The 108,108-nt window shown below is 70.9% G+C and carries 89 protein-coding genes and 3 pseudogenes; 33 read left to right on the top strand and 59 right to left on the bottom strand.

What is annotated here, in order from left to right:
* From ACFV7Q_RS05990 to ACFV7Q_RS05975, 4 genes and pseudogenes are all read right to left on the bottom strand, one after another.
* Nucleotides 1–890 (bottom strand): annotated as a pseudogene (locus tag ACFV7Q_RS05990) (hypothetical protein); the annotation flags it as partial.
* Complete coding sequence (locus ACFV7Q_RS05985; protein WP_385424045.1) at nucleotides 880–1,662, bottom strand: hypothetical protein; 783 nt, start codon at nucleotides 1,660–1,662, stop codon at nucleotides 880–882. The pseudogene ACFV7Q_RS05990 and the gene ACFV7Q_RS05985, both read right to left, overlap by 11 nt.
* 2 nt (nucleotides 1,663–1,664) lie before the next feature.
* Nucleotides 1,665–2,003 (bottom strand): hypothetical protein, encoded by a 339-nt coding sequence (locus ACFV7Q_RS05980; protein WP_385424042.1) that lies wholly within the window; start codon nucleotides 2,001–2,003, stop codon nucleotides 1,665–1,667.
* Nucleotides 2,000–2,548, bottom strand: a complete 549-nt coding sequence (locus tag ACFV7Q_RS05975; RefSeq protein ID WP_385424040.1) for a hypothetical protein — start codon at nucleotides 2,546–2,548, stop codon at nucleotides 2,000–2,002. Before ACFV7Q_RS05975 ends, ACFV7Q_RS05980 begins: the two co-directional genes overlap by 4 nt.
* A gap of 564 nt (nucleotides 2,549–3,112) precedes the next feature.
* On the opposite strand from ACFV7Q_RS05975, the gene ACFV7Q_RS05970 reads away from it, so the two are divergent.
* The 4 genes from ACFV7Q_RS05970 (at nucleotide 3,113) to ACFV7Q_RS05955 (ending at nucleotide 7,106) form a co-directional block, all read left to right on the top strand.
* Entirely contained in the window at nucleotides 3,113–4,696 is a 1,584-nt protein-coding gene (locus ACFV7Q_RS05970) for an alpha/beta fold hydrolase (RefSeq protein ID WP_385424038.1), read from the top strand.
* Nucleotides 4,697–4,960: 264 nt separating this feature from the next.
* Nucleotides 4,961–6,148: a hypothetical protein gene (locus tag ACFV7Q_RS05965; RefSeq protein ID WP_385424035.1), complete on the top strand. Its 1,188-nt coding sequence runs from the start codon at nucleotides 4,961–4,963 to the stop codon at nucleotides 6,146–6,148.
* Nucleotides 6,149–6,399: 251 nt separating this feature from the next.
* The gene (locus ACFV7Q_RS05960; RefSeq protein ID WP_385424032.1) at nucleotides 6,400–6,885 is read left to right on the top strand and encodes a DUF2975 domain-containing protein; all 486 of its coding nucleotides are present in this window, start codon (nucleotides 6,400–6,402) and stop codon (nucleotides 6,883–6,885) included.
* Nucleotides 6,885–7,106: a helix-turn-helix domain-containing protein gene (locus tag ACFV7Q_RS05955; protein ID WP_385424030.1), complete on the top strand. Its 222-nt coding sequence runs from the start codon at nucleotides 6,885–6,887 to the stop codon at nucleotides 7,104–7,106. Before ACFV7Q_RS05960 ends, ACFV7Q_RS05955 begins: the two co-directional genes overlap by 1 nt.
* Nucleotides 7,107–7,145: 39 nt before the next feature.
* Here ACFV7Q_RS05955 and ACFV7Q_RS05950 read toward each other — a convergent pair whose 3' ends face one another.
* The 6 genes from ACFV7Q_RS05950 to ACFV7Q_RS05925 form a co-directional block, all read right to left on the bottom strand.
* Nucleotides 7,146–7,952, bottom strand: coding sequence for a hypothetical protein (locus ACFV7Q_RS05950; protein ID WP_385424027.1), 807 nt, complete (start codon nucleotides 7,950–7,952; stop codon nucleotides 7,146–7,148).
* Between the two features lie 157 nt (nucleotides 7,953–8,109).
* Nucleotides 8,110–10,338, bottom strand: a complete 2,229-nt coding sequence (locus tag ACFV7Q_RS05945) for an endonuclease (protein WP_385424024.1) — start codon at nucleotides 10,336–10,338, stop codon at nucleotides 8,110–8,112.
* Between the two features lie 123 nt (nucleotides 10,339–10,461).
* On the bottom strand, nucleotides 10,462–11,547 hold the full coding sequence (locus tag ACFV7Q_RS05940) for a M14 family metallopeptidase (RefSeq protein ID WP_385424021.1): 1,086 nt from the start codon (nucleotides 11,545–11,547) through the stop codon (nucleotides 10,462–10,464).
* Nucleotides 11,548–11,557: 10 nt separating this feature from the next.
* Nucleotides 11,558–11,872, bottom strand: coding sequence for a hypothetical protein (locus tag ACFV7Q_RS05935; protein WP_385424019.1), 315 nt, complete (start codon nucleotides 11,870–11,872; stop codon nucleotides 11,558–11,560).
* A 146-nt stretch (nucleotides 11,873–12,018) separates the two neighbouring features.
* Nucleotides 12,019–12,744, bottom strand: coding sequence for a TetR/AcrR family transcriptional regulator (locus tag ACFV7Q_RS05930; protein WP_385424016.1), 726 nt, complete (start codon nucleotides 12,742–12,744; stop codon nucleotides 12,019–12,021).
* A 193-nt stretch (nucleotides 12,745–12,937) separates the two neighbouring features.
* Entirely contained in the window at nucleotides 12,938–14,674 is a 1,737-nt protein-coding gene (locus ACFV7Q_RS05925; RefSeq protein WP_385424054.1) for an immunity 49 family protein, read from the bottom strand.
* A 408-nt stretch (nucleotides 14,675–15,082) separates the two neighbouring features.
* On the opposite strand from ACFV7Q_RS05925, the gene ACFV7Q_RS05920 reads away from it, so the two are divergent.
* Nucleotides 15,083–15,502, top strand: a complete 420-nt coding sequence (locus tag ACFV7Q_RS05920) for a hypothetical protein (protein WP_385424013.1) — start codon at nucleotides 15,083–15,085, stop codon at nucleotides 15,500–15,502.
* Nucleotides 15,503–16,122: 620 nt separating this feature from the next.
* On the opposite strand, the gene ACFV7Q_RS05915 is transcribed toward ACFV7Q_RS05920, so the two are convergent.
* Complete coding sequence (locus ACFV7Q_RS05915) at nucleotides 16,123–17,244, bottom strand: glutamate--cysteine ligase (protein WP_385424010.1); 1,122 nt, start codon at nucleotides 17,242–17,244, stop codon at nucleotides 16,123–16,125.
* 447 nt (nucleotides 17,245–17,691) lie between these two features.
* Here ACFV7Q_RS05915 and ACFV7Q_RS05910 point away from each other — a divergent pair, with 447 nt between their 5' ends.
* Both ACFV7Q_RS05910 and ACFV7Q_RS05905 read left to right on the top strand, forming a co-directional pair.
* Nucleotides 17,692–18,525 carry a hypothetical protein gene (locus tag ACFV7Q_RS05910; RefSeq protein WP_385424007.1) on the top strand — a complete coding sequence of 278 codons (834 nt, stop codon included), beginning with the start codon at nucleotides 17,692–17,694 and terminating at the stop codon, nucleotides 18,523–18,525.
* Nucleotides 18,526–18,795: 270 nt separating this feature from the next.
* A complete protein-coding gene (locus ACFV7Q_RS05905; RefSeq protein WP_385424004.1) occupies nucleotides 18,796–21,828 on the top strand; it encodes a BTAD domain-containing putative transcriptional regulator in 3,033 nt (1,010 codons plus the stop codon).
* A gap of 111 nt (nucleotides 21,829–21,939) precedes the next feature.
* Here the strand turns inward: ACFV7Q_RS05905 and ACFV7Q_RS05900 are convergent, their stop codons facing one another.
* The 23 genes from ACFV7Q_RS05900 to ACFV7Q_RS05790 form a co-directional block, all read right to left on the bottom strand.
* A complete protein-coding gene (locus tag ACFV7Q_RS05900) occupies nucleotides 21,940–22,128 on the bottom strand; it encodes a hypothetical protein (protein ID WP_385424002.1) in 189 nt (62 codons plus the stop codon).
* A gap of 83 nt (nucleotides 22,129–22,211) precedes the next feature.
* On the bottom strand, nucleotides 22,212–22,427 hold the full coding sequence (locus ACFV7Q_RS05895) for a hypothetical protein (RefSeq protein ID WP_385424001.1): 216 nt from the start codon (nucleotides 22,425–22,427) through the stop codon (nucleotides 22,212–22,214).
* A gap of 128 nt (nucleotides 22,428–22,555) precedes the next feature.
* A complete protein-coding gene (locus ACFV7Q_RS05890) occupies nucleotides 22,556–23,944 on the bottom strand; it encodes a helix-turn-helix domain-containing protein (RefSeq protein WP_385423999.1) in 1,389 nt (462 codons plus the stop codon).
* 197 nt (nucleotides 23,945–24,141) lie between these two features.
* Complete coding sequence (gntA, locus tag ACFV7Q_RS05885; protein ID WP_385423997.1) at nucleotides 24,142–24,825, bottom strand: guanitoxin biosynthesis heme-dependent pre-guanitoxin N-hydroxylase GntA; 684 nt, start codon at nucleotides 24,823–24,825, stop codon at nucleotides 24,142–24,144.
* On the bottom strand, nucleotides 24,822–26,846 hold the full coding sequence (locus ACFV7Q_RS05880) for a hypothetical protein (RefSeq protein WP_385423995.1): 2,025 nt from the start codon (nucleotides 26,844–26,846) through the stop codon (nucleotides 24,822–24,824). Before ACFV7Q_RS05880 ends, gntA begins: the two co-directional genes overlap by 4 nt.
* On the bottom strand, nucleotides 26,843–27,688 hold the full coding sequence (locus ACFV7Q_RS05875; RefSeq protein ID WP_385423993.1) for a hypothetical protein: 846 nt from the start codon (nucleotides 27,686–27,688) through the stop codon (nucleotides 26,843–26,845). Before ACFV7Q_RS05875 ends, ACFV7Q_RS05880 begins: the two co-directional genes overlap by 4 nt.
* A 2-nt stretch (nucleotides 27,689–27,690) precedes the next feature.
* Nucleotides 27,691–28,422 carry a class I SAM-dependent DNA methyltransferase gene (locus ACFV7Q_RS05870; protein WP_385423991.1) on the bottom strand — a complete coding sequence of 244 codons (732 nt, stop codon included), beginning with the start codon at nucleotides 28,420–28,422 and terminating at the stop codon, nucleotides 27,691–27,693.
* A 109-nt stretch (nucleotides 28,423–28,531) separates the two neighbouring features.
* Complete coding sequence (locus ACFV7Q_RS05865) at nucleotides 28,532–29,779, bottom strand: ATP-grasp domain-containing protein (protein WP_385423989.1); 1,248 nt, start codon at nucleotides 29,777–29,779, stop codon at nucleotides 28,532–28,534.
* A 118-nt stretch (nucleotides 29,780–29,897) separates the two neighbouring features.
* On the bottom strand, nucleotides 29,898–30,650 hold the full coding sequence (locus tag ACFV7Q_RS05860) for a 4'-phosphopantetheinyl transferase family protein (protein WP_385423987.1): 753 nt from the start codon (nucleotides 30,648–30,650) through the stop codon (nucleotides 29,898–29,900).
* Nucleotides 30,651–30,736: 86 nt separating this feature from the next.
* Entirely contained in the window at nucleotides 30,737–32,011 is a 1,275-nt protein-coding gene (locus tag ACFV7Q_RS05855; protein ID WP_385423985.1) for an MFS transporter, read from the bottom strand.
* Nucleotides 32,012–32,104: 93 nt separating this feature from the next.
* Complete coding sequence (locus ACFV7Q_RS05850) at nucleotides 32,105–32,839, bottom strand: SDR family NAD(P)-dependent oxidoreductase (protein ID WP_385423983.1); 735 nt, start codon at nucleotides 32,837–32,839, stop codon at nucleotides 32,105–32,107.
* Nucleotides 32,839–33,462: a class I SAM-dependent methyltransferase gene (locus ACFV7Q_RS05845; protein WP_385423981.1), complete on the bottom strand. Its 624-nt coding sequence runs from the start codon at nucleotides 33,460–33,462 to the stop codon at nucleotides 32,839–32,841. Before ACFV7Q_RS05845 ends, ACFV7Q_RS05850 begins: the two co-directional genes overlap by 1 nt.
* Entirely contained in the window at nucleotides 33,459–34,592 is a 1,134-nt protein-coding gene (locus ACFV7Q_RS05840) for an HAD-IIIC family phosphatase (protein ID WP_385423979.1), read from the bottom strand. The genes ACFV7Q_RS05845 and ACFV7Q_RS05840 overlap by 4 nt, the downstream gene beginning before the upstream one ends.
* Nucleotides 34,579–35,763 carry an acyl-CoA dehydrogenase family protein gene (locus ACFV7Q_RS05835; protein WP_385423977.1) on the bottom strand — a complete coding sequence of 395 codons (1,185 nt, stop codon included), beginning with the start codon at nucleotides 35,761–35,763 and terminating at the stop codon, nucleotides 34,579–34,581. The genes ACFV7Q_RS05840 and ACFV7Q_RS05835 overlap by 14 nt, the downstream gene beginning before the upstream one ends.
* On the bottom strand, nucleotides 35,760–36,041 hold the full coding sequence (locus ACFV7Q_RS05830) for an acyl carrier protein (RefSeq protein WP_385423975.1): 282 nt from the start codon (nucleotides 36,039–36,041) through the stop codon (nucleotides 35,760–35,762). Before ACFV7Q_RS05830 ends, ACFV7Q_RS05835 begins: the two co-directional genes overlap by 4 nt.
* Nucleotides 36,042–36,044: 3 nt before the next feature.
* Complete coding sequence (locus tag ACFV7Q_RS05825; RefSeq protein WP_385423973.1) at nucleotides 36,045–36,887, bottom strand: 3-hydroxyacyl-CoA dehydrogenase family protein; 843 nt, start codon at nucleotides 36,885–36,887, stop codon at nucleotides 36,045–36,047.
* A complete protein-coding gene (locus ACFV7Q_RS05820) occupies nucleotides 36,884–39,988 on the bottom strand; it encodes a type I polyketide synthase (protein WP_385423971.1) in 3,105 nt (1,034 codons plus the stop codon). Before ACFV7Q_RS05820 ends, ACFV7Q_RS05825 begins: the two co-directional genes overlap by 4 nt.
* Complete coding sequence (locus ACFV7Q_RS05815; protein WP_385423970.1) at nucleotides 39,985–42,432, bottom strand: amino acid adenylation domain-containing protein; 2,448 nt, start codon at nucleotides 42,430–42,432, stop codon at nucleotides 39,985–39,987. Before ACFV7Q_RS05815 ends, ACFV7Q_RS05820 begins: the two co-directional genes overlap by 4 nt.
* Nucleotides 42,432–43,919, bottom strand: a complete 1,488-nt coding sequence (locus ACFV7Q_RS05810; RefSeq protein WP_385423968.1) for an FAD-dependent oxidoreductase — start codon at nucleotides 43,917–43,919, stop codon at nucleotides 42,432–42,434. The genes ACFV7Q_RS05815 and ACFV7Q_RS05810 overlap by 1 nt, the downstream gene beginning before the upstream one ends.
* Nucleotides 43,912–44,976, bottom strand: a complete 1,065-nt coding sequence (locus ACFV7Q_RS05805) for a phosphotransferase (RefSeq protein WP_385423966.1) — start codon at nucleotides 44,974–44,976, stop codon at nucleotides 43,912–43,914. The genes ACFV7Q_RS05810 and ACFV7Q_RS05805 overlap by 8 nt, the downstream gene beginning before the upstream one ends.
* Nucleotides 44,973–46,235, bottom strand: a complete 1,263-nt coding sequence (locus ACFV7Q_RS05800; RefSeq protein WP_385423964.1) for a hypothetical protein — start codon at nucleotides 46,233–46,235, stop codon at nucleotides 44,973–44,975. Before ACFV7Q_RS05800 ends, ACFV7Q_RS05805 begins: the two co-directional genes overlap by 4 nt.
* Entirely contained in the window at nucleotides 46,232–47,176 is a 945-nt protein-coding gene (locus ACFV7Q_RS05795) for a transketolase family protein (RefSeq protein ID WP_385423962.1), read from the bottom strand. The genes ACFV7Q_RS05800 and ACFV7Q_RS05795 overlap by 4 nt, the downstream gene beginning before the upstream one ends.
* Complete coding sequence (locus ACFV7Q_RS05790; protein ID WP_385423960.1) at nucleotides 47,173–47,994, bottom strand: transketolase; 822 nt, start codon at nucleotides 47,992–47,994, stop codon at nucleotides 47,173–47,175. The genes ACFV7Q_RS05795 and ACFV7Q_RS05790 overlap by 4 nt, the downstream gene beginning before the upstream one ends.
* Before the next feature lie 321 nt (nucleotides 47,995–48,315).
* On the opposite strand from ACFV7Q_RS05790, the gene ACFV7Q_RS05785 reads away from it, so the two are divergent.
* The 3 genes from ACFV7Q_RS05785 (at nucleotide 48,316) to ACFV7Q_RS05775 (ending at nucleotide 50,710) form a co-directional block, all read left to right on the top strand.
* Nucleotides 48,316–49,425, top strand: a complete 1,110-nt coding sequence (locus ACFV7Q_RS05785) for a Gfo/Idh/MocA family protein (RefSeq protein WP_385423958.1) — start codon at nucleotides 48,316–48,318, stop codon at nucleotides 49,423–49,425.
* A gap of 6 nt (nucleotides 49,426–49,431) precedes the next feature.
* A complete protein-coding gene (locus ACFV7Q_RS05780) occupies nucleotides 49,432–50,256 on the top strand; it encodes a hypothetical protein (RefSeq protein ID WP_385423956.1) in 825 nt (274 codons plus the stop codon).
* A 157-nt stretch (nucleotides 50,257–50,413) separates the two neighbouring features.
* Complete coding sequence (locus ACFV7Q_RS05775; protein ID WP_385423954.1) at nucleotides 50,414–50,710, top strand: hypothetical protein; 297 nt, start codon at nucleotides 50,414–50,416, stop codon at nucleotides 50,708–50,710.
* Here the strand turns inward: ACFV7Q_RS05775 and ACFV7Q_RS05770 are convergent.
* Nucleotides 50,679–51,584: an aminotransferase class IV gene (locus tag ACFV7Q_RS05770; protein ID WP_385423952.1), complete on the bottom strand. Its 906-nt coding sequence runs from the start codon at nucleotides 51,582–51,584 to the stop codon at nucleotides 50,679–50,681. The two genes, ACFV7Q_RS05775 and ACFV7Q_RS05770, sit on opposite strands and share 32 nt — an antisense overlap.
* 722 nt (nucleotides 51,585–52,306) lie before the next feature.
* Between ACFV7Q_RS05770 and ACFV7Q_RS05765 the strand changes: the two genes are divergently transcribed.
* On the top strand, nucleotides 52,307–52,753 hold the full coding sequence (locus tag ACFV7Q_RS05765) for a ribosome-inactivating family protein (protein ID WP_385423950.1): 447 nt from the start codon (nucleotides 52,307–52,309) through the stop codon (nucleotides 52,751–52,753).
* A gap of 14 nt (nucleotides 52,754–52,767) precedes the next feature.
* On the opposite strand, the gene ACFV7Q_RS05760 is transcribed toward ACFV7Q_RS05765, so the two are convergent.
* On the bottom strand, nucleotides 52,768–53,007 hold the full coding sequence (locus ACFV7Q_RS05760; protein WP_385423948.1) for a hypothetical protein: 240 nt from the start codon (nucleotides 53,005–53,007) through the stop codon (nucleotides 52,768–52,770).
* A 122-nt stretch (nucleotides 53,008–53,129) separates the two neighbouring features.
* Here ACFV7Q_RS05760 and ACFV7Q_RS05755 point away from each other — a divergent pair, with 122 nt between their 5' ends.
* Nucleotides 53,130–53,510, top strand: a complete 381-nt coding sequence (locus tag ACFV7Q_RS05755) for a TipAS antibiotic-recognition domain-containing protein (RefSeq protein WP_385423946.1) — start codon at nucleotides 53,130–53,132, stop codon at nucleotides 53,508–53,510.
* A gap of 696 nt (nucleotides 53,511–54,206) precedes the next feature.
* Here ACFV7Q_RS05755 and ACFV7Q_RS05750 read toward each other — a convergent pair.
* The gene (locus ACFV7Q_RS05750) at nucleotides 54,207–55,661 is read right to left on the bottom strand and encodes a PLP-dependent aminotransferase family protein (RefSeq protein WP_385423944.1); all 1,455 of its coding nucleotides are present in this window, start codon (nucleotides 55,659–55,661) and stop codon (nucleotides 54,207–54,209) included.
* Nucleotides 55,662–55,723: 62 nt separating this feature from the next.
* Between ACFV7Q_RS05750 and ACFV7Q_RS05745 the strand changes: the two genes are divergently transcribed.
* Entirely contained in the window at nucleotides 55,724–56,947 is a 1,224-nt protein-coding gene (locus tag ACFV7Q_RS05745; protein ID WP_385423942.1) for a trans-sulfuration enzyme family protein, read from the top strand.
* A 269-nt stretch (nucleotides 56,948–57,216) separates the two neighbouring features.
* Here ACFV7Q_RS05745 and ACFV7Q_RS05740 read toward each other — a convergent pair whose 3' ends face one another.
* Nucleotides 57,217–57,690, bottom strand: a complete 474-nt coding sequence (locus ACFV7Q_RS05740) for a hypothetical protein (RefSeq protein ID WP_385423940.1) — start codon at nucleotides 57,688–57,690, stop codon at nucleotides 57,217–57,219.
* Nucleotides 57,691–57,804: 114 nt separating this feature from the next.
* Here ACFV7Q_RS05740 and ACFV7Q_RS05735 point away from each other — a divergent pair, with 114 nt between their 5' ends.
* Together ACFV7Q_RS05735 and ACFV7Q_RS05730 are read left to right on the top strand one after the other, a co-directional pair.
* A complete protein-coding gene (locus ACFV7Q_RS05735; protein ID WP_385423938.1) occupies nucleotides 57,805–58,101 on the top strand; it encodes a hypothetical protein in 297 nt (98 codons plus the stop codon).
* On the top strand, nucleotides 58,092–58,736 hold the full coding sequence (locus ACFV7Q_RS05730; RefSeq protein WP_385423936.1) for a hypothetical protein: 645 nt from the start codon (nucleotides 58,092–58,094) through the stop codon (nucleotides 58,734–58,736). The genes ACFV7Q_RS05735 and ACFV7Q_RS05730 overlap by 10 nt, the downstream gene beginning before the upstream one ends.
* A gap of 29 nt (nucleotides 58,737–58,765) precedes the next feature.
* Here the strand turns inward: ACFV7Q_RS05730 and ACFV7Q_RS05725 are convergent, their stop codons facing one another.
* From ACFV7Q_RS05725 to ACFV7Q_RS05700, 6 genes are all read right to left on the bottom strand, one after another.
* Nucleotides 58,766–59,002, bottom strand: coding sequence for a hypothetical protein (locus tag ACFV7Q_RS05725; protein ID WP_385423934.1), 237 nt, complete (start codon nucleotides 59,000–59,002; stop codon nucleotides 58,766–58,768).
* A 29-nt stretch (nucleotides 59,003–59,031) separates the two neighbouring features.
* Complete coding sequence (locus tag ACFV7Q_RS05720) at nucleotides 59,032–59,343, bottom strand: hypothetical protein (RefSeq protein ID WP_385423932.1); 312 nt, start codon at nucleotides 59,341–59,343, stop codon at nucleotides 59,032–59,034.
* 129 nt (nucleotides 59,344–59,472) lie between these two features.
* Nucleotides 59,473–59,775, bottom strand: a complete 303-nt coding sequence (locus tag ACFV7Q_RS05715) for a transposase (RefSeq protein ID WP_385423930.1) — start codon at nucleotides 59,773–59,775, stop codon at nucleotides 59,473–59,475.
* Nucleotides 59,714–61,081, bottom strand: coding sequence for a cytochrome P450 (locus ACFV7Q_RS05710; protein WP_385423928.1), 1,368 nt, complete (start codon nucleotides 61,079–61,081; stop codon nucleotides 59,714–59,716). The genes ACFV7Q_RS05715 and ACFV7Q_RS05710 overlap by 62 nt, the downstream gene beginning before the upstream one ends.
* Before the next feature lie 23 nt (nucleotides 61,082–61,104).
* On the bottom strand, nucleotides 61,105–62,232 hold the full coding sequence (locus ACFV7Q_RS05705) for a selina-4(15),7(11)-diene synthase (protein WP_385424052.1): 1,128 nt from the start codon (nucleotides 62,230–62,232) through the stop codon (nucleotides 61,105–61,107).
* Nucleotides 62,233–62,505: 273 nt separating this feature from the next.
* Nucleotides 62,506–63,924 (bottom strand): cytochrome P450, encoded by a 1,419-nt coding sequence (locus tag ACFV7Q_RS05700; protein WP_385423926.1) that lies wholly within the window; start codon nucleotides 63,922–63,924, stop codon nucleotides 62,506–62,508.
* A gap of 403 nt (nucleotides 63,925–64,327) precedes the next feature.
* Between ACFV7Q_RS05700 and ACFV7Q_RS05695 the strand changes: the two genes are divergently transcribed.
* The 3 genes from ACFV7Q_RS05695 (at nucleotide 64,328) to ACFV7Q_RS05685 (ending at nucleotide 66,166) form a co-directional block, all read left to right on the top strand.
* A complete protein-coding gene (locus tag ACFV7Q_RS05695) occupies nucleotides 64,328–65,059 on the top strand; it encodes an HAD family hydrolase (protein ID WP_385423924.1) in 732 nt (243 codons plus the stop codon).
* 79 nt (nucleotides 65,060–65,138) lie between these two features.
* Nucleotides 65,139–65,453, top strand: a complete 315-nt coding sequence (locus ACFV7Q_RS05690; protein ID WP_385423922.1) for a GNAT family N-acetyltransferase — start codon at nucleotides 65,139–65,141, stop codon at nucleotides 65,451–65,453.
* Nucleotides 65,402–66,166 (top strand): transposase, encoded by a 765-nt coding sequence (locus ACFV7Q_RS05685; RefSeq protein ID WP_385423920.1) that lies wholly within the window; start codon nucleotides 65,402–65,404, stop codon nucleotides 66,164–66,166. The genes ACFV7Q_RS05690 and ACFV7Q_RS05685 overlap by 52 nt, the downstream gene beginning before the upstream one ends.
* A 37-nt stretch (nucleotides 66,167–66,203) precedes the next feature.
* On the opposite strand, the gene ACFV7Q_RS05680 is transcribed toward ACFV7Q_RS05685, so the two are convergent.
* From ACFV7Q_RS05680 to ACFV7Q_RS05670, 3 genes are all read right to left on the bottom strand, one after another.
* Nucleotides 66,204–67,091, bottom strand: coding sequence for a hypothetical protein (locus tag ACFV7Q_RS05680; protein WP_385423918.1), 888 nt, complete (start codon nucleotides 67,089–67,091; stop codon nucleotides 66,204–66,206).
* 31 nt (nucleotides 67,092–67,122) lie between these two features.
* On the bottom strand, nucleotides 67,123–69,033 hold the full coding sequence (locus ACFV7Q_RS05675; protein WP_385423916.1) for a DNA/RNA non-specific endonuclease: 1,911 nt from the start codon (nucleotides 69,031–69,033) through the stop codon (nucleotides 67,123–67,125).
* A 330-nt stretch (nucleotides 69,034–69,363) separates the two neighbouring features.
* Nucleotides 69,364–72,711, bottom strand: coding sequence for an ALF repeat-containing protein (locus tag ACFV7Q_RS05670; protein ID WP_385423914.1), 3,348 nt, complete (start codon nucleotides 72,709–72,711; stop codon nucleotides 69,364–69,366).
* Nucleotides 72,712–73,155: 444 nt separating this feature from the next.
* On the opposite strand from ACFV7Q_RS05670, the gene ACFV7Q_RS05665 reads away from it, so the two are divergent.
* The 6 genes and pseudogenes from ACFV7Q_RS05665 to ACFV7Q_RS05640 form a co-directional block, all read left to right on the top strand.
* A complete protein-coding gene (locus tag ACFV7Q_RS05665) occupies nucleotides 73,156–73,671 on the top strand; it encodes a hypothetical protein (RefSeq protein ID WP_385423912.1) in 516 nt (171 codons plus the stop codon).
* A gap of 83 nt (nucleotides 73,672–73,754) precedes the next feature.
* Entirely contained in the window at nucleotides 73,755–76,208 is a 2,454-nt protein-coding gene (locus ACFV7Q_RS05660) for a trypsin-like serine protease (protein ID WP_385423910.1), read from the top strand.
* 83 nt (nucleotides 76,209–76,291) lie between these two features.
* Entirely contained in the window at nucleotides 76,292–78,298 is a 2,007-nt protein-coding gene (locus ACFV7Q_RS05655) for an RICIN domain-containing protein (protein ID WP_385423908.1), read from the top strand.
* Between the two features lie 44 nt (nucleotides 78,299–78,342).
* Nucleotides 78,343–80,667 carry an FG-GAP-like repeat-containing protein gene (locus ACFV7Q_RS05650; RefSeq protein ID WP_385423906.1) on the top strand — a complete coding sequence of 775 codons (2,325 nt, stop codon included), beginning with the start codon at nucleotides 78,343–78,345 and terminating at the stop codon, nucleotides 80,665–80,667.
* A 302-nt stretch (nucleotides 80,668–80,969) separates the two neighbouring features.
* Nucleotides 80,970–81,410: pseudogene (locus ACFV7Q_RS05645) on the top strand (GDSL-type esterase/lipase family protein); the annotation flags it as partial.
* A gap of 329 nt (nucleotides 81,411–81,739) precedes the next feature.
* Nucleotides 81,740–81,889, top strand: a pseudogene (locus ACFV7Q_RS05640) (FG-GAP-like repeat-containing protein); the annotation flags it as partial.
* Nucleotides 81,890–81,942: 53 nt separating this feature from the next.
* Here ACFV7Q_RS05640 and ACFV7Q_RS05635 read toward each other — a convergent pair.
* The 6 genes from ACFV7Q_RS05635 to ACFV7Q_RS05610 all read right to left on the bottom strand — a co-directional run bounded on the left by ACFV7Q_RS05635 (nucleotide 81,943) and on the right by ACFV7Q_RS05610 (nucleotide 87,532).
* A complete protein-coding gene (locus ACFV7Q_RS05635) occupies nucleotides 81,943–82,260 on the bottom strand; it encodes a DUF1905 domain-containing protein (RefSeq protein WP_385423905.1) in 318 nt (105 codons plus the stop codon).
* Between the two features lie 133 nt (nucleotides 82,261–82,393).
* A complete protein-coding gene (locus tag ACFV7Q_RS05630; RefSeq protein ID WP_385423903.1) occupies nucleotides 82,394–82,807 on the bottom strand; it encodes a VOC family protein in 414 nt (137 codons plus the stop codon).
* Between the two features lie 107 nt (nucleotides 82,808–82,914).
* Nucleotides 82,915–83,580, bottom strand: a complete 666-nt coding sequence (locus ACFV7Q_RS05625) for a glyoxalase (RefSeq protein WP_385423901.1) — start codon at nucleotides 83,578–83,580, stop codon at nucleotides 82,915–82,917.
* Between the two features lie 319 nt (nucleotides 83,581–83,899).
* Nucleotides 83,900–84,733 (bottom strand): PIG-L family deacetylase, encoded by an 834-nt coding sequence (locus tag ACFV7Q_RS05620; RefSeq protein WP_385423899.1) that lies wholly within the window; start codon nucleotides 84,731–84,733, stop codon nucleotides 83,900–83,902.
* A gap of 421 nt (nucleotides 84,734–85,154) precedes the next feature.
* On the bottom strand, nucleotides 85,155–85,733 hold the full coding sequence (locus ACFV7Q_RS05615) for a suppressor of fused domain protein (RefSeq protein WP_385423895.1): 579 nt from the start codon (nucleotides 85,731–85,733) through the stop codon (nucleotides 85,155–85,157).
* A 179-nt stretch (nucleotides 85,734–85,912) separates the two neighbouring features.
* The gene (locus ACFV7Q_RS05610; RefSeq protein WP_385423893.1) at nucleotides 85,913–87,532 is read right to left on the bottom strand and encodes a hypothetical protein; all 1,620 of its coding nucleotides are present in this window, start codon (nucleotides 87,530–87,532) and stop codon (nucleotides 85,913–85,915) included.
* A gap of 158 nt (nucleotides 87,533–87,690) precedes the next feature.
* On the opposite strand from ACFV7Q_RS05610, the gene ACFV7Q_RS05605 reads away from it, so the two are divergent.
* Nucleotides 87,691–87,843, top strand: a complete 153-nt coding sequence (locus ACFV7Q_RS05605) for a hypothetical protein (protein ID WP_385423891.1) — start codon at nucleotides 87,691–87,693, stop codon at nucleotides 87,841–87,843.
* Nucleotides 87,844–88,750: 907 nt separating this feature from the next.
* Here the strand turns inward: ACFV7Q_RS05605 and ACFV7Q_RS05600 are convergent.
* Nucleotides 88,751–89,107, bottom strand: coding sequence for a hypothetical protein (locus ACFV7Q_RS05600; protein WP_385423889.1), 357 nt, complete (start codon nucleotides 89,105–89,107; stop codon nucleotides 88,751–88,753).
* A 1,333-nt stretch (nucleotides 89,108–90,440) separates the two neighbouring features.
* On the opposite strand from ACFV7Q_RS05600, the gene ACFV7Q_RS05595 reads away from it, so the two are divergent.
* Entirely contained in the window at nucleotides 90,441–91,175 is a 735-nt protein-coding gene (locus ACFV7Q_RS05595) for a helix-turn-helix domain-containing protein (protein ID WP_385423887.1), read from the top strand.
* Nucleotides 91,176–92,102: 927 nt separating this feature from the next.
* Here the strand turns inward: ACFV7Q_RS05595 and ACFV7Q_RS05590 are convergent.
* Entirely contained in the window at nucleotides 92,103–92,303 is a 201-nt protein-coding gene (locus ACFV7Q_RS05590; RefSeq protein ID WP_385423885.1) for an EF-hand domain-containing protein, read from the bottom strand.
* Between the two features lie 1,372 nt (nucleotides 92,304–93,675).
* Between ACFV7Q_RS05590 and ACFV7Q_RS05585 the strand changes: the two genes are divergently transcribed.
* The 6 genes from ACFV7Q_RS05585 to ACFV7Q_RS05560 all read left to right on the top strand — a co-directional run bounded on the left by ACFV7Q_RS05585 (nucleotide 93,676) and on the right by ACFV7Q_RS05560 (nucleotide 102,600).
* Nucleotides 93,676–95,181 (top strand): AbfB domain-containing protein, encoded by a 1,506-nt coding sequence (locus ACFV7Q_RS05585; RefSeq protein ID WP_385423883.1) that lies wholly within the window; start codon nucleotides 93,676–93,678, stop codon nucleotides 95,179–95,181.
* A 44-nt stretch (nucleotides 95,182–95,225) separates the two neighbouring features.
* Nucleotides 95,226–95,771: an RICIN domain-containing protein gene (locus tag ACFV7Q_RS05580; RefSeq protein WP_385423881.1), complete on the top strand. Its 546-nt coding sequence runs from the start codon at nucleotides 95,226–95,228 to the stop codon at nucleotides 95,769–95,771.
* A 31-nt stretch (nucleotides 95,772–95,802) separates the two neighbouring features.
* On the top strand, nucleotides 95,803–96,366 hold the full coding sequence (locus tag ACFV7Q_RS05575; protein WP_385423879.1) for an RICIN domain-containing protein: 564 nt from the start codon (nucleotides 95,803–95,805) through the stop codon (nucleotides 96,364–96,366).
* Nucleotides 96,367–96,386: 20 nt separating this feature from the next.
* Nucleotides 96,387–97,469, top strand: coding sequence for an ALF repeat-containing protein (locus ACFV7Q_RS05570; RefSeq protein ID WP_385424050.1), 1,083 nt, complete (start codon nucleotides 96,387–96,389; stop codon nucleotides 97,467–97,469).
* A gap of 273 nt (nucleotides 97,470–97,742) precedes the next feature.
* Complete coding sequence (locus tag ACFV7Q_RS05565; protein WP_385424048.1) at nucleotides 97,743–101,816, top strand: hypothetical protein; 4,074 nt, start codon at nucleotides 97,743–97,745, stop codon at nucleotides 101,814–101,816.
* Nucleotides 101,817–101,907: 91 nt separating this feature from the next.
* On the top strand, nucleotides 101,908–102,600 hold the full coding sequence (locus ACFV7Q_RS05560) for a hypothetical protein (protein ID WP_385423877.1): 693 nt from the start codon (nucleotides 101,908–101,910) through the stop codon (nucleotides 102,598–102,600).
* Between the two features lie 106 nt (nucleotides 102,601–102,706).
* On the opposite strand, the gene ACFV7Q_RS05555 is transcribed toward ACFV7Q_RS05560, so the two are convergent.
* The 3 genes from ACFV7Q_RS05555 to ACFV7Q_RS05545 all read right to left on the bottom strand — a co-directional run bounded on the left by ACFV7Q_RS05555 (nucleotide 102,707) and on the right by ACFV7Q_RS05545 (nucleotide 105,482).
* Nucleotides 102,707–103,363, bottom strand: a complete 657-nt coding sequence (locus tag ACFV7Q_RS05555) for a hypothetical protein (RefSeq protein ID WP_385423875.1) — start codon at nucleotides 103,361–103,363, stop codon at nucleotides 102,707–102,709.
* 300 nt (nucleotides 103,364–103,663) lie between these two features.
* Nucleotides 103,664–104,650 carry a hypothetical protein gene (locus ACFV7Q_RS05550; RefSeq protein ID WP_385423873.1) on the bottom strand — a complete coding sequence of 329 codons (987 nt, stop codon included), beginning with the start codon at nucleotides 104,648–104,650 and terminating at the stop codon, nucleotides 103,664–103,666.
* 220 nt (nucleotides 104,651–104,870) lie between these two features.
* Nucleotides 104,871–105,482, bottom strand: a complete 612-nt coding sequence (locus tag ACFV7Q_RS05545; protein WP_385423871.1) for a CGNR zinc finger domain-containing protein — start codon at nucleotides 105,480–105,482, stop codon at nucleotides 104,871–104,873.
* Between the two features lie 103 nt (nucleotides 105,483–105,585).
* Between ACFV7Q_RS05545 and ACFV7Q_RS05540 the strand changes: the two genes are divergently transcribed.
* The gene (locus ACFV7Q_RS05540; protein WP_385423869.1) at nucleotides 105,586–106,434 is read left to right on the top strand and encodes an SDR family NAD(P)-dependent oxidoreductase; all 849 of its coding nucleotides are present in this window, start codon (nucleotides 105,586–105,588) and stop codon (nucleotides 106,432–106,434) included.
* Nucleotides 106,435–106,918: 484 nt separating this feature from the next.
* On the opposite strand, the gene ACFV7Q_RS05535 is transcribed toward ACFV7Q_RS05540, so the two are convergent.
* Nucleotides 106,919–107,722: a hypothetical protein gene (locus ACFV7Q_RS05535; protein WP_385423867.1), complete on the bottom strand. Its 804-nt coding sequence runs from the start codon at nucleotides 107,720–107,722 to the stop codon at nucleotides 106,919–106,921.
* Between the last annotated feature and the right edge of the window lie 386 nt (nucleotides 107,723–108,108).

Below are 108,108 nucleotides of genomic sequence, written 5' to 3'. Positions count from 1 at the left end.
GAGGTGACGATCCAGTCCGAGATGGCGTCCGACCAGTTCAGGGCGGTCTGGGCGACCAGGAGGTAGACGGAGGAGATCACCGCCCACTTGGCGAGACCGGTGAGCGCGGTCGCGGCCGGGGCGCCGTTGTGGCTGATCGCGACCTTCCCGAACTGGAGCAGCAGCAGGAAACACGCCACGACCGCGGACAGGGCGGTCATCAGGGCGGTGAACCTGTCCAGCCCGGTGTCTTCGAGCTTGATCGTCGAGCTCGTGTTGAAGAACCGTGCGAACTTCTCCAGTAGCCACACCACGGATTTGCCGAGGTGGGAGGCGGCTTCCTTCAGCGCGTTGGACGCGAACTGGGAGAATTTGCCCGCGGCCCACTCCAGCGGGGTCTGAACCGGCTCCCCGAACTTGCCGGTGCCCTCCTTCTTGCACACGGTGAAGGGCCGGCCCTTCTTGGCCACGCAGTCGCTGACGAACTCGATCAGCTCCGCGTACTCCTTCTCGTCCTGCTCCGAGAAGGCCTCGCGCCACCGCTTCAGCTTTCGGGCCTCCGCCTCGCGCTGGCCTTTCTCGTCGCAGTTGCGGGCACCATTGCCGTCGGCACCCTCGCAGATGAGCAGCCGGCCCTTGCCGGGGAACGGCGGGTCGCCGGGTCCCGGCAGCCAGCAAACCTTGAAGTCGCCGATCTTCTCGACCAGGCAGTACTTGCCGTTCGTGTCGATCCCCACACTGAACTGCTCCCACTCGGTGGGGATGGGGGACGGAGGGCCGACAGAGGCGTGGTGTGTCGGATCGTCGGCTGCCACCGCCGCGGAGAGGGAGCCGCCGGCCCCGAGGAACGCCAGCAGCATGCAGATCAGGATCAAGGCGCGGCTGGACCGCTCCAGGCGATCATCCCGCATGGCGTACCTGGACCCATCCGTCGGTCCACGCGTACGGGCTGTCGGGCTCGTAGGCCACGGGGAAGTCGCCCATCGAGTCGTACTTATCGGTGAACTTCCAGGCGCCGTCTTCCCACTTCACGACGAAGGCGATGGTCTCGCCGCGCAGCGGGTTCTCGTCCCGTCCGCCCTTGGGCCCGGTGGCGAACCGGTCGTAGGAGAGCCAGACCTGCATGACACTCCCCATTGGCACGCCGGGCACCTTGAGGGTCTTGCCTCGCGCGGCGTGGACGGACGTGGTGAAGGTGATGTCGGCCGGGATGCCTCCCGAGGGCGCGAGGCCGATGGCCTCGCGCATCTTGCGGATCTCGGAGACCCGCTTGTCCGCGAAGCCCGGGGCGTCCTTGGCGGCCACGGCGTTCAGCTGCTGGCCGGCCTTCTCGTCGTCCAGCCAGGCGTACTCCTCCCAGAAGTACACGACAGCCGAGATGCCGCCGCCCGGAGAAGCGGGGAAGCCAACCGCCACACCGTTCTTGTGGTCGGTGGGCTTGCGCAGAATGATCTTCTCGCCCTTTTCCGGCGTGATGAAACGATCCCGGCCGGGGGTGCTCCCCGACGAGGGTGCGCCCGGCGTTGCGGGACTAGCGGATGCCTGTGGCTGCCCCTTGGGATCGCCGTTCATCAGGGTGGCGGCGGTGAATCCGCCGGCAACCAGGAGTCCGGCCACTGCGACGGCGCCGCCGGCCAGGATGAAGCGGGCTCGGCGGGCGTTGAGTCCTGGGGAGGCGTCCACGGTCAGCTGCCCTTCGACATCTTGTAGACGGCCAGGACCAGGGAGGACGTCATGCCGATGCCCCCGGCACCGATCAGGCTCCACAGCACGCCTTGCTTGCCCCGGGCCGCCAGGGCGGCGCGTTCGGTGTTGTGGCCGATCGCCGTCAGCGCCCACCCGCTGAGCCCGCCGAGGACGGCGAGGGTGAGGCCACCGCCCGCGGTCCACGACAGGATCGTCTTGGCGCTGTTGTTGACCGGGTCGGGCAGTGCCGGGTTGAAGGCGGGCACGGGGCCGTCGGCCAGGATGGCGAGGCCGGGGTCGGCGGCGACAGCGTGCAGGGTCGTCAGGATGTGGCTCATCGGGTCGGGTCTTCCTCGTCAGGCGGCAGGTGTGGCGGTGGTGCGGGGACGGGCGGCTGGCTGTGGGGCATCCGGCAGCGGGTCGCCGAAGTGTTCGCGGACCGTGGCGAGCCCTGCTGTCGCGAGTTCGCGGGCGGCCTGCCGCGTGCGGGAGCGGATGCGGGCGGGCGGGCGGGGCGGCGGGCTCGCTCCGCAGGGAGAGTGGGGCGGCGTGACGAGTCGCGGGTGTCGGTCAGTACCGACCACTGGCCCGCGACCGCCTGCCGGACGGTGGCAGCTCGACGGACGGCCTGGGGGGTTACGGGCTGGTCAGGCGGGAGCGCGGCGGGACCGTCGGCCGCGGCGGTGGAGGTCCACCCCGGCGAGGGGGACGCGAGTCGGGGTGCCAAGTCGGCGACGACCGTGTCGCCGGCGCGGGAGGGCTCGTCGGTCAGCAGATGCGCCACGGTGGAGCGCGCGTCCCCGCCCACCGCGGCCAGCACGGGTACGGCCAGCCGGGCGCCGTCCGGCAGTCTCGGGTTCACCGAGTCGCCCCTCTTGCTCATGATTCCCCGTGCCCGTGCCCGTACCCGTGCACGCACAGCCCGTAGCTAGTGCGAATTTCACACGCCTGCCGGCCTGGCTTCGGCGGCACCCCACACCGGGCCACTGCTAATACCTGAGGGACATTCACCATCCCTCTAACTGAGCGGAACGGCATGGTGTCACGGTCTGTCACATGATCCCAATGAGATCAAATACCGGCCACTGTGGCCGACATTCTTCATGGGAGCAAAGCAGTAGCCGGTCCCGCCGCTGGCGAACCTTCCTCGTGTCCGCGCGCGGGCCGGGCGCCGCCGGCCGGGCCCGTACGGGCGGCTGTGGGGTGCAGCAGCCTCCGGACGACGACAGCTGATCTTCTGCGAGGTGACCACCGCTGCCGAGCTGCCGCGGCCGGCCGAGCCCGAGGGCCCCGCCCGGCCGGCCGAGCCGAGCCCGAGGGCCCCGCCCGGCCGTCCGAGTGCGTGTCTTCGGATCACCCGGTAGCGTCGAATTACGTGCGTTCCGCCCACCCCGCCGCTGCGTCGCCCAGCGGGAAAGCCGTGGCTCCGGCAGAGGAACGGGATCACATGGCAGAGCACAGTTTCCACATCGGGACGCCGGCTGCCGGGGCGGCCGCCCTGGCCCTCTTGGCCGTACTCCTCCCCGCGTCTGCCGGCGCCGCCGCCGGCGGCCCCGCATCACGGCACCCCGGTCCCGGCGATGTCACCGGGTCCGGCACGGCCGCCGCGTCACGCTTCGTGCCCGGCCCCTGCCCCAAGACACCCGAACCGATCGAAGCACTGGCCACCGCCCGGTGCGGTGTCCTGGAGGTCCCGGAGAACCGTGCCCGTCCCGGAGGCCGGACCATCCGGCTGGCCGTGGCGGTCATCCCGGCCACCTCGGCGAAGCCGGCCCAGGACCCCGTGGTGTTCATGTCGGGCGGCCCCGGTGGCGAGACGTTCGACGACATCCCGTTCCTGGTCGACTCCGGCCTGAACCGTGACCGCGACCTGATCATCATGGCCCAGCGCGGCAACCTCTACGACGAGCCCAACCTCGCCTGCCCCGAGCTGGACCGCTTCAACGCCACGTCCGTGGGGCTCCCGTCCTACGCACCACGGACGCGAGAGCTCATGCTCGACGCGGTGAAGCAGTGCCGGGACCGCCTGACGGCCGACGGAACCGACCTGACCGCTTACAACAGCACCGAGAACGCCGCCGACTTCGCTGACCTCCGCACGGCGCTCGGCATCAAACGGTGGAACGTCTACGGCCACTCCTACGGCAGCGACCTGGCCATGACCTACCTGCGCCTGCACCCCCAGGGGATCCGCGCGGTGGCGCTCGACTCCTTCACCCCTCCGCAGTCGGTATCCCTGCCGTTCGCCTGGGCCGGCGCCCAGGAGGGACTCGAACGCCTCTACGAGGCCTGCGCTGCCGAGCCCCGCTGCAAGAGCCGCTACCCGAACCTCCGGCGCACCCTGAACGAGCAGGTGCGCAAGCTGGAGGTCCGGCCGCTGACACTGAACGTCCGGCCGCCGCAGGGCGGAGACCCGGTGAAGGTCGTCCTCGACGGCGGCGCACTGCTGAACGTACTGGTCGCCAAGGCGATCCCGTTCGCCGACGTCCCGGCCGCCATCGAGGAACTCGGCCGGGGACGTCCGGAGCGCTTCGCCCGGGCCCGCGCCGCCGGCTCCGTCCAGGTCGAGGGCCAGACCGCGCACGGTCTGACGAATTCGGTGGTGTGCAGCGAGTGGGTGCCGGGCCACTCGCCGTCCGACGTGCTGGCCGCCGGCCGCCGCGCCTTCCCCGGCTGGCCGGACCCGGTCCTGGCCCAGGCGCCCCAATTGGCCTTCCAGGAGCAGGTGTGCCGTGTCTGGGACGTCCCGGACCGCACCGCCATGCAGCGGGTGGCTCCTGTCAGCTCGGTGCCGACGCTCTTCTTCAACGGGACGTTCGACATGAAGACCGGGGCGAGCTGGGCGCAGAAGACGGCTCGTACGCTGCCCCGGTCGACCACCGTGCAGGTTCCCGGCATCGGGCACTGGGTCGTCCCGCAGTCGCCCTGCGCCCAGAAGGTGTTGGCATCCTTCCTCACCCGTCCGACCGCGCCCGACACCGGCTGCGTGGCGGGCCTGAAGTGGGAACCGTTCACGATCACCCCGAAGTGACCGGGAGGGCGGACGGCACGCCACCCACCCGCACGGCGCGGGCGCACCAGGTCGGCAGCCGCAGCCGCGAGCGGGACCCCCGTCGGGGACACGGTGGGACGAACGCCGTACTTGTGGCCGACCGCCTCCTGTTTGGTCGATCGGAACTGCCGTACAAGTGAGAGCTGTGCACCATGCGGTCGGTCGGCCCGTGCTCGGGGAGGGCACAGCGGTCTGCCGAACCGTGCAAGTCTCGATCGATCAACTTCAGGGGGCATCATGCGCATGCGATTACGTGCCCGGATTCTGGTCGCCGCGGGCCTGCTCGCCGTGGGCGCCGGGCCGGCGTACGGGGCTGACACGTCGTCGGCCGAGTCGGCGGCGGCGCCCGTACGGTACAGCGTGCAGGACCTCGGCACCCTGGGCGGTACCCGCAGCAAGGCGACCGCCATCCACGGCAGCACGGTCGTCGGGAGCTCACTGACCAGCGGCGACGCGGCCGAACACGCCTTCGCATACGACCTGCGCGGGCACACCATGACCGATCTCGGCACGCTGGGGCACTCCAGCCGGGCGACCGGCGTGGAGGGGGATCACGTCGTAGGGGAGTCAGACCTCTCCGCGGACGGCCCGACTCATGGATTCGCCTACGACCTCCGGACGCGCAAGCTCGTCGACATCGGCACTCTCGGCGGCAGCAGCACCCACATCACCGGCATCAACGGTGACACAGTGGTGGGGACGTCGTCGCTGGCCGGCGACGTGGTCACCCACGCGTTCGCGTACAGCCTGCGCACCCGGACCATGATCGATCTCGGCAGCCTCGCCGGCCCGTCGGGCCACAGCACCGGGGCGGCCGTCAGCGGTGCGGTCGTCGTGGGGAGCTCATCCCTGCCGAACGCGCCTGCCACCACGACGCACGGGTTCGCGTACGACCTCCGAACCCGGACGATGACCGATCTCGGCACCCTCGGCGGAAGCTCCAGCACGGCCAACGACGTCAGCGGTTCGACCGTGGTCGGCCAGTCTCGAACGGCCGGCAACGGCCTCACCGGATACGCCTACGACCTCCGCACCGGCACCCGCACGGACCTGGGGTCCCGCTTCCTGACCGCGCAGCTGGTCAGCGGGAGCACCGTCGTCGGCGGCGACGGCTTGCTCGCCAGCTCGTTCGACCTCAAGACGCACACCAGTGCCGTGATCGGCACCGGGCGTGGTGTCACCAAGGTCAAGCAGATCGCCGGGAACCTCATGGTCGGTGACAACTTCGCCCCCAACTCCTTCGCCTTCGTCGCCCGCGTCGACAGCGGTGACTTCACCTACCTGGCCTCCCTCGGAGGCCGCAACTCCTCCGCGACCCAGGTCAACTGTCACGGCGTCATCGCAGGCAGTGCAGCGCTTCCGCCCCCTGACCCGTTCACCGCCAACGGTCCTTTCCACGCCGCGGTCTGGGTGCCGCACACGGTGGCGTAGGGACGGAGCCGCACGGGTGGAGGCGAGTTGCCGCTGCGGTAGGCCTTCTGTGCGGGAGCGAGTCATCTGCGGCTCCGTTCACCGTGGCGGCACTCGACGATCGTTCACGGCACGGCCCCCACCCCCGCCCCGCCGATCGAGGAATCGCCGGCGGGGCGAACGCTCTCGGGTGCCCACCTGCAGTCCCACCCCTTGCCTTCATCTATCGATATTCGATAGATTTCCATCGCAACTCGATGGAAGGGTGGGCTATGGGAAAGCTGACAACGGGTGCGCTGCGAGCCGTGCTCGCGGTGGTGCTCGCCGGCACCGTGTTCGTGCAGGCGTTGATGGTGTGGGCGTTGGCCACGGACCCCGAGGACGGGTCGCTCCCGCTGACCCCGCTGCGCCTGATCGTGATCCTGGGCATGGTGACGGCCCAGGTCGCCCTGGTCTGCGTATGGCGGCTGGTGACGATGGTGCGACGCGGAACCGTGTTCTCCCACGCCGCCTTCCGCTACGTGGACACGGTGATCGGCTCGATCGTGGCGGCTGCCCTCCTGTGGTTCGCGGTCACGGTCCTCAACGCGCCCGGCCAGCGCGACGACCCGGGCGTCACCGTCATCATGGGCGGGATCGGCCTGGCCGTCCTGGGGGTCGCGCTCATCGTGCTCGTGATGCGGATGCTGCTCGCCCAGGCCGTCGCGCGTGATGCCGAAGCGACGCAGATGCAGGCCGAGCTGGACGGGGTGATCTGATGCCGATCGCCGTCGACATCGACGTGATGCTGGCCAAACGGAAGATGTCCGTGGGCGAACTCGCGGACCGTGTGGGGATCACGCCGGCCAACCTGTCGGTACTCAAGAACGGCCGCGCCAAGGCGGTGCGCTTCACGACGCTCGCCGCGCTCTGCGAGGTGCTCGAATGCCAGCCGGGCGACCTCCTGCGCTGGGAGACCGAGGACGCCGAGGGCGGATGACGTGCCCACGCCGGGCGGAGGCCGCCGCGTAGCCGGCGGTCAGTCGATCGGCTGCCGCGCCTCCGCCCGGACCTTGAGCGTGATCTCGGCGATCTTGTCGAGTTCGACCGATCCGGGGGCCTGCTGTGCTGTCTCGGGGGTGGCGAGGCCGACCGCGGCGCTCGTGTTCTCGTCCGCCCAGGCGCACATCGGCAGGGTGGAGGTGGCGCCGCCGTCCTCGTACGTCAGCACCTGGCAGCTCAGCGTGATGCCCGAGCCGACGGGTGTGACGTCCCGGGCGGGGACCGCCAGGGTTGCGCCCTCGGCGTCCGCGGCGCCGGCCAGCATCTTCCTGCGGGCCTGCGCCGGGTCTTTGAACTGGCCGTACATCCCCGACAGGGCAAGCACGCTCGGACTGGCCGGCGAGCCGGAGGTGTACTGGCCCACGGCCGGCTGGGGGTTGCGGACCTTCGAGCTGTGAGTGCCCTGGAGTCCTTCCTTTCCCTTGGACTGCGACAAGTCCTGGACCAGTTCGAACCTGCCGCCCACGAGGGTCTTCGGCACGGTGAGCCGGTACTCGGCCTTCGGGAATCCGGCTCCGCTCGTCCTGGCTGAGATGTCGGTCGCCACCTTGATGACGCTGATCGCCGCCACCGAGGCCGCGATGATCCCGATCACCTTCCAGGGCTGGGACTTGCGCTGCGGCGGGCCGACCGGCGGCTGCCCCCACGCCCCGTGGCCTGGATACGGCTGTGCCGGGTACTGCGGCCGGAAGGACTGCGGGGCGTAGTGGGGGCCGCCGTACGGATTCGGGGACTGCGGCGGCCCGTAGGGGCCGGGGGACTGTTGGGGCGGCGGCATACGCATGATCGAAAACGCTACCCCACCCCTGGGACAGCAGCCGCCCGGCACCGTTCCACCGTCGCGACGCCCGGCACCGTTCCACCGTCGCGACGGCGGCTTCCACAGCAGGCACTGATCGCGGCCGGCCCCAACCTTCCGGTTTCCGGACAGACGTCGCGGGTCAGGGCCAGGCACCTGCGAAGTCGATCTGCTCGGCCCACTCCGGGTGGTCTATCAGCGGATTGCGGTTGCCTTGCACCTCGGCTATCGCCGCGTTGCGGTGCTGCTCGTAGAGGCCGACCGGATGGTCCCCGTGCCAGTTCAGCAGCAGCTCCAAACCGGCCCGCTGGAGCTCGCGCGCCTCGTCGCCGATCTTGCCGGGGTAGCGGAGCAAGAAGTAGAGCGTGGCCCTGGCGACCGGCCCCTTGCCCTCCGAGGGCTCGAACTTCCCCGGCTCCAGGCGTCCGCAGGCGTGCCGAACGGCCTCGTCGAAATCCGGGAAGTCGAAGTAGGGGATGTTCCCGCGGAAGCTGTTGCACGTCGACTCGCAGGCGAAGAGGTGGTGCAGGTCCCCGCGCATCGGCTCCTTCTTGGCGAACCAGGACTGGGGCACGACGTGTTCACAGTTGAAGGGCAGCGCCGCCTCCAGGAGGTCGAACTCGGCCTCGATGGCCTCCCGGCCGGGCGCACCCTCGTGGAGCATGAACTCCTGCCAGCGTCCGATCCGGGCGGCCTCCACCGCCGCGTCGGCCGCCATGAGCTCCTCCGGGGTGAAGCCGTTGTTCGAGTAGATGCCGTGGAGTTTCTCGTCGGGGTGCAGATCCACCCACGGGTAGAGCAGACGCATCGGCTTGTACGCCGGCCGGCGCTCGTGCGTGGACTCCAGACGCTGGGTGAGTGCGAGGCGCAGGGCTGTGGGGTTGCTGGCTTGAATGCCCGCGTAGTAGGCGTCGCGTGCCGTCAGGTCCGCGGCCTCGTCGTAGTAGGGGCGGGCGCTGAAGGCCGCGAGGTTGACCAGGGCGGCTGCCAGGTCCCGCTCGGCGGGCGACTGGCCGTCGATGCTTCCGATTCCGGCCAGGGAGCCGACGTACGAGGGGGTGACCGCACGGTGCGCCGGTGCCGCAGCCGGTGCCACAACGGGTGCCGCAGCAGGTGATGCGGCCCGGGGCTGCAGGGCCTCATCGGCGCCGAGACTGACGCTGATGTGCAGGGGGACGCTCCAGCGGACGGATCCTGTCGTGGCATGCTGCTCACCGCTCCGGTCCACCGTCGTGCTCTGGGGCGCGGCGCCGTTCGTGCGGCCCGTCAGGACCGTCGGCGGCGAGACCTCCTCGGGGCGCAGTGACGAGCCGGCCGCGAACAGCTCCGCCCGGAGCGCCGCCGCAGCGCCGGACAGCGGGAACTGCTGGATCATGCCGAGGATGCGGCTGACGCGCACGCCCTCATTGGCCTTCCAGTCCACCCGGTGCTCTCCCATGCTCGGATGCCAGCGGGTTCCGTCGACGGCCAGCACGTTGCCGTCGCGGTCCTTGCGGGGCGCACCTGCGTGGTGCAGTGCCACGACCTCCCACTGGTCGTTGAACACCGGAGCGCCGGAGGAGCCGCGCGCCGTGTCGGCCGAGTAGTGCACGAAGTCGTCCAGCACGTCCACGATCTGGTTGTCCCGCAGGGCGAGCTGCTTGGGCTCGCCGTTGGGGTGCTGAATGATGTTGACGAGTTCGCCGATGACGGCCTTGCCCTGAGCTTCCTTGAGCGGCAGACTCCCGAAGGCTGCCAGCGGCTGACCGTCTCGGGAGCGTTCGCAGACCGAGACCACGGTGAAATCGAGGTCCCGGTGGGTGATGAAGAGGCTCTGCGGATCGAGCTGGAACACGACCGGGACCTGGGGCCGCCCGTCCATGCCCGCCTGGAAGTTGAATTCGACGACTCCGGCGGCCGCCTCCTCGGCGGAGCCCAACACGTGGTTGTTCGTCATCAGCAGTGAGGGGGACACCAGGAAACCGGTGCCGGTGTGGGACGACCCGGGACTCCGGACGGTTATTCGGCCGACCGAGCGGGCGGCGAGGAAACCGCCTTCGAGGTAGTCGATTCCGATGAGGTCGTTGCGTCCCATGAACCGTTCGAGCACCAGCAGGTCGGTGCTGACCAGCTCGCCGTCCAGAGCCAGGCTCGTACCGGTCGTGGCGGTCGCCGGTGTCCGCTCGACCGCTGTGGCCATGGCCCAGTCGACGCCCAGACGGTTCAGTCTGTTGCTGACCCGGTCCTGGGTGTCGGCATGGAGGATGCCGTGCTGTTCGAGCGCCTCCAGGTGGCCGTCACGCTCTGCGGTACGGGTCGCGTAGCGCCGACCGGCATCCTCCATCTGTTCCAGGAAACCCATGTCGACCTGTGACAACTGCTCCACTGTCATATCGGCTCGCCTCCTAGGCGGCACTCCTTCTCCTACGACCGGGCCGCCTGACGTCCCACCGGGCCGGGGCCAGGTCACCGGCCCGTCCCGCTGTGGGGACGGACGCGGGCGGCCTGCAGTGGCTCACTGAACGCCCTGAGTGAGGGTGGTGAGGCAGAACTGGACGAGTCCGGCGTCGACGTCGAGGATGATCTTCTCCATCTCCGGCCACGGCGGGTGGAAGCTCATCCCCCATTCGACGGTGAACGCCAGGATCCTGTCGTCGCCCGGCTGGACGATGTGGCGCGCGAACGTGTAGTCGTCGCTGGTGCCGCAGGTCGGGTAGAGGTCGAAAGCGGGCTTTGGGGTGTAAACCTTGCCGCGTACGCCCCTGAGCGCCTTGCAGAACTGCTCCGCGAGCACGGCGGAGTCGTCGGCGTCCGCCTTGGGGATGAACTCCGCGTAGAGCAGGTCGTTCTTCAGTCCGCGCTTGCCGTCGAAGGCCGGGTTCTGGAAGTTCCTGGCCGGATCGTTCGACTGGTTGTTGTCGTCACCCCAGACGTAGAGCATGGCCTGGGTGTAGCTGTGTACGTCGACGTACCAGCGGGTGCGCAGGAAGTGGTCGATCAGCCAGCGGACGTTGCGCGTCTCCGGCTCCGAGAAGGGCTCGGGGCCCTGGTACGTCTGGTTCGGGTCGGCCGGGTCGTTCGAGACCCGGACCGGGGCGAGCGGGTGGAAGGCGGTCTCGAAGTCGAAGAGGAAGTCGAAGTTGCGGTTGATGTCGACACCGACGGAGGCCGGGTCCCCGCCGGACTGGGCCCGGTTGCGGTTGCGCCGCCAGTCCGGGTCGACCGTCTGGCTGTAGCGCCGGCCGTCGGGATTGACGAGGGGGAAGACCACGACGTCGAGTTCCTCGATGATCGAGCGCACCTGGGCGGAGGTGAAGTGCGTGCCCCCGTACGCCAGGCCCGTGCCGCCGCGGTGCGCGTGCAGCAGGTCGGCCGCGAAGTTGACGAGGATCTCGCAGCTTCCCCACTCACGTGCGTGCAAGCCGCCGGTGAGGACGACGGCGTCCTTGGGGTCTCGTCGCTGGGTGCCGACCCGCAGGGCGTGGCAGGTCCGGCCCTCGACGGAGGGCTCGGGCAGTTCGATGAGGTTGCTCGTGGCCGGGAACGCGGCGGCCAGGCTGGTCACGCCGGACTCGACCTCGACGACGTTCAGGTACGGCATGGCGTCCCTCCTAGGTGTCCTTCACCTTGAGGGCGAGCCCCTGCGGAACCTCGTCCTCTGGAGCGAACCGGTCCCCCTCGCCGACCTCGGCCTGGCGGGCCCGCCCGACGGCGGTGGCGTCCTCGACGATGTGAACCGTCACGCCGTCGCGTTCGAGGGCCTCGGCCTCTTCGGGGGTGACGTAGGCGTCGATGGTGCAGCTGCCGTCCTCGGCTTGGCGGACCCGCCCGCCGACATCGGGTCGGGCCTCGCGCAGGAGGGCGCGCAGGGTGTCGGGGTCGCGGGCGGTGACCCGGACGCGCAGGATCGTGTACTCGCTGGACATGACGGGGCCTCCCTCGGCTTCGTCGGGCTCACATCAGCAAGCAGGGCCGGGCCGGCACGAGGGGTGTCGGGGCCGTTACCGCCGACGGCGCGCGCAAGCGTCAGGGGCTAGCGCGTATGGATATGTCCGATGTGTACCTCGTATCTTCAGGGTGCGCTTCCGCCGTAGAACGCGTCAAGGGGCGCCTCCGGCATCCGGCTCAGCAGGCTGTCGAGGCCTGTGATCAGTTCCTGTTCGTCGTCGTACTCGGCGAGCCGCGGGACGAGCGCACGCAGCCGCGGGTACTGGGCGGCGGGGAGTCGGTGCAGACCCAGGCGGAGCATGAGGTCGGGCTCGTCGGGGTCGTCGACGACCTGGCGCTTGTCGACGAGGAGGCAGCCGAGGTTCCAGGCCACGAAGGTGCGGTAGATGGTGAGCGCAGTGGCGTCGTCGAAGCCGGCACGGGCGAGCACGGCGAGGATGTGCTCCGTGAGCTGGAGCACCGGCGCAGGGCGCCGGGCCACCGGAACGGAGAGCGGCCGTGTGGCTACCACGGGCAGGAGCTGGGGGTGGGCGTGCACCACCGCTGCGAAGGCACGCGCAATACGGCGCAACTCCTCCCGCCACGCGGCGGCGTCGGCAGGACCCGCCGACTCGCCGGCCGAGGTGCGCAACTGGTCGTTGACCTCGGTGAAGAAAGCCTCGACCAAGCCGTCGAGCAGGGCCTCCTTGCCGGCGGTGTACCGGTAGATGGCCATGGGCTCGACGCCCAGGTCAGTGGCGAGGCGTCGCATGGTCAGCGCCGCCAGGCCCTCCCGGTCGACCAGGGCGACGGCCGCGGCGAGCACCCGCGGGCGACTCAGGCGCCCGCGGGTTTCCGGGGTGTCATCCATGCCCGACCTCCGGAGACGAAGGATACGAAGTACACTTCGTACATTATTGCACTAAATATCCTCCGTACGGGAAGGGCCCATGGCCCGGATGCCCGGCGTACGGGCCCGTAGCGCAAGAACAGGAGACGGCGTCGGCCCGCACTCGATCCCCCGGTGGAGCGGCCAGCAGGGGCGTTGTGCCGCGGACCGGACCCTAGAAGGGCTCAGCAGCCCGCAGGAGGCTTTGCGGAAGGTAGGGGGATTCGACGCGTATGGCCCAGCCCCGGCGGCGGGCGTGGCAGGCCAGGGCGAGGACGTCGAGGTTGACGGAAGCATCGGGATCATCGGCGCGGTCGGCGACCTGGTAGTAGTCGCGGTGGGCTTCGAGCGCGTCGGCAAGGGCCAGGTTGAAGCTTTCCTCGTCGCCTTCCACGAGCTGCGACAGCAACACGGCCGGCGGCATGGCGAAGCCCCAGTCCTTGGCCCGTTCGGCCTGCTGCAGCGCCCGCTGCGCGGCCGGCTCGGGATCGGCGCCCTTCAGGTAGGCGTGGAGGGCCTCGCGGTACGCGGAGAAGGCCGAGCTGTCCGAGCGGGCGAAAGCGGGTCCGGTGAGCACGAGCGGGGCGAGGTCCTCGCGTACGCCGGTGATCAGGGCGAGGGCGGTGGCCCTCTGCCAGCTGCCGGCGCCGGCTTCCTCGTCCCGCTCGGCCGCGTAGCGCAGCGTGCGACCGCCGATGGTCACCTCGGCCTCGGTGCCAGGCTCCGCCAGGGCGATACGGAACAGGGCCGCCCCCATCTGGGAGGCCAGCCGAAGGGTCGCGAGCTGGGCGCCCGTGCTACCGCCGGGGTCTCCTGCGCGCCACTTGAAGAGGCGTTCCTGATCGCCCATCACGCTGGCCAGCCGCCAGACCTCGAGGGGTTGCCCGTCGGCGGGCGTGAGCGCCTCCCGGACGTTCTCCTCGTACATGGCCTCGGTCTGCGGGTGCACGGTCCGCTCGCAGGGCGGCCGCTCCACCACCAGTGGGCCGGCGGCGAACGCGGCGACCGCGTCCGGCCGCCGGTCACGGCCGAACCCCGCGACCCGCGGGCCTCGGGTCTCGAAGCCGGTGACCAGGGCGTGCGGGAGGTAGTCGGTGTGGACGGCAGGCGCCCACCCCAGGGTCCGGTACGCGAGCGCGGCAAGGGCGATGGGGACGAGCGGGAGAAGAGAACTCGGGGAGGCGGAGGGGCCGTGCAGGGCGGTCTCCCTGGCCAGGAGGTCGGCCAGCGCAGCGTCGAAGGCCTCCCGGTCCTCGGCGGCCAGGGCGCGCAGCGTGCGCAGCGCCGCGGTGCCCGGGTGGTCCGGGAGGGGCTCGCCGGTCGCCTCGGCGCGGGTGTGGATGCGGATCAGGGCCGCGTCGACGGCGGCGAGCTTGGCCCGTGCGCTCGGCGGGTACTCCTCGTCGTCGCCGGCGTCGTCCAGGACCACGGCCATCAGTCCCGTGGCGAGCTCGCCGACGGGCGTTCCCTTCGCCTGCTCGGCGAACTTCTGCCGGGCGAAGTGGAAGGCCTCGCCGTGCCACTTGGCCCTGTCCCTGACGACCGACAGGCAGAGCGCGTCGATCCAGTCCCCGGGCGTGACGCTCTCCTCGGGGGCGTCCTCGCCCGGGTCGTAGCTCATGCCGAAGTTCACGTACTCCAGGAAGACCTGGAAGGTGCAGTGCGGGTGGTAGGCGGCGTAGGCGACGGCGCCGGCCGCGGCTTCGGAGGCGTCCTTGAGGGCGGCCTTGGCCTCCGGGGTGTCGAGGTCGGGTGTCTCGACGGAGAGGGCGCCCAGGTAGTCGAGGAACTCCTCCGCGATCGATTGCCATTCATAGGTGGCCATCCGGCCGGCCCGCGACATGGACCGCACCTGCCCCCCGATGCGGTTCGTGAAGTCCTCGCGTGCCGCCGAAACGATCGGCTCGCCCACCTGGTGACGCTCTATCCGCACTGCCCTGCTCCTTGATCGACTCTCTGCTTCAGCCTAGGCACCGGATCTGACAGGCCAGCGGCTGCGACCGCCGTGCGGGGGAGGGCCGGGCCGTGTCGGAAGGATCGTGACAGGTGCGTCAGCGGCGCTGCGGTGGTGCGCGCCCGGCCCGAGTGACGTGGAAGGGCGGACGTGCGGGGCACCCGAACCACCTGCCGCGCCCTTTCCGCATGGCGCCCAATTGCGTCAAGGAAGGTCCGGAGCGTCGGGAACGGCGGTACGCTCCGGCTGCTCCCACGGCTCGCGCGGGGGCTGGGTGGGGAACCGTCGGGGGTGGACGAGTTGGCGCTGGATCATCGCTATGCCCTGAGCGTCGGGTGCAGGGTCAGCGTGGAGAACAGAGCGGGTGTGACCACGGTGAACTGGAGCGTGGCCACGCTCTCGTCACCGGAGATGCGCCGGCCGCAGAAGGGCGAGGAGTCGATCGCCTTCGAATGCCCGCGGTGCCAGAAGGTTTTCGTCGCCACCGTCGAGAGCGTGGCCAAGGCCCGGCGCAAGCGCCTGATCTACCTGACGATCGGGTGGCTGCTGCTGCTCTCGCTGCTCGTCACGCTCCCCATGGCCTTCCAGCTCGGGGGCCAGGTCCGGGAGGAGAACGACACCTCGCTGAACCCCATGGCCGTTCTCGTGCCCCTCGTCGCCGTGGGATTCATCGCCGGACTGACCTTCTTCGGTGTCGGCCGCCGCTACGAGGGCATCAAGAAGTACCGCCTGCTCCTGCCGAACGGAAAGCGGACGGTACTGGTCCAGGGGCACCGCTTCAACTGACCGGTCGCGGCCCGCGCCCCCAGCCCGAGTCTCGACGTCCACGCGCCGGCTGCGGCGGTGCGGCCGCAGGGCCCAGCTGCTGCCGGGCCTCCTTCCTTCTCGTAGCGTGAGCGGTGAGCTCGCCGCACACCACGATGAGAGCCTCTAGGAGCGGGCTACGACAGTCCACCCACCGGCCCCCTCGATCGGGCCCGCTCGCGAAGGACAAGGGTCGAGCTGCGATACCCGGCCGACGCAGGAGCACGGCCCCCCCAGCTCTCGGGTCGTCGGGGCGTTTCTGCGTCATTCCCACGCGCGGCTGCCTCTGGCGTCCTACGTGTCCGGGACCTCGGAGTGAGGGCGCCGGCCGCCTCCGGCTCCAGAGGGAGTGCCCCGCGAGTGCCAGAGCGGCAATGACCGCGGCTCCGCGAACCACGTGCCAAGTCCCTGCGACGACCGGGCCTTGGCCGTCCGCCTCCACAGCGAGCCGCATGGAGGTCTCGCAGAGCCTTGTGCTCGCCGGAGGAACGCGGCGATTCTGGGGCTGCGTGCAGCCACGTAGCCCCAGAACATCGACGCCGAGCGTGTCCGGTGCGTGGAGTCGACGGAACGGCCGAGATCCACTGGTACTCGCCCGGACGTCAGCCGGTTCCGCGCGTCGTGATCCGCGCACACTCCCGGACGACGGCCGCCAAAGACCCCTCGGAACGCAGCAGCTCCCGCTGGATGCGCGCCCCGTTGCCGCGCTCCACCAGCTCGGCGATCCCGGCCCGGACCAGGTCTATGTCACCGGCATCCGCCAGGGCCGGCCCGACGTGTCGGCACAGCGCGTCCAGCGCCGCCACCGGCGCGGTCGGCAGCATGGACACCGGGTTGAGCACGGGCCCGTCGAGGCCCGACCGGGCGGCCTGCCAATTGGCCATCCGCAACAGGCCGGTGCTGAACCGGGCTGGTGGTTCGCCCGCCCGCCAGGAGCGGACCGCTGTCTCGACGAGCCCGCGCACCAGGGCGGCCAGGAGGACGGGCGTCGTCGCGTGGAGGCAGACGTCCGCCACTCTGACCTCCACCGTGGGATAGGAGGCGGACAGCCGCGCGTCGAAGTAAATCATCGCCTTGTCACGCAGCACGCCCGACTCGACCATGGCTCCCACCTCGGCGTGATAGCGGTCGGCGGACCCGAAGACATCGGTGGGGCCCGCGGAGGGGAGCCGGTTCCACACCCGGCTGCGGTACGAGGCGTAAGCGGTGTCCTCGCCCTGCCAGAACGGCGAGTTCGCGCTCATCGCGGTGAGCACGGACAGCCAGGGGCGAATGCGGTCCAGGACCGCGATGCCCTCCTCGTCCGACTCCACGGACACGTGGACGTGACAGCCGCAGGTGAGCTGTTCCTGGGCGGTCAGGCCGAATTGCCGTGCCACCCACTCGTAGCGGCGTCCCGGCGACATCGAGGGTCGGACCGGGAGCGGTGACGTGGCCAAGGCGGCGACGACCGCCCCGGCAGTTGCCGCGTGCCGTGCCGCCTCCGAGCGGTGGCGGACGATCTCCTCCTGAAGCTCGCCCATCTCCGTCACCGGACGTGTGGCGAACTCGACCTGTTCCTCCTGGAGCTCCGACTCCAACGCATGGCCGTCGCCGCCCGGGTCGGTGGTGGGTCCTGCGGCGGACCGGTCTGCCGCGGCGAGCACCACGCTCGACACGGCCAGCGGCTCACCCGTGTCCGCGTCCGCCAGCAGCAGTTCCTCTTCCACGCCCACGGTTCGCATACATCCGTCCGTTCTGTCGGCCCGTCGCCCGGGACCGCTCGCCGTCTTCCGTCCTCATGCGTGGTCAGCCCCAGGGCACCGTTCGACCACGGCGGTTCTGGCTCCAGGACACCAGCCGGGGCGGCCCCGGCGACCGAGGCGCGTCCGACGGGACCGAGCGGTCAGAGGACGCGCATGACGAAGGCGTCACCAGCCCGGGGCACGGGAGGGCCGCGTGGGTGTCGGGAGCCGAGTCCATCGTCATGGTGCGCGCTTGCCCCCGAACGGAGATCTGACGCGTGCCCGTCGATGACGCCGCGGCCCGCCCGGTTGCCCGGGAACGCGTCGCGTCGCGGGAGACGGCCGGCTCCCCGGACGGTCGTGAGTTCAAGATCCGTTAGGGTGTTCGGCGTTCGCGGCGGGGGAAACCCGCCGCGCGGAGTCGCGCAGGACCCGGGGGAGCAGCGAGTGAGCACGGTCAGGCCGCAGGTCGGCAGTGATGGGGCGGGACCCTTCGGCGCGGTGAACGCGTTCTTCCACGCCTGCATGGGCGATCACGCACCCGGACTGGACGAGCGTCCGGACGACCGGCTCGTCGGCATGATGCAGATCGGGCGGACGCTCCTCGGCATGGTCGCCGCCGTGTGGCTCGTCGTGGCCTATCCACTGAGTTCGGGGCGGGAGGAGTTCGTCCTCGGCAAGCTCGTCGAACTCGGCATGGCCTGCGCCGTCCTGCTGGTCGGAAGCCTCGTCGGCATCGCCGCCTTCCTCATAGCGGGCACCCCCGAACGGCGCCGCGACTTCGCCAGGCGGCTGCTGGGGCCGCTGGTGTGCATGCTGGCGCTCGCCCTGGGGCCCGCCCTGATCTGGCTGTCCCTCACGACCGTCAAGGGCGACCTCGTCGGCGGGGAGGACCTGATGGGTTTCTACTCCGCGATCGTCGGCCGCGGCATCCTCTGCTCCCTGTTCAGCTTCATCACCCTCATCATCGGCTGGCTGCTCGCCCTCGTCGTGCTGATCGTCTCGATCCCGTACACGATCATCGCGGCCTACGTCTGCGTGGCCTCCTGCTTCCGCGCCTCGGACGTCCACCAGCTGCTCCCGGCGCTCCTCTCGCCGCTGCTGGTGTGGTCGCTCTTCGCCTTCCAGCTCTTCAACGGCCCGGACGTCGCCGCACCGCCGGAGGTGCTCTACACCTTCCTCCTCGGCGGCCCCCTGTCGGTGACCGCGCTCTCGGCCTGGGAGGTACGCCGCCTGCGCACCCGGTACGGGATCACCCTGCGCGGCGCGCTGGGCCGCTGACCCCACCGCCCCGAAGAGGGCCCGCTCGAACTCCAAATCCCACTCCAACTCCAACTCCAGCTGCCGCTGCGCCGCACGCCTGCACGGGGCAGCGACTCCTCCTCGGCGCGCGACGCGCAGCGGCTCTCGGAGTCCCGCCGTCCGCCTGGGCTCAGGGCGGCGAAAAATCGTCGGAAAGTTGGATCCATGACGCGGGGAATTCCATCTTGCAGGTGTCTGCGAGCGATCCTGTGCGTTCGCTCTACTGGCCGTTGCGAGGGGAGTCACCGGGTGCCCGGAGCATTCCGTTTCGAGATACTGGGCGCGGTGCGCGCGTACCGGGGGGACGTCGAGCTGCGCGTTGGACCACCGCAGCAGCAGGCGTTGTTGTCGCTCCTGCTGCTCCGTGCCAACCAGCCCGTCTCCATGGCACAGATCATCGGGGCGCTGTGGGGGGACGCGCCGCCCGCCCGGGCGGTGACCACCGTCCGTACCTACGTCTGGCGGCTGCGGAAGCTGCTGCAGCCGGAGGGCACCGCGCCGACCGTCCTGGAGCTGGCCGGCGACGGCTACCGGCTGACGGTGTCCGACGGGGCGCTGGACCTGTACCGTGCCGAGCAGCTGGCGGCCGCGGCCGCGCGCGCCACGGCCGGCGGCAGGACGGCGGAGGGCGCGCGGTTGCTCGCGCAGGCGTTGGACCTCTGGCAGGCGGAGCCGCTGGCCGGGGTGCCGGGGCCGTTCGCGGAGCGGCAGCGCGTCCGGCTGGACGAGCTGCGGCTGACCTTATGCGAGGAGCACTTCGAGCTCGCCCTGGCGCTGGGCCGGGACCGCTCGGCCATACCGGATCTGGTCGAATTGACCGAGGCGCATCCTCTGCGGGAGCGCCCCCACGGCCTGCTGATGCGCGCGCTCCACCAGGCGGGGCGTCAGGCCGATGCCCTCGCCGTGTTCGGCCGGGTGCGGGACTTGCTGATCGAGGAGCAGGGCATCGAGCCCGGTCCGGAACTGACCGAGGTGCACCGTCGTATCCTCACGGGGGATCCCGCGCCGGCCAGGTCCGGCCCGACGCGGCCGACGGCGTCACCACCGCCGGTGGGGCAGACGGACGCCGACGGCACCGAGGGCGCGGGCCGGCCGCAGCCCGAAGACACCGTGGACGGCTCGCGCAGGGTTTCGGCCGAAGGGGCGGCGTCCTCCAGCACGCCGCCGGTGCCCGCCCAGCTCCCTTATGACGCACCGGACTTCGTGGGCCGAAGCGATCAGGTGGACGTCTGGCACGCGTTGCTCTCCGAACCGGTGCGCCGGACGCCGGTCGTGCTGGCCGCCGCGGGGATGGGGGGCGTCGGCAAGACCTGCCTCGCCCTGTACGTCGCCCATCGGGCCCGTGCCCACTACCCCGACGGCCAGCTCCATGCCGACCTGCGGGGCAACGGACCCGATCCGGCGAAACCGGGCTTCGTCCTGGCCGGGTTCCTGGCGGCGCTGGGCGTCCCGGAGGACGAGGTGCCCGACGGCGTCGAGGACCGCGGCAGGCTCTTCCGGTCCCTGGTCGACGGGCGACGGCTGCTGATCGTCCTGGACAACGCCCGGGACGCGGCCCAGGTCCGCGAGCTGATCCCCGGATCTCCCAGCTGCGCCGTCGTCATCACCGGCAGATCGCCCATGTTCGACCTTCCGTTGACGTCCCAGCTCCTGCTGGAGCCGTTCCGCACCGACGAGGCGCTGCAGCTGGTCGCTGCGATCATCGGCCGGGAACGGCTCGCCGCGCAGCGGGAGGACGCCCTGAGGCTGGTCGAGGCCTGCGGTCACCTGCCGCTCGCGGTGCGGATCGTGGCTGCCCGGCTGTCGGCCCGGCCCTCCTGGACGGCGGCGACGTTGACCGCGCGCCTGGCGGACGAGCAGCGGCGCATCGCCGAACTGAAGATCGGCACGCTCGCCATCGACGCCGTCTTCGAACTGGGCTACCAACAGCTCACCGTCGCCCAGGCGCGGGCGTTCCGACTGGTCGCGCTGGCCGGCTCGGCAGACATCGGGGTGCCAGCCGCGGCGGCCGCGTTGGGCGTCGACGAGCCGACGGCGGAGGATCTGCTGGAGTCGCTGACCGATGCCGCGATGGTGGAGTCCACGAAGCCCGGCCGCTACGGCTACCACGAACTGGTGCGGGTCTTCGCCCGGCAGCGGGCGGAGTCGCACGACCCGGGGGAGGCGGCGGAAGCCCGAGACAGGCTGCTGGACTTCCTGCTGGCGACGGCCTCCAGCGCGTTCCCGCACGCGATCCCCGGAGACGCGGTGGCGAACGCGTTCGGACCGCTGAAATCGGCCGGTCTGGAGTTCCGCGACGTGCACGCCGCCCGTGCCTGGGTGGCGGCCGAGATCGACGGGCTGGTGGCGGCCGCGCTGAGCACCGTCACCCTGCGCCTGCCGGACACGGCCGGGGACCGGATCGGCAGTGCGGTCGACATGCTGCTCGCGGTCAGCCCGTTCACCCCCGCCGTCTGGTACGAACGGATGGCCCCCGTGGCACTGGCGCTGACCGAAGCCGCGGAACTGACCGGCTGCCGGAGGACCATAGGACGGGCACGGATGCTCTGCGGAGGCATCGCGCTGCGCGCGGACAGGATCGAGGACGCGGGGCGGCACGCCGGGCTGTCCGTCGAGGCGGCCCGTGCCGCGGGGGACGTCTACACGCTCCGCCAGGCCCTCAACGACCTCGGTCTGGTGGCGCAGTTCCTCCGTCGTTTCGAGGAGGCGGCGGTCTGCTACGACGAGGCGATCGCGCTGGCCCACACCTTGGGTCACCGCTCCGGCGCCGCGGCGACGACCGTCAACGCGGCGCTGGCCCGCGTGCGCAGCGGGCGGCCCGAGGAGGCGATCCCCGCCTGTGAGCGCGCGTTGTCGCTGATGCGCGAGCTGGATGACCACGTCGGCGCCGCCTATGCCCTCTACGTACTCGGCCTGGCCCTGCACGGACTGGGCCGCTTCGAGGAGGCGGTGGTCCGCTACGGCGAAGCCCTGACGGTGTGCCGGGCGGCCGGGCTGCGGGAGCGGGAGGCACAGGTGCTGTACCAGCTGGCGGAGGCCTTGCGACGTACCGGGCGGGTGCCGGAGGCGGCGGAGCACGCGGCCGCGGCGGTCCAGCGCTGCGAGGAGGCGTGCTCGGACCGGGATCGGGCGCATGCTTCGGTCGCCATGGGGCGGGCACTGGCCGACCTGGGCGAGACGCGCCGGGCCAGGGACCAGTTCGAGCAGGCCCGCGGTGTCTTCGCCCGCCTCGGGCTGCCGGACGCGGCCGACGTGGCGGAGCTACTGGCCGGACTGGACTGACCGCGGGCCCCGTCACACGGGGGACGGGGATCTCGGGCGGTAGGACGTGGGGCAGCCGCCCGGGGCGTGGGGTGTGCCCGCTCCGCCGGACGGCCGTCCGTCAGCTGTGGATCACATCTGCACGGCCGGCGGCTTGAAACCCGATCCGGTGTTGTTGACGTCGGCCACGACGGTGGTGTGCTCGTCCGCCTGCATGTGGGTGGGTGCGAGGCCGGCGGGGCCGAGTGCGATCGTGCCCAGGGCGGCCGCGGCGAGCAGCGTCAGACCGAGGGCCGCACGGGCGCGGGGCAGCTTGGACATGGGGGTCCTCCTTGACGTTCACCACCGGCGGTCTGCCGGTGGGCGGGTGGTTGAGGGGTGGGGAGTGCTGCCGACGGATCGCGTCAGCAGCACAGGGGGACGTCGCGCTCCAGCAGGGCGCTCTGGAACGCGGTGAGCGCGTCGTGGCGCTCCGCCGTCGACGCGAGGGTGAGTTGGGCGGGGCACAGCGCCAGCAGCAGGGCCAGGACCACCGCGCGGACGGTGCGGCGGGACAACGGGCCGGTGACGGCTCCGTAGGGGTCGGGGACACCGGTGGGGCGGCTGGAGGCGTGCGACATGCGGAGCGCTACTTTCGTCGGGGGGTGTGAACCGGGGAAGAGGTGGTCTTGAGGGGGCTGCCGCCTCGTCCCGGCCCTTTCTCCTCCGACGTTAGACGCCTGCGATCAACAGAGGATCAGCAGCAGATCTACGTCCGCGCCGAGCCGTGTTGATCAGCGGGCCCGGTGGCGGCGGATGCCCCTTCGGCGACCGGTTCGCCCGTGGCCGGGAGCAGGCTGCTCCGCTGGCCGAGGCAGCGCAGGCTCTGCCGGTAGGCCCACACGGCCCGGTCGGTGCGCCCGGAGCGCTCCAGCAGCTCGCCGAGGTCGTTCCACGCGGAAGCCGCCTGTCGGTCCGCCTCCGAGGCCTCCAGCAGGAGCGCGGCCCGCTCGCAGCCGGCCTCGGCCGCCGCCGCGTCGCCGAGCTGCAGTTGGGCGCCCGCCAGCACCAGGAGGGTCCGTGCGGTCTCCAGCCGGTGCCCGGAGCCCAACAGCTCCAGCGCCCGCCGGGCGTGCCGCTCGGCCTGGCGGGCGTCGGACTCCAGCAGGCAGGCGCGGGCGAGCGAGGTCTCGCAGTAGGCCATGTCGACGGTGCTGCCGTGCTCGGCCAGGGCCTCGGCGCTGCGGGTCAGCTGCGCCTTGGCCTCCGCGATGTCGCCGGTCTCCGACTGCATCAGCACCGAGGCGTACGCGTTGCGCAGCCGGGACAGGGCACGGGCGTCGTCGCCCTCGGAGTAGATGGCCAGGGCGCGTTCCAGCAGCAGCAGGGCGTCGGCGGATGCGCCGCTGCGGTGCGCCACCACTCCGGCGTTCCAGTACGCGGCGCCCAGGGCCTTGCGGTCGCTGATCCCCTCCGCCTCCTCGATGGCGGTCCGGGCCAGAGCGGCGGCGCGGTGCAGATCGCCCCGTTCGCAGTGCAGTCCGACGAGCGTGGCCAGCAGTTCCACGCCCAGCACGGTCGGGGTGAGCCGGAGCTTGCGAGCCTCCTCCAGAGTGCTGGTGGCCAGGTCGACCGCGTGCGCCAGATCGCCCATCTCGCGGTGGCAGCGGCACAGTGCCACCGCGACCGCGAGCCGCGGGACCAGGGACTGCCCGTACCCGGAGTGCTCCAGCAGCGCCTGGTAGCGCTCGGCGGCCTCCTCCAGCCGGCCGTCGTGTTCCAGAGCCTGGGCCACGCCGTACTCGGCGGAGAGCCGGATGGCGTCCTTCCCTCCCGCGGCGGCCGCGTCACGGACCGATGAGAAGGTGTCCAGGGCGGTCTTCGGGTCGCCGTTGCGCAGGCTGATCTCCGCGTAACGCAGCTCGACCTGCAGGGTGTCGGGCCGTTCGGTCGCCACCAGTTCCAGCAGGTGCTCGGGCGGGCAGCCGAGGCGGGCGGCGATCTGCTCCAGGACTTCCGGCGAAGGGGTCCGCTTGCCGGCTTCCAGCAACGAGATGTAGCTCGGGGAGAGCTCCTTGCCGGCCAGGTCCATCTGCGACAGGCCCGCCGCCCGGCGCAGCTGGCGGATCCGTGACCCCAGAGCCTGCGATTCCGCCATGACGGCTTTCCCCTTCATTGTGACTGACCACGGGACAGAGCGAGTGAATATACTCGGTCAAGCCCACGTCGGACCAGGTCGGACCGGGTTGTGTGTCAGTCGGCCGGCTCGGCGGGAGCCGGCTCTTCGGGGCGGGGGCGACCGCACGGCTCCGAGGTGGACCACTCGGTGCGGGTCCGGCCGGTCGCGCGGGCCGTTCACTCCTGCCGGTCGAACGGGCACGTCCACTCCGGCGGAACCGCGCGCCCGGAGTACTGCCGTGCTTCGGAGACCTCGCCGTGCTCGGCGAGCATGGGGTTCACATCACCCTGCAGTGCCTTTTCCTTGCTGCGTATCTTCGTCTGCATTCCTTGGTAGACGCCGGTGCGTTTCAGCTCGGCGAACTGCCGGTGGGAGTTGAAGACCAAGGTGGGATGGGCGAAGCGCCGTGAGATGCGCGATGCGCGGCGGTGCAGGCCTATGACGAAGAACGGGTGGCCGCCGAAGCTGAACCCGAACCGGGGGCTGCGTGGATCGTTCGAGATGTCGGAAGCCCACGGGTTCTCGACGCGGTCGGCCCGGTGGAGCGCGCCCAGCTGCTGCCAGAGCAGCTGCTCGAACGTCTCCTCGTCCGCCGGATCGGACCCCGTGAAGATGGCGGCGAAGGAATGGAAGCGTCCGGCGCTCGTCAGCCGGCCGGTGATGAACCGTCCGAGGTCCGTGCAGAGCCGGTGCAGGCCCTCACGGTCGCCCAGGGCCCCGTAGACACCGGTCTCCAGTTCACCGCGGTGAAGCGCCGCCCGTGCTCCCAGGCAGGTGAACGTGTCGGCGCGCAGCCAGGTGGTGAAGCGCTCGACCACGTCCTCGGCGCGCTCACGGCCCTGCGAGTCCTCTTCCCTCATCGCCCGCTCCACCCCCGTTCGGCGAGCGCCCGCAGCACCGTTTCCCGGCGGCGGCGCCGCTCCTGCCGCAGGGGGCCGTCGTCCGTGCGGACGAACTCCGCCCGCACGGTGAGCGAGAGGTGCCCGGCGGGCACCCGTCCGCCCTGCAACAGGTCCTTCACGGCGACCCGCCGGTTCTCGGTACCGCCGGCCTCGGCCACCACCTGCACGACCTCGCCGGCCGACACGGCCTCGGGCACCACGACGCTCACGTTGAACGCGGGCAGGGGGAGCGGATCCGGCAGCCGCACGGTCGCCGGGACCGGAGTCCGGCCGCCCAGCGCGTCGAGGTCCAGTTCGGCGCAGAACACCCGCTCCCCCGCAGCGTCGATCAGGGCCGAGGCCCCCTCGGACAGCAGTCCTGCCCGGCCCACCGTGGTGCCCCGTACACGGACGGCGAACGAGGCGCCGGCCGCGAACTCCGCATGGGGCCGGGGGGTCAGCTCCGGCGCTTCGTGGCCAGCCGCGCCGGCCAAGGTCCGCAAGAGGCCGTTCAGATCGGCGAAGCCCACGGTCCGCGGTCGGGGTTCCACCAGCGACGCGGGCGTGGCGGATCCACTCAGGACGACGGCGAACCGCCAGGACTCGTCGCCGTACGCGGCGGACAGCGGTACCTGGCCGAGTTCGAACAGGTGGGCCGCACCCGCTTGCCGCAGGGACCGGCCCGCAACGCCGAGCAGGCCCGGCAGCAGGGAGCCGCGCACCCGCATGTCGCGCAGCCCGGCCCGCCCGTGCACGGTGATGGGCTCCGCCCCCGGTGGCGTACCGACCGTGGTGAGCGGCTCCGAGGAGCGCAGCAGCACCGGTGAGACGACCTGCTGCAGTCCCCGCCGCAGCGCGGCGGCGGCGAGGCCGCCCCGCAGCAGGCGTGCCCGGTCCGGCCACGGGCCCGCCGAGGTGGGCGGCAGGCGGCGCGGCAGCGTCCCGTATCCCCGGACGCGGGCGGCCTCACCGGCCAGCGCGGGGACACGGTCCAGGTCCGGGCGCGCGGCGGGCACCGTGACCTGCAGCGCGGCGTTGCCTTCCCCGGGGGGCGCCACTGCCGTTCCGCCAGCGGCCAGAAGGGAGGTCAGCGTCTCCAGGTCGATGTCCGGGTCGACCAGTCGGCGCAGTGCGTCGGCGTCCGGGCGCAGAACGCGCGGGGCGGGTGCCGCCGCGCCGGCCCGGCCGGCCACCGTGACGGTGCCGCCCGCCCAGTCGGTGACGAGCCGGACCAGGCGGGCCACCGCGCGATCGCAGGACTGCGGGTCGTGCCCTCGTACGGCAGGGGCTTCGTCCGTGTCCGGCTCCGGGCCGGTCCCGGGCGCGGGGTGCGCCGCCGCCGGGTCGAGCCACCATGCCCACACCAGCGTCTCGCGGCCGTCGGCGGGAACGGCTGCCGGCGCCGTGTCCCGTCCGAGGACGGCCACGGTCCGTTCGCCCGCGGACAGCACCCAGGTACCGGGTGGCGGGGGCGGCGTGCGCGGGCCGTCGTGGGCGGCGGGTCCGGCGGGGCCGGCGGGGCCGGCGGCATGCAGCCGCAGCCCGGTGAGGTCGAGGGCCCGGGCGTCGGCGGAGCCGAGGGGCTGACCCGTTTCGAGCGCGACGTACGCCGCCAGGTCGGCCACCGTCCCGGTGAGCCGCACGCCCGCCGCGCGCAGCCAGTCCGCTGCCGCGTCGGGCAGGCGGACCACGTCCGGGATGCGGACGACGGCTGCGGCCACCCGGCCGGGGACGCGCCCGTCCGCCGTCAGGGCGAGGCCGTCCGGCAGGGCCGACAGCCGAAGCGGTGCGATCGGTGCGTCTCCGTTGCGGGCACGGACTTCGGCTGCCAGGCCGTGTACGGAGCCGAGATGGGCGAGCTCGGGCGGTGGTACGACCTCCACCGCGCGCTCGGCGTCCAGGCCGGCGCGTGCCCCGCTCTCGTGGAGACTCTCCAGCAGCGCCGTGCGGTCGACGGGGCCGCCGCACTCCCGCTCCAGCCAGGCGAGGGGGATCTTCACAGTCGGTCGGTTCCTTTCTCCGGCAGCCCCACCGGCAGGCAGGCGTGATCGAACTGCTCCAGCAGGCGCACGTCGTTGACCAGCAGTTCCCGGATGTCGGTCAGCCCGTGGGTGAGCCTGAGCAGGCGCTCGACGGAGCAGCCGAAGCTCAACCCCACGACCTCGTGCGGGTCGTAGCCTCCGGCGGTGAGCACTTGGTCGCGGAGCATGCCGCCGGCGCCGATCTCGACGTGCCCGCGGCCCTCGCACTCGTCGCAGCCGGGGCCGCAGCGGGGGCATGCCACGTCCACGGCGAATCCCGGCGAGGCGAAGGGGTAGTCGCCGCGGCGCACGCGCCACGGGTGTCCCTGCCCGAACAGGCCGGACACCAGGCGGTCGAAGAGTCCCATGAGGTCCGGCAGGCCCGCGTCGGGCTGGACCACGAGTCCGTCGATCTGGGTGAACTGGGAGCTGGAGTAGGGGGAGGAGAGTTCGTTGCGGAAGCAGGTGCCGACGAGCAGGGTCCGCAGCGGTGCGGGGGCGGCGGCCCGCATGGTCTGCGGGCCGCCGGAGGACGCGTGGGTGCGCAGGACCAGGTCCGGTGCGGGAAAGAAGCTCAGGCGGGTCCGGGTCGGGTGGTCCTGCGGGTAGCCGAGCACGTCGAAGTTGTCGTGGACGGACTCCAGCAGGGGCAGGTCGACGACGTCGAAGCCGAGCGGTACGAACAGGTCCCCGATGCGGTCCACGAGCGCCGCCACCGGGTGGGGGCGCCCGGTGCGCGGCCCGGCGGGCGGTAGCCCGGGATCGCAGCGGGCGTCGGCCACCTCCGGAGTCAGGACGGGGGGCGCCGGTTCGTCCGACACCGTCAGCCCGCCTTGCGGTAGACGCCGATGTGGTTCTCCGAGTACGTGTCGTAGGGGACGTTGCCCCAGTCGCCCCAGCGTTCGCTGAGTTCCAGTCCGGCGATCCTGGCCATGAGGTCGAGCTCCGAGGGCCACGTGTAGCGCAGGAAGGCCGGGTAGAGCTTGATGCCGTCTTCCCGGATCTCGATGTGGTTCTCCTTGATGTGCTGGGTGGCCCGGTCGAAGGTGTCGGCCTCGATGCGCACGTGGTCGAGCCCGACGTCGTACACGTGGGCCCGGCCGTTGAAGCGGAAGCGGGTCGGGTCGGGTACGAACGTCTCGACGACGAAGAGCCCGCCGGGCTCCAGGTGGGCGGCCACCGACTCGAAGCACTGGATCTGCTCTTCCTGGGTCTGCAGCGCGTACAGCGAGTTGAGCAGCAGGAAGATGAGGGAGTAGCGGCGCTCGGACGTGAAGTCGGCGATGTTGCCGATGGACACCTCGATGGACTCGCCGCCGGGCTTGGTGCGCATCACGTCGACGATCTCCGGGGACGCGTCGAGCCCGTCGAGGGGCACCCCGCGCTGCGCGAGCGGAAGGGCGACCCGGCCGGTGCCGATGGCGAGTTCGAGCGCTCGGCCGCCGCCGACGCGCTCGGCGAGGAACTCGACGGCGCCGTCGGGCTGCGGCCAGTCGATGTGGTCGTACACGTTCTTCCAGCGGGGGCCGTACGTCTCGGGCTTCCAGTCGGTCATGGTTCGGGCCTCTCTCGTGGTCGGTCGCGGTCGGTCGCGGTCGGTCGCGGTCGGTCGTGGGCAGGGGTGGGCGTGGGTGGGCTGGCGTGGTGAAGGGGGCGTCGGGTGATCAGGAGCCGAGGACGCTCAGCTCGTGGTGGGCGAGGAGCAGGCGGTCCTCGACCTCGTCGGCGTGCGGGCCGGTGGCCATGACGTAGCCGACCCGTCCGTACAGGTCGTCCGGAGGGGGTGTCACCGTCTCCCCGCGCGGGCGCAGCTCCCCGATCTCGTGGATCCAGGGCCGGGCGCGCAGCGAGGCGGCTTCGGCCAGGCCGTCGAAGCGTTGGCGGGACCGGGGGTAGAGGAAGCGGATGCCCGCCGAGCGGTCCTCGCTGGACGCGGTGCGCGGCGCGCGGCCCAGGGCGGCGGAGGTGAGCAGGGAACCGAGCCGCACGCCTCGGGCCAGTTCGACGATGCGGGCGGCGATGTCGCCGCCGGGTCGCGCGTTCAGCTCGATGATGCGTGGTCCTGCCGGGGTCATCTTGACTTCGACGTGGGCCACGGTGCGGTCGATGCCGGCGGCGAGGACGCTGCGGCAGGCGAGGTCGAAGCCCTCGGTCATCTCGGCCCGGCCCAGGGTGCCGTGTCCGGTGATGAAACCCGCCTCGACGGGATAGGGGTCGTACGCCCAGATCTTGCGCGCCCAGGAGACGGGGGTGGCCGTGCCGTCGTGCACGAGGCAGTCCACGTCGAACTCGAAGCCCTCCAGGAATTCCTCGACGAGGATTCCCTCGCTTTCGAGACCCATCTTGTCCGCGTGGAGGGCCGCGCGGAAAGCGGCGTCGAATTGGGATTCCTCGTCCACCCGGCGCACCCCGGCGCTGCCGGACAGGCCCCGCGGCTTGACGATCAGCGGGTAGCCGATGTCGCGGGCGGCCCGCCGTGCCGCGTCGAGGTCGTGTACGAGGAGGGATCGGGTCGGCGAGATGCCGGTGTCGTCGAGCAGGGTCCGCTGGCGGTGTTTGTCGCGTGCCAGCTCGGCCGCCGCCACCGGCACGCCGGGCAGCCCCAGGCTGCGGGCGAGTCGGGCCGCCGTGACGACCATGGTCTCCTCGTAGGTGACCACGGCTGCGACCCGTCGCCGGCCCACGAGGGCCTTCGCGGCCCGCAGCGCGTTCCCGTCAGTGGCGTCGGCTTCGGAGGCGTCGAAGACCCCGGCCGCCTGAACCCAGTGCCGCTGCCAGGTCACCGGTTCGGGATTGAGCAGTACCAGGTCGGCGTCCGCGGCCATCTGCGCCAGCAGGCGCTCGTGGCCGGCGCGGTAGCCGGACCCCACGACGAGCAGCGTTTCGCGGCTGCCCGCACGGTCGTGTGTCACGTGTCTTCCTCTCGGTCCGGTCCGGGTTCCGCAGTCTCCGAACGGGGCGGGCAAAAGAGAGTCAAATATTTATATGACTCGCTGTCAAGCTCAGTCAGTAATGAAGTCACTAATGTTTTCAGGGGTGTAAGTGCAGGGTCCTGACGGTCAGTTCCGGCGGCGTCCGCGACCCCTCGCCGTCCGGCGCGGCGACGGCGAGGGCCGCACGGTGGCCGGGTGGCAGGTCGAGGTCGAGGAAGGCCCACCCCCGGGTGGTCGGCGTCGGACCCCTCCCATCGGCGGCGACATCGGCGGCCAGGCCCACGCACGGGCCGGCCAGCCCGCCGGGCAGCCCCGTACCGATGCCCTTCAGGTACGCCTCCTTCCGCACCCAGCAGCTGAGGAAGCCCTCCTCCCGCCGTGCGGGCGGCAGTTCGGCGAGCGCCGCGCGTTCGGCCGGGTGCAGCCGCCGGACCATTCCGTCGAGCGGGCTGTCCGGGTGGCGGAAGGCCCGTGACTCGACGTCGATGCCGACGGGCGCCGTGGCGAGGGCCACGACGGCCAGGCCGCCCGCGCGGGACAGGGAGAACTCGACGGCAGGCTCCGCGGCGGACAGCCTGGGCCGTCCGTGCGGCTGCACGCAGTGCGGCAGACCGCAGACCTCACGGGCCAGTCGCACCTCGCGGGGCGCGATGCCGAGGCACCCGCCGAGTACGGTCCGCAGCGCGAGGTGCGAGGCGACGTAGTGGCGCCGCCCCAGGGCGTCGTGGAACGCGGCCGCCCGGGCCCGCTCCCGCCGGTCGAGCACGCGTTCCGGACGCCCGTCGGGAACGCAGTCCAGGGGGACGATCCAGACGGCGGCCTCACCCGGTCCCGGCAGGTCACGGCGCACGGGCCGCCCTGCCGGCGCCGACGGTGCCGACGGTGCACACCGGCGTGACTCGGGGCACACGATGGACTCCTTCACGGGGATGTCTCCTACGGGGGTGCCTCCTCGCCCAGGCGGGAGGCCGCCAGGCGGCGGGCGGTGCGGCCCCGGAACGAGAGCAGGGCGTACAGTGCGAGGCCGTAGCCGCCGAGTTGCAGGGCGAGGTAGCTCCACACCCCGCCGCCGTCCACCACGGGCAGCAGCACCAGCGGCGCGACGAACGCGCCGAGGCCGTGGGCGAGGGAGGTGGCCGCGGCGTAGCCCTCCAGCCGCGCCGCCGGGGCGGTCAGCGTGACGAGCGGCTGGACGCTGGGCGCGATCAGGCATTCGCCGACGGCGAAGACCAGCCCGAACAACGCACCGAACAGCAGGCGCACGCCGGTCCCGGGCACCAGCACGGCGGCCGTCAGGGCCGCCATGGCGACCACCCAGACCAGGATGGCCGCCGTCAGCGCGGCGACGTAACCGATCCGTTCGACGACCCGCAGGGCGAGGCCCTGGAAGACGATGACGCCGACGGTGTTGCAGGCGACGACGACGCTGATGGCGGACACGGACAGGTGCGCGTTGCGCAGGATCGCGGGAACCACGGCGTCCACCTGGGCGAGGCCGAAGACGACCAGGGCGGTTTGTAGGAGCAGGAGCCGCAGGAACAGCGTGTCCCGCAGCGCAGCGCCCCGTTCCCCCGCGTCCGCACGTGGTCCGGCGGGACCTGCGCCGTCCGTGCCGGGCCCGGCGCGCCGTCGCTCCGCCCGCCGCAGACGGACGAGCGTCGCCCCGTACAGCAGGTAGCTGGCCGCATTGGCCACCAGGCACAGGGTGTACCCGCCCTCCCCGAGGTGTTCGACGGCCTGCCCGCCGAGCAGCGCGCCGACGGCCACGGTCAGGGCGGAGATGCGGTGCTGACCCGACAGGACGCGGCTGAGTTCCAAGGGGCCGAAGACCTTGGTGAGCAGCGGTGTCTGGACCGCGTAGTAGGCGCCCGTGCCCGCCCCGGAGAGGCAGGCGGCGGGCACGGTGGCGGCCATCGAGTCCGCCACCGCCAGTAGGACCGCACCCGCGCCCTGGAGGACGGTGGCCCCGATCGCGGACAGGCCGGAACCGTGGACCCTGCCGATCCTGCCCGCGAGCGGATTCACGACGAGTCCGGCCATCGCGAACAGCGCGAAGTACAGCGAGACGCCGGAGGTGGGCAGACCGAGCGTCTCCCGCAGGTAGGCCACGGTGAGCGGCAGCACGAGACCGGTGCCGAACGTGGTGGCGCCCCAGCCGGCCAGGAACCCCTTGTAGAGGGGCAGCGGCTCCCTGCGTGCCGCTGCCTTCACCGGTCCGCCCCGCCGCGGGCGGACGCGGCTCCGGTGTGGCACGGCGGTTCACCCGGGGACGCCCTGCAGCGGATGCCGGGGGGACGGTGGTGTTCAGAGGTATCCATAGCTGAGCCAGCCTCCGTCGACGACCAGGGTCTGGCCGTTGATGTAGTCGGCCTCCGGGGAGGCCAGGAAGAGGACGGGGCCGACGACGTCCTGCGGTCTGCCGCGCCGGCGGGCGGGAATGCGCCCGACGATGGCGTCCTCGGCGAGCGCGGCCGGGTGCGGCGTCTCGATGCGGATCATGCCGGGGGCCACCGCGTTGACGTTGACGCCGCGTGCGGCCCACTCGACGCCGAGGCTGCGGGTCAGCTGCAGGACACCGCCCTTGCTCGCCGCGTACAGCGCCCGCTCGGGGAACGCGGTGTACGACAGCAGCGAGCAGAAGTTGACGACCTTGCCGTGGCCCTGCTGCAGCAGCTGCCTGCCGAAGACCTTGCAGGTGAGGAAGGTGCCGATGACGTTCGTGTCCAGCAGCCCGCGGGCGTCGTCCACGGAGAACTCGGTGGTGGGGCCCAGATCGAACAGCCCGGCGGCATTGACGAGGACGTCCACGCCGCCGAACGTCGCCGTAACCTGCTCGGCGCACCACTGCACCCGCTCCTCGTCCCCGACGTCGGCGGGCAGCGCGAGGCCCTCGGCTCCGAGGGCCTCGATCTCGGCGGCCACCGACTGCACCTGGTCGGCGGTACGGGCCATCACGGCGACCTGAGCGCCGCGCTCGGCGAAACCGAGCGCGACGGCGCGTCCGATGCCCCGCCCGCCCCCCGTGACCACGACCCGCATCAGCGGGCCCGGAATTCGCCGAACCAGTGCAGCTGGTCGGGCTTGGTCCGGGTGGGGACGTTGCGGTACACGTACAGCCCCACGCACGCGAACCGGTCGGACCGGAAGGTGGCGAGTATCTCCTCGCTGGTGATGCGGCGCGGTCCGGTGCCCTCGACCATGTGGTCGGAGAACGAGTTGAGGAGGAACAACCCTCCCGGCTTCAGCAGGCGGTGCACCTCGTCGGCGTACCGCTCACGCGCCTCGTCGCGCATGTTGTGGAAGACGAACGAGTCGGTCACGACGTCCGCCGAGCTGTCGGGGAGCGGCACGTCGAGCACGTCACCCTGGATGAACTCCGCCGACGCACCGGCGAGCTCGGCCCACCGGCGGGCGCGGGCGACCGCATCGGGCGACAGGTCGACACCGGTCACGTCGAGCCCCTGCACCGAGAGGAAGACCGCGTCGACGCCCGGGCCGCTGCCCAGGTCGACGAGACGCTGCCCGGGCTTGAGGGTGCCGTCGACGACGCGCTTGATGAGTTCGAGCCCCGGGGAGGCGTTGAACCAGGACAGCTTGGCGAGCGGCTCCTCGGCGTACACCGAGGAGAAGGTGTCGGTCCAGCTCTGGGTGAAGGCGGTCATGCGGTCAGCTCCTGTGTCGTGCCGCGCGGGGCGGCGGGGACGTCGTCGGTGACGAGGCGCACGTAGCCGGGCACGGCCGGGCGACGCTCGTCGGAGAGGGAGAGGACGACCAGGTCGTCCGTGCGGGACTCGACGGTGAATCCCGCGAACCGGTAGGTGACGAGCATCTGCCGGTTGCGCGCGGTGGGGCGGAAGAGGGCGACGGTGCCGGCACCGTGCGCGTCGGCCAGCCGGGTGACGGCGGCGATCAAGGCGGTGCCGACGTTGCGGCCCATGACCCGGCACGACATCAGCAGCAGGCGGATCGTCCACCGGGGGGCGGCGCCGGCAGGCGGGTCCCCGGCCGCGTCCGGCCGGCCGGTGCCGACGACGGCGAGACCGATGGTGCCGTACGTGCCGAAGCGGTCGTCGAGTTCGGCGACGAGCACGCGGTGGCCCGGATCCCGGACCAGCGACGCAAGCTCGTCCTGGTCGAAGGTGATGCCGGTGGTGTTGAGCTGGTGGGTGCGCTGGGTCAGTTCGGCGGCGCGGGCGAGGTCTGCGGTGCTCGCCGCACGGACGCGCAGGGTCATGCCGAGGGAATGCAGGAACTCCTCCGCCGGCCCGTCGAACGCCACCTCGTGGTTGCGGCGCCTGCCCTCCGCCAGGTACATCGCCCGGCGGTGCCGCGCGTCGTCGGTGACCTGTGCGGGCAACACCCCGCCGTCGGCCACCAGGGCGTGCAGCTCCTGCCTGGTCATGCACCGCACCTGGGGCAGCGCCCCGGCCACTTCGGCCCGTTCGAATTCCGAGTCGTCCACGAACAGCACGCTGTCGGGGGAGATGTTCAGTTCCCGCGTCACGGCGCGCAGCGAGGCGGACTTGGCCGACCAGCCGACCTGCGGGTACAGGAAGTACTCGTCGAGCCCGAAGGCGCGCAGCCGCTCCGTGACGGCGTCGGGGTCGTTGCGGCTCGCGACGGACTGGAGGATGCCGTGCTCGTCGAGGGTCCGGATCAGTTCCCGGTTGGCATCGGGGACACTGACGTCGTCGCCTTCGAGGAGCGTGCCGTCCCACAGGGTGTCGTCCAGGTCCCAGACCACGCACTTGACCTGCGGGTCCGCTGGGTCGTGCAGCTCAGTGCCCTGCACGGTCGCCGTCCTCTCCGTGGCGCGTCGCCGTCCGGGCGGGCGCGCGGTCCGTGGTGATGCGCCGGCCGCGCAGCAGGTCGGCGGCGATGATGTCCTGGAGCACTTCGGTAGGCCCCTCGATGACCTCGTGGACGCGCGCGGCGGCGTGCAGACGGGCCAGCGGGTGGTCCTCGGTCTGTCCGGCGGCGCCGAGGAGCCGGGACGCGGTGGCGGTGGCGGTGCTCGCCGCACGGCTGGCCAGCAGCTTGGCCCGGGCGACGGTCACCGCGGCGGACGGCGCCCGGTCCTCGACCTCGTCGGCGGTCTGCCGTACGTAGCGGGCGGCGGCGTCGGTGGCGAGCGCGGCATCGGCGAGGAGGCCCCTGACGAGTTGCCGGTCGCCGAGGGTGGCACCGCCCTGGGCACGGGTGGCGGCGTGGTCGGCGGCGAGGCGGAGGGCTGCCTCCGCGACGCCCACGGCGCCGGCGGCGACGTACAGCCTGCCCAGTGTCAGGCAGGACGTCACCACGAACGGGATGCCGAAGCCGGGGCGGGCGACCGCGCGGGCGGCCGGTGCCGTGGCGCCGTCGAACGTGACGCGGGCGAGCCGTGCGGCGCGCAGCCCCGTCGTGACGGGTTCCACGCCGACGTGTACGCCCGCCCCGGCATCCACCAGTGCGCAGCTGCCGCGCCCGGCCGTGCTGCCGAAGACGAGGTACGCGTCGGCGATCTGGCCGAACGACAGCCAGCGTTTGGTGCCGGTGATCCGGAGCGTGTCACCGTCCCTTTCGATGGTGGTGGTCAGCGCGCCGATGTCGGCGCCGGCCTCCTGCTCGGTGAGCGCGAAAGCGGCGAGGATCCGGCCGGTCGCCAGGTCGGGCAGCAGCGCGTCGCGCAGCTCGGGGGACGCCCAGCGGCCCACCGCGTGGCAGACCATGGCGTGGACGACGAGCAGGCTGTGCAGGCTGGGTGAGGTGGCGGCCACCAGGCGGTGCACGTCGGTGACGGCGGCCAGGGGCGTGCCGCTGCCCAGGTGGGCGGGGTCCACGGTCAAGCCGAGCAGGCCGAGGCCGGCCAGTTCGTCGATGGCCTTGCGCGGTACGGCTCCCGCGCGTTCCCAGGCCGTGGCCCGGGCGACGAACGCGTCGTCGCGCAGTGCCTCCAGGAGTGCTTCGGGCGCGGAACGGGTCACGATGCCGCCAGCTTGCGGTTGACGAGCCCGGCGAGGCCCCGGATCGAGTCGAAGTGGACGAGTTCGAGGTCCTCGTCGGCGATCTCGATGGAGAAGGTGCGCTCGACGAAGTCGACCATCTGGACGGCGGCCACGGAGTCGAGGACGCCGTCGGAGATGAGCGGCCTGTCGTCCCGGATGCCGGGGCGTCCGCTGAGGCGGGTGATGAACTGCCTCACGGTGGTGGTCACTTCCTCGGGCGTGTGGGGTTGGTGGGCGGCGGTCAGCGGGGAAGCCATGGTTCAGTTCCCGTCGTAGGAGTAGAAGCCGCGGCCGCTCTTGGTGCCGAGCAGGCCCTGGTCGACCATCCGGCGCAGTGCCGGGTGGGTGGCGAATTCGTCGGTGCCGTAGTGGTCGTGCAGCACCTCCAAGGTGCGGACGACGGTGTCGATGCCGATGAGGTCGGCGGTGCGCAGCGGCCCCGAGGTGTGGCCGAGGCAGCCCTTGAAGAGGTCGTCGACCTGGCTCGGGGTGGCGACGCCGTCCGCGACGACGGCGGCTGCGAGGTTGACGACCGGCATGAGGACGCGGTTGATCACGAAGCCGGGCGCGTCCTGGACGACGACGGCCTGCTTGCCCAGGCGCCGCAGCATCCGGTCGACGTCCTGCATGGCCGCGTCGGAGGTGTTCCTGCCGCGCACGACTTCGACCATGTCGATCCGGTCGACCGGGTTCATGAAGTGGACGCCGACGACGCGGCCGGGGTCGGCGAGCTGTTCGGCGAGCCGGCCGATGGGAACCGCGGAGGTGTTGGCGGCGATGGTCGTGCCGGGGGCGAGGACCTTCTCCAGTTCCGGGTAGAGGGCCCGCTTCGCCCCTTCCGACTCGGTGGTGTTCTCCACGACGAGCCCCGCGCCCGCCAGGGCCGCGAGGTCGGTGGAGGGACGGATGTCCAGTGCGGGTGCGGGCTCGCCGCCGAGGAGGGTGGCGAGTCGTCGGTGGCGGCGGACGGCGGCCCGCGCGGTGTCGAGGGCGGCGGCGTCGGAGTCGACGAGCGTCACCGTGTACCCGGCCGCGGCGGCGGCGTGGGCGACACTCGATCCGATGACTCCGGCTCCGAGCACTCCGATGGTGGGTGGGGTCATGGCCTCCGGCTTTCGTTCTCGATGGGCTCCGGTTGCTGCTGCTCCGGGGTGGCCAGCCAGTTCTCCACCTCGCGCGTCATGCCGCCGAGGGTCGCGGAGGCGAAGACGACGGAAGGCGGAACGGCCCTACCGGTGAGTTCCTTGAGTCCCGCGACGAGGTGGACGCCCATCAGCGAGTCGCCGCCGAGGTGGAAGAAGTGGTCGTCGGGGTGGACCTCGCGCAGGCCGAGGAGGAGGCGGAAGCGTTCCGCGAGGTACCCGGCCACGGTCGAGGGCGTCACCGGCTCCGCCGCCGGCTCCGGCCGCTGCTCCGGCGCGTCTGCCCCGGCGGCGGCTTCGGACGTACCGACGGCCGGCGCGGAGGTGGTGGGCGAGAAGGGGTCGGCGGGCGGCACCGTGTCCGGCAGGTACCGGCGCCGCACCAGGTTCCGGGGCGGCAGCGTCGTCCGGCGCCCGGGGGCCGGGTGCAGGCGCTCCCAGTCGGCCTCGACGCCGTGGGTCCACAGCTCGCCGAGGGCTTCCAGCAGGACCTGCCGGTCGGGCACGTGCTCGTAGGACTGCCGCACGGTCCGTACGCACACGGCGTCCGGGTCGCTCTGGCTGAGCCACGGGCGGGCGGTGCCGGGGCCGACCTCGATCAGGACGCGGTGGCGGGTCAGGACCAGCTCTGCGGCGGTGCGGAACCGGACGCGGCCGACCATGTGGTCGCGCCAGTAGGCGGGCCGGGGAGTCTCCCCGTCGAGCCAGCGGCCGAGGACGCTGGAGGCGATCGGGATGCGCGCCGGGCCCAGCGCCACGTCGCGCAGGTCCTCGCCGAGCAGGTCGGCGGCTCGCGTGAGCTGGGGCGTGTGGAAGGGGTGCGCGGTGTCGACGGGCAGGACGGTGAACCCGTCTTTGCGCAGCCGGTCGGCGAGCGCGGAGACCGCGGCCGGGCGCCCGGAGAAGACGCAGTGCCCGGGGCCGTTGTCGGCGGCGAGCCAGGTGTCGTCGACGGCGTACCCCTCGACGTCCGCGGCGGGGGCGAGCACGCCGAGCATGGCGCCTTCCCCGGCCGTCACGACGAGGTCGGCCCGGCGGGCGACGGCCGCCATGGCGTCGTCGAGGCCGATGACGCCGGCCAGCACGGCGGCCACCCACTCCCCGAGGCTGTGGCCGAGGAGGGCCGCGGGCCTGATGCCGAGGTCGATGAGGGTGCGTGCCATGGCGTGTTCGAGGCAGAACAGGGACAGGTGGACCTGGCGCAGCTCCCCGCGGGGCGGGCGCGCGACGCCGTCCCGGCGCAGCAGGGCGCGCAGGTCGACGCGGGCGCCCTCACCGGTGCGGCGTGCCCGTGGTGCGGCGAAGGACCGGCCGACGGCTCCGTCCGTGAGTTCGTCGGCGATCGTGACGGCGGCCCGCAGGTGCTCCGCGAAGACGGGGTCGGTGCGGGCCAGGTCGGCGCCCATGCCGGGGTAGTGACTGCCGATGCCGGGCAGGACGAAGACGACCTCGGGCGGTTGGGCCGGTGCCCGGCCGTGCTGTACGCGCAGCCGGTCCGCCGCGAACGCCGCCGCGGTGCCGCCTTCGGGGGTGACGACGGCATAGCCGCGGTGCGGGTGGCGGTGGCGGGAGGTCTGGGTGGTCCAGGCGGTGTCGGCCGTGCGGGACGGGTTGCGGTCGAGGTGGTCGCGCAGGGCGGCGAGGTCGGCGGTCAGGGCGTCGGGGTGGTGGCTGGAGAGCAGCACCAGCTGAGCGCCGTCGGCTCCTTCCCGGGCGTCCTGCGGGCGGGTCGGGGCTTCTTCGAGGACGACGTGGCAGTTGGTTCCGCCGAGGCCGAAGGCGCTGACTCCGGCGCGCCGGGGACGGCCCTCGGCGGCCGGCCAGTCGAGGGCCTCGCCCAGCGGCAGCAACGGCCCGTCCGTGCGGGCGAGGTCGGAGGGCAGCCGCTCGAAGTGCGGGGTGGCGACGAGCCGCCCGTGCCGCAGCGACAGCACGGCCTTGACGAGTCCGGCGAGACCCGCGGCCTCCCGCAGGTGGCCGAGGCCGGCTTTGGCGGCACCGACGTGGACGGGGTGGGGCACGTCGGCGAAGACGTCGGCGAGCGCGCTCCACTCGGCGGCGTCGCCGATGCGGGTGCCGCTGCCGTGCGCCTCGACGTAGTCGATGTCCGCGGGTCCGAGTCCTGCGACGTGCAGCGCGGCGCGGATGACTTCGGCCTGTGCGGCCGGGTCGACGCCGGCGAAGCCGGATTTGCCGGAGCCGTCGTTGTTCATGGCCGTGCCGCGGACGACCGCCCAGATGTCGTCGCCGTCGCGCACCGCGTCGGCGAGGCGTTTGAGCACCACGGCGCCGGCGCCGTCACCGGGTACGGAGCCACCGGCCGCACGGTCGAAGGGTCGGCACACGCCGTCCGGCGAGCCGATGCCGCCGAGCGGGGCGTCGTATCCGCCCGGCGCCGGGACCCGCACGGCGGCGACCCCGGCGACGGCGAGGTCGCTGCCGTGGCCGAGCAGGTCCTGTACGGCGAGGTGGACGGCGGTGAGCGCGGTGGAGCAGGCGGACTGGACGGTCACGGCGGCGCCGTGCAGGCCGAGCCGGTAGGCGACGCGGGTGGCGGCGTAGTCTCCCCGGTTGGTGACCTCCAGGGCCTGCGCGTCGACGCCGGGGTGTCCGGCGAGTGCGGTGCCCACCCAGCGTTCGTAGTCGTTGTGGCCGACGCCCGCGTAGACGCTGATGGCCGGGGTGCGGACGCGGTCGACGTTCGCGGCGTCCAGTGCTTCGTCGGCGGCCTCCAGCAGCAGTCGGTGCTGCGGGTCGAGGAGCAGGGCTTCGGAGGGGGCGATGCCGAAGCGCGCCGGATCGAAGTGGGCGGGGCGGGGGATCGAGCCGTACGCCGGGACGAAGGGGCCGGACGTGTGCGCGCGCCGGGTGATGCTGTCCTCGCCCGAGGAGAGGACCTCCCAGTAGCGGTCGAGGCTGTCGCAGCCGGGCAGGCGTACGGCCATGCCGACGATGGCGACGGCGTACTCGTCGTCCGGTGCCGGTGCCGGTGCCGGTGCCGGTGCCGGTGCCGGTGCCGTGGCCGGGGCTGCGGCGGGGTGGCCGGGCCGGGGGGCGTTCACCTCGGTTCGCCTCCTTCGGACGAGCGGGTGCGGGCGGTCGGTGCGGTGCTCCTGCGCTGCGGCGGGCGCCGTCGTTCGGCGGGGTGGCGTGACGGGACGGTGCCGGTCGCGTCGCCGAGGAGAAGGGCGTGGCCGCGAGGCGTACGGGCGGCGAAGACGTCGGCCAGGGCGATCTCGCGTCCGCAGGCCGACTCCAGTGCACCGCGCAGCAGCATCAGGCGCAGGGAGTCGCCACCCAGGGCGAAGAAGTCGTCGTCGATGCCGACGGTGGCCAGGCCGAGGACGCGGGCCACCAGGGCGGCGGCCCTCTCCTGGTTCGGGGTGGCGGGCGGGGTGTACGGCACGTCGAGGGCGGGGCGGGTGCGCGCCGGGACGCGCAGCGCCTTGCGGTCGACCTTGCCGCTGTCGAGCAGGGGCAGGGCGGGGACCGTGGCCAGGTGCGCGGGCACCATGAAGTCCGGCAGTCGGGCGGCGAGATGGTCGCGCAGCCGCTGGAGTGGCACCTCGTCGCGCTCGGGCACGACGTAGGCCACGAGGACGGCTCCCTGGTCGCGGTCGGGAATGCCGACGACCGCCGCGTTGGCGATGCCGGGGTGTGCGCGCAGCACGGTCTCCACCTCGGCGGGCTCGACCCGTTGCCCGCGCACCTTGACCTGGTCGTCGGCGCGTCCGAGGTACTCGACCTGGCCGTCGGGCAGGTGGCGGGCGAGGTCTCCGGTACGGAACAGGACCTCGGGCCCGGCGGGGTCCACCCGGTTGGGGCGGAAGCGGTCGGCGGTCAGGTCGGGGCGGCCGAGGTAGCCGTCGGCCAGTCCGGGGCCGCCGGTGTGGACCTCCCCGACGGCACCGGGCGGTACGAGCCGACCCGCCGCGTCGCAGAGGTAGATCCGCATGTCGAGCGGAATGCCGACCACCGTGCCGACCGCGTGTTCGGGCCGGGGGACGGTGAGCGGTCCGGTGCGGTGGCACACGTAGTCGGCCTCGCTGAGGGTGTACGTGTTGTGTACCTCGAAGCCGAGGCCGCGCAGTTCGTCTTCGAGGTCCTGCCCGAGTGCCTCACCGCCCACGAAGACGTGGCGCAGCGCGGGCGCCGTCCGGAACGCGGGCTGGGTGAGCAGCAGCCGCAGCATGGAGGGCACGAAGCTGACGGTGGTGATGCGCTGGTCGTGGATGAGCTCCGCCAGGTAGCGGTCGTCCCTGTCCCTGCCGGGCGCGGCCAGCACCGCGGTGCCGCCGGTCGCCAGCGGCCAGGCGAACTCCCGGAAGCTGATCGGCGACTTGAGCAGGTGCCGGTCCTCCGGACCCATGCCGTACATCCCCTGCTCCAGCCGGATGCGCGAGGTGTGCATGCGGTGTGGGCGGACGACGCCCTTGGGCGTGCCGGTGCTGCCCGAGGTGAACAGGACGTAGGCCGTGGTGTCGGGGCGGGCCGGGTCGGCGGGCGCACCGGACGGTTCTGCGGGCGCACCGGACGCATCGGCGGGCAGCGCCCGGTCGAGGAAGGCGGCGACTTCGAGGGCCCGGTCGGCGACGGCGCGGTGACCGGTCGCGGTGGTGAGCGTGGCGACGGGAGCGGTGAGGCGGAGGATCTCTGCGGCCCGCAGGTCCGGCAGGTGCGGGTCGAGGTGGACGAAGCCGGCCCCGGCCTTCCAGATGCCGAGGACGGCGGTGAAGAGGGCGAGGTCCCGGTCGCCGGTGAGCACGACGAGGTCACCGGGTCCGCCCACGTACGGGCGCAACCGGTGGGCGAACCGGTCGGAGGCGGCGTCGAGCTCGCCGTACGTCAGCTCGGTGGCGCCGTCCCGCAGGGCGACCGCGTCGGGTGTGCGGGCGGCCTGCTCGCGGATCATGCGGTGCAGGGTGGTGTCCGCGTGAGGGGTGTGCGGTGCGTTCCAGGTGTCCAACAGCAGCTCCCGCTCGTCCGGCAGGAGCAGGTCGACGGTGCCCGCGGTGGTCTGGGGCCGTTCCGCCGTGTGGTGGGCGAGCAGGGCCAGGTGCTGGGCCACGCGTCCCGCGGTGGTGGCGTCCACGACGGTGCTGTCGTAGGTGAGGTGCAGGGCCGTACCCTCCGCGGCAGCGGTCCAGACGGGTCGCCCGACGGCGGCCGGCAGGGTGCTGACCGGCCGGGCGGGGAGGACGGCCACGTACGGTTCGCCGTCGGCCGGCAGGCCGGCGTCGACCGGACGTGCTGCGCCGGTGAGCGCCGCCAGGGTGCCCGTCTCCTGGTCGTCGGCGCGGACGTAGCGCACGGGGGCGCCGCCGGTGGCGCCGAAGACGTCCCAGCCGGTTCCGTACCGGTGGAGGAGCAGGTGGCTGAGAGCGGCGAGCGCCAGATGCCCGTCGGTCCCGCCGAGCAGGGCGGCCGCGGGCGCGGACAGCAGGTGGGTGCACTGTTCGAGGTGCGGCTGCGCCGTGGCGGGCATGCGGTGCGGCAGGACGATCATCAGTGCCCCCCGCCCGTCGCCGAGCCCGCGGCGCCCCGGCGGCGCAGTACGGAGCGGGCCGCGGCCATGCCGGTGGCCGCGCCGTACGTGATGCCGATGATCTTCGAGGAGCTGTCGCCGACGAAGTACAGCCCGGGCACGGACGACTCCAGGTCGTCGGAGAGGTCCAGGTCGGGGAAGAGGCGTTCGACGACGGGTGCCGCGACCGTGGCGGTGCCGGGGACGAGCCCGGGATGCAGGGTGTTGAGCCGGCCGACCATGGCGAGGACGTCGCGGACGGTGGACGCGGGCAGGCAGTCGCGCAGGTCGCCGTGGTGGTAGCTGATGAGGCTGGTGGCGAGCGGTCCTTCCGGAGCGGGCCGCCCGGACAGTTCGTCGACGGTGCTGACGACGGGCCGGCCACCGCCGTACGCGGCGACGCGCCGTGCGAAGGCGCCGGCGTGTTCGGTGCCGTCGGTCCCCTCGGGCAGGTCGACGGTGGTGAGGACGCCGAGGTTGGACTTGGTCGTGGGCTGGTTCAGGCAGTGTTGCCCGTCGAGCACGACGGCGTCGAGGAAGCCGTACTGCATGACCCGGCCGCCCTCGCACACGCAGAACGTCCGGACCGAGTGGCCCTCTTCGTTGAGGAACGACAGCTTGGGGTTGTGGCAGCCGTCCAGGAGGGGTGCGAAGTCCTCCCGGCCGGCTTCCAGCCGCACGCCCAGGTCGACCCGGCTGGAGGGCCGGTGTCGTACGCCGATGCGCCCGGCGAGGTCGCGCACCCAGGGCAGGCCCAGTTTGCCGACGCCGACGATGACGTCGTCGGCACGGAACGCGGCGGGCCCGTCGGGGGTGTCGGCGCGGACGTGGAACCCGCCGCCGGCCAGCGGTTCGACATCGGTGGCCCGGTGGTACAGCAGGACGCTGCCGCCGCCGCGTTCCAGCTCGGCCTTGAGACGGGCGATGACGACGAGGGAGTCGTCCACGGTGACGCTCTGCGAGTACGCGGTGTCGACGTGCTGGAAGACGGTGCCGTCACCGAGGAGGGAGTCGCCCGCCTCGTGTGGCGGTCCGGCGGGCGGCAGCCCCAGCCCGTAGAAGATGCGGTACGCCTCGGAGATGAGGTCCTGTGCGCGGTCGAAGGAGCCGAGGGCGCGCTCCAGGCCGCTGTAGGAGCGGACCGTCCCGTCGGGCGCCGACTCGATCTTGGAGCGGGTCAGCGAGGAGATGTATCCGAGGTTGGTGTCGAAGTGGAACGCGGCGCCGCCGAGTCCGGTGAGGCAGGTGCAGCGCGGGCACTGCAGGCGGAACTTCTCCGCGTCGCGGACCGTGCGCCCGTGCATGCGCGCCACGAGTCGGGGGCACAGGCTTTCGCCCATGTCGCCGCCGGCTTCGAGGAGGACGACGCGTCGGCCCGCCCTGACCAGGGTCAGCGCGGCGAACAGTCCGGCGGGGCCACCGCCGATGACGACGGTGTCCGCAGGGGTGGTGCGGGCCTGCTCAGCCATGGTTGCTCCCGAAGGCCGCGGGCCGCCGCTCCAGGTAGCGCTCGACGAAGGTGCGGTAGAAGAGACGGCTGGTGTCCCGGCCCTCGGCCTCGATGCGTTCGATGAGCCACTGGCAGGTGAAGGGCAGCAGGTCGAGGACGCGGCCGGGGTGCTGCCCGGTGAGCGTCGCGTAGTGGTCCAGGCCCCGCTCCAGTACGGACCGGAACCAGTGGTCCGGGCAGAAGACCCGGTCGTAGAGCCAGTCGAAGCCGTGTTCCGGGTAGTCGGGGAAGACCGGAAGGGCCGTGGTGACGAGCAGGTTCACGACGTCCATGGCGGCGATGCCGGTGGCGCGGTAGTCCTCGAAGTCCAGGACCCTGGCCGACCCGTCACGGACGTCGTAGCGCACGTTCCACGGGCCCAGGTCGCCGTGGGTGGGCGCCAACAGGGCCGTGCGCAGCGCTTCGTCGGCGTACGGGACGCCGAATTCGGGATCGCGGACGTACGCGGCGGCCGTTTCGAGGGCGCGCTCCGGGCTGGCGGGGGCCCGCTCCCCCGACAGGTGCAGCTCGGCGACCCGTTCGACGGCGGGCCGGAGGACCTGCCACAGCGCGTGGGGTCCGTCGGCGCCCTCGACGGCGGTGGGGAGGTCGGTGCCGGGCAGGTGGGTCATCGTGAACCCGCCGCACATGGCGTCCAGCGGCACCGGGCTGCCGAGCGGCGCGGGTGCGGGGAAGCCGCGCAGGACCTCCAGCTCGCGGGCGAGTTTCGGATCGGTGACGGACAGCGGGATCTTGGCCACGGCGACGGGCACGTCGTCGATGTCGAGCTGGACGAAGGTGCGACGGCGGACCTTGCGGGCGCTGGCCGGAGTCCAAGCCGTGGACCGCACACGGTCGGGGCCGGGCTCGGGGGCGCCGGTGCGCTCCAGGTGCGCGGCGAGCATCAGCCGGGCCACCTCGCCGGTGTCGACGTTCCGCTCGGTCAGGTCGGCGAGGTCCGCCGGGACCGGAGCGACGGGGGTGGAGGCGGGGGAGGGGGCGGGGGCGGGAGGGTGCGGGACGGGGGTGCGGGTCATGAGGTGCTCCCGGCGGGGGCGAGGACGGCGTCGGCGCGGTCCAGCAGGTCTGCCAGCGCGGGTCCGCCGAGCAGGTCGCCGAGTTCGTCGACGGCGGCTTGGCGTTCCTGGTCGGTCAGCTCCTGGTAGGAGGTCAGGCGTGCGTCCAGGTGTTCGGCGAGGTGGCGGTAGCCGGACTCGTCGTCAAGGAGTTCGCGGGTGAGCCGGTCGAGGGCCTTGGTGCCCTCCAGGTCGTCCTCGGGGACGTCGAACCTGCTGCCGAGGTCGGTGAGGCTGGCCGCGAGGTCGCCGGCGACGGTGCCGCGCAGGGCGCGCAGGTTGGCGATGTGGCCGTAGTGCTGCTCGGGGAGCAGCAGCGGCAGCCGGCGCAGGATGACGGACTCGTGCAGCGAGGTGAGGCTCGGCGGCACCGCGTAGAGCGGAGTGTGGGCGAGGTGCCGGAGGAATTCCGTCTGGGGCAGGAAGGCGTACTCCACCTCGACGTCGCCGTGGGTCTCGGTGACGGGCTGCCGGAACGCTCCACCGCAGACCAGGATGCGGCCCAGTTCGGGTCGGGCCGCGGCCAGTTCGGCGACCCAGCGGCGCAGCACGTCGAGGTAGGCGTTGTGGGACTCGTAGTCGAGGAAGAAGTTCTGGAAGCCGCCGAGGTTGACCAGGAGGCCGGCCGGTCGCTCCGGCGGCGGCTCGACGAGGGCGCCCTCCAGGGCGTTGCGGTCGACGATGGGACCGCACAGCTCGACGTGGTCGGCACCCACCTCGGCCATGGCGGCGATGCGGGCGGGCACGCCGGGGAAGTTCTGCGCGTAGGACCGCCGGGCGAGGAGATGGGCGAGCAGGATGCGCTCGTGCGGGGCGAGCGAGTCGAAGACGTAGCGGGCCGTGTCGTCGTCGGCCCAGCGGACGAGCTGCGCGCGCGCCGACAACTCCTCGAAGCTGCGGTCGGTCAGCCAGAAGCCGAGGAGGCTGTCGAAGAAGAGCACGGGGACCTCGGCGCGTACCGCCCGGAAGACGAGCTCGGCGTCCATGACGCTGACCACGAGGTCGGCGTCGGCGAGGCCTCGTGCCACGTCCTCGTGCCGACGGGTGTCGCCTTCGGTGATGCGGTGGAAGCGGTGGCTGTGCCGCCGCGCGAAGTCGAGTGCGACGTCCTGGCCGACGAAGTCGACCTTGCTGTCGGCGAGCAGGGGGGTGATGGCGACCAGTTTGGAGACGGGCCCGAATCCGCAGGCCTGGGCGCTGGAGAGGATCCTCATCGTCACGCTTTCCTCGTGTTCCTGGTGAGTTGACCGAGCACGGCGGACCGGATGCCGCGGCTGTCGACGCCGTAGAAGTGGAGAAGGTCTTCGTGGGACGCGACCGGGGGGTAGCGGTGGTCGGTCTCCAGACGCACCAACGCGGGGCCTTCACGGCCGAGCGCCAGTGCGGTGCGGTCCCCCAGGCCGCCGGGGCCCAGGGACTCCGCGGCGGTGACGACGAGCGCCCGGTGGCGGGCCAGTGCCCGTACGGCGTCCCGGGGGAAGGGGTGGAGGGTGGTCACCGAGGCGACGGCGGCATCCACACCGTCGTCGGCGAGGGCGCGGGCCGCGGCGAGCGCCTCGGCCACGCAGCGGCCGGTGGCCAGCAGCAGTACGTCGTCCCCGTCACGCAGCAGGCGGGGGGTGCGCGGGTCGCCGTCGGAGGCCTCGACGGGCAGCAGCGGGTCGGAGCGCGCGGAGAGCCGTACGTACGCGGGACCGTCGGCCGGCAGCAGGGTGCGCAGTACGGACACTGCGTCGGCAGCGTCGGCGGGGCAGTGGACGCTCATGTGGGGCAGCGCCGACATGAGGGTGATGTCGTCGGTGGCGTGGTGGGTGGGTCCGAGGTGGCCGTAGCCCAGTCCGCCGCCGACGCCGAGGAAGACCACGGGCAGCGCGGGCACGCACACGTCGAGGCGCAGCTGCTCGTAGGCACGCCGGACGAGGAAGGGTGCCATCGCGGCCGCAACGGGGCGCATACCGCTGCGGGCGAGTCCGGCGGCGACTCCGACGAGGTTGGCCTCGGCGATGCCGACGTCGACGTACCGGCGCGGGTGGCGGGCCATGACCCCCTGGAACAGGGCCTGTCCGTCGGCGCCCAGGGTGATCAGTGCGGGGTCCGCATCGACGGCCCCGGTCAGGGCCGCGGCCAGCGCGGCACGCATGGTGAGCGGTGCGGTGGTCACGACAGCTCACCCCGCGCGGAGGCGAGGACGGGGGCGGTGGCAGCGGGTCCGTCGAGTGCGGCGAGGGCCGTCCGGCGCTGCGCGGCGTCCAACTCGCCCATGTGCCAAGCGGGATCGCCTTCGGCGAAGGGAACGCCCTTGCCCTTGACCGTGTGCGCGAGCAGCACGGCGGGGCCGTCGCCGTCCCGGAGCACGGCAAGGGCGTCGGTGACGGCGCCCGTGTCGTGACCGTCGGCCTCGGCGACCCGCCAGCCGAACGCCCGCCACTTGTCGGCGAGGGGTTCGAGGGCGCTGACGGTCTCGGTGTCGCCCTCCTGCTGGAGCCGGTTGCGGTCCACGACGGCGAGGAGGTTGCCGAGGCGGTGGTGGGCGGCGAACTGCGCGGCCTCCCAGTTGCTCCCTTCGTCGAGTTCGCCGTCGCCGGTGACGACGACGACCCGCTGGTCGCGTCCCGCCAGCCGCGCGCCGAGGGCCATGCCGCAGCCGAGGGACAGGCCGTGGCCGAGCGCGCCGGTCGCGGCCTCGATGCCGGGTACGGCATCGGACGGGTGGCCGGGGAGGGTGGCCAGGTCCGTCGTGATGACGCCGAGTTCGGCGAGGACCGCGTACAGGCCGTAGGCGCCGTGGCCCTTGCTGAGGACGAGCAGGTCCCGGTCGGTCCAGTCGGGCCGGTCCGGGCGGTATCGCAGGCCTCGGGTGTAGAGGACGGCGAGCAGGTCGGTCATGGACAGCGCGGCGCCGAGGTGAACCGCCTTGCGTGCGGCCAGTTCGACGACTCTCCGCCGGGCACGCCGGGCCAGTTCGTCGGGATGGAGCACGACGTCCTCCGGTCTGCCGCGACGGGGCGGCTCGTGGTCGGGTGCGTATCGGCCGGCGCGGACGTACTGGGGGAGATCCCGGGGGCGGCCTTCGAGGCAGCGTCCCCACGCCGGGTGAGGCAGAGTCAAGCCGCTTCACGATCACCTGTCAAGCCCAGTCACTAACTGAGTCACTAAACTGGTCACATACGCCTCTCGAAGAAGAGCGGCGCACATTGACATCCATACCCGCGTGACATTGACTGAACTCAAGAGCCCGCCCGGTGCGCCCCATTTCGCGCTGCCGCCCGGCAGGCAACCGCGAGACCGCAGGAGTTCTCCGTGAAACCCCTTGTTCATGCCGTGGTGGGCTGCGGGCGAGTAGCCCCCAACCACGTCGACGGATTTTCCGCGCTGCCGGGCGTCGCCGAATTGCGCTGGGCGTGCGATCGCGACCTCTCCCGGGCCCGGGCGCTGGCCCGGGAGTACGGACTGCCGCAGGTGACCTCCGACGTGCGGGACGTCCTGGCCGACCCCCTGGTCGACAGCGTCTCCATCACCGTCGACCACGCTCAGCACCACGAACTGGCCGCCGCAGCACTGGAGGCGGGCAAACACGTCCTGGTCGAGAAGCCACTGGCCATGACCGTCGAGGAGGGGGCCGCCCTGACGGCTCTCGCCGAACGCACCGGCCGCGTCCTGTCCGTCGTCTCACAGCACCGCTACGACCCGGTGGTCCGCGCCGTGCGCGACTGGATGGCCGACGGCCTCCTCGGGCAGCTCGTGTCCGGCACCGTCAGCCTCCAGTGCGGCCGCGACGACACCTACTACGCCGACAGCTACTGGCGCGGCACCTTCGCCGGCGAGGGCGGCTCCGCCCTGGTCAACCAGGGTTACCACGCCCTCGACGTGACGCGCTGGCTCACCGGCGGCCTCGCCGTCGTCGGTGCGGCCGTCGGGCACACGGCACCCCGCGGCGGCATGGAAACGGAGGACACGCTGGCGGCCGTCCTGCGGGGCCCCCAGGGCGCGTTGGTGACGTACCAGGTCACGGTGGCGAGCAGCATCACCTGGCGCACCCGGATCGAACTCGTGGGCACCGAGGGCTCGGTCCTCTTCGATCTGGACCACCCCGGGACGCTGCACCTCGCCGAGGGCGGCGACGCCCTGCGGGCGGCGGCACGCGAAGTGGGCGCGCAGGTGGCACCGCCCCCCGCCGGCATCGGCTACTACGGCATCTCGCACCGCCGGCAGATCGCCGACTTCGCCGCCGCGATCCGCGACGGGCACACCATGACGGCCGACGGCGCGGCGGGGCTCGACACCCTGCGGCTGCTCCGCGAGATGTACCGCACGGCCCGGTCCGAGGGCACGGTGCCCGGCGGGTCCACGGCTGTGCCCGTGTCGAGGAGCGCCGCGACAGCGGCCGCGGCGACGGCACTGGGCGGGTGACGGAGGATGGCGGACATCGTCGCCGTTGCCGGGGTCCCGCACACCCCGGTCTTCCCCGCTCTGGCCCGCGCCGACACGGCCGCCGGGGCGGAGCTCGCGCGGCGCTACGCGGCGGTCGACGAGGTGGTCGCACGGGCGGACGCCGACGTCCTCGTCGTCCTCACCTGCGACCACATCAACACCTTCACCCCCGACCTGTGGCCGACGTTCGCCATCGCCACCGGGGACAGCGCCCGCGGCCCCAACGACGACGTCCCGGGCGTCCCCCCCACCTCGTACGCCCTCGACGGGGGCGTCGGGACGACGCTCCACCGCGGACTGGTCCGCCAGGACTTCGACCCGGTGGCCCTGCGCAGCCACTCGGTCGACCACTCCGTCGTGGTGCCGCTGCACTTCCTCAACGCGCGCCGGCTGCCCGTCGTACCCGTGTACCTGAACGGCATGGTGGCGCCCAGGCCCTCCGCCGAGCGCTGCAGACGGCTCGGCCGCGTGCTGCGCAACGCCCTTGAGGACCTCCCGGGCCGTCGCATCGCCGTCGTCGCGAGCGGCAGCTTCTCCCTGGAGGTGGGCGGCCCCCGCATGCTGCCCGACCAGCTGTACGGCGTTCCGAGGCCGGCCTGGGCCCGTACCGTCGCCGACCGGCTGTACCGGGGGGACCTGGACGGGCTCGTGGCCGAGACCACGGAGCGGCGCATCGAAGAGGCCGGGACGGTCGCCGGCGAGGTCCTGCCGTGGATAGCGGCCGCCGAAATGGCCGCGGACCTGTCCGTCGCCCACATGGACCACCGCGACGGCGAGGGCCACGCCTTCGCAGCCTGGGGTCCCGCCTGAACGGCCGCACGGCGACAGGACGGGCAACGCCTGCGGCTCCGGAACGCGGTGGACGCGTTCCGGAGCCGAGGAGCAGGCGTGCGGGGGGGAAGGACACGGGCGGCGGACACGCCGCACGAAGAACAACACGTCAAGAAGAGGACGAAAGGACCGACTGATGGGCGTCCATGCGATCGATCGTCTCTGCTACGACATCGCGCACGAGCCGGGAACCCTGGAACGGCTGCGCGCGGACCCGCGGCGGGAGCTCGCGCGCCGCCCGCTGACCGCGGAGGAGCGCGACGAGCTGCTACGGGGCGACGTCGCCGCCCTGTACCGCCGCGGGGCACATCCGGTGCTGCTCGTACGACTGGCGGGCTTCCGTGTGCTGGGCCTCGACCCGGCGCTCTACGCAGCTCGCATCCGTACGGCCGAACCGCGCTTCAGCGTGCCGGCGCCGCCGGAACCGGCGTGAGCCACTCGTCGTGCTTGCCGGTGACGGCGCGGACCGTGTCGTGGTAGCAGGATTCCAGCGCCCGCGTGATCTCCCCCGCGGTCTTGCCGTCACCGAGGGGGAAGCCGTCGACCTCCACGGCGGGCAGTACCTCGGCCGCGGTCCCCATCAGGAAGATCTCGTCGGCGAGGTACAGCTCCGTCCGTTCCACGGGCCGGACCTCGACCGACAGGCCGAGTTCCTCCTCGGCGAGCTGGAACAGGGTCTTGCGGGTGATGCTGTCCAGGACGCCGCTGGCCAGGTCCGGGGTGATGATCCGGCCGCCCTTCACCAGGGCGATGCACGAGCCGGACGACTCGGTGACGTTGCCCGCGCCGTTGAGGAAAACGGGCCAGTCGGCGCCGCGGGCACGGGCGTCGATGTTGCCCAGCCTGCCGTTGTGGTAGTTCGAGAACACCTTCATCGACGCCGGTGAGGCACCGGGATTGAAGCGGGGCCAGGAGCTGACGGCGAGCGTGCAGGTGCGTCCCCGGCCGAGCTTGCTCTCGAACTCCCAGGTCTCGATGGCGATCTCCGCCGGTGTGCCGCGCGGCACCATCTGTTCCTTGTGCGTCCCTCCGGCGAAGCCCCACGGGCGCACGTAGAGGTCCTTGCCGCTGGTCCCCCACGAAGCGAGCAGCTCGACGGTGGCCGCGACGAGCGCGTCCGCGTCGAACTCGGGCTCCAGCCAGCTCAGCCGGAGCGAGTCCAGCAGCCGCTGCATGTGATCGCGGAGCCGGAATCCGTGCAGCGTGCCGCGCGTGCCGCTCCAGTAGGAATGCACGCCTTCGAAGGCGGCCGATACCGAGGCGTGCCCGACGGAACTGATGTGGACCGTCGCCTCTTCCCACGGCATGAAAGTGCCGTTGCGCCAAATCAAACGCCCGTATTCGGAAGACACGCGTACCCCTCTCGGCGACACTGAACGCGGGCTCACGTAGAGCCTGGACCGGATCCTAAATTTCACGAGTCGCGCTTGTCAAGGCAGTCACAATCAGAGTCAATTTCAAGAGGTGGGTGGGGTGTGCCGCAGTCTTCGAGTGCCCGCGCCGCCGGGCCGGGCAGGTGGCGAGGCTGTTCGTACTGACCCCGCGCCCGCCCCGGGTCGGTTCCCTCGCAACCGTCGTCCCGCTACCCGCTACCCGCTACCCGCTACACGCGGCCCGCCAGTGCGACAGCCCGAACGCCTCCGTACCCCGGGGGCGGGCCGGCAGACACGGCCGATTTCTTAGCATGAGAGGCGAACTATTGGCCCGCCCGCCGACAGGTCGACTAGAAAGGACGGAACTGACCCGAACCCTGCGTGGGGATGATTGTCGAAGGCGGTGGATGCGTATGCGTGAATGCAGCAGGATCGAACCGATCGCGGTCAGATCACCACAGGAGGGAACTGTGTTCGGCGGCCGTCCCTGATGGGGGCCGCCGTGCTGAAACCCGTGTCGTTTTCCCCGGCGCACGCCTCCGTGGGATGAGTACCAGCTCCTGACGTCGACCATTCGGTCGAGGGCGGAGGATGCTCAGGGCTTCTTCGGCGGTGCCTCGCGACGGCCCGAGGAAATGGCGTACCTACCCGTGCGTATGAGGCTGAGGGGTTCGTCCATCGAGCTCTACATCGAGCTCCGCCTGCAGAACGCCCGCATGCGCATCGTAGGATTCCGCAACACTTTCGAGGACGGAGAGGCACCGCCGGAAGCGTGCGTCCGTCACGTGCAGGACTCCATCGTGCCGCCGGGGATCCGCCGAGCCGAAGTCCTGCCGTTCGCCGGAGGCCGCTCCGACCTGGAGACGGCCGCCGCCGTCCGGCGTTTGGGAATCCTCCTGGGGCGCCGACCGCTGGGCAACGCGGTTGTCTCGCTGCACCGGAACTGCGATCCGAAGTTCACCGCACACGGAATGCTCGTGCTCTCCGAAATGATCTGCGAAGCCGCCAGATACCCAGCCCTGGCCGATGTGATGGCACGCATTTGGATGACCGGCGGCCGACTGTCTGCCGCGGCACCCCAGGGCTTCGGCGCAGTCACCTGATGTCCGTTTTGTGATCACGCGAGGCCGAGGAGGGCCAGTGGGCGTCGTGGATCACGGGCGTTGCGGCGGAGGGCGGTGGCGACGTCGGTGACGCCGTTCGGCCTCAGGGCGCCGATGGCGAGGTTCCGCCAGGCGGTCATCGCGTGGCGCGTTGCCGGTCCGCAGCTGGGAAGCGTCTCGCAGCGCCCGTGGCCGGTCTCCTTCGTCCGACCCAGGAGCGGGATGTCCCGCCAGGGAAGCGACTTGAGCTGCATGCGGAGACTCTTCTGGATGCCCTTGACGAATCGACTGATCCGCTCAAGTAAATAGCTTGCCGATCCGGTGGGCCCGTGTCACTGTTCGCCTGGATCGGCAGCCGGACAAGAGAATTGGTGCCATGGGGAATCAGTACGAGGAAGAGTGTCGTCGGTCGTTGGCCGAAGAGCAGGCGAAGAGCCTTGCCGACACCAACAACTGGGAGCACGTCGACAAGCCTCAGGTCCACCAGGACTGGGACGTGCTGTACCGGGAGATCGCGGCCCGCCTGGACGGCTCCCTGCCCGGGGATCCCCAGATCCAGGAGCTCGTCGGCCGGCATTTCGGCATAGCCTGCCGATTTTACGCCCCCAGCAGGAAGGCGTACGTCGGAATGGCACTCTTCTATGCGGAAGACGACACCATGAGGGAGTTTCACAACTCCTACCATCCCAGGATGGTGGAATTCCTGGGTGAGGCGATGAGGATATTCGCCGAACGGGGAGTCGGCTTCCCCTCGTAGCACTCCAGCTGCAGATCGTGATCTTGCCGGTTGGGGATGGGGCCGGGCGGCGTCTTTCAAACGCGGCTCACCTGAGGCACAACCTGAAACACGATCCGGCCAGCCCCGCGCGGCCGGATCGTCAGCCGATCCACAGGACGCCGGCCGACAAGGCCAGGGCCGGCGAACCAGCCGTGGCACGCGCCGCGCCCTGCTTCCCCACCGCCGATTTCCCCGTCGACACGACCCTCGGTACGTGGCCGTCACCGCGCACCCACCGGCCCGTCCCGGGCGATGTCAGGACCGGCCCGTGCGCCAGCGAGGTTGGGCCCGGGGGAGTTCGCGTGGCGCTGTACGCCGCGGGTGAACTCCGGCCTCCGGCTGTTCGTGATCGCCGTGGCGGCATCGCCGTGCGCGGGCATGCGGTCCCGCCGGAGCCGCTCGCACCCGGAACGGACCTCCGCGCGATGCCCGAGCCTGCTGTGGAAGAAGTGGTGTGCCGCCGCGCCGGCCAACGTTCCTTCGCGGACTCGGCCTGCGGCAGCACCTCGCTCATGGGGGTGAGGGCGGCTTCACGACGGTTGCGCTCCGGCAGCAGGATGCCCACGCGCCGCTGCCGGCGCTGATGCGTCGGGGGGAGTGCCGGCGGTTCGGGGCGGCCCCGGTTCCCTCCGCCACACGTCAACCGCTTGCAACCGCCGACCTTTGCCGCATCCTTCAGACGGTGATCGCGTTCAGGGCGGCGGTCCGGGCCCCAGGCACGGGCGCGTACTCGGCCCATGCCTCCGCGAGTCTGCGTACCGCCTCCGAGAGCACGTCCGGCGGGAGGAGGAAGTGCAGTCGCAGCATGCGGGTGCTGCCGCCGAGGGCGTCCATCGTCGAGCCGGGCAGCACGGCCACCCCGTGGCGCAGCGCGACCTGCGCGAAGGCGACCCCGTCGCCGTACGGGAGCCGTACCCACAGCGTCTGGCCGCCCTCGGCCGGCGGGCAGCTCCAGGAGGGCAGCCGGCGGGCGAGCTCGGCCCGCAGCCGGTCGTGGCCGGCCCGCAGCTCCCGCACGTGGCGGCGCAGCAGCGGCCCGAAGCCCTCCAGCAGCCGGACGGCGGCCAGCTGCGCCGGAACGTCACTGCCCAGATCATGGATCGCCTTCAGCCGGGCGAGCCGGGCCACCAGCGGAGCCGGGCCCCGGACCCAGCCGATCCGCAGGCCGGCCCAGACCGCCTTGCTGAGTGAACCGACGGCGATCACCTCGGAGCCGTACGAGGACAGCGGCAGCTGCTCCGGGACGTCGCCGAAGCCGAGGTCGGCGAGCACCTCGTCCTCGACCAGCGGCAGACCGTACCCCTCCGCCGCCTCCACCAGGCGCCGCCCGGCCAGCGGGGGCAGTACGGAGCCCGTCGGGTTCTGGAAGCGCGGTATCACGTACGCCAGCCGGGGACGGTGACGCTCCATCACCCGGATCGCCTCCGGCACGTCGATTCCGTCCGGCCCCACCCGCACCGGACACGGCACCGCCGCCGCCTCCCGGAACAGGTCGAGCGCACCGGGATAGGTCGGCGCCTCCACGAGCACCCCGTCGCCGGGCGCGAGCAGCAGCCGGGTGAGCAACGCGATCGCCTGCTGGGCGCCGGAGGTGACCAGGACCTGCGCAGCGGAGGTCGGCACACCGCGCCGCTCGTAGCGCCGCGCGACCGCCCCGCGCAGTGCGGGCAGACCGGCCGGGTGGTAGCCCAGGTCGTCGCCCGGGAGGACGAGCCGCCCGTACGCCTCGGCGAGATCGGGCGGCGGACCGGCGGGCGCGGCGCAGCTCATGAGGATCACCCCGTCCTGGCCGGAGGGGTCGAGGAGGTGCAGGAACATCGGGTTGGAGGTCTCCGTCACCCGCTGCTCCGCCGGGGCCAGGACCGCCGGTGCCACGCGCGTACCGCTTCCCTGACGTCGCATCAGGCGGCCTTCTTGGCGCAACGTCTCGTACGCCGATACCACCGTCGTACGCCCCACTGCGAGCGCGGCGGCGAGCCGCCGGTCCGGCGGCAGCGGTGTGCCCGCGGGTAGGACCCCCTCGTCGACCAACTGCCGTATCCGGGCGGCGAGGAGGAGGTAGAGCGGTCCCCGGCCGGCCGACCAGCGGCCGAGACGGGCGACGAGGTCGTCCAGCGTGATTGGCTCCATCGGCAGACCAATCTGCCGGGATTGGTCCTGTCATCGCAACTCCCCGTTCGCAGACTGGAAGCATGAGCACCGACACACACCCTTCCGCTGCCGCACACCCCTCTGCCCCGACCCGTCACCCCGAGACCCTCGCCGTCCACTCCCCGCAGCCGGAGATCCGGGGCAGCAGGCCGCTCGGCGTCCCCCTCCACCAGGGGCACGTCTTCGCCTTCGAGACCGCCGACGCCATGGCCCAGGCGTTCGACTCGACCGACACCTTCCTCTACAGCCGCATGGGCAACCCCACCGTCCGCGCCCTGGAGACGGCCGTCGCCCGCTTGGAGGGAGGTGCCGCCGCGCTCTCCTACGCCTCCGGGATGGGCGCCATCAACGGCGTCCTGCTCGGCCTGCTCGCCGGCGGCGCTCACGTGATCGCCCAGCGCTGCCTCTACGGCGGTACGTACGCCCTGCTCGCCGACCTCACCGCCCGCTGGGGCGTGAAGGTCACGTACGTCTCCGGCACTGACCCCGACGAGGTGCGGGCCGCGCTGCGCCCCGAGACCCGACTCCTCTACCTGGAGACCATCGCCAACCCCACCACCCGGGTCTCCGACCTGCCCGCACTGATCGGCGCCGCTCGCGAGGCCGGCGTCCCGACCGCCGTCGACAACACCTTCGCCTCACCGCTGCTGTGCCGGCCGATCGAGTACGGCGCCGACATCGTCGTGCACTCGGCGACCAAGTACCTCGCCGGTCACGCCGACGTCCTCGGCGGTATCGCCGTCTTCAAGGACGAGGAGCTGTACCGGGCCATCCGCCACCACGCGGTGGAGCAGGGCGCCACCACCGACCCGTTCGCCGCCTGGCTGACCCTGCGCGGCCTGCAGACGCTGCCCCTGCGCATCGAGCGGCAGTGCGCCAACGCCGCCGAGCTCGCCGCACGGCTCGCCGCCCACCCGGCGGTTGCCGCCGTCCGGCACCCTGCCCTCGTGGGACACCCCGACCGAGAGGTGGCGACGCGGCTGCTGCCCCGGGGCGGCGGAGGAGTCGTCTCCTTCGACCTCGTAGGCGGCCGCGAGGCCGGCCGGATCTTCGTCGAGGCCGTCCGGCTGGCCTCGCTCAGCGCCTCGCTCGGCGACGTGAAGACCCTCGTCATGCACCCTGCCTCCACCTCGCACCGCCAGTTGGACGCCGACGCACTTGAGGCAGCGGGCATAGGACCGGGCACCGTCCGGGTCTCCGTCGGAATCGAGCACGTCGAGGACCTGTGGGCGGACCTCGAACAGGCCCTGGCCAAGCTCCCGTAGGCCCGGCGTTCGGCCCGCGCGTTCCCCGGCCCGCTCGCCGGGCACCGCGACGATCAGCCCGCCAGTGGGCAGACGGCTCCGAGGCGTCCGGTGCACACCGTGCCGACGCCCGTGCAGCCCCAGACCCGGGGCGCGGCCGGCCCTCCTCGGTCGTCGGACCCTTCCTCCGCCTCAACGACCGGATGGCCTGACCCAGACCCGCAGAAGGTGCCCCGGGTCATCCCCGAGCAGGACGTCGACCCGCTGATGCGTGATCACCAGTGCCGGAGCTACCGGAGCGGCCCTTGCTCGTCAACGTGGACAGTGGGCTCCGACAAGAACACGTCGGCATCCACCGGGCCATGGGCGATGTTGAAGGTGTCCAGCCAGTACGACCAGTCCCGCACGCCCGCCGCGCTACTGAAACGGTAGTTGAGCTGCCAGCGGACCCACTGGCCGGAGGCGAGGCGCACTGCCGGGGGCCGTCGCGGCCGAGGTGGTATGGCGAACAGGGACTGCACTTGGGGCAGGACGCGCAACCGGCCGTCGTCTTCGCGAAGCTGGACGTCGACCTCGCCCAGGTGTTCCGCGACGCCATGGGGCTCGAAGCCGTCCCGCTCATGCATGCGGACCACGTGGGCGAACGAGGGCGGCAGATACGGGACGGTGAAGCCGACCGGGGCCGCGTTCCTACGGGCGGCGGCCGCTCCTCCGCGGGACTGCTTCGTCCAGGACGTCCGTATCCACTGGACGGTGATTCCCACGCCCCCACCCCTGCCACTCCATCGAAGACCCCACTCTATGCGCGCGGCTTCAATTGAAGGTCCCCATGAAGACTTCCCCGTCTTCACCTGGCTCATCTCCTGGGCTTCGACCTGATGCCCAGGATCGAGAACGGAAAGACCCTGACCTCCTACCGGCCCGCCAAGCCGAAGCAGTACGTGCACATCTACGCCCTGTTCGGGGCGGCGGGCCGCAACGTGATGGCGACTACTGCAACCACGAAATCGACATCCAACCCGAGGCCGCACGACCCGCACCCGGCCGTCGTCTTCGGCCCGCTGCGCGGCGACGGCCTGCCGGGCGCCGACGCCTACGGCCAGGCAGCGCGCCCCGGCAGCAAGGCAAGGCGTGGTCGTCCGATGGCCGATGACAAGATCGGGTCATGGGGTTGAACATAGTCGTCGGTGTGCTCGTCGACGCCGAGGACGACTACACCGAGATGGTCCTCGCTGACTTCGTCGCGATCGGCGGGCTACTGGAGCGTACGGGAGCGCGACCGTGGACCGAGCCCGCCCTGAATGAGGGGGAGGGTGCGGGGTTCGAGGCGTGGGGCTACTCGGGCTTGCACACGGTTCGCCGTCTCGCCGTCCACCTCGCAGCGGACGGGCGCCTGCCCGAGCCGTTGCACGGGACCGAGCGGGCGACTGACGACCCGCTCCTGAGCAAGGTGTACGAAGCTCTCCCGACTGATCCTCCTGGACCGTTCGACCACCTGGTCCATCATTCGGACTGCGAGGGCTACTACGTCCCCGTCGACTTCGCCCACGTGATCACCGACAAAAAGGCACCGGGCGGCTATCTGGGCTCTTCGGTGCGACTGCTGGCGGAAACCCGTCGACTCGCTGAAGCCCTCGGTCTACCAGAAGACCTCGATCCGCACTCCGAAGAGGTCTTCGACGCCGCCGATGCCGTGAAGCCGGCCACCGAGGGGTGGCAGCGGTACGGCGTCGAGTCCTATGTATGCCTGCAACTCCTCCGGGCTGCGAAACTCTCGATCTCGACCGGAGCAGCCATCGCCTTCACCTGAGAAACGGATCTCCCTTGCGAACCGCCCTCTCAAGCCTGCTTGGGAGCGAGTGACCGGGTGCCCGTGTCGACGCGGTAGTTCTCGACCACGTCCGTCAGGCGTCCGACGATCTCCTGGGGGTCGCCGTCGGCGCTGACCTCCGGGACGTCCAACTCCGTCACGCGTTCACCCGCCTGCGGCACGAGGCTCGCCACCGGTGCGCCGGGAGGGGACGCCGCGAGGGCGGAAATGAATCCCTGCTCGTCGTGTACGACAGAAACGCGCATGCCGATCCCTCCAGCGATCTCGGGCGCGGTCAGGCGGTGGTACGGGTGAGGTAGGCGGTGTAGGACTTGACGGTCCCCTGCCCGCCGAGCCCGCTGTTCCTCGCCTTCGCCCAGAGGTAGGACTGGACATTGCTGATGTCCCCGGAGCCGATGTCCTTCTTGCCCACCGAGACGTCGTCGAACGTCAGCCAGTAGAGGGTCTGCCGGAAGTCGGTGACCGGGTGGGCGGACACGGTGAAGGTGCCCTGGTCGAAGAACGAATGAGGGCCCCACGTGACCTCTCCCCGGTACCCCGGGGGCAGGTTCTGCACGAAGTAGTAGGAAAACGTCTGAGTGGCCATCGTTGTCTCCTGGGTGTGTGGACGTCCGGATCGGCGCATGTCGCCGTTCCCAGAGTTCCGCCACCCGAGGCACTCGCGATCGAGCCTTATGTGCAGCCGAACTGCTGGCCGCGACGGTTGCCTTCCGTTTCAACGCTGATTCCGATGGCCCGGTGCCGCAACTCGATCAGGCTGTTGCGGTCTCACACAGCCGGAGGCGGTCCGCGCAGACTCCCACCCGGACGGTCTGGCCCGTGCCGGGGGGAATGCCGGCTGGTGCGGTTCTGCGTCCTGCCCGTGGGCGGTCATTTCGGCTTTCGCCTGGAAGACCGCGGTCAGTCTGCGGTCCTCCAGGCCGTGGCGGAAGTCGGCGTTCGCGCCGTATCCGGTGTCAACCACCAACGCGGCGGGCGGGCAGCGGCACACCGCGGGGGACAACCTCCATCGGCACATGATCGGGGTGGGCCATCGCGGAGGCTGCTTCCTTGGGAGTATGCCCGGGGGCCGGCCGTAGCTGCCAGCGGGCCAGGACTGTCGCCAGGACGATGGTGGCCTCAGTCCAGGCGAACGCATCGCCTATGCACCGACGGGTTCCCGCCCCGAATGGCACGAAGGCCTCGCGTGGAGCCTTTCGCCGGTCAGGCAGCCATCGGTCGGGGTCGAACGAGTCGGGGTCCTCATACAACGCGGGGTCACGGTGAAGGGCGTAGAGGCTGAAGGCTACCTCTGTGCCAGCAGGGACGGTGAAGCCGCCGAGGGATACCTCCTGGGTGGTGCGGCGCATCAGCAGCGTGACTCCATGGAGGCGGATGACCTCGTCCAGAACGCGCCTGACCCCAGCCAGACGCGGCACATCCTCCATGGTCGCCGACCGGCCGGCCAGAACCTCGTCAACCTCGGCGAGCAACTGCTTCTCCACCTCGGGATGCCGGGCGATCTCATGAAAGGCCCAGCTGAGGGTGGAGGCCGTGGTCTCCGTGCCTGCGAAGAGGATCGTCACGAGCTCGTCGCGTACCTCTTCGTCGCTGAGGGCCTCTCCAGTGTCGGCGTCCCGCGCGTCGAGCAGAACGGACAGCAGGTCCCCCTGATGGGAGGGCCCGGACCGACGGGTTCCAGCGATCACGTCATCGATCACTTGGCGCATGGAGCGGGACGCCGCGTCGAACGCGCGGTTGGCAGGAATGGGCAGATGATCAAGCAGCTTCGGGGACGCAGCCCTGAGCAGCATGTTCTTGAGGATCACGGGCAAGTCCCGGCGCACTGCCTCGACCGCCGGACCTCCGATGTCCGTGGAGAACATGGTCTCGGCCAGGATCTCGATGGCCAACTCGCCCATCACCTGTTCGACAGCGATGATCTGGCCGGGCGACCAGGAGTCGGCAAGGGCCCGAGCCCGATTGCTCATGGTGTCCGCGTAGCCGGCGATGCGCGTCTGATGGAACATGGGCTGGATCAGGCGTCGGTGACGTCGGTGTACCTCGCCACCGGCAGTGGCCAGGCCGTTGCCGACCAGTGGCCGCACCCGGTCGTACAAGCGGCCCTTCTCGAAGGCGCGTGCTTGCGTGACGGTCACCTCACGCACGAGTTCTGCACTGGTGACGACGTACACCGGCATGGTGCCCAAGTCCACTCGTACCAGGTCGCCGACGCTTCGGAGCGACCGCAGGAACGCCAAGGGCTGGCGTCCGAGCGCCGCTGCATGTCCGAGAAGCGGCATCCTTCCTGGGGCTTTTGGGACTTCCTTGAGGGCGAGTGCCACGCCGAATCCTTTCCTCTGGTCCTCTAGGCTGTGGTGTGGGCGAGCTGGGTGTGTGGCGGAGCGCTGTGCCGAGCGTCGTGCTGCCCCTCGGGGTCGGTGGGCAGCAGGCCCCACCACCAAGAGATGGCCGGGATGTCCAGAGGCTGGCGGCTGTCGTTGGTCGGTGTGTCTCGGAACCGCGTGGGCAGTGCCGCAGGATCCTCGGGTGTGGTGTAGCGCTGAGAGGTGATACCCCAGTCCTGAGAGCCTCGGATGAAGGACCCGAGGGACTGGAGGTACAGCCGTAGCTGTGGGCTGGCCCTATCGAGCAGAGACTTCCACAGGCGCAGGAACAGGCACATCACCCGGTCTCGCTGGTCGATCGCGACAGCCAGGGCCTGCTCGCTGGTCATGGCGTACTCCTGCTGCAGCACCCGCAGGACGTTGAGGTAGTAGCCGGTTCCCCTGCTCTCCTTGTGATGGGAGAGGATGTCGTTGTCCCAGGTGATGATGAACGAGGCCATCTCGGCGGCCGCGCGGACAGCCGGATGGTCCCGTTCGTGCGCACTCAGCTCATACCCGTGCCCCATCTCCAGAAGTGGGAAGACCACCGTGGTCGCGCCGTCGTAGAGGCGCATCAGGGTGTAGTCGTTGAGTGAGGGAACGGTGCCTTCCCCACGGTGGGCCGCCTCCCAGACCACTGCGAAGAAATACTCGCGAAGCGAGTCGATCCAGCGCGCCGTCTGTCCCACGGTGCCGTAGCGAGAGACCCTGCGCGACAGGTCTCGAAGCCCCTGCGCGAGAGGGTCATCAAGGAGCAGCGGGGCTGCCGGACTCTGCGCCACGCGCAGAAGTCGGTGAGAGATGCCGGCCAGCTGTCCGGGGCTCGTCCCGGGGGCTCCCTCCTCGCAGCAGCCGTCGTCGACGGCGAACAACCACAGCACGAAGTCGGCGAGGAGGGAAACGACTTCCTCGCGGCCCTCGGGCAGGATCCGCGCCGAGAACGCTCCGATGTTGTGGCTGAGGAGTCTGGCGCGCAGGTCCTCGGAGCCGAGCTGGAACCTTTCGGCCCATGCGGCGGTCTGGACTTCGATCACCGTGTGCCGTGGGTGGATGGCCGGCGGAATGGGGGCGTAGATGGGGGGCACTATGAGCCCAGGCGCGTGCCTCAGTTCGATCACCTCTCAGCCGTTCGTTCGAGCCACTCCCACCCCACATGAAGGCGGCGTGGAGCCATGCCTGAGGCACGCTCCACGCCTTGCAAGAGTGATCATCATTCCGGCGCATGGTACCCACCGGAATTGGACGATCCAAGAGGTCATGTCCATGACGCATCGAACGGAGTTGCCCGCTCCCCGTTCACCAAAGCCTCATGTTCATGGCGCTGTTACCTGCCAGCGGCCTACCTGAGGTGGCACGGGACGCTGGGTCAGGAGCCCGGCTGGTTAGCGCCGGGGGAGCAACGACTTCCACCAGGGACGGCGCGCGGGCCGGGCCGCGGTGGGGGCGAAAGCAGCCGTGGTGGCGACAGTGAGCTGTCGGCCCCGGAGCTGTTCTACGGGAGTGGTGGCAGCAGGAGGGCGTCGTGGCTGGAACCTGACGGGCAGGGTCTCGACCCGCCGCGAAACCCAGGACGTGCTCGTGGTGAGCTGCTCTTCGGGGACGCGGAGCTCCAGACCGGGCAGCAGCGAAAGGAGGGTGTCGATGCCCGCGTCCGCGATGGCCCTTCCGATGTCCTGACCCGGACACTCGTGCGGCCCGCTGCTGAATGCCAGGTGGGACCGGTTCCCGAGAACAGGGACGGAGATATCTGGCCGGATTTCGGGGTCGACGTTCCCGGCGGCCACGCCGAGCAGTAGCATGTCGCCCGCCTTGATCTGCTGGCCCCCAAGGACCGTATCGCCGGTCGCCCACCGACCCGGGACGACCGAGAGTGGCGGTGTGTCCCAAAGCACCTGTTCCAGGGCGTCGGGCAAGGTCATGTGGCCGCCGGCCAGGCTTGCTCGGAAGCGGCGGTCGGTCAGCACCAGTCGCAGGGTGTTCGCGATCAGGTTGACTGTCGTCTCGTTCGCCGCTACCAGCACGAGCCGCAGGTGCTCAAGCACCTCTTCGTCCGTCAGCTTGGCTTCGTGCCCGATCAGCCAGCTGGCAAAGTCCCGGCCGGGCGTTCGGTGCTTCTGCTGGACCATTTCCTGCAGCGTGTCGACGAGGAACTGGTTGCTGGCGAGAGCAGTCGGGCTTCCCTTCATCAGGTCCAAGCAGGCACTCACCAGGTGCGGCCCGTACCGGTCGGGCATGCCCAGCAGTTGCGTCATGACCAGCATGGGAAGCTTTTCGGCGTACTGCGGGATCAGGTCGGCTTCGCCGGATGCCGCGAACGCCGCGACCAGCTGCTGCGTGTGCCGTACGACGTACCGGCGAACGCCGCGGCGGTCGACCTTGGCCAGGCTGTCCGTCACGGCGCCGCGCAGTCGCTGATGCTGATCGCCGTCAACGAAAACGCACACCGGCTGCCAGGTGAGCGTCGGGCCCAGCGGCGAGTTCGGGGCGACCCTTCCTTCCTGGAACATCCGCCACCGTCGCGAATCGCGGGAGAACAGCGACGGGGTCCGCATGACGTCAAGGTTCTCGCGGTGCCCCAGGACCAGCCATGCCGGCAGATCGCCATGGAGCAGAACCGGTGCCACCGCCCCGTGCTCCTGGCGCAGCCGCTCGTAGAATGCTGCAGGGTTGCGCTCCGCCTCGGGGCCGTGGATCCGAGGGATGCCAGGAGCACCCAAAGCCGGGTGGCCGTGCGCAGGACAGCCCGGAGGCGGCGCAAGCGCGGAACCGTCGCTGGGGTGATCTGGACGCAGGGTACTCACAGGGCCTCCGAAGCCGCGGCTGATTGAGACGGTGGACACGCAACCCCGTAGCCGGAGATGCCGGCATCCGCGCTCACAGTGTCATTGGCGCTGATCCGACAACCACACCAGTGCAGTTGTACAAGATCCGGACCCAGACGCAGCATAACGACGGACCGATTCGGCCATGCAGGGTGGGACCAGCGAGGCCTCCTGATCCCGGCGCTGCCCTGCGGTTCGGGAGGTCGCGTGCCCCCCTCCAGCGGCCCGGAGGGGCCGGCGCCACCCCCTGCCAAGGCCACCGGCACTGACGCGACGGCTGAGCCACGGCGGCATTTCCGCCACATAGCGCTCGCTACACGTAGCCAGTGTTTGGGAAGTGGCCCTGGCGTCGGACGTGGCGACGTGGGCAGGATCCTGAGTCATGCGTGCAGTTGTGTTCGACATGGACGGGACGCTTGTGGACAGCGTCCCCACGGTGTCCCGCGCGTACGCCGATGCGATTCGCTCGCTCGACGGCCCGCCGGTCTCGCCGGATGAGGTGGTCGCCGGCTGGCACATCGGCCACACAGAGCTGGTTCTCGCGCACTTCCTCGGCCGCACCTGCGGCCCCGCCGAGGTCGAGTGCTTCCACGCTCACCTGGATCCGGCCGTCGCCGAACTGCGGCCGTTCCCCGGCGTACCGGCCCTGCTCGACGAAGTCGCCGGTGCGGGCATGCGGCTGGGCGTGTTCACGGCGGCCACCCGGCGAGTGGCCTTGAGCATGCTCGCTGCCGCCGGAATCGACGCTCGATTCGACGTGGTCATCGCAGGCGACGAAGTAGACAGGCCCAAGCCGGCGCCGGACGGGTTGTTGCTGGCACTACGGCAGCTCGGGGTTCCGGCCGAGGCAACTGCCTATGTGGGTGACGCCGAAGTGGACCTCGCCTGCGCCAACGCCGCGGGATCGCTGGGAGTGCACGCCGGGTGGGGTGTACGCGCCGGTGTCCGTGCCGGGGACCACCCGGTCGCGGCGCGTCCGTACGACGTGCTCAGCCTGCTGGTGGCGCCCCGCAGGCGTACGGGCAACGGCACCGCCCGCCACGGCGACTCCGGAACGGAGTCCCGCAGATCGGCAGACCAGTTGAGGCTCGCGAGGGAGGAGGGGCAGACGTGATCACCATTGGTTCGTTGCGCGACGAGGATCGCGCCGCCTGGGAGGCGCTGGCGCGCGGTTACAGGCGTTCTACCGCACCGTGGTGCCGGACGAGGGCTACGAGCAGACTTGGCAGCGGCTACGGGGCGGCGGCACCGACTTCCACGGCATCGGCGCCTGGTCGCAAGGGAAGCTGGTCGGCATCGCGCACTATCTGTTCCACCCGACGTTCTGGATGGAAGACAGCTGCTACCTCCAGGACCTCTTCGTCGACGAGGCGGCACGCGGGCGGGGCGTGGCGCGGATGCTGATCGAGTCTGCCGCCCCAAGCGTCCGCCGGTCCGCGGAGGACGCAAGACCGACATGCTGGACGCCATCCGCGCAGCCCGCGAGGCCCTGGCCACCGAGCACGTAATCCAGCCCCGAAGCCGCGGAGAGCGCGAGGCGATGCGTGTGCTGCTGGCCACCCGGCAGGGCGCCGTGCACGCCTCCACCGCGGCCATCAACCAGCTCAAGGCACTGATCGTCTCCGCGCCGGATGACCTCCGTGCCGAACTGCGCCGCCTCAGCCGACCAGCACGGATCACACGCTGTGCCGGTCTTCGCGACCGCCCTGCGCTGTCCACCGAGCACCGCATGACCATCCGCGCCCTGCGTTCCACCGCCCAGCGCATCCGGCACCTCCAGGCCGAGGCTCGCGAGCTGGAGCACGAACTCCTCCAGCTCGTCCGTCAACAGGCCGCTGAACTACGGAAATCGCTGGGATTCGGTCCGATCACCGCAGCCCAGATCCTGGTCAGCTGGTCACATCCGGGCAGGTTCCGCTCCGAGGCCGCCTTCGCCTCCTTCGCCGGCGTCGCCCCGATCCCGGCCTCGTCGGGCCTGACCAACAAGCACCGGCTGAACAGGGGCGGCGACAGACAGCTGAACCGGGCGATGCACACGATCACCTTGATCAGGATGCGGCTGGACCCCTCGACGAAGGCGTACGTCGCCCGCCGCGTCAGCGAGGGGAAGAGCCCTCGTGACGCGCAGCGGTGCCTCAAGCGCAACGTCTGCCGGCAGATCTTCAGGATGCTCGAACGAAGGAATCAGCCGGACGCGGAAGGGACGGCTCAAGCGGCTTGACATGACATAGCAGCCTCGGGGGAACGTCCGCAAGGACTCACTGGATCAGGTCGGTATGCGGATGCTCCGGGGACTCCGGGCAGACGTAGAGCTGCAGGCGGTTGCCCCTGGAAACCTGGACCCCGGGCGGGTTCGCCACACTCGCGTCATCGACGGAGGCGAGGTGTTGGTCCTCGTACGGGACCCAACCCGTGTTGCTGCTGTCCCATTCGCTGGACGCGATGGTCAGCAGCGGGACCATCTTGGCGTCGCAGGCGGTGCAGAAGCGGGCGATGGGATCGGTGAGGCCCCAACGGGGCCAGCCGCCGACCTTCCAGCCCGGGGCGAGGGAAAGCTCGCTCCCGTAGTACGAATCGGGGTAGGGGGCACAGGAGCCGTCCACAGCGGCTCCGGCCGCCTGCCAGTTGTTCCAGTCTCCGAGCTGCTGCTGTAGCTCCTTGCTCAGGTCCATGGGATTGGGGTACTCGGTGATCTGCTCCGGCGCGAGCACGCACGGCTCCGGTCTGTAGCCGTCGTATTCCTCCTCGATCGGCTCCGGCGCCTCGGCGAGGACGTCGGTGACCTCGGCAGCGGATCGCCAGAACAGCACGGTCGGAGGCTTGTAGTCCGGTTCGTGCTCGAAGGGGCACCACAACACCTGGAGTACATCGGCCTGCCCGGGCGGTTGCAGCAGGGGTATGTCGCGCACGTACAGCTGGGCCACGGGCAGCATGGCGTTCAGGCCTTCTTCCAGCCACCCGTGTGGCTCTGCGCAGTGCGGCCACGGCTCGTCGGCGGGCCACAGCAGGGGCCCGCCGACCGAACTGTCGTGCGGTGTCGGAGACCCGGGGCGTGGATGCAGCCGGATCGCCGGACGTGCCAGCGGGGCCAGTTGAGGAAAGACCACGGTGACGTCGATCGGCCGCGGCGGCGTGGTACGGATCATTCTGGCTCCCGATGGCTCGAATCAGGTGAGGTTAGTTTCCGAGGTTGTGCTGTCCGGTGTTCTTCTGGGTGTTGGTGATGTAGATGTCGGGGAACAGCGGCTGCGACGTTCCGTCCGACCGCTCAACCCTGGCGCTCATCGTGACCCCCTCGGGAATCGTGCTGTCGCCGTTCTTGTACTTGGGCGTCACCTGGTAGAAGATCGCGTCGTTCGGCCCGAGGATGCCGCCGTCCTTGACCTCCCTCACCGCCTTTTGGGCCACGGCCTCGTAGGTCCGCATGCTGGGCGTTCCGGTGTTCATCCCTGACTGCCAGCAGGGGACGAGATTGACCGGTCCGCCGTCGTTCTTCCCGCCCTTGCCACCGAGGACGTTGGGTATCAGATGACACCGGGCGAGCCCGGCTGAGGAGCCGATGGACTTGCGGAACACGTCGGCGTCCGCCCAACCGGTGATGTCCCCCTCCGCCTCGGTACCCTTCGGGGGCTTGATACCCAGGCACGCCTGGGCCGCGGCCGCTCGATCACCGGCCGGCCCCTGTGGGTTGGTGTCCTTGTTGACGTGCTTGACCGGTTCGGTGGTGTTCTTGATCCACCCGTTGCCGGAAGGGACCGATCCAGCGGGAGCGCGCTGACGGCAAACGGCCTGCGGCTCGGCGATCGAACCGGATATCTCCACCTTGAACTTTTCGTCGTCCACCACTCGCTGGTTCTCGAAGCCTTCGGCGAGCTGGGCCCCACCAGCCTGCTTGTCCGCGAGCGGGACGTGGGCGCGCACGCAAGGGCTGCTCGTGCCGCCGTCCAGCACATCGGTGACCCAACCACCGCGGGTGCTGTGACGCGGGAGGATCTCGGCGCACTGAGCGCCGTCGGTTCCTCCTTCATGGGTTTCTGCGAAGGGGAACCCGCCGCAGCTGTCGTTCGCAACGAGGTCCGTGCGGGCCTGGAAGGTTCCGCAGGTCCGAGCCGTCCGGCCGGCTACGTCACCCTTCGCCCGGGTCAGCGGCTTGTCGCGCCCCCAGCCGGCGAGGTTGCTCTGGGCCCACAGGTAGCCGGCCGCAGCGGCCCCTGCGCCCTGGGGGGCCGGCTGGTCGCTCATCTTGACGATCGGCATGACGCCGGGAACGACGCAGCCGGGGTCGGGCGTGCCGGTGGCGGTCGTGTCCCGGACGGCGTCGTCGCAGCGGATCTTCTCCGGGTTGCTCCAGGATGCGCTCGGGTCGACGATCTGGGCGCCGGGAGACATCACGTACAACTCGTACGACGTCGTGAAGTCGACCTTCGTGCCGGGAGCCGGCGTGGATTCGTAGACCACGTCGCCGGCGAGGACCTGGTCCTTGATTATGGTCTTACCCGTCCACCGGGGAGACTTGGTGACCTTGCAACCGGCCGAGCAGGCAGGCTTGAACCGCACGCTCAGGGCGTTGACGGCCCCGGTCGCACCGGTCATGGTCACCCTGACGAATTCGCTCCACGTGGTGCCCTTGGCGGGCAGGACGGCGCTGCTCGAAACGTCCAGCGTTCCGGTGCCGACCACCTTCCCGTTGCTGTCCTTGAGCGTGTACTGCACGGTCAGGCCGTGGACGCAGTAGGCAAAGCGGTTGTGGTACCACGTCCGGGGGGCTGCGAGCGTGCAGCTGCCCGTGTCGGCGGCGGCCGCGGGCGCCGCCGGCGGTGCCGCGGCGAGGAACTTCCGCCCGGCCGGGGCCGCCGGCGTGGCGATCGTGGTGACACAGCCCTGCACGGCTCCCGCCTTGCGCTCGGGGGAGCCGGCGGGCGTGGGCTCGCAGTTCTCCCCGGGAGTCACCTTGGCGGGCTGGGTCTTGCCGGGGGTGGGAACGCCGGTCAGACCGTTCGGGTCGGCGCTGGCCCCCTTGCGGGGGGACGCCTGCGCCGTCGGCGCCGTGCCGTCGGCGGCGGCGGTGCCGGTAGCGGTGATGCTCAATGCGAGGAGGAGACCAGGAAGTATTCGTCTCCAGCGTGGCGAAATCATGTCTTCTTTCGGTAGGAAGTCGACCCGAGCGACATCTGACTGACTTTGCGATCAGTTGGGCCAAACGCCTTCTGTCACCCGGGGTGAGGAAACGGAGTTACTGCCGCATCCCGGGGAATTCACCCGGCGCTGGCCGGCCGGGGGCCGGCCAGCGCGTCGTGCCCGCCATGTCGTGCCCGCCGACCGGCGGAAACGTTTCACCGCAGGCGAACTCCCCCCGTGGCCGAAGGCCCGAGCAAAAAGGGGCGGCATGACCAGGGGGATGTCGTGGTGGATCGGCTGTCAGGCGACGAGGTCGTAGAACAACTTCGATGCCGTCCCGGCAGCCTTTTCCACGGTCTTGACGACCGGCTTGGCCACAGCGGCGGCTGCGCGTCCACCGCCACGGGTGACGAGTCCCAGTGCCGCGCGGCCGGCGGAGGAAGCGAATTCGCCGCTGCTGAAGCCGTATTCGATTCCGGAGGCGATCGCGCTGACTCCGGCGGCGACGACGGAGACGCCGAGGCAGACGGCGGCGATGCTGCCGAGAACGGGTGCCGCCGGGAAGAACACGCAGGACACGGCGAAACCTGCCGCCAGGAGTCCTGCGGCGGTGCTCACCTTGTCGGCGGTGTCAGCCCACCACTTGGCGTCGTTCCACCACTCGTCCTTGCCCGACTGGCTTCCCTTGGGGTTGACCGTGTCGTTCGACGGCGAGTTGGAAGGGTTGCGGTTGGCGTCCCGGTCCTTCTGCGCCTGCTCGGCGGCCACACGCGCCGCTTCCCGTACTTCGGCCATCCGCTTGTCCGCGGCGGTCTGACGTGCTTCGGCGGCGGCCGCGGCCGCCGTCTTGGCGTCCCGGCCGGCGGCGAGCTCGGCCTGGTGGGCGTTGGCCGCGGAGGCCTGGGCGCTGTAGGCGGAGGCCTGGGCGCTGCGGGCCGCGTCGATGGCGCGGTTGGCGGAATGGTTCGCGGCGCGGGAGGCGCTCTGGGCGGTTGCGGCGGCGTCCTTGGCCTTGTTCGCCGAAGCCTGGGCCTCGGCGGCGGACTTGTCCGCCGCGTCCGCGTGCTTACGGGCCTTGACCGCATAGTCGTTGGCCTGCTTCGCCGAGTCCAGCGCCTTCTCGGCCCACTCCTGGGCCTTGGCGCCGGCGTCCCGGGCCACCGCCGCGACCTGGGAGGCGAGTGCCGCGTCCCGCTGCGCCTCCTGGGCAATCTTGGCCGCTGCCGCGATGGTCGCCTGCATGGCGGCAGCGTGACTGAGGGAGTCGTAGTCGAGCTGGGCGGCTCGGTGCCGAACGGATTCGACGAAGTTCCGGCGCATCCATGCGGGGCCCTCCATGGCCACCTCGGCGTAGGCCTTGGAGTACGCGCCACCGCTGGCGATGACCTTCATGGTCGCGACCGCGTCGTCCTCTTCGACCGCCTTTGCCAGGTCCTCGTCGAAGAACTTCTGGAGGGCTTCCGGCGTGTTGGCGTTGAGCGCGTCGTTTGCGGCCTTGGTGACGGCCTTGCCGGGCTTCTCGTGCAGGATCTTCAGGATGTTGACCCTGTTGTCCTCGGCACGTGACTTGATGACGCCGGAGGTGTTGAAATCCCCTTCCGCGCGGATGCCACCGGCGAGGGCCTGAACCGCGGCCTTCGCGACGGCCGGCTCGGAGACCTGAGCGATGAAGAGGATGGTCTCGCGGTTGTCCTGGGACTCGGCGAGCTGCCGGTCGATGTCGATCCAGGAGTGGACGTCGTAGTCGGATCCGGCGAGTGCGAAGCGGGCGGCCTGACGGGTCCAGGTGCCCCTGGAGTCCAGCAGGGCGACGGCTGCCTGGCGGCCGAGGGTGGCAGCGGCGGTGAGGTCGTCGTTGCCGAGGGCCTGCTCCGCCTTGGCTATGAGGTCCTTGGTGGCCTGGGCTGTCTGCTGTGCCTGCGTGCGCTTGTTCAGGGCGGCCGCGCGTTCGCTCTTGTCCAGTTGGGCGAGCTGCGCGGCTTCCTTCATGCCTTCCAGCTTGTCGGCCGCCAGCGCGGCGGCCTCGGCTGCGCGGGCGTTCTTCTCCACCGCGATCGCTTCCTCGATGGCCTTCGTCGCGACGTTGGCCGCCTTGACCGCCTCGTCGGCGTGTGCGGTGGACTTGTTCGCGAAGTCGATGGCCCGGCCGGCGTACTTGACGGCCTCTTCCGCGGCGTCGGCGGCCTTCTCAGCGTGTCCGGCGGCGGACTTGGCCGCGGCGTTCGCCGTGCGCGCGGCCTTCGCCGCGGTCGAGGCCAATGCCTGGGCCGTGGAGGCGGCGTTGGTCGCCTGGTTGGCGGCGCTCGCGGCGATCGCGGCCTGGCGCTTGGCCTCGGCCGCCTCGGCCTGGGCGACGCCGGAGGCCTCGGCCGCTTGGGCGGAGGCCTTGGCCGCGGCCGCGGCGTCACGGGCCGCGTCGGCGGCGGCGAGGCCGGCGTTCGCGGACTGCTCGGAAGCGACGGCTGCATCGTCGGCAGCCTTGGCAGCGGAGTACGCCTTCGCGGCAGCGTCGCGGGCGGCGACGGCGGCGTTCTTCGCCTCGTTGGCCTTCGACGCGTCCTTCGACGCGGCGATCGCGGCGTTGTAGGCGCGAGTGGCCGCCGATCCGGCGGCGGCTGCTGCCTGGGAGGCCGCCGTGGCCGCCCAGGACGCCCGCTGCGATGCCTGGACTGCAGCGGAGGAGGCGCGGATGGCCGTCCGGGCGGCGGACGCGGCGCCGCTGGCCGCGGTGGCGGCCTGGCGGGCCGCCTCGGCGGACCTCCGGACGTCGTCCCTCGCCTTCCCGGCCTCGGCCGCAGCCGCTTCGGCCTTCTCCCTGGCCTTACCCGCGGCTGTTGTCGCCCGCTCCGAGGCCTCGACGGCCAGGTCGGTCTGCTCTTGGGCACGCGCACTCTCACGCTCGACGACGGCGACCAACTGCGCGATGGTGGCGGACTCCTGGTCGCGCGCCCGCGCGATGTGCTGCCCGGTGTCGAGATACCACTGCACGTCGTCCGCGGTCCCGCTCAGGGCACGGTTCGCGTACTTCTTGAGCTCCGGGCCGGCCGTGGCGAGGCTGCGCATGATCTCCACCCGCATGTCCTCCAGCCTGGCGTTGTACTGGCCGGTCAGCAGGAACTGCTCCAGGGCCTGGTCCGTGCCGGCGGTCAGCGCGGCATTGCCGTCCCGCTTGACGCTCTTTCCGCCGTTGGCCATGACGGCGAGGGTCGAGACCCGCATGTCTTCCGTGACCGAGGGGCGGAAGCCGTCCTTGACGAACGCGGATACCGCCTCGTCCCCACCGTTGAGGGCGGCGCTCGCGTCCCTTCGAACGCTCTTGCCTCCGTAGCCCAGGTAGGTGAACGTGGCGACACGGTTGTCGATCCGAGTGGCCTTGGGCAGCTCCTCGGTGAGGAAGGTCGTGATCTCCTTGTCGGTGCCGGCGAGTGCGTAGGCAGCCGTTTCCTTGACCGAACGTCCGCCGAGGATCCATGCCCTGACGGCTTTGGCCCGGTCCGTGTCCGGGAGCGCCAGCGCGTCGCCGGCCGCGGCGGCGGCGCGGGTGGCTGCCCGTACGGGTGTGGTGAACAGCAGGGGAGTCGATACGGCGGCTGCACTCGCCGCGAGGGCCGTGGTGAAACGGCGCCGGCTCCAAAACGTTTCCTGCACAGAAGAACCTCTCTGATTCCGATTCCTCGCGGTCGAGGTCGAATCTCGTCCGGGAATATCTCACCGGAACGGCGATGACCCGACCTTATGCAGCACACAGGCCTGGAACATCCCGGGCCGGAACCCAACCGGCACTATGACCAAAAGATGGCCGAATCCCGCCCTCAGCTTTTCGCAAAACCGTCGCAACCATTTCATAGGGTGACGTAAGTCACCTCCTCGGTGGGTGGCATGTCCCGTTATGTAGCTATTTATTCTTTTGGCTCGATGGTGCATGGCTTGCTTTCATTCGAAAGATCGCCAGCCAGTGAGCAAGGTCGCCATTTTCATTTCGGCGACATCGGTCAATCGTGACCGGGGGGCGCGAGAATGTGCGCGAGTCCCTTCCTTCTTTGTGAGCTCACGCACGTTCGCGAAAACCTTGGATCGACACTAAGGATGGAAATGAAGGCACGTAGCGCAATCCTGCGAATCGTCGGTGTAGCTGCGGCTGCGGGGGCTCTGACCTGGGCCGCAGTCGCGGGCGGTGTAACGGGTGGATCCGCCACGGAATCCCTCGCGACGAAGGCGATCGCCGACGAGGGCCCGGGCTACGCCGTAGAGGACTTCGCCTATCCGAACGCCGACAAGATCCTTGCCGAGCAGAAGATCAAGCTCAAAAGCGGAGACGGCCACATACTCCTCGCGGAGTGCACGGGCGCACCGGAACTGATGGAGGTCTTCTCCCACAAGAACGAGAAGGTCTGCTTCCGCGTCACCGGTGACAAGGGCTACCTCAGCCTGGAAATCCCGGCCGTCTTCGGAGTCAAGGGGAACAACTATGCGGCGCAGGTAGAGATGTCTGCCGGCACCGTGCAGAAGTCGTTCACCGTCGACAAGAACGCCTGGACGGCTGTCGGCGAGACAGCAGATGACCAGGGCCGTGATTTCATGCTTCTGGAGATCAGGACTTCCAAGTAACCGCCGCAGGGGATCCACCCCTTTCGCGCGTCAGGCACCACACCCGACGACATCGGCCCCCTTTCCTGCTCCGAAAGAAGACCATGCCTGAAACTCGTCCCCTGCCCGCGCGGGCGACCGGTCTGCTCGTCACGGCCACCGCCGTCACGGCGGGCCTCGTATCGGCCGGCCCCGCCCAGGCCGTCACGGGGCCCGAAGCACCGGCTGACCGGTACGCCTTCACCGCGGCCCTCGCCGTCGGCAACGAGACGAACCCCCGTGGCTGCACCGCGGTCCTGGTCGACCCCCGCTGGGTCCTGACGGCCGCCAGCTGCCTGGCCACAACACCCGGCAGCCCGGTCTCGGCCGGGAAGCCCGCGCTGAAGACCACCGCCACGTTCGCCAAGCAGGCCCGCGACATCGTGGAGGTCTCCGCGAGTGCCACCGATCGAGACCTGGTCCTGGGCCGGCTGGCCACCCCCGTCACCGACGTCGTTCCGGTCAAGCTCGCCACCACCGCACCCGCGGACGGGGTCAACCTGACCGCAGCCGGCTTCGGGCGGACGAAGAGGGACTGGGTGCCGGGGAAGGTGCACACCGGCGCGTTCACCACGAACTCGTCCGACGCGGGCACCCTTTCGATCACCGGCAAGGGCACCGACGTCCTGTGCAAAGGCGACACGGGAGGCCCCCTCCTCAACGCCACCGGTGAGCTCGTGGGCATCAACAGCCGCTCCTGGCAGGGTGGCTGCCTCGGCACCGACGTCGCCGAAACCCGTACCGGCGCCATAGCTGCCCGTACCGACAACGTCGGTGCATGGATCTCCTCGGTCACCGCCCCGCGCACCGGCAACCAGGTGTCCCTGCTGGCCGGTGGCAACGGAGCGATGTGGTCCCAGTTCGGGTACCTCGGCTACGGTGAGTACGGCCAGTCCTGGGCCAAGGTCAACGGCAAGGACGTATCGCGGGTGGCCACCGTCCGCGACGGCGACACGCTGCGTGCCTACGCGATCGTCGACGGCCGGGTCTACGGCCAGGATCTCGACCTGGCAGCGAACGGCAGGTGGTCCGGCTGGGGCGAGGTGCCCGGTGGCGCCGCCGGTGCCAAGGACATTGCCGCCTCTCAGGTGGGCACCAGCGTCCACGTCCAGATCGTCGGTGCCGACGGCAACCTCTACTCGCAGGTCGCCGACTACAGGGCCGGCCGCTGGAACAACATGTGGACCGCGGTCGGAGCGTCCGGGCTGACCCGCGTCACCAGCGTGCCCGCCGGTCCCCTCGTGCGCGTGCAGGCCGTCGCCGACGGGCGCGTGTACGGCCGCGATTTCGACACCCGCAACGGCAGGTGGACGCCGTGGGGCGAGGTCCCCGGCAAGGCCAGCGGTGTCAAGGACATCGCCTCCAGCATGATCGGCAACAACGTTCAGGTACAGATCGTCGGCGGTGACGGCGCCCTGTGGACCCAATCCGGCAACTACGACACCGGCCGCTGGAATGACGCATGGAGCAGGGTCGGCGGCACGGGCCTGACCAACATCACGAGCGCCCCCTCGGGCAACGCCGTCGAACTGTACGCGACCGACGCCGCAGGCAAGGTCAACAATGCCCGGCTCGACACCGCTACCGGCACGTGGAGCGCGTTCCAGGAGCTCAGGGGCGGCATCTCCGCCACCACCGACGTGTCCGCCGCAATCCAGGCGGCACCCTCCAAAGTGACGCTGGCCGCGACCGTGAACAACGCGCTGTCCCTCCAGACCGGCACCCTTGCCACCGGTGCCTTCGGGGCCAACTGGAACACCGTCGGCGGCCTCCCGATCACCCACCTGACCAGCGCCGACACCGGCAACACGATCCGCTACGTCGGTGTCGCCGGCGGCCGGGTCTACGACCGCGAGTACAACCCGACGACCAACGTCTGGGGCAGCTGGAATGAGGTGCCGGGCGGCGCCGCCGGCGTCAAGGACCTCTCCGCTACCATGATCGACAACGTCCTATACGTGCAGATCGTGGGAGCCCACGGCGACCTCCACACACAGGTCGGCGACTACAACGCCGGCCGCTGGAACGACCGCTGGGCCGCCGTCCCGGGGTTCACCGGACTGACCAGCCTCACCTCCGTGAAGGCCGGCCCCTACGTCCGCCTCTACGGCATCGCCGGCGGCAAGGTCTACGGCCGCGACCTCGACACCCGCAGCAACACCTGGAACAACTGGGGCGACATCCCGGGTGGCTTCACGGGCGCCAAGGACATCACGGTCTCCCGTGTCGGAGCCACCGTCCAGATCCAGGTCATCGGCTCCGACGGTGCCCTGTACAGCCAGGCGGGCGATTACTTCGCCGGTGCCTTCAAGCCGTCCTGGACCAAGATCGGCGGCAGTGGACTGACCCGCCTCTCCAGCGTCTCCGCCGCCGGCAACACCAACGTCTACGCCATCGGCGCGGGCGGCAAGGTCCAGAGCACGACCCTCGACACCACCTTGGGCAACTGGACCGCTTGGCGCCAGGTACCCGGCACTCTCCCCACGCCGAGCGACCTCACCGCCACCGCCACCCGGTAACAATCCGCACGGCCGACCCGTCCGCGCCGTGACCTTCCCGGCGCGGACGGCAGCCAGCGCCACCCGACACCAAAAGGATCAACATGCCCGTACCCGGTTCACGCTTCGCGTGGGCTGCTGCGCTGATCGCCACCACGGTGGGAAGCGGCCTTCTCACCGCGCATCCCGCCGCTGCTCTCAACGGGGGCGACGCTCCGAACACCGGCTACGCCTTCGTCGCGAAGCTCAACCTGGGTGACAAGGCGGCCTGTTCGGGCTCGCTCGTCGACGCCCAGTGGGTGATCACCGCCGCGTCCTGTTTCCGCAACGGCTCCGCGCAGGTGCCGGCCGGCAAGCCGGCCCTGAAGACGACCGTCACCGTGGGGCGCACCGACCTCACGCAGTCCACGGGCACCGTGGTCGAGGCGGCGGAGCTGGTTCCGCACGCGGACCGTGACCTGGTGATGGTGAAGCTCGCCTGGCGGGTCGTCGGAGTGGAGCCGGTCACGGTCGCCACCACCGCCCCGGAGGTCGGTGAACAGCTCACTTCGCTGGGGTTCGGGCGGACGAAGACAGAATGGGTCCCGAAGAAGGCGCACACCGGTGCCTTCACTGTCGCCTCCGTCGAAGGCGGCACGCTCGGGCTGAACGCCTCGGGCGACGCGGTGGTCTGCAAGGGTGACACCGGCGGTCCGGCCCTGCGCCAGAAGGACGGCGGTTGGGAGCTGGCAGCGGTCAATTCGCGGTCCTGGCAGGGCGGCTGTCTGGGCACGGATGCGGCCGAGACCCGCACCGGGGCGCTCGATGTCCGTGTCGACGACGTGGCAGCCTGGGTGGACCAGGTCCGCAAGACCACCCCTGCGGTGCGTCTGGCGTCAGTGGTGCCCAACGTCACCAAGGTGATGGGGGCGGGCGACTTCAACCAGGACGGCCGTACGGACATCGCCGCCGTCACCACCGACGGCAACCTGCACACCTTCGCCGGCCGTCCCGACGGCACCTTCGAGTACGGCCGCCCGCTGTGGCGGGCCGACGGCAGCTGGGGCCGCGCCAAGAAGATCATCGGTGGGGACTTCAACGGTGACGGCATCACCGACATCGCCTCCGTCTGGAGCAACGGCGCTCTGCGCCTGTACGCGGGACGGTCTGACGGCAGCCTGGCCGACGGCAAGGCGATGTGGGCGGACGCGAACACCAACTGGGACTCCATGCGCCAACTGGAGCGGTATCGCGCGGCGGGCTCCGACCGCGACGGGCTCATCGCCGTCTGGGGTACGAGTGACGCCAAGGGGTCCCTGCACGCCTACTCCACGACCGCGGACGGGGTGCTGACCAGCAAGAACCGCAAGATGTGGCCGGACAACACCTGGCTGAGCATCCAGAAGATCACCACCGGTGATTTCAACAACGACGGCGTCGACGACATCGTCGCCATCGCCTCCGACGGCGCCCTGCGCCGCTACTCCGGCAACGCCGCCGGCGGCCTCGACGCCGGCGTCTCCATGTGGCAGGACAACACGTGGAACAACATGCCCGTCCTGTTGTCCGGTGACTTCAACGGCGACGACAAGACCGACCTCGGCGGTTTGTGGAACGACCAGCAGCGCTTCAACTTCTACAAGGGCAACGGAAAGGGTTCCCTCGTCCTGGGCACCAACGCCTGGCCCTCTCCCCTTCCGCTGCCCGCAGGCGGTCTGATCCGCAATGTGAACAGTGACAAGTGCCTGGAGATCAGCAACTCCAGCAAGGACAACGGCGCCCCCGCCCAGCAGTGGGCCTGCGTCGGTCAGGCCGGCGCGAAGTGGGAGTTCCGCCCCACGGCCACCGCTGGTGTCTACCAGATCGTGAACGTGAACAGCGGCAAGTGCCTGGAGATCATCAACTCCAAGAAGGAGAACGGGGCCCGTGCGCAGCAGTACACCTGCCGCGACATCCCCACCATGCTCTGGACGATCAAGCAGGCCGGCAGCACCGTCAGCCTGAACATCAGCAACGTCAACAGCGGCAAGACCCTGGAGATCAGCAACTCCAGCAAGGACAACGGCGCCCCCGCCCAGCAGTGGGAGCACTCTTCCGACCCGTCCTTCGCCACGCAGAGCTGGTACCTGTGACCAGCCCTGCCGACAGGCCCGCCCGCTGTTCCAAGGGAACCCACATGTCTGCACCCCGTCCGCGCCCCGCGCGGATGACCGGCCTGCTCGCCGCCGCCATCGCCGTCGCCGCCGGTCTCACCTCCGCCGGACCCGCCCAGGCCGTCTCGGGCCCGGAGGCCGCGCCCGGCGACTACGCCTCCGTCGTCAGGCTGAACGTCGGCGACGAAGCCAACGGCCGTGCCTGCACCGCGGCGCTCGTCAACGAGTGGTGGGTCGCCACCGCCACCAGTTGCTTCGCCACCGTCCCTGGCCAGCAGGTTCCGGCCGGAAAGCCCGCGCTGAAGTCGACCGTCACCCTCGCCGACGGCCGGGCCCTCGCCGTGTCCGAACTCGTTCCGCGTACCGACCGTGACGTGGTCCTGGCCCGTCTGGCGGTGCCCGCCCCCGGAGCGGCCCCGGTCAAGCGCGCCGCCACCGTCCCCACGGCCGGCGCGGACGTCACCGCCGCCGGTTTCGGCCGGACGAAGACCGAGTGGGTGCCCGCCAAGCTCCACACCGGCGCGTTCACGGTCAATTCCACTGACGCCACCAGCCTGGCCATCACCGGCAAGGGCACCGACGCGATCTGCAAGGGTGACACCGGCGGCCCGCTCCTGAACGCGGCCGGCGAGCTCGTCGGAGTCAACAGCCGGTCCTGGCAGGGCGGCTGCCTCGGCACCACCCCCGCGGAAACCCGTACCGGCGCCGTCTCCGCCCGTACCGACGACCTCGGACAATGGATCACCACGGTCACCGATCCGCTGATGGTCCGCCCCGGCCAGACCATCCAGTCGGGCACGACCCTCGTCGGCAAGCACCTCAAGCTCGCCATGCAGTCCGACGGCAACCTGGTCATCTACCACAACAGCGGTGGTGAGGGTAAGGGCGCTGCGATCTGGTCCTCCAACACCGTCGGCAACCCGGGCGCGTACGCGGTCATGCAGGCTGACGGCAACTTCGTCGTCTACACGAAGACCGGTGGGGACGGCAAGGGCGGCCACCTCTGGTCTACGGCCACGTTCGGCAACCCGGGCGCGTACCTGCGCTTCCAGACCGACGGCAACCTCGTCGTCCACAAGAAGGACGGCGGAGAGGGCAAGGGCGGCGGCCTGTGGTCGTCGCAAACCGCGATGCGGCCGAGCACCCTGCCCAGCGACGGCCGCTACCCGGCCGGGTCCTGGGCCGACAGCCCCCACAGGATCCTGGTCATGGCTAGCGACGGCCGCCTGTACATCTGGGACAAGCACCAGGCCAAGCAGGTGTGGAGTTCCAACGTCGCCGGCGGCGACGGCTCCTACCTCGCCATGCAACGCGATGGCAACCTCGTGGCCTACCGCAAGGGCGGCGGCGACGGGCTGGGCAACTCCTACTGGTCCACCGCCACCTTCGGCAACCCCGGCGCATACCTCACCTTCCAGAACGACGGCAACCTCGTCGTCTACAAGAAGGGCGGCGGCGAAGGCAAGGGCGGCGCCCTCTGGACCAGCGGAACCGTGCCCGGCGACCAGCGCCCTTCCGCCGCGGTGAACGAGGCCGGCGGAAGTGACCGCGTGCGCTGGGCCGACTTCGACGGCGACCGCAAGCCCGACTACATCACGATTGCCGACAACGGCGCCGTGTCCGTGTGGCTGAACCACGGCGGCGACCCCGCCGGCGCGAACGGCTGGCAGGGCCTCGGCCAAGTCGCTACCGGCGTGAACAGCGACCGCTCCCGGGTGCGGCTGGCCGACTTCGACGGTGACGGCAAGGCCGACTACCTCGTCATCAACCCCGACGGCTCCGTGAACGCGTGGCTCAACCGCGGCGGGGACAAGGTGGCGCCGTGGCAGGCGATCGGTCAGGTCGCGACCGGTGTCACCAAGGACCAGAGCAAGGTCCGCTTCGCCGACTGGGACGGTGACGGCCGCACCGACTACCTCGTCTTCAACGACACCGGAGCCGTCGACGTCTTCCTCAACCGCGGCGGCGACAAGGTCGCCCCCTGGCAGGGCATAGGACGGGTGACGACGGGGGCCACCACCGATCGCAACCGGGTCCGGTTCGCCGACGCCGATGGCGACGGCAAGGCCGACTACTACGCCGTCAAGCCCGACGGGAAGGTCGACCTCTACTTGAACCGTGGCGGTGACGTCGTCCCGAAGAACGGCTGGAGCGTCGTCGGCCAGATCACGAGCGGACGGACCACCGACCACACGAAGGTCCACTTCGTCGACTTCAACGCCGACGCCCACGCCGACTACGTCCTCGCCGGCGCCGGCAGCAGTGCATCCGTCTTCGCCTGGAACGGCGGTGACGCCGCCGCTGGCAGTGGCTGGATCGACCTCGGCACGGTCGCCAGCGGCGCCTGATCCCGGGATGTGGTGCCCGCCGTCCGTTCCCTCGCGATCGCGCCGAGGACGGACGGCGGGCTCGTGCGTTTCCGACGCTCGTCAGAGGCGTCGTCCGCAGAAGCCGACAACTCCACCGACCCACTTCCCTCCTTGAAGGACCGGCCAGTGACACAGCGCATCACCCCACTCGGCCTCGTCCTGCTGGCGGGCGCCACCGCACTCGGCCCCGGCACCTCTCCGGCCGCCGCTGCCGTCCAGCCCACCCCACCGCTGGTGAGGATCATGCCGCTCGGTGACTCGATCACCGCCGGCGCCGGCAGTTGCCAAGGCGCCGGATACCGCTCCGAGCTCTGGCACCTGATGGGAGGCCAGTCCCGCTATACGCCCGACTTCGTGGGCTCCGGCTCCTTCGGCAACGTCGGCGACCCGACAACGAGGGTCACATCGGCTGGACCATCGACGACGTCCGCTCGAACATCGACCGGTGGCAGACCGCTGCCGACCCGGACGTCGTCCTCCTGCACCTGGGCATCAACGACCTCAACACTCACCACGCCGACCCCGCGGACGCCGCACGGCGATTGTCCGGACTCGTCGACCGCATCGTGGCGAACAGGCCTGGAGTGACCGTCATCGTTCAGGGCCTGCTCGTCGACACGCCGGGGCTCGAACGGCAGACGCGCGACTTCAATGCCGCCGTCCGGGACCACGAACCGGAGCGCCGCGCCCGGGGTGAGCGGTTCCGTTTCGTCGAGCCGCCCCGCCTCGACGTCGTGGCCGAGCTGCCCGACCACCTGCATCCCAATGACTCCGGCTACCGCAAGATGGCCCTGGTGTACCGCGACGGGCTGGAGCAGGCCGTCAACGAGGGCTGGGCCGTGCGGCCGCGCGTACCGCGGGCCGGTACGGAGACGGGCGGCGCCGGTCCCGTACGGTGGGCGGACTTCGACGGCGACGGGCGTCCTGACCACCTCACCATTGCGGACGGCGGTGAAGCACGGGCCTGGCGCAACCAGGACGGGAAGCCGGGCGGTGGCTGGCAGGCACTCGGCCCCGTTGCCACCGGCACCACGCGGGGGACCGTACCCGGGTGCACCTTGCCGACTTCAACGGCGACGGCAGGGCCGACTATGGGGTCGTCAACTCCGACGGGTCCGTCAACGTATGGCTCAACCGTGGCGGCGACCCCAGGGGAGCCGGCGGCTGGCAGAGCATCGGCAAGGTGGCCACCGGCACCACGACCCGTGCCGAACAGGTCCGCGTCGCCGACTTCGACGGTGACGGCAGGGCCGACTACCTCACGATCGCCGACAACGGCGCTGTCCGCGCCCACCTCAACCGTGGCGGCGACGCGGCGGGCAACACCGGCTGGCGCTCCACCTCGACCTCGACCTCCTCGCCGATCGCGGCACCCGCGGCCTGCCGGTTGGCGTTGCTCAGGCCGAGCAGGTGGCGGCCTCGCAGGATGGCGACCCGGCTCTTCCAGGAATGCCCGTTGACCGTGATCGTCACGGGCGGCCGCGCGCCCCCGCCGAGCGCTGCTACCACCTCGGGCGGAACCTCCAGGCCCCGCATGGGTTCGGGTGGCTCGACGTGGGCCCAAAACTTCATGGTCTTCCTCCTGTTGTCCTGCCGGCTCACCGCGGTCCCGTCCCCGCCCGCCCGGCTCCGATGGCTGCTCTGCTCCCACTTGCCGCACCGGACCATCGCCCTGCCCTGGACGTCCGTGGACGAGGGATCGCGGCTACTCGGCGTAGGGCTGGTCGGTTCCCGTGGCGCTGTAGCCGAGACTCCAGACGTAGCCGTCCGGGTCGGCGAAGGTGCCGCCGTACCCGCCCCACGGCAGAGCACCGGCGGGCTTGAGGATCGTGGCACCGGCCTTCTGGGCCTCCGCCATGATCTCCTCGACCCGTGCCTCACTGCGGACGACGTAGGTCAGGACCAGCCCGCTGAAGCCGCTGCCTTCCGGGTCCGTGCCCACCTGGTCGGCCAGACCCTCACGACCGTAGAAGCCGACCGGCGAGGCGCCGTCCGATTCGAAGAACACCGAGACGCCGTAGTCGTTCTGGATCTTCCAGCCGAGCCCCTCGGTGTAGAACCGTTTGGCCCGGTCCATGTCCCGGACACCGAGGAGGATCGAGCTGACGTGCGCTTTCATGCCTTGCTCCTTGCACTGTAGATGGATGAGTGCCGGACATCCGGGCCAGGGCCGGGCTGTCACATCGGCGCGTGTTCGCCGGTCCGTCGGTATGACGGGGCCGGGGGTCAGGACAGCGTGGGGGCGAGCGGCGCGGCAGCCTCCCAGGCGAACCCGTCCGGGTCGGTGAAGGCGTCGGCGGTGCTTCCGAGGAGGATGCGGTGCGAGCCGGTGCCGTCGGCGGGGACGCCGAGGTCCTTGGCCAGGGCACGGCGCTTGTACAGCGCCAGCTTGACGGGGCTGGACTGACCGGGGGCGAACTCGGCGTACTTGCCGCCGACGCTCTTGGCCACGGTCAGGCCCCGGCCGGCGTAGAACTGCCTGGTGGCCTTCACGTCCTCGACGCCGAGCAGTAGGACGACCTCGTCGATCTCGCGGGTGGCGGGGCCGGTGTCCTTCTTCGCCGAAGACGCGATCTTCCAGATCGTCCCGTCCGGGGCCTGGACGACGCCGCTGTAGCCCCACAGCGACTTCGCGGCGGGCTTCAGGACCGTGGCGCCGGCGTCCACGGCGGCGCCGACGAAGCCGTCGACGGTGGCCGGTCCGGACACCGTGAGCGCCAGGGTGAAGCCGCGGAATCCGGTGGAGTGCTCCTCGGACGCCCGCAGGCGTATGTACGCGTCCACGCCGAAGGCGCTGTAGAAGCGGCGAGCGGCCTCGGGGTCGGCCACCTCAAGGGTGACGGACGCGAGGGACGTGTGGGCTGCGGTGGAAGTGGTGGTTGCCATGACCATCACGCTAGGGGCTGCGCGGCGGCCGGGGCTTCTCGATTCCTGACCGGTCTTGAGACTCGCTTCGCCACGCACGCCGGCATCCCCTCCACCTTGATCGCCGACCCCGCATCGCGGGCCGTACCCGCAGCACCGGCAGCACCGGCCGCCGCTTCCGCCGCTCGCCGCTTCCGCCGCTTTCGCCGCCCGGCGCCGGAAGGCCCCGGGCGGCATGCCGACCAGCTGCTGCGCGACCAGGAGCCCCGGCCGGTCGGCGGCGAACGGGCCGATCACCCGCGCGCCGAGCACAGGATCGGGCGACTCGGCGGGACGGGCGGGCGGATCAGCGCAGTCCGGCGAAGAGATCGTTCTCGGGTATGGCCGCGCCGGTGGCGTCCAGGACACGTACGAAGGTCTCCATGCCCATCAACTCGCCGAACCTCTCCTTGCCCATCTTGAGGAAGAAGATGTTCTCGCCCTGACTGGCGTGTGCGGCCAACGCGTCGAACTTCTGACCGCTGAACGCGGTGGTGTCCACCCACGTGGTGATCTCATCGTCGGGGAGGCCGATCTCGGCCATCGCGGCGGCCTCGGCAGGATCCGGCTCCGGCATGTCCTCGTGGAACTCGCGCATGACCTCGCCGAACCGCTGCATCATCGAACGGGGCGCGGTGGTCCAGTACACCTTCGGTGTCAGCGCGGTCATCTCCAGCGCCGCCATCGTGATGCGGTGGGCCTGGATGTGGTCGGGGTGGCCGTAGAAGCCGTTCTCGTCGTAGGTGACGACCACATCAGGTCGGTAGTGCCGCATGAGTTCCGCGAGTCGCGCCGCGCCTTCCTGCACGGGGGTCTGCCAGAAGGATCCGGGGGCGTCGTTGCTCGGCCAGCCCATCATCCCGGAGTCGGCATAGTCCAGCGTCTCCAGGTCGCTGACGTTCAGGACGTCACAGCTGGCCTGAAGTTCTTGACGGCGCATCAAGGCGACCGCCGCCGGATCGTGCCCGGGATCGCCCGGCTTGACACCCCCCGGTCCGTCACCGCAACCGCCGTCGGTACACGTCACGAGAACCGTGCGGATGCCTTCCGCTGCGTACCGCGCGAGGACCCCTCCGGTTCCGGTGGCCTCGTCGTCGGGGTGGGCGTGTACTGCCATGAGCGTCAAGGGCCGGTCAGCCATGAAACAGTCCTCCTGCAGAAATACGTTTTGGTCCGAGTACGCGGTGGGCGTACCGCGATCGTGGGGCCCGGCTCCTGTCGGGGCGGACGACGTTGGGGTCTTCGCGTTCCCCGCCCGTGCGGCGCCGGCCCTTCGGTCGATGCAACCGTGCCGCCCTGACCAGTTGTTCCCGGCGCGGCCGGGCATCCGATGGACCCGCCCAGTCTGCTCGATCAACTCCGAACCGCTGGCGTCCCCGCCCAGCGCGGCCGAGCCGCAGCTATCCGCCACCTGGTCCTCCAGGCCCCGCGCCCTTCGTCGCCCGTGCCTCGGCTACCACGACGAGACCACCACCACGCACCTGGTCGTCGAAGCCGGCGGAAGCGGGCACCGATACGCCGGCGGTGAGCGAACGCCGTGACCGCTGGGAGCCGTGGGAGGCTCAGACCAACGATGCCCTGAAGGGGTCGGTGGGGACGACCTCTGCCTCGTCGAAGAGTTGCTCCAGCGCCTCGTGGCCGTGATGCCTGCGGAACTCGATCTCGGCCGTCGTCACCGGCAGGGCCCATAGGATGCGCGCGTGTCCCCCGGGCAGCGGACAGTGTTCGAGGTCGGGCCCGTGGAGAGAGGGCAGGCTGATCAGCAGGTGGTCGCAGGCCGAACCCGCCACCCACGGTTCACCGATCGGCATGCTGTGCTCCAGGTCGAGCCGATGCCCTCCGCAGTGGTAGTGGGCGATCATCGCCATGAGTTCGACGAATCGCTGGTCGCGGACGTGGGCGGTCATGACGAACTCAAGACCGTGGCCGCCCATCTCCACCCCGGCCCAGCATCCGACGGTCACGAAGGCCCAGCAGTCGCTGCGCGGGCCGGGCCCCACGACGAGAACGCGCAGGTCGGCCAGCACCTCTCGCCGTCCCGGCCCGAGATCGTATTCGACGACCTCCACGGGATGCCCCTGGAAGAACTCCCGGACATGTGACTCGACGGCCTCCGCAGCCAGCGCCCTCGCAACACTCATCGCGCGATCATGCCAGACAGCCGACGGCGCGAGCAGGTCTTGCAGGGCGGTACGCAGCGCGCGGGCGGCACGGTCCCTCGCGGCACACCAGCTGCGCACCGCACGGTGAAGGGACGGGCAAGGTTCCTCAGGCTGCTGGACGCGCCGCTGCCTGAGGACTGCAGTAGCACCTGTGGTCCCTACTTGGTCCCGAAGCTGAGGGCCGTCCAGGGGAAGAGGTCCAAGAGCAGCAGAGCCGACCAGATCAGGTGGACACCGGCGGCCAGGATGCATGCGGGTGTGTTCGGCATCTTCATCAGCCTCAGTGCCCCGTACAGCGGTGCGAGGCAGAAGGGGATGCCCACGGCCACGTCGGCGAGCTGGGCGACGCCTTCGCGTTTGGCGGCCGCGCTCTGACCGATCAAGTACATGAAGATGCTGACGCCTAGGAGGGCTACACCTGCATAGGTTCTGAGCGGGGTTAGGTCTGCCCTGCGTGCTGCACGGACGAGCGCGAACAAGGTCATGCCGGGTGCGAGGAGGATGGTGGCGAGCGGCGTCTTGGCGTCGTGGCTGAACCAGGCGTCGGCGTCCAGCGGTGCCGGGGTGCTTTCCGTGGACGCGCCGACGGCTGTGTTGGGCGTCGCCTCGGACTCGTCCAGCAGCCCGAGCCAGACTCCCGCCCTTCTGGCGAACCCGGGGTGCCGTGCCCGCGGAACAAGGCGCGGTGCATCAACGGCTCCTTCCAGGGCACGCGATCGAGGGGCCTGGACATGCTGTGATCGCGTTGGAGGGTCCGGGACAGCCTGTTCTGCGTCACCGCTGGTGGGAGGCTTGTCCAACACCACTTTGGACGCGCGTTGGACGCTGTCTTGGGCGTCAGGGGAGTCCGGGGCCGGGTCGTCATCACCGGCGGGGCGGTCAGGGTTGTGCTGGAGGACCTCCTCCGCGTTGGACAGGGGTTGGGCAAGGTCCTCAGCAACGAGGAGTGCCTGGAGCCCGGTGGCGTCGGGACCCGCGGGGGTGGGCTGGAGGTCTTCCTCGATGATCGCCTCGTCGTGCAGGCCTTCGGCGGTGATGTGCTCCAGGCGGGCTTCGAAGTCGGAGTCGTCCACCGCATCGGCGGTGTCGGGACGGACCGGTTCGAGGGACCCGGGCCGGACGACCACGAGGTCCTGTGCCTCGCGTTCCAGCCGGCGGATTTCCTCTTGCGCGACCAGGGCTTCAGCCATCCAGAACTCCTGCTGTTCCTCCGCCGTCAGCCTGCGGGTGCGGGCCCGTTCTTGTTGCACCTGGACCCGGCTCAACCGCTCCTTCGCCTGGCCGAGCTGGCGCTCCACCCGTGCACGCTCGCGTTCGCCGCCGAGCTTCAGCTGGAGCTCGGCGTTCTCCAGCCGGCTCTGGGTGTAGGCGAGCATGGGCCGGAGCTCCGCGAGGTGCTTCTCCGCGTTCGCCGCGAGCGCCTGGTACTTGACGACCTGCTGGAGTGCGTCGTCGCGCCGCTGGTGCTGGCGCACCAGCTCCCCGCCACCCGGTAACCGGCTGGCAAGACGCTCGGCGTCGGCCGCCTTCCACAGCTCCAAGGCCTGGACCGAAGCGGTACTACGGCGGGCACCTGGCGGGGTGAAGGCCTCCACCAATTTCCCGACCAGGATCTTGGGGATGAGCTGCGAGCCATTGAGGTAGTTCCCCCAGCTGGAACTGCTCCGGCCGAACCGGTCGGCCAGGTCCCGGACCGACGCGCCCCTGGTCAAGGCCACCAGGAACAGGGCCAGCTGGCCAGCCGCCGTCTCTTCGTTGATCTCACGCTGAGGGGACATCGCGCCCCTCTCCCACCCTGCTGTCCAACCCTGACCATCCGATGACCACGCCCGAACCTCCTTCCAGCAGGCACAACGCCCTGCACGTGCCCATGGACAGGCCCGGCACGGCGAATCTCTCCTCACCGCAACCGGCTCTGTCACCAGGGGAGAACGCCATGAGCCTGTCCACGCTGTACACATTCCTCAGCCACGACCTCCTCGGTGACGTCGTCGCCGCCAGCCTCGTCGCCGGGATCGGATACCTAGCCAAGAAGATCCGGGCCAGCGCCCGCAACCGAAACGACCGAACCCGACGCACCCGCCAGTAGTTCAGGTGCGCGCGGCCCGCCACCGGGTTCGGCGGGCCGCGCGCACCAGGGGCACCCCGTCAGCCCGAAGTCGGCGACCGCGCCCCCGAGGCCGAGCTCGTCAGCCCCGGCGTCAGCTGCTGGCCGGCCTGTGACATGACGAGGGGCGGGACTAAGGGCCCCGCCCAGCCCCGCCCAGCCCCGCCCAGTCCCGCCCATCCGCTCCGATCCGGTGCCGGGAATCTGCACGTCGGCAACGGGTCCACCTGGCGGTGCTGTCCGGCACGCTGCCGCATCTTGTGGCGGACCCGTTCGAGGAACCCGAACCTGGTCACTTCACCATGGCCCACATGCATGAGCTCACGGGTGGACGTGCCACACCGTGACGGCCCTGTTCTCCCGAAGCTACGGCGGCGTTGACGAATTGGGTGGGGCGCGCCCTACTCGGCGTACCGGTGGTCCTGCCGGCGCATCGGCGGGCCCGGCCCGCACGTCCTCGATCACGTCGCCGGTGGTGGTCCTGGACCCGGGCTCCTGAGGCTCATGTCCCGGCACGAGGCTCACGCGGTCGGGGACCTGGACCGTCGCCGGTCATGGGGCACCGAAACGTCGAGTCAGCCGGGCCGGTGGTTCAGTGGCTGTACGCAATCCGTCGACCGGCATGAGCCGGGCGGCGTAGAAGCTGCAGCGCAAGCAGATGGGTTCAGCGCTGCGCCGCTTCGTGCCCTACGCCTTCTTGCACCGGTCGCTTCGGCTGACGGCAGCCGCGGCACAGCCGGCGAAGGGCCGGACCGATCACGGTCCGGCCCTTCGCGGTTTTCATGACGGACTTCGACCCGACGGGTCCTCAGAGCCCCCAGTGCCCAGCGGTCTCACCGGCGTCGCCGGGCGGAGGGCCCTGACCCGATCTGAGACGGATTTCCGTCGCTCACGTGTCGTCGTCCACCCAGAGCTCCCAGCGGCTTCCGTTCCGCTCGCAGACCCAGAAGGCGTAGGCAGAGCTCGCCCCGAAGGACTCACAAGCGGACCTGGTACGGAAGGTGTCGACACGGATCAGATCGAGTGCGGTCATCAGTGCAGCGGTCGTCGTGTTCGCGTCAAAGTTCGGAACGGCGAACACATCCTGGTCCGAACCGACGTGCGTCGCGGCCATGAACGCACCCTCCGCAATGGTGTCGCTGTGGGCATCGCGACCGGACTGAGCTGCTTGGGCTGGAACGGCTGCGGTGCCGAGCGCCAAAGCAGTCCCGAGTGCCACACTCGCGAGGACTTGGCGTAATCGCATCCTCTCTCCCTATCTCTCTCCCGGACGTGACGGGACGCCACGCGCGGCGTGGTTCCCAGATTGCTGTGGCGCATGGGGGCCTTGGCCTTGTACGAAGGCGCACCATGTCCATCGGATCCGAGGGGGACAGGCGTGTACTGCGAGCGTCGCGCTTCCGCCTGGTTACGGGATCACGTGGTGACGCACCGAGGTCATCACACTGCAGGGCGTGGACCCGTAAGGCTCACCCTTTCCCCCGCCACCGTGACATTGATCCTGGACTGGGGCGATCCCCTGCGCTGTTCTACGAGCCCGGGAGCGGGGCGGCGGAGCAGACGACGTGGCATGCCATGTTCGCCGGCTTGCGGACGGCGTCGGTGAGGGGCGGTTTCGAGGGCCGCGCGGAGGCGGTCCTGAGCGGGCTCCCCGCCGAACTGCGGACCCTCGTTTCGCGCTGCCTCGTCAAGGACCCCCAGGCAGGGCCCCGTTGACCGAGATCCGCGACCTCTGCCGTGCCGCCGCGGACCAGACCCAGCTGCGCAGGCCCGAGGACTGGCTCCCTCCCGGACTTGCGGCGGGCATCGCCGAACGCCCGCCCCGGGAACAATGGGCATCCATGCGCCGCCAGCCGGGCTCAAGGCCAGCCGGCTCCTGCCGGATTTCCGGTAGGTGAGGACGTTGCCTTCCACCCGGGCCGGCTTCCAGCCCGCACGCTCCAGTTCGGCCAGATCAGCCGTGGCGCGGCGGGCAGCGACTGGCAGGGGCGGATTTGCACTCCATCACGTTGATGCAGCCCGAACATCACCACCGGGAGCTGGCGGGGTCTGGCCCTCCTACAGACCGGTTCCTGCGGAGGACGACAGCCGATGGCCTGTGCTGATCGCCATAGCTTGCCTCTGCGAGCACTGCCCGCACGGTTCCTCCGCGCTACCGGGCGGTGCGCTGCTGGTCGGTACGGTCTGCGAAGGCGTGGTCGGTACGGTGCGGTCGTAGACGATCCACCCCCGCACACCTACGGTCCGGTCCATGCTGGATCCCCAGCTGCTGGAACCGCTGAGCAACTGCAGGCGGTGGCCCGGGTACGGGGTGTCCCGTGCGGCGTGTGTCCAGATCGCTGCGGAGTCTGGGCGGTCGCCTCGTATGAAGGCGCACTCTGTCTACGAGAGTCGACTGACACACGCACGGTACGAGGGCGCGGTGGAGGGGGAAAGGCGAAACATCCATGGAGTCGATGAACAGGGGCGGGTACGTGGAGCGTCGCGCCTCGAAGCGGTTACGGGATCAGGTCGTGATGTACAGGGGTCATCGCACCGCAGGACCAGTACCGCTCAGGCGCAGTCTTCCCTCGGCCACGGTGACGTTGTTCCTCGGCTGGGGGGATCCCTTGCACCTGCTTCACGAGACCCGGAGCGCTCGAGCGCAGCGGACGACGTGGCAGGCTACGCTCGCCGGGCTGCAGACATCGTCGCTGAAGGGTGGCTTCGAGGGCGCCGCGGAGGGGGTCGAGATTGACTTCACTCCAATCGGCGCGTACATGTGCCTGGGATTGCCACTGCATCACCTGGCCAACTGCCACCTGCACCCCGATGAAGTGCTGGGTACCGGCTGGTCAGCGCAGCTGACCGAGCAGCTCGTTGCAGTGCCGGACTGGGGCAGACGCTGGGCGATCATCGAGGACGCCCTGACGCGGCGGATGGTGGACGCTCCGCCGACCTCGCCGGTCGTCGCCGAGGCATGGAGCCGACTGCGTGCCTGCCACGGGCGGCTTTCTACCAGAGATCTGGTTGCCGCGACGGGCCGCGGCAGCCGGCGGCTGCAGGGGCTCTTCCGCGAGCAGATCGGACTGCCCCCGCAAACGGTCAGCCGGATTCTGCGGTTCCAACGAGCGCTCACGCTACCGTTCGACGCCTGTCGGTCGCTGGCTGATCGGGCGGCTCTGTGTGGTTACTACGACGAGGCACACATGAACCATGACTTCCATGACCTGGCCGGACTCACCCCCGCACAGCTATGCGCTCTCGCTGATCACGCCGCTTCCGAAGGCGAGGGTGCTATGGATGAACGACTGCCCATTGTCTTCGATCGCTGAAGTGGGTGGACGGACACCACGAGCGCCGAGGGACGGCTGGTGATCAAGGTGAGGCCACGACGGTCGTAGCTCGCCACGGGCCCGGGCGAAGCCGTCGCAAGCATCGCGGGGCGGCCGCCGATCATCCTCCACGGTGAGGCACAAGTCCGACCCGAACCACCCACTGAAGACCCTCCGTCGGAAGCTCAGGGCTGTCCCTGCCGACCCGGAAACACGCGGCCGGACGCGCCCGCACGTGCTCGTCGAAGGTGACCACCTGGATCTGATCGGCTGGGTAACGGTCGGTCCACAGGGCTGATCACGGCACTCGCCACTGGCAATTCACATCGCCTACCGACACGGCGCAGGCAGTGACGCAGCGTCATGCAGCTCGAGAAGCGAGCCGGCGGTGCCCACTTGCTCCCGATCAGCTCAGCGGCACGGATCGTCAACCGTGAGGCGGTTCCAGCCAGCCGGCAGCAGTCCTTGGCCTTCCTGGTCCCCTGTGGCCTCAACGACAGCTTGGTCGAGCGGTGGTCGGATGCGTTGGACCGGATCACGGGGGACTTCGGCACCGTACTCAGCGCGTGGAGCGACCTGGGGGCACACCTGCCATCGCCGCGGAGAATGTCCGCGACCTGGGTGCCGATGGAGACGGCCAACGCCCGGCAGGCGTTGGAGCAGGCTGCCCGCCTGCACTCCCGAAGGAGGGAAGGCGGGGTCCATGCTGAGGAAAGTTGGCAACGGCCGCAGCGGATCTTCTCGCGGCGTGCTGAGCGGCTGCGTAGCCGAGACTGCTGCGGCTGGCGGTATGGCGCTGCGTCAGATCCAGCAGCCCGCGCCCTGCCGGCACTGTCTTCGGCCTGGCAGAGAGCGCGGGCGGCCGGTTTCGGTAGCTCGTCAGGCGGTCGCGGTCTGGTGAGACCGGGGCCGCCCTCGTATCCGGACTCAGCGGACGAGCTTGGTGTACTCGTCGAAGTCGATCTTCTTGTCGCCGTTCTCGTCGGCCATCCGTACGATCACCTCGATGTTCTCGTCCGAGACGTTCGTGTTGGTGCGCTGGAGGGACGCCTTGAATTCGTCGGCGGTGATGAATCCGTCTCCGTCGGTGTCGATGTTGTTGAAGGCTGCGCGCTTTTCGGCACTCACGCTGGGGTCTCCCTCGAAGTCGGAGGTACTTGTCGTGGGTTAACGGCTGACTGTGCGCGGCAGGCACGGGCGGTTGGATTGGCGTTCGGGTGATCCGTGACGGCTGGGCCCGGAAGCCGGGCTCTTCCGCTATCTGGTGGGCGGCCCCGCTTCGGTGGAGGTGATCCGGGTGGCTGATCAGGCGCGTTCTTCGAGGGGTGGCGGATGCGGTGGTGGGGCCGGCGGCGTTCGGCTGCCGGCTGTGCCCCGCGCGGCCCACAGGGCAGGCGGTGTGTTGGAGGAACGCCTGGCCCATCACTTGCAGTGTGTCACCGCCAGAGCGTCACCGCCCGACCGTCCCTGGTCCTCACCGGCCCGACTACCACCGGCAAGACCACCGCTCTGCTTCGAGGGGTCGGCCGGACCTGCCGTCTGGCTCACGCCCACCGCACCCACCCGCCGCGTCCACGCCGGCGGCACCAGCGTGCCCGTCGCCTGCGTACTGGTGCCGCCGGGCGGCACGGCCAAGACCCTGGCATGCGCGTTCGCCCGCTACCTCCACCTCCCCGTCACCACCGCGCAGATCACCACGGCCACGGACCGGCGTCCGCCGACGGGACCAGGCCCGGCCGATCGCTCGCGCCCATCACGCCGGAGACAACTGCGCACGACCGGTGTTGAGCAGCGGGTGAGCAGTCGGCCGGCACGTTCCAGGGGTGGCGCACCAATGGTTCGCTCATCGCCGCGCTTGAGTACCTTCGCCGGTGCGGGGCGGAGTGGACGGAGACCGAGCTCCGCTGGTGCCCGGACGCTGTGCTGTCCACCGAGGTGGACTGGCAAGAGGTGTACACCGTTGCGGTGGGCCGTCGTTTTCCGCATGTCGGTTCGGCTCCGGTGGATCCTGCCGCCGACCGGTGTGGGGTGGGGCGGATCGCCGGGGGTGGGGCCGGGCGGTGGTGGTGGCGGCGGTGGTGGTCGTGGGCTGGCGCGGCTGCCACCGGAAATGAGCCAGGGCCGTTGGCTGGGCAAGCCATCAGTTCTGGCTCATTATCAGTCATTCTGGCTGGAAGATCGCCGTTGATTGTTCGATATTCGGCGCCTAGAGTCAGGTTATCGATCATGACTGATCGGTGGGCGCTGTGTGTTTGCTCTGGGAGCCGACATGGCGCCATGGGGGGAAGAGGGCGATCCGCGCATTCATGGCCGTGTGCGTCGGCAGTCGGCAATTCTTGTGTCCGGCGTTTTTCCGCGTGCGGACAGGATCGACGGATGCATGATTTTCCGCTGCTGTTCCGGCTGCGGATCGCCCCTGCGAAATCAAGGGGGCTCGGAACAGTTGCACAAGAGGAACACCACGTCCCTCCGCATGCGGAGCGGGATCAGGCGTGGAATCGTGACGGCCACGGCGCTGGCGGCCGTATCGGGTGCTGTCGCGCCGACGACGGCCATGGCCGCGCCCGCCGGAAAGGCGGCCCAGGCCGGGAGCATCGGGACCACCGACCAGCAGCGGGTGGCAGCGGCGGCTGTGGTCCGCCTCGACCCGACGCCGGACGTACTCCTGCTCAGCGACTACGACTTCGTCCACGCGCTCTGGCAGAAGGCACGGGACGCAGGCGAGCGTCTGGGCGCGGTGCGCACGGCGGCGGAGGCGGCCATGGCCAGCAAGGTCGACGCGGACCACGTGCAGTTCATCACCGCCGGGATCCACAAGGCGTACGACCTCGACAAGCAGCGCGAGAAGGACCAGGCGGACGCCGACCGCGCCGCCCGGCTCGCGAAGTCCCAGGCCCTGATGACCGTGGGCATCGCGAGCACTCCCGAGCTGCTGGCGCTCAGCGACGACAACTTCATCCGCGCCATCGCCAGGCACTCCGCCGCAGGGCCCGAAGTCAAGGCGGCCGCGATCCGCGCGCTGCTCGGCGACGCCGCAGCCCAGCGGGAGTTCATCGTCAACGGCATCCGCCTGGCCCACAAGACCGACCAGGACAACGAGATCAAGGAGCTGCAGGAGCAGAACCGTCGCGAGGCCGAGCGCCGCAAGGAGCTGGCCGCGCGGAAGCGCGCCGCGGCGCTGTTCCGCGTCAGCCCTTCCGAGGCGATGCTCAACCTCAGCGACGACAACTTCATCCGCGAACTCCTGCGCACGGCTCCCGGCGATCTCGCGGGCACCGAGCTGCTCGCGGCGGCCCAGCGGGTGGTCCTCAGCAGCACCCCGGCGGACTGGAAGCAGTTCATCCATGCCGGTGCGGACGAGGCGTACAAGCGGGACGACGAGGCGCGGCGCCAGAAGCTGGCCGAGGCGAACCGCCGTCTCGCCCTGCAGATCCAGGCCGCGGCCGAGAAGACCGGGGTGAACCCGGGGCTCGTGGCGGCGGCGAAGGAGGCGCTGGCCGGGGGGCCCGAGAAGGTTGCCGAGTTCCTCAAGGAGGACAACCAGTACCGGGCGCGACGCCAGTCCTTCCAGTCGATCGAAGGGAAGACAGCCGGCTGGTACGCCCGCCAGAGCACCGTGGACGGCGGATACGGCTTCCTCACCCCGGTCGACGGTCGCAGCCCCAAGGCCGACCGCGAGGACGCCACCTGGGTCGTGCTTCCTTCGCTGGCCGGCCGTGCCGGCTGCTACTCCTTCGAGTCGGTGAGCAGGCCCGGCTACTACCTGAAGGTCAATGAGGCCGACGCCCACAAGGCGGTCGTCGGCGCCGACGACCGAAGCGAGGAGTTCCGCAACAGCGCGACCTGGTGCGCTCAGCCCGGCCTCGCCGGCTCCGGGAGCACTTCCTTCGTCTGGGGGGTGGGACCGGATGAACGCCGGCTGCGGCCCTACTGGGGCTATCTCGCGGCCGGCAGCATCCACGACAGCACGACCAGCTGGAAGATCGCCCCGCCGCTCGCCGGCTGACCCCTCGCCTCCGAGCCCGCTCACCACACGAACGGATTCCCCTGATGTCCCGCATCATTCGAGCTGCGCTGGCCGCCTGCGCCGGTGCCGTCGCGGTGGCCGGCAGTGCGAGCACCGCCCACGCCGACCCGTCCACCTTCCGAGCGGCCGCAGACGCACCGCCGTACGTGCGCCTGCAAGTGGAGTACTCCAAGACGTGCCTCACGATCGTCGACGGCAGTATCCGCGAGGGCGCCTACGCCGTCGAGGGCACCTGCAGCACAGAGGCCGAGAACCAGCTGTTCCGGCTGAGGCCCGTGGGCGGTGCGGCCTTCGAGCTGATGGCGAAGCACAGCGGACGGTGCCTGACCGATCCTCCTGAGGACCAATCGGACGTTCTGCAGCGGTGGTGTGACGACCGCTCCGGCCAGCGCTGGAAGGTGATGCTCGTCGAGGTCACCAAGGAGCTCTACGAACTGCGCCCGGTGAACCGTCCCGACGAGTGCCTGTCCATGGGCGGATACCGCCCCGGCGAGGAGCCGAAGGTGTACATCACGACCTGCTACGGCCTCACCTCCCAGCGCTGGCGGTTCCTGCCGGCCACCTCCTGACCTACGCAGCCGAGAAGAAACGGATCTTACGATGGCACGGATCGCTCGAGCCGCACTGGCGGTGGGCGCCAGTGTTGCCGCGTTGGTCGGCGGTACGACCACCGCTCACGCCCGAAGCGCGGCGGAGCCCGCCGAGGGCGTCGTCGTCCATCTGGAAGCGGGGGAGAGTAACCGCTGTCTGAGCGTCGGGGGCGACAGCACGGCGACCAACGGCGCGCCGGCGTACCTGGATTTCTGCACGACCGCCTGGAAGGGCCCGGTGTGGCGCCTCGTCGCCACCGAGGCGCCCACCCGCGAATCCTCTTTTGAGCTGCGTTCGATGCCCGGCGGTAAGTGCCTTGAAGTGGCGGACGGCAGTGATCAGGCCGGGGCCGCGATCCAGCTGGGCGAGTGCTCCGGGGCCAAGCGGACGCGCTGGCAGATCGATCTCGTCGACCCCGTCCGGAAGGTCTACCAGGTACGTGCCCTGCACGCTGCGGAACGCTGCCTGGACGTGCCTTACGGCAATCACACTGAGGGCGTGCGGCTGCAGCAGTACCCCTGCAACCAGACGACGGCGCAACTGTGGCGGATCAAGCCGGTCACTGCTTCATGAGCCGCTGGAGAGGGGGCGTGATGCCCCTGACGGCCGGACTGCTGATCGGAGGCGCCACCCTCGGCACGATGACACCGGCATGGGCCGTCGCACCGCTCCCGGCGGCCTCCGCGGCCGCGGACCAGCCGGCCGATCAGCCGTCCTCCATCGCGGCCGCGGCTTCCGGCGCGGCGCGCGAGAGCGTGCTCCGGGTCGCCACGTCGTCCCTTCCCGCCGAACTGCGCGTCTCGGCCTGGAACGCTTTGCGCAGCACCCGGGGCGACGAGGCGATTTCCGAGTGGCTGGCGCCCGGGGGTGGCTACGACCTCGCCAAACAGCGACTACGGGATACCCGTACCCGCAACAGGTTGTTCTGCGAGCGGGTGGTCCGTACCCACACGGTGGAGTTCTCGCCGGAGGTGCGCTCCGCGGCCGAACGCGCGCTCAAGGGGTCGGACGCCGATCGGGTGGCGTTCGTGAAGACGGGGTACGCGGAGGCACAGCAGCGTGACCGGTCCGTGCGTGACGCGGCCACTCAGCACCGCCAAGAAGTGAGCGCCAGGGACAGGGACTTCGTGCGGAGAACCGCCGAGAGCGACCCGGGTGAGCAGGTACGGGTGGCGGCGCAGTGGGCGCTGCGCCCGGGCGCGGCCGACACGGACGTCACGGAGTTCTTCGGCTACGGCTGGATGACCGGTGGCGCGCTGGACCTGGAGGCCTACAGGCTGCGGGCCGCCGACGACGACACGCTGCGGCACTACACCCTGACACAGTTGCTCAAGGAGGCCGTAGCCGCCGAAGCGGCGCTGAAGGGCGCCGCCGACGGCGCTAGGGCGCGCGCCGAGGCGCAGCAGGCTTGGAAGGCGGTCGCCGAGCACGCCGACGCTGCACGCGGCGCGTGGTCGGCGGGGCAGGCGACAGCCACGGCGCAGGCGGAGAGCTGGCGGGACATCGCCGATGCCGCCCGGGGAAGCGCCGACGAGCTCTGGAAGCGGATCGCCGAGCCCGCCGCCGCCAACCAAGGCTCCTGGACCAAGGAGCACGCGGACGCGGCCAAGGCGGTCACGTTCTGGCAAGAGATGTTCGCGCGGGCGCACGAGTCCGAGATGCGCGTGAAGGACTGACCGTCTCCGCGTGCGCCTCGTCCTACTGGTGCGCGCGATGCCAGCCAGCCAGGCGCAGATGGCCTCCCTCCAGGTCGAGGCGCAGCCGTCCCGCGGTTCGCGCCGCCTGCCCGCACACCTGCTCGTACACACCGATTCCCCCCTGCCCGCACATCGAGGGCAGGGGTTTCATTTTCCCTATTCTGAGGAGATTTTCCCTTTATGTGTAAGTTATGGCCGAGTATTGGTCGTGGAAGTCCGCGCAGTCATGTGCCGCGTGCGGTACGGGGCTTGGTGTCCGCAGTCGTGTCCGTGGCGCTGCTCACCGATCTGACCGGGCAAGCGGCCGCCGCCGCGTCGGCGGCTGCTGCTGCCGAGAAGCCCATCGGCGAGGTCATCGATGCCCGTGCCCTGGACCTGGTGCAGCGGGGGAACGCTGCGCTCGCCAAGGTGCGCGCCACGCCACCGCCGGCGGCCAGGACCGAGCTGGACCGGATCAGCGACGAGCGCGACCGGCAGCTCGTGGAGGACTTCGCGGAGTTCGATGAGGAGGAGGAAGTCCGCGCGGCCGCCCGGAAGGCCCTGGAGAGCACCGATCCGAACGCGATCCGGGACTTCCTGGAGCGCGGGGAGGCGGAGGCCCGGCAGCGGGCCAAGGACAAGAAGGACACGGCGGACGCCTCCAACCGCCGGCAGATCGAGGCGATGCGGGGCACCGGCGGCCCGCATTTCAACGCCGAGGTCGAACGGGTCCTCAAGGGCACGGCGCGGGACCGCGCCGACTTCCTCGCGTTCGGTGCGGACATCGCCCGGCAGCGGGACAAGGCCACCGAGCAGAACGAGCAGCAGCGGGCGGCGGAGATCCGCAAGCGGGTGGAGATGCTCGCTGCGGTCGGTGGGCCGGAGGTGAAGCGGGCGGCGCAGGCGGCGCTGGCCACCGGTGACGCCAAGGTGATCGCCGAGTTCCTGGAGAAGGGCTATCTGGTCGCGGCGCAGAAGGACGCCGATGACCGGGCGGCGCACGAGAAGGCGCAGAAGGAGGCCCTGGAGGCGGCGGAGCGGCTGCGGAAGCTGGCCGAGAACGCGTCCCGCGCGGCTGAGGCCCGTACGAAGCTCATCGCTGCCCACGGCGACGCCGTGAAGGCGCTGAAGAACGTCTCCAACGCGATGAACGCGGCTGCCGCACAGGCCCGCGAGGCCGACCGGATGCTCGCAGCGGACCGGGCCGGCAAACGGGTCTCGGACTACCGCCCGGTCAAGGCCGAGACGGCGCGGCAGGTCGGGCTCGCCGACCAGGCTGCCAAGCAGGCACAGGTGGCCGCCCTCCAGGCCAAGGCGCAGGCCGACGTCCTGGTGGAGACCGGGCTGACGCACGGCGTGCAGTGGTCCGAAGTCGCCGCGGGTATCGCAGCGGCGGCACAGGCCGCGGTCAAGGCCACGCAGACAGCACAGCACGCGGTGGACGCCACGGCCGCGGACGCCGCCGGCCTGAACGCGCAGAACCGGGCCGAGCTGCATGAACAACAGGCCGTGAAGTGGCGGGAGAACGCCGACGAGCACGCCCGGGCGGCAGCCCGCCTGGCCGAGGCCACGGAAAAGCAGGCCAAGGTCGCCAAGGACGCGGCCGCCAAGAGCCGGCAGGCGCGGATCGAGGCGGAGCAGGCCGAGAAGACGGCGTGGGAGCACGCCCAGAAGACCCGCGACGCCAGGGTGGAGGCCCAGCGCCAAGCCAAGATCGCCGCCGAGCAGCGGGTCGTCGCCCAGCGCGAGCGGGAACTGGCCGCCGCCGCACGGGAGCGCGCCGAACGGGAACAGCAGGCTGCGGCAAAGGCACGGGCACGGGCCGACGCCGAGCAGCGCACGGCGTCGGCGCAGCGGGCCGAGGCGCAGACGGCCGCGGCCACCGCAGCCGAGATGCGCGCGCGGGCCGCGACACAGGAAGGCAACGCCGCCCGGGCCGACAAGAACGCCCAGGACGAGGAGACCAAGGCCCGCGACGCGCGGAACAAGGCGTTCGAGGCGGAACGGCAGCACAACGCCGACGAAGCCCGGGCCAAGGCCACCGAGTCGCTGGCCGCCGCGGTGAGCGGCACGGCAGACGCAGGTCTGGCACGCCAAGCCGCGGACGCCGCCCGGTCGGACGCGGACGCGTCCGGAAGGGCCGCTACTGCCGCCCGCAATGCCGCCGATGGAGCTTCCGACGCGGCGAGGAAGTCGCGTGCCGCGGCGATCGAGGCGTCGGGCGCGGCAGCGCGGGCACGGGCGGCGGCCACTGAGGCCGGCGCGCACGCCTCGCGTGCCAACGCCGCCGCAGGCAAGGCCGAGGCCGCCGCGTTCGCCGCGGGTGCCGCAGCGAACAAGGCGGATTCCGAAGCCGCCCGTACCCGTGCCGCGGCCCAGCGGGCGAACACCAAGGCCGCCGAGGCCACCGCGCAGGAAGGGCGGGCGGGCATCGCCGCGCACGAGGCCGCTCGACTGGCCGGACTCACCGCCATCGCGGCCAACCAGGCACTCCAGGCAGCCAACCGCACCCGGGACGAGGCCGACGGCGCCACCCGCGAGGCGGCCATGGCCCAGGTCCAGGCCGCAGCGGCGGTGCAGGCCTCCTGGGCCGCCCGCTCCACGGCGGCCGGCATCGCCGACCCGGCCAACACCGCCATCGCGATCACCGCACCCTTCGCCGGCAAGGACGTGGACGCCGACTTCGTGGCGGCGGTGGCCAACGCAGCACTGCAGATGGGCAAGGAGCAGGTCGCTTCAGCCGAGGCCAAAGCCGCGGAGGCGGTAGGGGCTGCCGAAGCTGCCGAAGCGGCGGCGCAGCGGGCGAACGCCCAGGTGGCACCGGCGTTCAAGGCGGCCGCCGCGGCAGCACGCTCGTCGGCGGACGCCACCCGTTCCTGGGCGGCCGCGATCGCTTCGGCCGCGCAGGCTTCGGAGGACGGCGCGAAGGCCAGGGCGGCCGGGGCCCGGGCCAACCAGGCCGACGCCCAGGCCCAGGCCGATACGGAGCAGGCCCGCCAGGCCGCGACCGGCGCGTATGCAGATGCCGCGGCCGCGCGCAACGCGGCCACCCAGGCCGAGGCCGAGGCGGGGCGGGCCAGGGCCGCCGCTACCGAGGCGGAGAACCAGGCCGCTGCGGCGGCCGGCGCCGCCACCCTGGCCGAGAAGGAAGCGAGCACCGCCCAGACCGCCGCCACCAAGGCGGAGAAGGACGCCACCGACGCCGCCAAGCTCGCCACCTCGGCGGAGCAGCACGCCAAGTCCGCGGAGACCGCGGCCGGCAACGCCAACCAGCACGCCCGCGAAGCCGACGACGCCGCCAAGAAGGCGGAGGAGTACCAGCGCGAGCAGAAGCGCAAGGAACGCGAAGAGGCGGCCAAGGCCAAGGAGAGGACCAGCGGCCCGCCCGTCTCCTTGGGTGACGTGGAGCGGGAGGCCCTCGCGGCGGCCGGCATCACACCGGACGAGCTGGCGGAGGCCCGGGCGCTCGCAGAGAAGGGCCTGCTCGACTACCTGCTGGAGAACGGCGGCGAGATCCTCGTCGAACTCTTCTTCGAGGACATCAAGGCCTGCATCGACGACCCGGACATCCCGACCTGCCTGTGGGCCATCGTCCAGAACATCGGCCCGGCCAAGGCCCTCAAGATTGCCAGCAAGATCCCGAGGATCGCGAAGGCCATCGCGGGCATCAACTCCTTCCTCGACAAGGTCGCGGATGCGAAGAAGAAGCACAAGAAGTTCGACGAGGCACTGGAGCGGGCCAAGAAGGCCGCCAAGTGCCTGACCGATGAAGGCAAGGGCGGGGGCAAGGGAGGCGGCAAGGGCGGCAAGACCCCCAAGAGCGCCACCGCCACCAAGGCCACCGTCAGCAACTCCGTGGGCGCCGGGACGCTGCGCACCGGCAGCGGAAGCCGGCTCCGGTCAGCCGCGGCGGACGACGCCGACCTCGACTGCGGTCCGTACGTCTGGGTGCCGTTCCGCCCGGGCGTCGACGACGCGCCGCAGGGCGACATTCCGGCGGACATGGGCGAACCGTTCGGTGGGTTCCTGCGCCCCGGCGAGTACATCTTCGTCGTTCGCTTGGACGGTTCACTGCGCGCCGTGCACGTCGACGACATGCGTGCCGTCAACCGCGGCGCGGGACACACCTCGCTGGCCGAGCGCAAGCCCGTGCTCATGGCGGGCGAGTTCGTCGTGGGTCCTGGCGGCGTGTTCACTCGGATCGAGAACTTCTCCGGTCACTACATGCCGTTGGACAGGGAGGGTTTCACGCCCTTGAAGGACGTCACCCGCGCGGCCTTCCTGGCGCACGGCTGGGTGTTCCCCGAGAAGGCCTGGGTCTATTACCCCGGGCCGAAGAAGCCCTGACCGGGCACCTGACCGCTGGGTACAGCCTCGTGGAGGATGTACCCAGCGGGACCGACACGACTGAACATCCCCGACCGAAGCCGTGGTGACCATGGAACCCTCGACATACCCCGAACCCGACGTACGTCTGGCGCGCCTCGCGGGCGCGGTCGGCCTCTCGGTCACGTGGCCCCCGACCGAGGAGTTCCTCGACTGCCTCGCGGAGCGGACCGGGCTGCACACGCACGACCTCCTGCTCGTCGCGGACCTCCCCGTGCCTGAGACCGCGTGGCTCTTCGACGAGACGGCCGGCGCTTCCAGTTCCCTGGTGTCGTGCTCCCTCGCCCTGCCCGTGTCCGGTCGGCAACTGCTGCGCACCCGTGCACGCGGCATGACCGCACCAGCGGGCATGCTCGCTCCTTGGGAGCCCCGCCCGTACGAGCAGTACCCACCTGGTTTCGGCTCGCTCCTTCTCCGGATGCTCGCGCTCCGTAACCTGAACTGGTCGGGGACGGCCAAGGCGATGTGTCTGATGTCCGGTGTCTGCAAGGCGGCTTCGACGATCGGCGCGGTGGGGCGGGGCGCCAAGCCGCTCGATGCGGAGATGCTCGACGGCTTCGCCGCGGTGCTCGGCGTACCGGTCGCCGTGCTGGCCGGGCTGACCGGCGTCCGCCCGACGCCGGGTAGCCGCGAACTCACGCCCGAGGTGGTCGACACGGCCGCGCTGATCTGGGAGATCCGGCACTTGACCTGCGACCAGGAAAACCAGCTCACCGAGTACGCGGAGGTGCTGGGCAGGGAGTGAAACCATCCGGCAACGGCTGAGAGGAGGTGTCTTCCTGGCGGAGACGCCTCCTCGAACCTTGTCGCTGGTCTGGAACGGGGACCGGCTCCGGAGCGGCGGGGCCGGCTCAGACGCCGTACCAGCCGAAGGCCCCGGCCTCCTCGGGCCAGTCAAAGGATTGGTGCAGGGCCACGAGTGCGGTGATCAGGCGGGGGTCGAGGTCCCCGCCCCGCACGCGGTAGTCCTCGGCCATGCCCCGGAAGACCAGGCGCGTCCGGCCCGAGGCGTCGCGCCAGGTGATCCGGCGGGGCGGACGGAAGCCGGCGTCGTCCTCGGCCATGAAAGCGGCTATCGCGAACATCCAACTCAGCAGCAGCCCTACCGGCCACCACGCCGCCCACCACACCAGGCGGCCCTGGTGGCCGCGTAGGGCTGGCCCCTGGACCGGCTCCACCGTCCACCGTGCCCGGCAGATCCGGAAGGCCGGGCGGCGCCGGTACGTGATCCGTCCCAACGGGACGCCGTGGTGGTCCACGATGCGGTAGACGGTGGGCTGCCCGGTCGTCCGTGAGCCGTGCTGTTCGGTGCGTACGTACGCGAGGGGGACGTTCCCCTCGGCGAGGATGCGGAAGGAGCGGGTCCCGGGATGCATGTCGTGCTCGGGGCCGTAGGCGTCGCGGTTCAGCCAACCCGCACCGGCCTCCCCGCCATTGCTCTCCGTCCGGACCACGAGGGGCGCGGTCCCCTGGTACTTCACCTCGTACGTTGCCGGGCCCCAGGTCATGGCCTTCCCCTCCGTGCTGCTGCGGTGCGGCCGTCATGTTCTCATTGCCCGGCAGGTAGTCGATCTTCGGGGTGCCAGCGGGAAGGGTGGTCGTGCCCGCCCGGAGCGCGGGATGGCTCGTCAGTCGTCTGACCTGCGGTGTTCTTCGGCCCGGACGCGCGCCGCACCGCATGCGGGACTGTGAATCGTTCCCGGCGCCGAGCAGGCCGGCCTGCCTGGACCACTTCCATGCTCACAATCGGGGTGCACAGTGTGCCTGCGCCTGTGCCTGTGCCTGGCGGGTCCGGGCCGGCGTCCGCCCTACATCTCCCAGTGCTCCGCGCAGAACGTGGCCTCGCTGACGGTGGTGTCCTCGACCCTCGTCACGTCCAGGACCAGGTTGAGCCCGTCCGGGGCGACCGCTCCGCTGGGGGCGAAACGCAGGCCCAGGTCATGGTCCTCAACATGCTGCAGCACGGCCGCGTCGAGGGCTGAGGGCGTCACCCCGACCAGCGTGAGGCCGGCGTAGAGGACCTGCGGCCCGGTACGGCCGTACGCGGTAACGGCACCCAGTCGCGGAACGCCGTCCGGATGCCTCCAGTAGTGCGCGCTCACCCCGGCCTTCTCAAACCGGTCCTCGCTGAGGTTCCACTGCCCGGCCGTGCCGAACGACCAGAACGGGAAGTGGCCGATCCTGCCTGCCGGTGTCTCGCCGTCAAGGGCGGCTGCCACCTGGGGCGGGCTCATCCCGAACCGGAGCGGTCCTACCCGTTCCAGCGGCACCCACTCCCAGCGCGGACGGTCGTGGTCAGGCGTCACCGGCCAGGCTCCCGGGTTCCTCCCCCGCTCACGAACGTCCTTCCAGTGCATGACGGGCGCCGTCGCGTAGGGGTCGTCGGCGAGCTCGGGCCCGACGAGCAGGGCAGAGGTGACCACCGAGTCCTTCCGCTCCGGATGCCCCTCGGCAGACGGCCCCCACTCCTGCCCGGTGGCCATGGAGACCCCCCAAGCCGCGATCTCCGGGTCCCCGCTCCAGTTCACCCGCACCGTGGCCCCCTCCCGGCTGGCGAGTTCGTGGATCTCGGCGCGGACCTCGGACGGAACCCGGCCGATCAGCTCGACCTCCCCGACCCGGACCAGGGGACCGTCCAGGGCATCGACCTCCACGGCGACCAGGATCATCCCACGGTCGTAGATGCAGGTCAGCCCCGTCTCCCGGAACCGGCTCCAGGACATGCCGTCCGCCGAGACCTGCCCACCGTCGTGCAGCGGTCCGTCCAGGGCGGCCTTCACCTCGTCGGAATCCATCCCGAACCGTAGCGGCCCCACCCCCACCAGAGGGTCGAGCACCCAGCGCGCCCTGTCCTCCGGTTTCCTGTTCCACCAGCCCACACCAGCCCCTTCCTGCAACGCGGGTCCACCGCCCGTCGATCATGAACGGAGCCTAGGAGACCCCTCCGACAGACCGGTCGCCCTTGGGGGCTCTACGACGCGGGAGATGATCACCTTCCTCGCTGGAAGGGTGGTCTCACGCCTCGGACGGCGTACCACTGCCATGGCGTTGCCGCTGGCGGTGTTTGCGCATGGACACCTGGGAGCCGCAGCCAGTACTGCAGTACAGCCCTCCCCCGTTGCGGGTGCGGTCGAAGAAACCGAAATGGCACGGGGGGTTGCGGCACGCCTTGATGCGCCCCCAGTCGCTGCTCTGGGCGAACGTCGTCACCGCAGCCAGTACGGTTCCGAACACGCGCGGTACGCCCGCCTGCGGCGAGGCCAGCTCCACACCGCCGGCCGTGACCACCGTCGCCAGCGGGTAGAGCGAACCCACACGCCGCAGGTGGCGCTCGGCACGCAGCAGCGGCTCACCCAGACTTTCCTCGTCGCCCGAGTGCGCGAGCAGCACGGTCACCAGGGCATCACGCAGCTCGCGCGCGACCGCGGCGTCAGCGTCGGTCACCACGGTTTCGCCACCGAACTCGTCGCGCTCCGCCAGCCACGCCGCGAACGAGTCCCCGTCCCCGAACACTTCTCGGCGACCCGATCCGTCCGCGCGCGTGTTCACGAACGCGAGAACGGTCTCCACCGTCGGCGTGACGGCGCGTGGGCTGGGTTTGGGGGATCCGGCTGCCGCAGTGATCATCCTCCCACAATACAGCAGCGTGAGCGGTGCTAATCCAACTAGAGAGCAACCTTCCAGTCGATCTAGGTTGACTCGTTGCGAGCTAACCGCTTACGGTCGCAACATGAACGAAGCATCGAACCACCAGGCCCACCTCCGCACATGGCTGATCACCGGCGCGACGTCCGGCATCGGCCGCGAACTGACGCTCCAGGCACTGGAGAACGGCGACACCGTCTCGGCCCTCGCCCGCGACACCTCCTCCCTGGACGAACTGGCGCAAGCGCACGGTGAGCGCCTGCTTCTCATCCAGGCGGACGTACGTGACGAGCGGGCCGTCCAGGACGCAGTGGAAGGCACGCTCGCACGGTTCGGCCGTATCGACGTCGTGGCCAACAACGCGGGATACGGACTGTTCGGAGCCGTTGAGGAAGCCTCCGACACGCAGGTCCGTGCCGTGTTCGACACCAATGTCTTCGGAGTGCTCAACGTGCTCCGCGCAACGCTGCCGGTGCTCCGCGCCCAGCGGTCCGGGCACATCCTCCAGGGCTCGTCGGTCTACGGGCAGTCCGCCCACCCCGGCGTGGGTCTGCTGGCCGCCACCAAGTACGCGGTCGAGGGGCTGTCGGACGCGCTCGCGGCCGAGGTCGCACCGCTCGGCATCAAGGTCACGATCATCCAGCCCGGGATGACCGCGACGCCCTTCCTCGCCAACCTCGACGTCGCAGCCGGCCTGGGCGACTACGACCAGACCGTCCGCGAGGTCCAGAAGGGCATCGGAGAGCTGCCGGCGTCCGCGTTCTCCGCCGCGGCGCGGATCGCCACAGGCATCCGGACCGCGGTCGACAGTCCCAACCCCCCGCTGCGCCTGGCCCTCGGCGCATCCAGCGCGACGGGCATGCGCCCCGCGTTGGAGGCACGCATCGCAGACCTGGACAACTGGCAGCGCGTGACCGACGCCGTCGACAGGTAGCGGCGATCACCTCGCCGAGGCGGGTCCCAGGCACCCGTGGACGGGGTGTGCGCTTCGTGGCGGGGACGGTCACCCGTACGCGGCCCGGTTGCACGGGGCAACGGTGGGACGCAGGGTGCTGGTGCGCCCAGAGGTGGTGGCGAAGGTGAGCGTGGATCGGGCCGTGGACCGGGGCGTTGAGCATGCTACGGAGACGCGCGGTCGGTCATGGCCGGGGCATGTGGCACGACCACCTGGGGCAACGGCGGATCGGAACGCCGGGCCGGTAGGCGTCCCGGCTGACCGGGCCAGGCCAGCAACCGCCCCTGCCCGTTGCCCGGACCTGTGAGGGCACCGCATCGCTCGTTGGCGCGGAATCGACAGCTCCGGCCCGCCGCCGCCCTGGCCCGCCGCCGCCCTGGCCCGCCGCCGCTCCGGCCCGCCGCCGTCACGGCGGCGCGCCGGGGCGGCGGTGGTGGCCTTGCGGGACCGCGAGCAGGGGCCCTCAGCGGGGCGGGAGCTGGTCGTAGGTCTTGAAGGTGTAGGTCGCGGAGAAGGCGATCGAGTTCCCGGTCGCCGCGGGGAGGCCCAGGCGCTTGTTGACCAGCCGGCCCAGCGGGCCGCAGCCCTCGGCGGCCGGGGCGGTGAAGGCGTCGTCCTTCGCCTCGAACGCGATGACCGGCGGGTTCCTCGACACCCACTGGGAGCTGCCCACGCGCTGCAGGCGTATCTCCAGCGGCTTGTCGCCGCCGCCTATCACACAGTCCTGCGGCAGCAGGGGACTCAGGACGCGGAAGCGCAAGGTGAACAGCCCCATGCTGCTGCCGACGGAGTAGAAGTCGGACCGGCCCCCGTACTCCGGCTGGAGGGACAGCGGGAAGAGCGGGTGCCCGGCTTCTCCCGCGCGATGGTCCAGGAGCCCGCCCGGGACCGCCGTGGGCCCTCCGCGCAGCGCACCCCAAACCTGTCCCTTGCTCCCGTCCGGCATCGGCCCCTCGGCGTGGGTGATGGTCATGGGCGCGAGTTCCGGTATCCGCCGGCTCCCCAGGTCCAGCGCCCCCGTCGCCGTGAGCACTTCACACTTCCACTTGCTCGCGTCTACCCCGGCCGGAATCGCCGGGCAATCGCTGAAGTCGTACACGGGTACCGCCACGGGTATCGCCACGGGTGCCGCTCCGGGCGCTGTCGCGGGCGCCGCCGTCGCGGGCACGGCCACCCCAGCGACGGCGGCCGCGGTGAGGGCGGCGGCGACGGTTCCCCTAGCCACACGACGGGCGGTGGACGAGCGCTTCTCGGCTGTGATCTCCATGCCGTCCAGACTGCCGACCCGCCCACCCCCCGCCCACGGGAATCCCCCCAGCCCGCCCCTGACCTGTCCCTGACCCCGTGTCAGGGACGCACCGCTGTAACGGCGGCGTCCGTCAAGACTTGAGAGGGCGTTTCATCCCTTTGTCTCATCCCGCATTGCCGGGTTGATGATGGTTCAGGCTCCGCGCCATGTGGGGGTCGGCCGGCGCAGGTCGAGCAGCATTCCACGGGCAGGGGCGTCAGAGGGCCACGAGCGGGCCGTAGTCGTCGGCGATGCGCGTACGGCCCCGGCGCCTTCGGCGTTGGGGGGGGCGGGGGGGTGGGCCCCCGGCGGCGACCCCCGCGGAAAAAAGGAATGGCCCCCACCCGCCCCACAAATATGTGTGG

Source organism: Streptomyces sp. NPDC059851 (assembly GCF_042732005.1).
Taxonomy (GTDB): domain Bacteria; phylum Actinomycetota; class Actinomycetes; order Streptomycetales; family Streptomycetaceae; genus Streptomyces.
Note: the sequence above shows the minus strand (reverse complement) of the source record. Positions and strands in the feature narration are given on the sequence as shown.

Coding starts and splice junctions, on each gene's coding strand:
- ACFV7Q_RS05980 (WP_385424042.1), bottom strand. CDS start 2,003: ATGAGCCACATCCTGACGACCCTGCACGCTGTCGCCGCCGACCCCGGC.
- ACFV7Q_RS05975 (WP_385424040.1), bottom strand. CDS start 2,548: ATGAGCAAGAGGGGCGACTCGGTGAACCCGAGACTGCCGGACGGCGCC.
- ACFV7Q_RS05970 (WP_385424038.1), top strand. CDS start 3,113: ATGGCAGAGCACAGTTTCCACATCGGGACGCCGGCTGCCGGGGCGGCC.
- ACFV7Q_RS05965 (WP_385424035.1), top strand. CDS start 4,961: ATGCGATTACGTGCCCGGATTCTGGTCGCCGCGGGCCTGCTCGCCGTG.
- ACFV7Q_RS05960 (WP_385424032.1), top strand. CDS start 6,400: ATGGGAAAGCTGACAACGGGTGCGCTGCGAGCCGTGCTCGCGGTGGTG.
- ACFV7Q_RS05955 (WP_385424030.1), top strand. CDS start 6,885: ATGCCGATCGCCGTCGACATCGACGTGATGCTGGCCAAACGGAAGATG.
- ACFV7Q_RS05950 (WP_385424027.1), bottom strand. CDS start 7,952: ATGCGTATGCCGCCGCCCCAACAGTCCCCCGGCCCCTACGGGCCGCCG.
- ACFV7Q_RS05945 (WP_385424024.1), bottom strand. CDS start 10,338: ATGACAGTGGAGCAGTTGTCACAGGTCGACATGGGTTTCCTGGAACAG.
- ACFV7Q_RS05940 (WP_385424021.1), bottom strand. CDS start 11,547: ATGCCGTACCTGAACGTCGTCGAGGTCGAGTCCGGCGTGACCAGCCTG.
- ACFV7Q_RS05935 (WP_385424019.1), bottom strand. CDS start 11,872: ATGTCCAGCGAGTACACGATCCTGCGCGTCCGGGTCACCGCCCGCGAC.
- ACFV7Q_RS05930 (WP_385424016.1), bottom strand. CDS start 12,744: ATGGATGACACCCCGGAAACCCGCGGGCGCCTGAGTCGCCCGCGGGTG.
- ACFV7Q_RS05915 (WP_385424010.1), bottom strand. CDS start 17,244: ATGCGAACCGTGGGCGTGGAAGAGGAACTGCTGCTGGCGGACGCGGAC.
- ACFV7Q_RS05900 (WP_385424002.1), bottom strand. CDS start 22,128: ATGTCCAAGCTGCCCCGCGCCCGTGCGGCCCTCGGTCTGACGCTGCTC.
- ACFV7Q_RS05895 (WP_385424001.1), bottom strand. CDS start 22,427: ATGTCGCACGCCTCCAGCCGCCCCACCGGTGTCCCCGACCCCTACGGA.
- ACFV7Q_RS05890 (WP_385423999.1), bottom strand. CDS start 23,944: ATGGCGGAATCGCAGGCTCTGGGGTCACGGATCCGCCAGCTGCGCCGG.
- gntA (WP_385423997.1), bottom strand. CDS start 24,825: ATGAGGGAAGAGGACTCGCAGGGCCGTGAGCGCGCCGAGGACGTGGTC.
- ACFV7Q_RS05870 (WP_385423991.1), bottom strand. CDS start 28,422: ATGACCGACTGGAAGCCCGAGACGTACGGCCCCCGCTGGAAGAACGTG.
- ACFV7Q_RS05850 (WP_385423983.1), bottom strand. CDS start 32,839: ATGCGGGTCGTGGTCACGGGGGGCGGGCGGGGCATCGGACGCGCCGTC.
- ACFV7Q_RS05845 (WP_385423981.1), bottom strand. CDS start 33,462: ATGACCGCCTTCACCCAGAGCTGGACCGACACCTTCTCCTCGGTGTAC.
- ACFV7Q_RS05830 (WP_385423975.1), bottom strand. CDS start 36,041: ATGGCTTCCCCGCTGACCGCCGCCCACCAACCCCACACGCCCGAGGAA.
- ACFV7Q_RS05825 (WP_385423973.1), bottom strand. CDS start 36,887: ATGACCCCACCCACCATCGGAGTGCTCGGAGCCGGAGTCATCGGATCG.
- ACFV7Q_RS05815 (WP_385423970.1), bottom strand. CDS start 42,432: ATGATCGTCCTGCCGCACCGCATGCCCGCCACGGCGCAGCCGCACCTC.
- ACFV7Q_RS05810 (WP_385423968.1), bottom strand. CDS start 43,919: ATGGCTGAGCAGGCCCGCACCACCCCTGCGGACACCGTCGTCATCGGC.
- ACFV7Q_RS05805 (WP_385423966.1), bottom strand. CDS start 44,976: ATGACCCGCACCCCCGTCCCGCACCCTCCCGCCCCCGCCCCCTCCCCC.
- ACFV7Q_RS05780 (WP_385423956.1), top strand. CDS start 49,432: ATGGCGGACATCGTCGCCGTTGCCGGGGTCCCGCACACCCCGGTCTTC.
- ACFV7Q_RS05775 (WP_385423954.1), top strand. CDS start 50,414: ATGGGCGTCCATGCGATCGATCGTCTCTGCTACGACATCGCGCACGAG.
- ACFV7Q_RS05770 (WP_385423952.1), bottom strand. CDS start 51,584: ATGCCGTGGGAAGAGGCGACGGTCCACATCAGTTCCGTCGGGCACGCC.
- ACFV7Q_RS05765 (WP_385423950.1), top strand. CDS start 52,307: ATGAGGCTGAGGGGTTCGTCCATCGAGCTCTACATCGAGCTCCGCCTG.
- ACFV7Q_RS05760 (WP_385423948.1), bottom strand. CDS start 53,007: ATGCAGCTCAAGTCGCTTCCCTGGCGGGACATCCCGCTCCTGGGTCGG.
- ACFV7Q_RS05755 (WP_385423946.1), top strand. CDS start 53,130: ATGGGGAATCAGTACGAGGAAGAGTGTCGTCGGTCGTTGGCCGAAGAG.
- ACFV7Q_RS05750 (WP_385423944.1), bottom strand. CDS start 55,661: ATGGAGCCAATCACGCTGGACGACCTCGTCGCCCGTCTCGGCCGCTGG.
- ACFV7Q_RS05745 (WP_385423942.1), top strand. CDS start 55,724: ATGAGCACCGACACACACCCTTCCGCTGCCGCACACCCCTCTGCCCCG.
- ACFV7Q_RS05735 (WP_385423938.1), top strand. CDS start 57,805: ATGCCCAGGATCGAGAACGGAAAGACCCTGACCTCCTACCGGCCCGCC.
- ACFV7Q_RS05730 (WP_385423936.1), top strand. CDS start 58,092: ATGGGGTTGAACATAGTCGTCGGTGTGCTCGTCGACGCCGAGGACGAC.
- ACFV7Q_RS05725 (WP_385423934.1), bottom strand. CDS start 59,002: ATGCGCGTTTCTGTCGTACACGACGAGCAGGGATTCATTTCCGCCCTC.
- ACFV7Q_RS05720 (WP_385423932.1), bottom strand. CDS start 59,343: ATGGCCACTCAGACGTTTTCCTACTACTTCGTGCAGAACCTGCCCCCG.
- ACFV7Q_RS05715 (WP_385423930.1), bottom strand. CDS start 59,775: ATGTGCCGATGGAGGTTGTCCCCCGCGGTGTGCCGCTGCCCGCCCGCC.
- ACFV7Q_RS05695 (WP_385423924.1), top strand. CDS start 64,328: ATGCGTGCAGTTGTGTTCGACATGGACGGGACGCTTGTGGACAGCGTC.
- ACFV7Q_RS05685 (WP_385423920.1), top strand. CDS start 65,402: ATGCTGGACGCCATCCGCGCAGCCCGCGAGGCCCTGGCCACCGAGCAC.
- ACFV7Q_RS05680 (WP_385423918.1), bottom strand. CDS start 67,091: ATGATCCGTACCACGCCGCCGCGGCCGATCGACGTCACCGTGGTCTTT.
- ACFV7Q_RS05665 (WP_385423912.1), top strand. CDS start 73,156: ATGAAGGCACGTAGCGCAATCCTGCGAATCGTCGGTGTAGCTGCGGCT.
- ACFV7Q_RS05660 (WP_385423910.1), top strand. CDS start 73,755: ATGCCTGAAACTCGTCCCCTGCCCGCGCGGGCGACCGGTCTGCTCGTC.
- ACFV7Q_RS05655 (WP_385423908.1), top strand. CDS start 76,292: ATGCCCGTACCCGGTTCACGCTTCGCGTGGGCTGCTGCGCTGATCGCC.
- ACFV7Q_RS05650 (WP_385423906.1), top strand. CDS start 78,343: ATGTCTGCACCCCGTCCGCGCCCCGCGCGGATGACCGGCCTGCTCGCC.
- ACFV7Q_RS05635 (WP_385423905.1), bottom strand. CDS start 82,260: ATGAAGTTTTGGGCCCACGTCGAGCCACCCGAACCCATGCGGGGCCTG.
- ACFV7Q_RS05630 (WP_385423903.1), bottom strand. CDS start 82,807: ATGAAAGCGCACGTCAGCTCGATCCTCCTCGGTGTCCGGGACATGGAC.
- ACFV7Q_RS05625 (WP_385423901.1), bottom strand. CDS start 83,580: ATGGTCATGGCAACCACCACTTCCACCGCAGCCCACACGTCCCTCGCG.
- ACFV7Q_RS05620 (WP_385423899.1), bottom strand. CDS start 84,733: ATGGCTGACCGGCCCTTGACGCTCATGGCAGTACACGCCCACCCCGAC.
- ACFV7Q_RS05615 (WP_385423895.1), bottom strand. CDS start 85,733: ATGAGTGTTGCGAGGGCGCTGGCTGCGGAGGCCGTCGAGTCACATGTC.
- ACFV7Q_RS05610 (WP_385423893.1), bottom strand. CDS start 87,532: ATGTCCCCTCAGCGTGAGATCAACGAAGAGACGGCGGCTGGCCAGCTG.
- ACFV7Q_RS05605 (WP_385423891.1), top strand. CDS start 87,691: ATGAGCCTGTCCACGCTGTACACATTCCTCAGCCACGACCTCCTCGGT.
- ACFV7Q_RS05600 (WP_385423889.1), bottom strand. CDS start 89,107: ATGCGATTACGCCAAGTCCTCGCGAGTGTGGCACTCGGGACTGCTTTG.
- ACFV7Q_RS05580 (WP_385423881.1), top strand. CDS start 95,226: ATGTCCCGCATCATTCGAGCTGCGCTGGCCGCCTGCGCCGGTGCCGTC.
- ACFV7Q_RS05575 (WP_385423879.1), top strand. CDS start 95,803: ATGGCACGGATCGCTCGAGCCGCACTGGCGGTGGGCGCCAGTGTTGCC.
- ACFV7Q_RS05570 (WP_385424050.1), top strand. CDS start 96,387: ATGCCCCTGACGGCCGGACTGCTGATCGGAGGCGCCACCCTCGGCACG.
- ACFV7Q_RS05560 (WP_385423877.1), top strand. CDS start 101,908: ATGGAACCCTCGACATACCCCGAACCCGACGTACGTCTGGCGCGCCTC.
- ACFV7Q_RS05555 (WP_385423875.1), bottom strand. CDS start 103,363: ATGACCTGGGGCCCGGCAACGTACGAGGTGAAGTACCAGGGGACCGCG.
- ACFV7Q_RS05550 (WP_385423873.1), bottom strand. CDS start 104,650: ATGGATTCCGACGAGGTGAAGGCCGCCCTGGACGGACCGCTGCACGAC.
- ACFV7Q_RS05545 (WP_385423871.1), bottom strand. CDS start 105,482: ATGATCACTGCGGCAGCCGGATCCCCCAAACCCAGCCCACGCGCCGTC.
- ACFV7Q_RS05540 (WP_385423869.1), top strand. CDS start 105,586: ATGAACGAAGCATCGAACCACCAGGCCCACCTCCGCACATGGCTGATC.
- ACFV7Q_RS05535 (WP_385423867.1), bottom strand. CDS start 107,722: ATGGAGATCACAGCCGAGAAGCGCTCGTCCACCGCCCGTCGTGTGGCT.